This is a genomic window from Sulfitobacter sp. GN1-4 (assembly GCF_055693825.1).
In genome coordinates this window covers 396,245-509,252 of record NZ_JBVFUQ010000003.1, presented here as the reverse complement: position 1 = coordinate 509,252, position 113,008 = coordinate 396,245, and the positions used below count along the sequence as shown (strand labels likewise).

The 113,008-nt window shown below is 59.9% G+C and carries 100 protein-coding genes and 11 pseudogenes (2 of these 111 cut by a window edge); 45 read left to right on the top strand and 66 right to left on the bottom strand.

Going from position 1 to position 113,008, the window contains the following annotated elements; genetic code table 11:
- On the top strand, positions 1 to 586 hold the 3' portion of the coding sequence (yghU, locus tag ACZ1HM_RS03070) for a glutathione-dependent disulfide-bond oxidoreductase (RefSeq protein WP_472741145.1). It extends 293 nt beyond the left edge of the window; only the last 586 of its 879 coding nucleotides appear in the window; the start codon falls outside the window, past its left edge; it ends in the stop codon at positions 584 to 586.
- A gap of 196 nt (positions 587 to 782) precedes the next feature.
- Here yghU and ACZ1HM_RS03065 read toward each other — a convergent pair whose 3' ends face one another.
- The 11 genes and pseudogenes from ACZ1HM_RS03065 to fdhF all read right to left on the bottom strand — a co-directional run bounded on the left by ACZ1HM_RS03065 (position 783) and on the right by fdhF (position 13,572).
- On the bottom strand, positions 783 to 1,985 hold the full coding sequence (locus ACZ1HM_RS03065; protein WP_472741144.1) for a phenylacetate--CoA ligase family protein: 1,203 nt from the start codon (positions 1,983 to 1,985) through the stop codon (positions 783 to 785).
- 36 nt (positions 1,986 to 2,021) lie between these two features.
- Positions 2,022 to 2,849 (bottom strand): ABC transporter ATP-binding protein, encoded by an 828-nt coding sequence (locus ACZ1HM_RS03060; RefSeq protein WP_472741143.1) that lies wholly within the window; start codon positions 2,847 to 2,849, stop codon positions 2,022 to 2,024.
- A gap of 65 nt (positions 2,850 to 2,914) precedes the next feature.
- The gene (locus tag ACZ1HM_RS03055; protein ID WP_472741142.1) at positions 2,915 to 4,192 is read right to left on the bottom strand and encodes an ABC transporter substrate-binding protein; all 1,278 of its coding nucleotides are present in this window, start codon (positions 4,190 to 4,192) and stop codon (positions 2,915 to 2,917) included.
- Positions 4,193 to 4,269: 77 nt separating this feature from the next.
- Positions 4,270 to 5,007 (bottom strand): annotated as a pseudogene (locus ACZ1HM_RS03050) (branched-chain amino acid ABC transporter permease); the annotation flags it as partial.
- An 86-nt stretch (positions 5,008 to 5,093) separates the two neighbouring features.
- Positions 5,094 to 5,381 (bottom strand): annotated as a pseudogene (locus ACZ1HM_RS03045) (ABC transporter permease subunit); the annotation flags it as partial.
- Positions 5,382 to 5,465: 84 nt separating this feature from the next.
- Complete coding sequence (locus ACZ1HM_RS03040) at positions 5,466 to 5,876, bottom strand: hypothetical protein (protein WP_472741141.1); 411 nt, start codon at positions 5,874 to 5,876, stop codon at positions 5,466 to 5,468.
- A gap of 102 nt (positions 5,877 to 5,978) precedes the next feature.
- Positions 5,979 to 6,986 (bottom strand): branched-chain amino acid ABC transporter permease, encoded by a 1,008-nt coding sequence (locus ACZ1HM_RS03035; RefSeq protein ID WP_472741140.1) that lies wholly within the window; start codon positions 6,984 to 6,986, stop codon positions 5,979 to 5,981.
- A gap of 99 nt (positions 6,987 to 7,085) precedes the next feature.
- A complete protein-coding gene (locus ACZ1HM_RS03030) occupies positions 7,086 to 7,901 on the bottom strand; it encodes an ABC transporter ATP-binding protein (protein WP_472741139.1) in 816 nt (271 codons plus the stop codon).
- A gap of 5 nt (positions 7,902 to 7,906) precedes the next feature.
- On the bottom strand, positions 7,907 to 8,584 hold the full coding sequence (locus ACZ1HM_RS03025; protein WP_472741138.1) for a hypothetical protein: 678 nt from the start codon (positions 8,582 to 8,584) through the stop codon (positions 7,907 to 7,909).
- A pseudogene (locus tag ACZ1HM_RS03020) lies at positions 8,581 to 10,559 on the bottom strand (AMP-binding protein). Before ACZ1HM_RS03020 ends, ACZ1HM_RS03025 begins: the two are co-directional and overlap by 4 nt.
- A 250-nt stretch (positions 10,560 to 10,809) precedes the next feature.
- Positions 10,810 to 13,572 carry a formate dehydrogenase subunit alpha gene (gene fdhF, locus ACZ1HM_RS03015; protein ID WP_472741137.1) on the bottom strand — a complete coding sequence of 921 codons (2,763 nt, stop codon included), beginning with the start codon at positions 13,570 to 13,572 and terminating at the stop codon, positions 10,810 to 10,812.
- Between the two features lie 172 nt (positions 13,573 to 13,744).
- On the opposite strand from fdhF, the gene ACZ1HM_RS03010 reads away from it, so the two are divergent.
- Together ACZ1HM_RS03010 and ACZ1HM_RS03005 are read left to right on the top strand one after the other, a co-directional pair.
- Entirely contained in the window at positions 13,745 to 14,398 is a 654-nt protein-coding gene (locus ACZ1HM_RS03010) for a histidine phosphatase family protein (protein ID WP_472741136.1), read from the top strand.
- 13 nt (positions 14,399 to 14,411) lie between these two features.
- Complete coding sequence (locus ACZ1HM_RS03005) at positions 14,412 to 15,029, top strand: glutathione S-transferase family protein (protein WP_472741135.1); 618 nt, start codon at positions 14,412 to 14,414, stop codon at positions 15,027 to 15,029.
- 37 nt (positions 15,030 to 15,066) lie between these two features.
- Here ACZ1HM_RS03005 and ACZ1HM_RS03000 read toward each other — a convergent pair whose 3' ends face one another.
- The 5 genes and pseudogenes from ACZ1HM_RS03000 to ACZ1HM_RS02980 form a co-directional block, all read right to left on the bottom strand.
- On the bottom strand, positions 15,067 to 15,798 hold the full coding sequence (locus tag ACZ1HM_RS03000) for an SDR family NAD(P)-dependent oxidoreductase (protein ID WP_472744556.1): 732 nt from the start codon (positions 15,796 to 15,798) through the stop codon (positions 15,067 to 15,069).
- A gap of 90 nt (positions 15,799 to 15,888) precedes the next feature.
- A pseudogene (locus tag ACZ1HM_RS02995) lies at positions 15,889 to 16,359 on the bottom strand (DUF3833 family protein); the annotation flags it as partial.
- Complete coding sequence (locus tag ACZ1HM_RS02990) at positions 16,359 to 17,594, bottom strand: MFS transporter (RefSeq protein ID WP_472741134.1); 1,236 nt, start codon at positions 17,592 to 17,594, stop codon at positions 16,359 to 16,361. The gene ACZ1HM_RS02990 and the pseudogene ACZ1HM_RS02995, both read right to left, overlap by 1 nt.
- Positions 17,594 to 18,348, bottom strand: a pseudogene (locus tag ACZ1HM_RS02985) (DUF1365 domain-containing protein). The gene ACZ1HM_RS02990 and the pseudogene ACZ1HM_RS02985 overlap by 1 nt, the downstream one beginning before the upstream one ends.
- Complete coding sequence (locus ACZ1HM_RS02980) at positions 18,348 to 19,664, bottom strand: NAD(P)/FAD-dependent oxidoreductase (protein ID WP_472741133.1); 1,317 nt, start codon at positions 19,662 to 19,664, stop codon at positions 18,348 to 18,350. The pseudogene ACZ1HM_RS02985 and the gene ACZ1HM_RS02980 overlap by 1 nt, the downstream one beginning before the upstream one ends.
- Positions 19,665 to 19,932: 268 nt before the next feature.
- Here ACZ1HM_RS02980 and ACZ1HM_RS02975 point away from each other — a divergent pair, with 268 nt between their 5' ends.
- Together ACZ1HM_RS02975 and ACZ1HM_RS02970 are read left to right on the top strand one after the other, a co-directional pair.
- On the top strand, positions 19,933 to 20,439 hold the full coding sequence (locus ACZ1HM_RS02975) for a sigma-70 family RNA polymerase sigma factor (protein ID WP_472744555.1): 507 nt from the start codon (positions 19,933 to 19,935) through the stop codon (positions 20,437 to 20,439).
- Positions 20,440 to 20,445: 6 nt separating this feature from the next.
- Entirely contained in the window at positions 20,446 to 21,084 is a 639-nt protein-coding gene (locus ACZ1HM_RS02970; protein ID WP_472741132.1) for a ChrR family anti-sigma-E factor, read from the top strand.
- A 107-nt stretch (positions 21,085 to 21,191) separates the two neighbouring features.
- Here the strand turns inward: ACZ1HM_RS02970 and ACZ1HM_RS02965 are convergent, their stop codons facing one another.
- From ACZ1HM_RS02965 to ACZ1HM_RS02950, 4 genes and pseudogenes are all read right to left on the bottom strand, one after another.
- Complete coding sequence (locus ACZ1HM_RS02965) at positions 21,192 to 22,433, bottom strand: DNA recombination protein RmuC (RefSeq protein WP_472741131.1); 1,242 nt, start codon at positions 22,431 to 22,433, stop codon at positions 21,192 to 21,194.
- Positions 22,430 to 24,276, bottom strand: a pseudogene (gene mutL, locus ACZ1HM_RS02960) (DNA mismatch repair endonuclease MutL). Before mutL ends, ACZ1HM_RS02965 begins: the two are co-directional and overlap by 4 nt.
- 150 nt (positions 24,277 to 24,426) lie before the next feature.
- The gene (locus ACZ1HM_RS02955) at positions 24,427 to 25,368 is read right to left on the bottom strand and encodes a LysM peptidoglycan-binding domain-containing protein (protein ID WP_472741130.1); all 942 of its coding nucleotides are present in this window, start codon (positions 25,366 to 25,368) and stop codon (positions 24,427 to 24,429) included.
- The gene (locus ACZ1HM_RS02950) at positions 25,365 to 25,913 is read right to left on the bottom strand and encodes a rhodanese-like domain-containing protein (RefSeq protein ID WP_472741129.1); all 549 of its coding nucleotides are present in this window, start codon (positions 25,911 to 25,913) and stop codon (positions 25,365 to 25,367) included. The genes ACZ1HM_RS02955 and ACZ1HM_RS02950 overlap by 4 nt, the downstream gene beginning before the upstream one ends.
- A gap of 410 nt (positions 25,914 to 26,323) precedes the next feature.
- Here ACZ1HM_RS02950 and deoC point away from each other — a divergent pair, with 410 nt between their 5' ends.
- Both deoC and ACZ1HM_RS02940 read left to right on the top strand, forming a co-directional pair.
- Positions 26,324 to 27,328, top strand: coding sequence for a deoxyribose-phosphate aldolase (gene deoC, locus ACZ1HM_RS02945; RefSeq protein WP_472741128.1), 1,005 nt, complete (start codon positions 26,324 to 26,326; stop codon positions 27,326 to 27,328).
- A 48-nt stretch (positions 27,329 to 27,376) separates the two neighbouring features.
- Entirely contained in the window at positions 27,377 to 29,719 is a 2,343-nt protein-coding gene (locus tag ACZ1HM_RS02940) for an aldehyde dehydrogenase family protein (RefSeq protein WP_472741127.1), read from the top strand.
- A gap of 148 nt (positions 29,720 to 29,867) precedes the next feature.
- On the opposite strand, the gene ACZ1HM_RS02935 is transcribed toward ACZ1HM_RS02940, so the two are convergent.
- The 6 genes and pseudogenes from ACZ1HM_RS02935 to ACZ1HM_RS02910 form a co-directional block, all read right to left on the bottom strand.
- The gene (locus ACZ1HM_RS02935; protein ID WP_472741126.1) at positions 29,868 to 31,184 is read right to left on the bottom strand and encodes a M16 family metallopeptidase; all 1,317 of its coding nucleotides are present in this window, start codon (positions 31,182 to 31,184) and stop codon (positions 29,868 to 29,870) included.
- Positions 31,181 to 32,472: pseudogene (locus ACZ1HM_RS02930) on the bottom strand (M16 family metallopeptidase). The gene ACZ1HM_RS02935 and the pseudogene ACZ1HM_RS02930 overlap by 4 nt, the downstream one beginning before the upstream one ends.
- A 136-nt stretch (positions 32,473 to 32,608) precedes the next feature.
- Entirely contained in the window at positions 32,609 to 33,112 is a 504-nt protein-coding gene (locus ACZ1HM_RS02925; RefSeq protein WP_472741125.1) for a DUF3035 domain-containing protein, read from the bottom strand.
- A gap of 51 nt (positions 33,113 to 33,163) precedes the next feature.
- Complete coding sequence (gene lspA / locus ACZ1HM_RS02920) at positions 33,164 to 33,649, bottom strand: signal peptidase II (RefSeq protein WP_472741124.1); 486 nt, start codon at positions 33,647 to 33,649, stop codon at positions 33,164 to 33,166.
- Between the two features lie 9 nt (positions 33,650 to 33,658).
- The gene (gene purH / locus ACZ1HM_RS02915) at positions 33,659 to 35,245 is read right to left on the bottom strand and encodes a bifunctional phosphoribosylaminoimidazolecarboxamide formyltransferase/IMP cyclohydrolase (protein ID WP_472741123.1); all 1,587 of its coding nucleotides are present in this window, start codon (positions 35,243 to 35,245) and stop codon (positions 33,659 to 33,661) included.
- A gap of 17 nt (positions 35,246 to 35,262) precedes the next feature.
- Positions 35,263 to 37,010, bottom strand: a pseudogene (locus tag ACZ1HM_RS02910) (heparinase II/III family protein).
- Between the two features lie 150 nt (positions 37,011 to 37,160).
- Between ACZ1HM_RS02910 and ACZ1HM_RS02905 the strand changes: the two are divergent.
- Positions 37,161 to 37,913, top strand: coding sequence for a phosphate/phosphite/phosphonate ABC transporter substrate-binding protein (locus ACZ1HM_RS02905; protein ID WP_472741122.1), 753 nt, complete (start codon positions 37,161 to 37,163; stop codon positions 37,911 to 37,913).
- A gap of 25 nt (positions 37,914 to 37,938) precedes the next feature.
- Here ACZ1HM_RS02905 and ACZ1HM_RS02900 read toward each other — a convergent pair whose 3' ends face one another.
- Positions 37,939 to 39,216, bottom strand: coding sequence for an RsmB/NOP family class I SAM-dependent RNA methyltransferase (locus tag ACZ1HM_RS02900; protein ID WP_472741121.1), 1,278 nt, complete (start codon positions 39,214 to 39,216; stop codon positions 37,939 to 37,941).
- 74 nt (positions 39,217 to 39,290) lie between these two features.
- Between ACZ1HM_RS02900 and ACZ1HM_RS02895 the strand changes: the two genes are divergently transcribed.
- Positions 39,291 to 39,482 (top strand): DUF1674 domain-containing protein, encoded by a 192-nt coding sequence (locus tag ACZ1HM_RS02895; protein WP_472741120.1) that lies wholly within the window; start codon positions 39,291 to 39,293, stop codon positions 39,480 to 39,482.
- A gap of 33 nt (positions 39,483 to 39,515) precedes the next feature.
- Here ACZ1HM_RS02895 and ACZ1HM_RS02890 read toward each other — a convergent pair whose 3' ends face one another.
- Positions 39,516 to 39,872, bottom strand: a complete 357-nt coding sequence (locus tag ACZ1HM_RS02890) for a dihydrodipicolinate reductase (RefSeq protein ID WP_472741119.1) — start codon at positions 39,870 to 39,872, stop codon at positions 39,516 to 39,518.
- Between the two features lie 73 nt (positions 39,873 to 39,945).
- Positions 39,946 to 40,767, bottom strand: a complete 822-nt coding sequence (gene dapB / locus ACZ1HM_RS02885) for a 4-hydroxy-tetrahydrodipicolinate reductase (protein WP_472741118.1) — start codon at positions 40,765 to 40,767, stop codon at positions 39,946 to 39,948.
- Positions 40,768 to 40,851: 84 nt separating this feature from the next.
- Between dapB and rbfA the strand changes: the two genes are divergently transcribed.
- The 3 genes from rbfA to truB are packed head-to-tail and all read left to right on the top strand — an operon-like array spanning position 40,852 to position 42,961.
- Positions 40,852 to 41,256, top strand: a complete 405-nt coding sequence (gene rbfA, locus ACZ1HM_RS02880) for a 30S ribosome-binding factor RbfA (RefSeq protein WP_472741117.1) — start codon at positions 40,852 to 40,854, stop codon at positions 41,254 to 41,256.
- Positions 41,253 to 41,987, top strand: coding sequence for a phosphodiester glycosidase family protein (locus ACZ1HM_RS02875; protein WP_472741116.1), 735 nt, complete (start codon positions 41,253 to 41,255; stop codon positions 41,985 to 41,987). The genes rbfA and ACZ1HM_RS02875 overlap by 4 nt, the downstream gene beginning before the upstream one ends.
- A 59-nt stretch (positions 41,988 to 42,046) precedes the next feature.
- Positions 42,047 to 42,961 carry a tRNA pseudouridine(55) synthase TruB gene (gene truB / locus ACZ1HM_RS02870; protein WP_472741115.1) on the top strand — a complete coding sequence of 305 codons (915 nt, stop codon included), beginning with the start codon at positions 42,047 to 42,049 and terminating at the stop codon, positions 42,959 to 42,961.
- 67 nt (positions 42,962 to 43,028) lie between these two features.
- Here truB and ACZ1HM_RS02865 read toward each other — a convergent pair whose 3' ends face one another.
- Genes ACZ1HM_RS02865 through ACZ1HM_RS02850 form a run of 4 tightly spaced genes read right to left on the bottom strand, consistent with a single transcriptional unit; the run spans position 43,029 to position 49,126 of the window.
- Entirely contained in the window at positions 43,029 to 43,982 is a 954-nt protein-coding gene (locus ACZ1HM_RS02865) for an ABC transporter substrate-binding protein (RefSeq protein WP_472741114.1), read from the bottom strand.
- A 34-nt stretch (positions 43,983 to 44,016) separates the two neighbouring features.
- On the bottom strand, positions 44,017 to 45,804 hold the full coding sequence (locus tag ACZ1HM_RS02860) for an ABC transporter permease (protein WP_472741113.1): 1,788 nt from the start codon (positions 45,802 to 45,804) through the stop codon (positions 44,017 to 44,019).
- Complete coding sequence (locus ACZ1HM_RS02855; protein ID WP_472741112.1) at positions 45,801 to 46,841, bottom strand: quaternary amine ABC transporter ATP-binding protein; 1,041 nt, start codon at positions 46,839 to 46,841, stop codon at positions 45,801 to 45,803. The genes ACZ1HM_RS02860 and ACZ1HM_RS02855 overlap by 4 nt, the downstream gene beginning before the upstream one ends.
- Positions 46,838 to 49,126: a DUF1989 domain-containing protein gene (locus ACZ1HM_RS02850; protein WP_472741111.1), complete on the bottom strand. Its 2,289-nt coding sequence runs from the start codon at positions 49,124 to 49,126 to the stop codon at positions 46,838 to 46,840. The genes ACZ1HM_RS02855 and ACZ1HM_RS02850 overlap by 4 nt, the downstream gene beginning before the upstream one ends.
- 159 nt (positions 49,127 to 49,285) lie before the next feature.
- Here ACZ1HM_RS02850 and ACZ1HM_RS02845 point away from each other — a divergent pair, with 159 nt between their 5' ends.
- The 5 genes from ACZ1HM_RS02845 to ACZ1HM_RS02825 all read left to right on the top strand — a co-directional run bounded on the left by ACZ1HM_RS02845 (position 49,286) and on the right by ACZ1HM_RS02825 (position 53,106).
- The gene (locus ACZ1HM_RS02845; protein WP_472741110.1) at positions 49,286 to 50,302 is read left to right on the top strand and encodes a LacI family DNA-binding transcriptional regulator; all 1,017 of its coding nucleotides are present in this window, start codon (positions 49,286 to 49,288) and stop codon (positions 50,300 to 50,302) included.
- A 62-nt stretch (positions 50,303 to 50,364) separates the two neighbouring features.
- Entirely contained in the window at positions 50,365 to 50,880 is a 516-nt protein-coding gene (locus ACZ1HM_RS02840; protein ID WP_472741109.1) for a DUF1643 domain-containing protein, read from the top strand.
- 144 nt (positions 50,881 to 51,024) lie between these two features.
- Positions 51,025 to 51,294, top strand: coding sequence for a 30S ribosomal protein S15 (rpsO, locus tag ACZ1HM_RS02835; protein ID WP_472741108.1), 270 nt, complete (start codon positions 51,025 to 51,027; stop codon positions 51,292 to 51,294).
- A gap of 166 nt (positions 51,295 to 51,460) precedes the next feature.
- Positions 51,461 to 52,576 carry a serine/threonine protein kinase gene (locus ACZ1HM_RS02830; RefSeq protein WP_472741107.1) on the top strand — a complete coding sequence of 372 codons (1,116 nt, stop codon included), beginning with the start codon at positions 51,461 to 51,463 and terminating at the stop codon, positions 52,574 to 52,576.
- Complete coding sequence (locus ACZ1HM_RS02825; RefSeq protein ID WP_472741106.1) at positions 52,576 to 53,106, top strand: ASCH domain-containing protein; 531 nt, start codon at positions 52,576 to 52,578, stop codon at positions 53,104 to 53,106. The genes ACZ1HM_RS02830 and ACZ1HM_RS02825 overlap by 1 nt, the downstream gene beginning before the upstream one ends.
- A gap of 236 nt (positions 53,107 to 53,342) precedes the next feature.
- On the opposite strand, the gene ACZ1HM_RS02820 is transcribed toward ACZ1HM_RS02825, so the two are convergent.
- Positions 53,343 to 53,555: a hypothetical protein gene (locus ACZ1HM_RS02820; RefSeq protein ID WP_472741105.1), complete on the bottom strand. Its 213-nt coding sequence runs from the start codon at positions 53,553 to 53,555 to the stop codon at positions 53,343 to 53,345.
- Between the two features lie 121 nt (positions 53,556 to 53,676).
- Positions 53,677 to 55,026 (bottom strand): DUF1963 domain-containing protein, encoded by a 1,350-nt coding sequence (locus tag ACZ1HM_RS02815; protein ID WP_472741104.1) that lies wholly within the window; start codon positions 55,024 to 55,026, stop codon positions 53,677 to 53,679.
- Positions 55,027 to 55,293: 267 nt separating this feature from the next.
- Here ACZ1HM_RS02815 and pnp point away from each other — a divergent pair.
- The 5 genes and pseudogenes from pnp (at position 55,294) to ACZ1HM_RS02790 (ending at position 60,592) form a co-directional block, all read left to right on the top strand.
- Positions 55,294 to 57,427 (top strand): annotated as a pseudogene (gene pnp / locus ACZ1HM_RS02810) (polyribonucleotide nucleotidyltransferase).
- A gap of 195 nt (positions 57,428 to 57,622) precedes the next feature.
- The gene (locus ACZ1HM_RS02805) at positions 57,623 to 58,327 is read left to right on the top strand and encodes an ABC transporter permease (RefSeq protein WP_472741103.1); all 705 of its coding nucleotides are present in this window, start codon (positions 57,623 to 57,625) and stop codon (positions 58,325 to 58,327) included.
- Positions 58,321 to 59,037 (top strand): ATP-binding cassette domain-containing protein, encoded by a 717-nt coding sequence (locus ACZ1HM_RS02800; RefSeq protein ID WP_472744554.1) that lies wholly within the window; start codon positions 58,321 to 58,323, stop codon positions 59,035 to 59,037. Before ACZ1HM_RS02805 ends, ACZ1HM_RS02800 begins: the two co-directional genes overlap by 7 nt.
- Positions 59,034 to 59,831 carry an ABC transporter substrate-binding protein gene (locus ACZ1HM_RS02795; protein ID WP_472741102.1) on the top strand — a complete coding sequence of 266 codons (798 nt, stop codon included), beginning with the start codon at positions 59,034 to 59,036 and terminating at the stop codon, positions 59,829 to 59,831. The genes ACZ1HM_RS02800 and ACZ1HM_RS02795 overlap by 4 nt, the downstream gene beginning before the upstream one ends.
- 53 nt (positions 59,832 to 59,884) lie before the next feature.
- A complete protein-coding gene (locus ACZ1HM_RS02790; RefSeq protein ID WP_472741101.1) occupies positions 59,885 to 60,592 on the top strand; it encodes a glycosyltransferase family 25 protein in 708 nt (235 codons plus the stop codon).
- An 81-nt stretch (positions 60,593 to 60,673) separates the two neighbouring features.
- Here ACZ1HM_RS02790 and ACZ1HM_RS02785 read toward each other — a convergent pair whose 3' ends face one another.
- Positions 60,674 to 61,327 (bottom strand): peroxiredoxin, encoded by a 654-nt coding sequence (locus ACZ1HM_RS02785; RefSeq protein ID WP_472741100.1) that lies wholly within the window; start codon positions 61,325 to 61,327, stop codon positions 60,674 to 60,676.
- A gap of 150 nt (positions 61,328 to 61,477) precedes the next feature.
- On the opposite strand from ACZ1HM_RS02785, the gene ACZ1HM_RS02780 reads away from it, so the two are divergent.
- Positions 61,478 to 62,905: an aldehyde dehydrogenase family protein gene (locus tag ACZ1HM_RS02780; RefSeq protein ID WP_472741099.1), complete on the top strand. Its 1,428-nt coding sequence runs from the start codon at positions 61,478 to 61,480 to the stop codon at positions 62,903 to 62,905.
- 140 nt (positions 62,906 to 63,045) lie between these two features.
- Positions 63,046 to 63,684: a class I SAM-dependent methyltransferase gene (locus ACZ1HM_RS02775; RefSeq protein WP_472741098.1), complete on the top strand. Its 639-nt coding sequence runs from the start codon at positions 63,046 to 63,048 to the stop codon at positions 63,682 to 63,684.
- 17 nt (positions 63,685 to 63,701) lie between these two features.
- Here the strand turns inward: ACZ1HM_RS02775 and ACZ1HM_RS02770 are convergent, their stop codons facing one another.
- From ACZ1HM_RS02770 to ACZ1HM_RS02725, 10 genes are all read right to left on the bottom strand, one after another.
- Positions 63,702 to 64,349: an RluA family pseudouridine synthase gene (locus ACZ1HM_RS02770; RefSeq protein WP_472744553.1), complete on the bottom strand. Its 648-nt coding sequence runs from the start codon at positions 64,347 to 64,349 to the stop codon at positions 63,702 to 63,704.
- Positions 64,350 to 64,380: 31 nt separating this feature from the next.
- Complete coding sequence (rarD, locus tag ACZ1HM_RS02765) at positions 64,381 to 65,301, bottom strand: EamA family transporter RarD (protein ID WP_472741097.1); 921 nt, start codon at positions 65,299 to 65,301, stop codon at positions 64,381 to 64,383.
- Between the two features lie 92 nt (positions 65,302 to 65,393).
- Positions 65,394 to 67,838 carry a GcvT family protein gene (locus ACZ1HM_RS02760; protein WP_472741096.1) on the bottom strand — a complete coding sequence of 815 codons (2,445 nt, stop codon included), beginning with the start codon at positions 67,836 to 67,838 and terminating at the stop codon, positions 65,394 to 65,396.
- Positions 67,839 to 67,850: 12 nt separating this feature from the next.
- Complete coding sequence (locus ACZ1HM_RS02755; RefSeq protein ID WP_472741095.1) at positions 67,851 to 68,771, bottom strand: homocysteine S-methyltransferase family protein; 921 nt, start codon at positions 68,769 to 68,771, stop codon at positions 67,851 to 67,853.
- Positions 68,768 to 71,221: a GcvT family protein gene (locus ACZ1HM_RS02750; RefSeq protein ID WP_472741094.1), complete on the bottom strand. Its 2,454-nt coding sequence runs from the start codon at positions 71,219 to 71,221 to the stop codon at positions 68,768 to 68,770. Before ACZ1HM_RS02750 ends, ACZ1HM_RS02755 begins: the two co-directional genes overlap by 4 nt.
- An 11-nt stretch (positions 71,222 to 71,232) precedes the next feature.
- Complete coding sequence (locus ACZ1HM_RS02745) at positions 71,233 to 71,616, bottom strand: GFA family protein (protein ID WP_472741093.1); 384 nt, start codon at positions 71,614 to 71,616, stop codon at positions 71,233 to 71,235.
- A gap of 1 nt (position 71,617) precedes the next feature.
- The gene (locus ACZ1HM_RS02740; RefSeq protein ID WP_472741092.1) at positions 71,618 to 72,238 is read right to left on the bottom strand and encodes a LysE family translocator; all 621 of its coding nucleotides are present in this window, start codon (positions 72,236 to 72,238) and stop codon (positions 71,618 to 71,620) included.
- Complete coding sequence (locus ACZ1HM_RS02735) at positions 72,239 to 72,811, bottom strand: helix-turn-helix domain-containing protein (protein WP_472741091.1); 573 nt, start codon at positions 72,809 to 72,811, stop codon at positions 72,239 to 72,241.
- Between the two features lie 64 nt (positions 72,812 to 72,875).
- Positions 72,876 to 73,334, bottom strand: a complete 459-nt coding sequence (locus ACZ1HM_RS02730; RefSeq protein WP_472741090.1) for a GAF domain-containing protein — start codon at positions 73,332 to 73,334, stop codon at positions 72,876 to 72,878.
- Between the two features lie 40 nt (positions 73,335 to 73,374).
- Positions 73,375 to 74,547 (bottom strand): thiolase family protein, encoded by a 1,173-nt coding sequence (locus ACZ1HM_RS02725; protein ID WP_472741089.1) that lies wholly within the window; start codon positions 74,545 to 74,547, stop codon positions 73,375 to 73,377.
- Between the two features lie 77 nt (positions 74,548 to 74,624).
- On the opposite strand from ACZ1HM_RS02725, the gene ACZ1HM_RS02720 reads away from it, so the two are divergent.
- Both ACZ1HM_RS02720 and ACZ1HM_RS02715 read left to right on the top strand, forming a co-directional pair.
- A complete protein-coding gene (locus ACZ1HM_RS02720) occupies positions 74,625 to 74,963 on the top strand; it encodes an STAS domain-containing protein (RefSeq protein WP_472741088.1) in 339 nt (112 codons plus the stop codon).
- Positions 74,947 to 75,450 carry an ATP-binding protein gene (locus ACZ1HM_RS02715; protein WP_472741087.1) on the top strand — a complete coding sequence of 168 codons (504 nt, stop codon included), beginning with the start codon at positions 74,947 to 74,949 and terminating at the stop codon, positions 75,448 to 75,450. The genes ACZ1HM_RS02720 and ACZ1HM_RS02715 overlap by 17 nt, the downstream gene beginning before the upstream one ends.
- A 343-nt stretch (positions 75,451 to 75,793) precedes the next feature.
- On the opposite strand, the gene hspQ is transcribed toward ACZ1HM_RS02715, so the two are convergent.
- Positions 75,794 to 76,120: a heat shock protein HspQ gene (hspQ, locus tag ACZ1HM_RS02710; RefSeq protein WP_472741086.1), complete on the bottom strand. Its 327-nt coding sequence runs from the start codon at positions 76,118 to 76,120 to the stop codon at positions 75,794 to 75,796.
- 85 nt (positions 76,121 to 76,205) lie between these two features.
- Here hspQ and ACZ1HM_RS02705 point away from each other — a divergent pair, with 85 nt between their 5' ends.
- Together ACZ1HM_RS02705 and ACZ1HM_RS02700 are read left to right on the top strand one after the other, a co-directional pair.
- Positions 76,206 to 77,087 (top strand): AEC family transporter, encoded by an 882-nt coding sequence (locus tag ACZ1HM_RS02705; protein ID WP_472741085.1) that lies wholly within the window; start codon positions 76,206 to 76,208, stop codon positions 77,085 to 77,087.
- 70 nt (positions 77,088 to 77,157) lie between these two features.
- Positions 77,158 to 77,745, top strand: coding sequence for a transglycosylase SLT domain-containing protein (locus tag ACZ1HM_RS02700; protein WP_472741084.1), 588 nt, complete (start codon positions 77,158 to 77,160; stop codon positions 77,743 to 77,745).
- A gap of 190 nt (positions 77,746 to 77,935) precedes the next feature.
- On the opposite strand, the gene ACZ1HM_RS02695 is transcribed toward ACZ1HM_RS02700, so the two are convergent.
- From ACZ1HM_RS02695 to ACZ1HM_RS02680, 4 genes are all read right to left on the bottom strand, one after another.
- Positions 77,936 to 78,538, bottom strand: a complete 603-nt coding sequence (locus ACZ1HM_RS02695) for a LolA family protein (RefSeq protein WP_472741083.1) — start codon at positions 78,536 to 78,538, stop codon at positions 77,936 to 77,938.
- 173 nt (positions 78,539 to 78,711) lie between these two features.
- Positions 78,712 to 81,618: a DNA translocase FtsK gene (locus tag ACZ1HM_RS02690; RefSeq protein WP_472741082.1), complete on the bottom strand. Its 2,907-nt coding sequence runs from the start codon at positions 81,616 to 81,618 to the stop codon at positions 78,712 to 78,714.
- A gap of 17 nt (positions 81,619 to 81,635) precedes the next feature.
- Complete coding sequence (locus ACZ1HM_RS02685) at positions 81,636 to 82,823, bottom strand: aminotransferase class I/II-fold pyridoxal phosphate-dependent enzyme (protein WP_472741081.1); 1,188 nt, start codon at positions 82,821 to 82,823, stop codon at positions 81,636 to 81,638.
- A 116-nt stretch (positions 82,824 to 82,939) separates the two neighbouring features.
- Entirely contained in the window at positions 82,940 to 84,268 is a 1,329-nt protein-coding gene (locus tag ACZ1HM_RS02680; protein ID WP_472741080.1) for an amidase, read from the bottom strand.
- Between the two features lie 85 nt (positions 84,269 to 84,353).
- Between ACZ1HM_RS02680 and ACZ1HM_RS02675 the strand changes: the two genes are divergently transcribed.
- On the top strand, positions 84,354 to 85,580 hold the full coding sequence (locus tag ACZ1HM_RS02675; protein ID WP_472741079.1) for a UbiH/UbiF/VisC/COQ6 family ubiquinone biosynthesis hydroxylase: 1,227 nt from the start codon (positions 84,354 to 84,356) through the stop codon (positions 85,578 to 85,580).
- Positions 85,581 to 85,666: 86 nt separating this feature from the next.
- On the opposite strand, the gene ACZ1HM_RS02670 is transcribed toward ACZ1HM_RS02675, so the two are convergent.
- The 5 genes from ACZ1HM_RS02670 to ACZ1HM_RS02650 all read right to left on the bottom strand — a co-directional run bounded on the left by ACZ1HM_RS02670 (position 85,667) and on the right by ACZ1HM_RS02650 (position 89,199).
- Entirely contained in the window at positions 85,667 to 85,855 is a 189-nt protein-coding gene (locus ACZ1HM_RS02670) for a Trm112 family protein (protein ID WP_472741078.1), read from the bottom strand.
- A complete protein-coding gene (locus ACZ1HM_RS02665; RefSeq protein WP_472741077.1) occupies positions 85,852 to 86,496 on the bottom strand; it encodes an LON peptidase substrate-binding domain-containing protein in 645 nt (214 codons plus the stop codon). The genes ACZ1HM_RS02670 and ACZ1HM_RS02665 overlap by 4 nt, the downstream gene beginning before the upstream one ends.
- Positions 86,497 to 86,522: 26 nt before the next feature.
- The gene (locus ACZ1HM_RS02660; protein WP_472741076.1) at positions 86,523 to 87,437 is read right to left on the bottom strand and encodes a tetratricopeptide repeat protein; all 915 of its coding nucleotides are present in this window, start codon (positions 87,435 to 87,437) and stop codon (positions 86,523 to 86,525) included.
- Between the two features lie 54 nt (positions 87,438 to 87,491).
- On the bottom strand, positions 87,492 to 88,280 hold the full coding sequence (locus ACZ1HM_RS02655; protein WP_472741075.1) for an exodeoxyribonuclease III: 789 nt from the start codon (positions 88,278 to 88,280) through the stop codon (positions 87,492 to 87,494).
- A 232-nt stretch (positions 88,281 to 88,512) separates the two neighbouring features.
- Positions 88,513 to 89,199 carry a response regulator transcription factor gene (locus tag ACZ1HM_RS02650; protein ID WP_472741074.1) on the bottom strand — a complete coding sequence of 229 codons (687 nt, stop codon included), beginning with the start codon at positions 89,197 to 89,199 and terminating at the stop codon, positions 88,513 to 88,515.
- Between the two features lie 164 nt (positions 89,200 to 89,363).
- On the opposite strand from ACZ1HM_RS02650, the gene ribA reads away from it, so the two are divergent.
- The gene (gene ribA, locus ACZ1HM_RS02645; RefSeq protein WP_472741073.1) at positions 89,364 to 90,452 is read left to right on the top strand and encodes a GTP cyclohydrolase II; all 1,089 of its coding nucleotides are present in this window, start codon (positions 89,364 to 89,366) and stop codon (positions 90,450 to 90,452) included.
- Positions 90,453 to 90,475: 23 nt separating this feature from the next.
- Positions 90,476 to 90,955, top strand: a complete 480-nt coding sequence (locus ACZ1HM_RS02640) for a L,D-transpeptidase family protein (protein WP_472744552.1) — start codon at positions 90,476 to 90,478, stop codon at positions 90,953 to 90,955.
- A 195-nt stretch (positions 90,956 to 91,150) separates the two neighbouring features.
- Here ACZ1HM_RS02640 and ACZ1HM_RS02635 read toward each other — a convergent pair whose 3' ends face one another.
- Together ACZ1HM_RS02635 and ACZ1HM_RS02630 are read right to left on the bottom strand one after the other, a co-directional pair.
- A complete protein-coding gene (locus ACZ1HM_RS02635) occupies positions 91,151 to 91,804 on the bottom strand; it encodes a YggS family pyridoxal phosphate-dependent enzyme (protein ID WP_472741072.1) in 654 nt (217 codons plus the stop codon).
- Between the two features lie 100 nt (positions 91,805 to 91,904).
- A complete protein-coding gene (locus tag ACZ1HM_RS02630; RefSeq protein ID WP_472741071.1) occupies positions 91,905 to 92,774 on the bottom strand; it encodes a porin in 870 nt (289 codons plus the stop codon).
- A 288-nt stretch (positions 92,775 to 93,062) separates the two neighbouring features.
- Here ACZ1HM_RS02630 and ACZ1HM_RS02625 point away from each other — a divergent pair, with 288 nt between their 5' ends.
- The 4 genes and pseudogenes from ACZ1HM_RS02625 (at position 93,063) to holA (ending at position 97,671) form a co-directional block, all read left to right on the top strand.
- Entirely contained in the window at positions 93,063 to 93,563 is a 501-nt protein-coding gene (locus ACZ1HM_RS02625; protein ID WP_472741070.1) for a DUF3576 domain-containing protein, read from the top strand.
- Between the two features lie 81 nt (positions 93,564 to 93,644).
- Positions 93,645 to 96,207, top strand: a pseudogene (gene leuS / locus ACZ1HM_RS02620) (leucine--tRNA ligase).
- Positions 96,194 to 96,670, top strand: a complete 477-nt coding sequence (gene lptE, locus ACZ1HM_RS02615; protein WP_472741069.1) for an LPS assembly lipoprotein LptE — start codon at positions 96,194 to 96,196, stop codon at positions 96,668 to 96,670. Before leuS ends, lptE begins: the two are co-directional and overlap by 14 nt.
- A gap of 2 nt (positions 96,671 to 96,672) precedes the next feature.
- Positions 96,673 to 97,671, top strand: coding sequence for a DNA polymerase III subunit delta (gene holA / locus ACZ1HM_RS02610; RefSeq protein WP_472741068.1), 999 nt, complete (start codon positions 96,673 to 96,675; stop codon positions 97,669 to 97,671).
- Positions 97,672 to 97,679: 8 nt separating this feature from the next.
- On the opposite strand, the gene ACZ1HM_RS02605 is transcribed toward holA, so the two are convergent.
- Both ACZ1HM_RS02605 and ACZ1HM_RS02600 read right to left on the bottom strand, forming a co-directional pair.
- Positions 97,680 to 97,877: an alpha/beta hydrolase family protein gene (locus tag ACZ1HM_RS02605; protein WP_472741067.1), complete on the bottom strand. Its 198-nt coding sequence runs from the start codon at positions 97,875 to 97,877 to the stop codon at positions 97,680 to 97,682.
- 51 nt (positions 97,878 to 97,928) lie between these two features.
- Positions 97,929 to 99,665: a S9 family peptidase gene (locus tag ACZ1HM_RS02600; RefSeq protein ID WP_472741066.1), complete on the bottom strand. Its 1,737-nt coding sequence runs from the start codon at positions 99,663 to 99,665 to the stop codon at positions 97,929 to 97,931.
- Between the two features lie 162 nt (positions 99,666 to 99,827).
- Here ACZ1HM_RS02600 and ACZ1HM_RS02595 point away from each other — a divergent pair, with 162 nt between their 5' ends.
- Complete coding sequence (locus ACZ1HM_RS02595) at positions 99,828 to 100,421, top strand: glutathione S-transferase family protein (RefSeq protein WP_472741065.1); 594 nt, start codon at positions 99,828 to 99,830, stop codon at positions 100,419 to 100,421.
- Positions 100,422 to 100,428: 7 nt separating this feature from the next.
- Here ACZ1HM_RS02595 and ACZ1HM_RS02590 read toward each other — a convergent pair whose 3' ends face one another.
- Together ACZ1HM_RS02590 and ACZ1HM_RS02585 are read right to left on the bottom strand one after the other, a co-directional pair.
- Complete coding sequence (locus ACZ1HM_RS02590; protein WP_472741064.1) at positions 100,429 to 101,613, bottom strand: TIGR03862 family flavoprotein; 1,185 nt, start codon at positions 101,611 to 101,613, stop codon at positions 100,429 to 100,431.
- A complete protein-coding gene (locus ACZ1HM_RS02585) occupies positions 101,610 to 102,941 on the bottom strand; it encodes a mechanosensitive ion channel family protein (RefSeq protein WP_472741063.1) in 1,332 nt (443 codons plus the stop codon). Before ACZ1HM_RS02585 ends, ACZ1HM_RS02590 begins: the two co-directional genes overlap by 4 nt.
- 74 nt (positions 102,942 to 103,015) lie before the next feature.
- Between ACZ1HM_RS02585 and ACZ1HM_RS02580 the strand changes: the two genes are divergently transcribed.
- Complete coding sequence (locus tag ACZ1HM_RS02580) at positions 103,016 to 103,312, top strand: HNH endonuclease family protein (protein WP_472741062.1); 297 nt, start codon at positions 103,016 to 103,018, stop codon at positions 103,310 to 103,312.
- Positions 103,313 to 103,510: 198 nt separating this feature from the next.
- Here ACZ1HM_RS02580 and ACZ1HM_RS02575 read toward each other — a convergent pair whose 3' ends face one another.
- Complete coding sequence (locus ACZ1HM_RS02575; RefSeq protein ID WP_472741061.1) at positions 103,511 to 104,125, bottom strand: enoyl-CoA hydratase/isomerase family protein; 615 nt, start codon at positions 104,123 to 104,125, stop codon at positions 103,511 to 103,513.
- Complete coding sequence (locus ACZ1HM_RS02570; RefSeq protein WP_472741060.1) at positions 104,122 to 104,871, bottom strand: SDR family oxidoreductase; 750 nt, start codon at positions 104,869 to 104,871, stop codon at positions 104,122 to 104,124. Before ACZ1HM_RS02570 ends, ACZ1HM_RS02575 begins: the two co-directional genes overlap by 4 nt.
- 164 nt (positions 104,872 to 105,035) lie before the next feature.
- Here ACZ1HM_RS02570 and ACZ1HM_RS02565 point away from each other — a divergent pair, with 164 nt between their 5' ends.
- The 8 genes and pseudogenes from ACZ1HM_RS02565 to lpxK all read left to right on the top strand — a co-directional run bounded on the left by ACZ1HM_RS02565 (position 105,036) and on the right by lpxK (position 111,324).
- Positions 105,036 to 106,571 (top strand): DUF2125 domain-containing protein, encoded by a 1,536-nt coding sequence (locus ACZ1HM_RS02565; protein WP_472741059.1) that lies wholly within the window; start codon positions 105,036 to 105,038, stop codon positions 106,569 to 106,571.
- Positions 106,572 to 106,693: 122 nt separating this feature from the next.
- A complete protein-coding gene (locus tag ACZ1HM_RS02560; protein WP_472741058.1) occupies positions 106,694 to 108,040 on the top strand; it encodes a TldD/PmbA family protein in 1,347 nt (448 codons plus the stop codon).
- The gene (locus ACZ1HM_RS02555) at positions 108,027 to 108,803 is read left to right on the top strand and encodes a 3'(2'),5'-bisphosphate nucleotidase CysQ (RefSeq protein WP_472741057.1); all 777 of its coding nucleotides are present in this window, start codon (positions 108,027 to 108,029) and stop codon (positions 108,801 to 108,803) included. Before ACZ1HM_RS02560 ends, ACZ1HM_RS02555 begins: the two co-directional genes overlap by 14 nt.
- 54 nt (positions 108,804 to 108,857) lie before the next feature.
- Positions 108,858 to 109,100 carry a DUF4170 domain-containing protein gene (locus ACZ1HM_RS02550; RefSeq protein WP_472741056.1) on the top strand — a complete coding sequence of 81 codons (243 nt, stop codon included), beginning with the start codon at positions 108,858 to 108,860 and terminating at the stop codon, positions 109,098 to 109,100.
- Between the two features lie 6 nt (positions 109,101 to 109,106).
- Positions 109,107 to 109,469: a hypothetical protein gene (locus ACZ1HM_RS02545; RefSeq protein WP_472744680.1), complete on the top strand. Its 363-nt coding sequence runs from the start codon at positions 109,107 to 109,109 to the stop codon at positions 109,467 to 109,469.
- A pseudogene (locus tag ACZ1HM_RS02540) lies at positions 109,358 to 109,612 on the top strand (glycosyltransferase N-terminal domain-containing protein); the annotation flags it as partial. The gene ACZ1HM_RS02545 and the pseudogene ACZ1HM_RS02540, both read left to right, overlap by 112 nt.
- Positions 109,613 to 109,636: 24 nt before the next feature.
- Positions 109,637 to 110,338, top strand: coding sequence for a 3-deoxy-D-manno-octulosonic acid transferase (locus tag ACZ1HM_RS02535; RefSeq protein ID WP_472744679.1), 702 nt, complete (start codon positions 109,637 to 109,639; stop codon positions 110,336 to 110,338).
- Positions 110,335 to 111,324 (top strand): tetraacyldisaccharide 4'-kinase, encoded by a 990-nt coding sequence (lpxK, locus tag ACZ1HM_RS02530; RefSeq protein ID WP_472741055.1) that lies wholly within the window; start codon positions 110,335 to 110,337, stop codon positions 111,322 to 111,324. Before ACZ1HM_RS02535 ends, lpxK begins: the two co-directional genes overlap by 4 nt.
- Positions 111,325 to 111,374: 50 nt before the next feature.
- On the opposite strand, the gene ACZ1HM_RS02525 is transcribed toward lpxK, so the two are convergent.
- Positions 111,375 to 112,499 (bottom strand): CaiB/BaiF CoA transferase family protein, encoded by a 1,125-nt coding sequence (locus tag ACZ1HM_RS02525; RefSeq protein ID WP_472741054.1) that lies wholly within the window; start codon positions 112,497 to 112,499, stop codon positions 111,375 to 111,377.
- On the bottom strand, positions 112,499 to 113,008 hold the 3' portion of the coding sequence (locus ACZ1HM_RS02520; protein ID WP_472741053.1) for a DsbA family protein. The gene runs 171 nt beyond the window's last position; only the last 510 of its 681 coding nucleotides appear in the window; its start codon lies off the right edge, out of view — the gene reads right to left on this strand; the stop codon is at positions 112,499 to 112,501. Before ACZ1HM_RS02520 ends, ACZ1HM_RS02525 begins: the two co-directional genes overlap by 1 nt.

Genomic DNA, 113,008 nt, shown 5'->3' with positions numbered 1-113,008 from the left:
GAAAATCCCCGCGATGGTGGACCGCTCAGGCGATGCGCCCCAGCGCGTGTTCGAATCTGCCTCCATCATGCTGCACCTGGCGGAAAAGTTTGGCGCCTTCCTGCCCACAGATCCCGCCCAACGCACCGAAGCAATGAGCTGGCTTTTCTGGCAAATGGGCAGCGCCCCCTACCTGGGCGGCGGCTTTGGCCACTTCTATGCCTATGCGCCCCATAAAGATGAATACGCCATCAATCGCTTCACCATGGAAACCAAGCGCCAGCTGGATGTGCTGGACCGGCACCTGGCGGAGAATGAGTGGATGGCAGGCACATATTCCATCGCCGATATGGCGATCTGGGCCTGGTACGGCCAATTGGTGCTGGGCCGCCTCTATGATGCGGCTGAATTCCTGGATGTGACGTCCTACAAAAACCTTATGGCCTGGGCCGAAAAGATCGACGCCCGCCCCGCCGTCACCCGCGGCCGCATGGTCAACCGCGCCTTCGGCGATGACCTGTCCCTGCAACTGCATGAACGTCACGACGCCTCAGATTTTGAGACCAAGACACAAGACAAGCTGCAAGCGGCCCAAGACGAAAGCTGACGCCGGTCAAGGATACAAACGCGCGGCACCTTGAGTGATTGAACGCAAAGGGTGCCGCGTGGGGACGTCTAAGATGAAGTTATATTGGAAAGATGAAGCACGGACCGTCCCGCTTCATCTTTCTTCTATAACTCAAAAACAACCCAAGCAGACGGCGCCACAAGATCGAAGGGCGCGCACCCGGTGCAAAGTGGATCTAGTCGTAGCTGCGCCGATCCTCGATCACCAAACCGTCTTTGGGCAGGCTGCCGGGGGCTGCGATCATGACCGCGCCTTTCAGCTTTAGCACCTCCGCCACTGTCCCGGCATAGGCCGACGCATCGGTGCCGGTGGTTTCCAGATGCACGGTCATGGCGTCTTGTTCATCTTCGCGGTCAACCACCACGCGGGCTTTGCTGACGTCACCGTGGCGCGCCACCAGGGCTGCGACCTGTTCGGGGCGCACAAACATGCCTTTGATCTTGGTGGTCTGGTCCGCCCGGCCCATCCAGCCTTTGATGCGGGTGTTGGTACGCCCGCAGGGGGAGGCACCTTCCATCACAGCAGACAGATCACCCGTGGCAAAGCGGATGAGGGGGTAGTCGGGGTTCAGAGCGGTGACAATCACCTCACCCACCTCACCGGGGGCCACGGGGATGCCGGTGCCGGGGGTGACAATCTCAACGATCACTCCCTCTTCCAGGATCATGCCTTCCATCGCGGCACTTTCGTAGGCGATGTTGCCCACATCCGCGGTGGCATAGCATTGCAGGCAGGATATGCCGCGGTCGATGTAGTATTGACGCAATGAGGGGAAAAGCGCGCCGCCGCCCACTGCCGCTTTGGAGATGTTGAGCGTCACGCCCATCTCATCGGCTTTTTCCAGGATCACTTTGAGGTAATCGGGCGTGCCCGCATAGGCCGTCGTGCCCACATCGCGTGCGGCGGTCACTTGCAGCTCGGTCTGGCCCACCCCTGCGGGCAGCACCTTGGCACCCACCGCGCGCGCGCCGCTTTCAAACATATGCCCCGCCGGGGTGAGGTGATAGCCAAAGCAGTTTTGCACAATGTCATCGCGCCCCAGCCCTGCGGCATTCAGGAACCGCCCCATGCGGAACCAATCGCGGCCCGCCCCACCGGGTTCATAAATCGGGCCTGGGGATTGGAACACATGGGTGATGTTTTTAACCTCAATCCCGCCGAAAGGCGGGCTGGCCTTTTGCCATTGCACCAGATCGGATTTGCGCAACACCGGTAGCTTGTGCAGATCGTCCAGGCCTGTCACGGCACCGGCTGCGTCTTGCCATTCCTCAGAGGCGACCGTGATCCCAGCCAGACGCTCTTTCAATGCAGCCGTTTGCGCGGCCAGCCGTGCGTCCATGCTGCGGGTTTCCAGATCGTCAAAATAGGTCTCGGGCATGGGGTCTCTCGTCTTAGGTATGTGGGGCCGGTGAGGTTAGGACAGCCACCTTTTGCGGCGGCGGTAGCTGCGCACATCGCGGAAGGATTTGCGCCCCTCATCCGACATGCCAAGGTAGAATTCCTTCACGTCCTGGTTTTCCCGCAGCTCAGCGGCGGGGCCGTCCATCACCACGCGACCTGATTCCAGGATATAGCCGTAGTGGGCAAAGCGCAGCGCCACATTGGTGTTCTGCTCTGCCAGCAAAAAGGTCACGCCTTCACGCTCATTGATCGTCTTCACGATCTCAAAAATCTGCTCCACCAGCTGCGGGGCCAGCCCCATGGAAGGCTCATCCAGCAAAATCGTCTCAGGCCGGGACATCAGCGCGCGACCCACCGCACACATCTGTTGCTCTCCGCCCGAGGTATAGCCCGCCTGGCTCTTGCGCCGCTCTTTGAGGCGCGGAAAATAGGTATAGACCATCTCAAGGTCTGCTTGGATCGCCGCCGCCCCATCGGTGCGGGTATAGGCACCGGTCAGCAGGTTTTCCTCAACGGTCAGATGTTCAAAACAGTGACGGCCTTCCATCACCTGAACCACGCCCCGTTTCACGGTATCCGCAGGATCTTCGTGCGCAATCTCTTCGCCACGGTATTTGATCGTGCCTTTTGTCACCTCGCCCCGTTCACTGGCCAGCAGACCAGAGATCGCTTTGAGCGTCGTGGTCTTGCCCGCGCCATTGCCGCCCAGCAAGGCGGTGATGCCCCCCTGAGGCACCTTCAGGCTCACGCCCTTCAACACCAGGATCACGTGGTTATAGATCACCTCGATGTTGCTGACTTCTAGCATCGTGGCTTGTTGGGTCTCTGTGCTGTCCAGCATCTTGGCCGTTCCCTCAACTCTTGGCGTGCCGGCGGCGGGACATCCCGCCGCCAGCCAGGTTCATCTTAGCACTGTGGCTCGATGTTGTTCTCTGCGGCATAAGCACCAGAGTCCGCCTCAATCAGCGCATTCACAACTTCCTGGTCGGAAGGCGCGTAATCAGAGATCAGCGTCCAGGTCTTGGCCGAGCCATCCCACTGCGCCACACCCACAAGGCCAGGGCCACCGTGGTTTTCGCAAGACACAGAAAACTCAGGACCAAAGTTTGGCAAACCTGCCGCGTCCATATTCGCCGCGGTGACTTCCAACGCTTCCATCGCATCGCGCATTTGACCAGAGGTGATATCACTCTGACCGGTCATCTCTTGCGCTTTCTTCACGGCTTCTGCCGCCAAGAATGCCGCGTAAAGGCCACGGTTATAAAGAACGGTACCAATCTGATCACCCGCGCCTGCGGCTTTGCCCGCATCAACAACATACTTCTGAATGTCGTCAAAGATCGGGTATTCGGTGCCCACGTTGTGGAACGCCAGCGCCTTGTAGCCTGTCGCGCCTTCGCCCGCTGGCAACACGTCGATCTCAGCACCAGACCACCAGACGCCCATGAAGTTCTCCATCGGGAAGCGGATGTTCACGGCTTCTTGCACGGCCACCTGGTTCATCACGCCCCAGCCCCAGAACAGAACATAGTCTGGACGGTCGCGGCGGATCTGCAGCCACTGGGATTTCTGTTCCTGACCCGGAAAGTCAATCGCCAGGGTGTTCAGCTCAAAGCCATGCTTTTCAGACAGCGCTTGCAGCGTTGGGATCGGCTCTTTGCCGTAGGCACCGTTGAAGTGCAGCAGCGTGATCTTTTTGCCTTCCAGCGATCCGCCTGCCTGCTCTTTGAAGTGGTTCACACCGGCAGAGGCACCATCCCAGTAGTTCACAGGATAGTTGAACACGTGGCTAAAGACGTTGCCGTTCTTGGCTGATGTCCGGCCATAGCCCATGGAGTGGATTGGAATATCATCTGCTGTCGCTTTGGGGATCAGCTGATAAGTGATGCCGGTGGACAGTGGTTGATACAGCAGCGCGCCTTCACCCTTGGTGGATTCGTAGCATTCCACACCCTTTTCGGTGTTATAGGCCGTTTCGCATTCGATCAGGCGAATGGCCTCACCGCCAATGCCACCGTCACGTTCGTTCAGCAGCGTGAAGTAATCGGCATAGCCATCCGCATAAGGAATACCGCCCGCCGCAAAGGGGCCGGTCCGGTAGCTTAGGGATGGGAACACAAGGTCCGCCATCACGGGGGCAGCCGCCATAATGGCTGCAAAAGTTGCAATTCCTAGTTTTTTCATCGGTATCTTCCTCCCTTGGATTTGTCCGACTTTTGTCAGAGCGGGGTTTGGCCCCACCTTATTTTCATGGCCGCCCGTCAGTGCGGGAAGGGCCACAATCTCAGTTTTTCCTTGGCCACACGCCACAGCTGCGCCAACCCATGCGGCTCCAGGATCAAGAACATGATGATCATCAGGCCGACAATCACCAGCTGCACATGCGCCACGATATCCGTGGGCCAGCCCAGCATATCAACGCCAACCACTTTCAGCGCCACAGGCAACAACACCAGAAACGCCGCCCCGGCAAAACAGCCAAAGATGCTGCCCAGGCCCCCGATGATGATCATAAAGAGCACGATGAACGACTTCTGGATGCCAAATGAATCGCCCGCCTCAGCCGCACCCAGATAGACCGCAAAGAACAAAGCACCCGACAGGCCTACAAAAAAGCTCGACACCGCAAAGGCCGTCAGCTTGGCCCGCAGCGGGTTCACCCCGATGATCTCAGCTGCAATGTCCATATCGCGGATCGCCATCCACTTGCGCCCCTGCGCGCCCCGCGTCAGGTTCCGCGCAATCACCGCACAGGCAATCGTAAAGAACAGACAGAAAAGATAGGTGGCCCAAGGCTCCGTATTGGGGCCTGTGATCAGCACACCAAACAAATCCCGCTCAGGCGCGTTGATCTGACCAGAGGCGGAGTAGTTATAGAACCACGATATCCGGTTAAAGAGCCAGACCAGAAAGAACTGCGCGGCCAGCGTGGCAACCGCCAGGTAAAACCCCTTGATCCGCAGCGACGGCAGACCAAACAGAACGCCCACCACAGCTGTGGTCACCGCCCCCATGATGATGGCGAAAAAGATGTTCAGCTCTGGCAATCGAAAGACCAGCTCGCCCCCCACCAGATGTCGACACCGGTCATGAACTTATAACACGAATAGGCCCCCACAGCCATGAACCCGCCGGTGCCCAAAGACACCTGACCGCAATAGCCCGTCAGGATATTCAACCCAATCGCCGCAATGGAATAGATCAGGAAAGGCAGCAGAATGGAGTTCGCCCAATAGTCATTGATAAACAGCGGCACGATGACAATGGCGATGAACAGCACGACATAATACCGATACCGGTCAAACCGGATCGGAAAGGTCTGCTGATCCTGCGCATAGGTGGTGCTGAAATCACCAGCTTCACGATAAAACATCTTTGTCTCCCTCAGCACATCTGATGATGTGCTCCCTGTTGGCGCGCATGACGCCCTCTAAGCCTTCGTTCATCCACTGCCCGGTCAATAGACCAGCGCCCGAAAGATATCGAAATCCGTGCTGTACCGGACATTCAGCATGACAAAGCCCGTGTCCAAATCCAGCCCCGACACCGAAAAGAAATAGAAGGTGCCTTGCGACTGCATGACAAAAAGCTCGCTTGCGAAGTTCTCACTGGGCCGCGACCGCTTGATCGCGGCACAGCCCTCAACCGGGCCCGGTATCGCTTTGCTGATGTCTGCCACCAACTCGTCCATGGCCTGAGGCGAAATGCCAAACCCCTCAAAGGCCGCAGCCGCATCGCCCTGGCTCAACGCCTCTTTCATCGTCTCGATGGCGGGCACCGGCGCGGGCTCTGCGATCGGCAAACATGCCGCTTGCGCGGCCCCTGCACCGGCCATGGCAACCCCAACGCTGAACAGGAGTGCTTTCATCTCAGCCCCGCTTCATCTTTCCAATACAACTTTCCGCGCTCTGCCCCGCACGGCACCGCTTGAGGGGTCCGGCACGCTGCCACATCCCAGCGCAGCCCCCGGTCACACCCTCTCAATGATCTTCTCCCCAAAGAGGCCCTGGGGCCGGAACACCAGGAACAAGAGCGCCAGCATATAGGCAAACCAGTTCTCCGTGGCGCCGCCCAGATAGGGGGCACCGATCAGGAATTCGAACAGCTTCTCACCCACACCAATGATCAGCCCGCCGACGATGGCCCCCGGGATTGAGGTAAAGCCACCCAGCATCAACACCGGCAATGCCTTCAGCGCGATCAGCGACAGGGAAAACTGCACGCCTGATTTCGCCCCCCACATGATGCCCGCCACGAGGGCGACAAAACCCGCCAGGGACCAAACCAGGATCCAGATAAAGTTGAGCGAGACACCGACGCTCAGCGCGGCCTGGTGGTCATCGGCCACCGCCCGCATCGCGCGGCCTTGTTTGGTGTATTGTGAAAACATCACCAGGCCCACCACCAGAACGATGGCAACAATCGCGGCGACAATATCCAGGTTGTCGATGAACAACCCATAGCCAAAGGCGTTGAAGGTCGTCTCATCAATCCACAGGTTCAAACCCTGCGGCAGACAGGTGCCCTCAGACGCGCAGACATTCAACGTCTTCAGCTCAGAGCCCCACATCAGGTCGGCCACGCCTTCCATGAAATAGGCCAGACCAATGGTCGCCATGAACAGGATGATCGGCTCTTGTCCCACCAGATGGCGGAACACAAACCGCTGCACCGCCCAGGCCAGAATGACCATCACCACCACCGTCAGCGCGATGGCGACAAAGCTGTGCACATGCCAGCCAAACTTGTGGATCTCAGTGCCCAAAATGGCGTTGATCAAATGGGAAAACGGCACCTGTCCGTTTTGAATGCCCACCAAAGTCATCGCCGCAAAAAGCGCCATGACGCCTTGGGCGTAATTGAAGATGCCCGAGGCTTTGTAGATCAGCACAAAGCCTAATGCGACCAGCGCATAAAGCACCCCGGCCATCAGGCCGTTCAGGATCACTTCGATGGTAAAAAGGAGCTGTTCAGGCATGCTCAAATCTCCTTGGATGCGGCAACGGCGGTGCACGCGCGGTGCACGGCCAGTGTACGCTGTGTGACTTTTAACGCTTTGGTCATCTCTTGCGGCCCATCAGTCATGTGCCACCCCCAAATAGGCGTCGATCACCGCTTGGTTGTTGCGAACCTCATCAGGTGTGCCGTCGCCAATCTTTTTGCCGTAATCCATCACAACCACCCGGTCGGACAGATCCATGACAACGCCCATGTCGTGCTCAATCAACGCAATCGTGGTGCCAAATTCATCGTTCACATCCAGGATAAAGCGGCTCATGTCCTCTTTTTCCTCGACGTTCATCCCCGCCATCGGCTCATCCAGCAGCAAAATGGAAGGCTCCGCCGCCAGGGCACGTGCCAGCTCTACCCGCTTTTTCAAACCATACGGCAAACGCGCCACCGGGGTTTTGCGGATGGCTTGAATTTCCAGGAAATCGATAATCTTTTCAGCGACTTCCCGGTTCTCAATCTCCTCGGCCTCGGCCTTGCCCCGCCAGAGCGATTGCGAAAAAAGCCCCGTCTTCATCTGGGTCAACCGTCCCGTCATGACGTTATCCAGCACCGACATGCCTTCAAACAAAGCGATGTTCTGAAAGGTGCGCGCAATGCCCTGTTGGGCCACCTGAAACGGCTTCATCTGCGGGCGCGGCGTGCCTTTGTACCACACCTCACCCTCCTGCGGGATATAGAAGCCTGAGATCACATTCAGCATCGATGACTTGCCCGCCCCATTGGGGCCGATAATCGCACGGATCTCGCCCTCGCGGATGTCAAACGAGATGTCCTTGATCGCTTCCACCCCGCCAAAGCGCAGGGTGATGTTCTTCATCTCCATCACGATGCCGCCGATGGTCCGGCCGTCCTCGGTGACATAGCTGCTATCGTCCAGCATATCGCCTAACCCCCTGTTGCCATGTCAAAAAACTTTTCTATCTGGGGCATCGGCCCCCGGCCAAAATCCGCCTCAACACTGCGCGGCAGCAGGTCGCAACCGCCCTTGGAGGTTTCCCAAATCGTGAAAAACGCCTCTGGCTTTTGCTCCCATGCCCGGTACTGAAATTTCATGTACATCGGACACCCAGCCGCCGTGCCATGCAGGGTTCTAGCGAGCGTTGTGATATGTTTGTTGCTTTCAAACGGCCACGCCTCGGGCTGGGTTTGATCGTCAAACCCGTTCGCCCGCCACCAGCGCCAATAGAAAACTTCGTCCGGGGCTTCGGCGTTTTCAAGAAACTGAAACTGCGCCAATGTCTGAACCTCGCAGGACGGTGACAGCCCGTCAGGCGTGCTTGATCCGCCCCTGATCCGGTAGGTGACACCCACATGCGGTTTGTCGGATGCCCAACGCTGACGCGTTTCTGCTACTTGGTAGTCAACCACCTCGTCACCGACATGCGTATAGCCCTGCGCATCAAAGGGCCGTGTCAGAGACACACTGTCATAACACCGCTGGATGGCCTCATACCAATGACGCATCAGGCTTTTGCCCTCAGCGATCTGGGCACTATCGTTTTTTGCAGCGACGGTCGTCGCGCCCAAACACAGAGCAATCGCAAGCCAGCGCGCTCCCATCATTCCGCGGCCAGCTTGTTTGTCTGCACCGGCATGACCTTGGCCGCGCGGATTTCCAAGGTTGCGCTGATCGCACCTTTGCGGCCGTCCTCATAGGTCACTTCGGTTTCCGTGGCGACCTGGGTTGAGCCGTCATAGAGCGCTGCGATCACGTCGTCGTATTTCTCTTCGATGATCCGGCGGCGCACTTTGCGCGTGCGGGTCAGCTCTCCGTCGTCTGCATCCAGCTCTTTGTGCAGCACAACAAAGCGGTGCACCTGACAGCCCGACAACATCGCGTCCTCAGCGACTGAGGCGTTCACCTCTTCAACATGCGATTGGATCGTGTCCATCACCTGGGGATGGCCCGCCAGCTCTTGGTAAGAGGCGTAGCCGATGTTGTTACGCTCGGCCCAGTTGCCCACGGCGGTCAGATCGATGTTGATAAAGGCGGTGCATTCTTCCCTGCCGTTGCCGAACACCACAGCTTCCAGAATGTTGGGGAAAAACTTGAGCTTATTCTCCACATACTTCGGCGCAAACAGTGATCCGCTGGCCATCTGGCCCACGTCCTTGGCACGGTCGATAATCCGCAAATGACCGGTGTTTTCCTCGATAAAGCCCGCGTCGCCGGTGGCGACCCAGCCTTCTGGATCTTTGGTATCGGCGGTGCTTTCGGGGTTTTTGTAGTATTCCACAAACACCCCCGGTGAGCGGTAGAACACCTCACCGTTTTCAGCGATCTTCAGCTCCACACCTGGGGACGGCACGCCGACCGTATCAGAGCGCACTTCGCCATCAGGCTGCGCGGTGATGAACACCGTGGCCTCGGTCTGGCCGTAGAGCTGTTTGAGATTGATGCCCAACGAGCGGTAGAAATCAAAGATCTCGGGGCCGATGGCCTCCCCCGCGGTATAGCCCACACGCACGCGGGAAAAGCCCAGCGTGTTTTTCAGAGGACCGTAGACGCAAAGCTCACCGATGTTGTATTTGATCCGGTCCCAGAGGCTGACGTTTTCGCCGTCCAAAATGGCGGGGCCGACTTTGCGCGCATGGGCCATGAAGGTGTCAAACAGACGTTTCTTGAACCGGCCCGAATCCTCCATGCGGATCATGACGTTGGTCAGCTGGGTTTCAAAACCCGGGGCGGCGCAAAGTAATAGGTCGGGCCGATTTCGCGCAAATCCACGTGCATCGTGTCCGCGCTTTCTGGGCAATTGGTGCAAAAGCCAGTCCAAAGCGCCTGGCCCACGGAAAAGATAAAATCACCCACCCAGGCCATCGGCAGATAGGCCAGGATGTCATCAGTCGACTTCAGATCGTCAAATTCGGATGAGGATTTGGCCGTCTCAATGATGTTGCGGTTGCTTAGCACCACGCCCTTGGGTTTGCCGGTGGTGCCAGAGGTATAAAGCATCACGCCTGTGCTGTCATAATCCAGCTTGGCCTGACGCGCGTCCAGTTCCGCCTTGAGCGTGTCCCGCTTGGCGCGCCCGTTCTCTTGAACGGTGCTATATTGTGTGAGGCTGGCATGGTCGTATTTTCGCAAACCGCGCGGATCGAGGTAGATCATCTGCTCAAAGTTCGGCAGCTGCTCGCGCACTTCGATGACTTTATCAACCTGCTCTTGATCGCCCGCGATGACAAAACGCGCGCCACAGTGGCCCAGCACATAGGCCATCTCTTCTGCGTTGGCGTCCTGATAAAGCGGCACAGGCACCGCACCACACATCTGTGCGGACATCATGGCCCAGTATAGTGTGGGCCGGTTTCGGCCGATAATGGCGACAAAATCGCCTTCGTTCAGGCCCATATCGAGAAGCCCAAGCGCAAGCGCCTCTACTTCATCGCGGGTCTGAGACCAGGTCCAGCTTTGCCAGATGCCATATTCTTTTTCACGGTAAGCTGGCGCATGCGCAAATTTCGTGGCGTTACGATGTAGTAGCGCCGGAACGGACTGCGGTCCGTCGGCGCGCGTCTCTGGCATAGCCAAGGTCATTCCTCCCATGTCTGCCATTAAGCGGCAGGTCGATCGTTTTTACGATTCTCACACAGACAGGGTCGCGGCTCAAAGCACAAAGGTCAACGGTTGGCACAAAATTTCTGAACAAATCGTCAATTAAGTTCCGAATAGTGGATTTTCCCCTAAAAACAAACCGCCGCCCTCAGGGGGCGGCGGGATGCGGGCGGCTTGCCCTTTTGTTTTCACGCAGATTTCAGGGCCTGAAACGAAAAGCCCGGGTCCGGGTCTACTCTGCGGCGAGTGCGGCACCTGCGGCTTCCACTTTGACGGCGCTGAACTTGAACTCAGGGATCTTGCCATAAGGGTCAATCGCCGGGTTGGTCAGAATGTTCGCGGCCGCCTCAACAAAGGCGAAGGGCAAGAACACCATGTCAGGCGACACCGCGCGGTCTTCGCGCGCCATGATGTCGATGGAGCCACGTTTGGTTGTCAGACGCACATATTCGCCCGGGGCCACGCCCAGTTTGCGCAGCGTTGAGGGGTGCAGCGAACAATTCGCCTCCGGCTCAACCGCGTCCAGCACGCTGGCACGGCGGGTCATAGAGCCGGTGTGCCAGTGTTCCAGCTGGCGGCCCGTTGTCAGAACCATCGGGTATTCCGCATCCGGCAGATCATCTGGCGGGATCACACTGGCGGGGGTAAAGCGCGCGCGGCCATCGGGACGCGGGAAGGCATCGCCGAACACAACGCTTTGACCAGGGTCTTCTGGGGAAAGTGACGGATAGGTGACCGCCCCTTTTTCCAACCGCTCCCAGGTGATGTTGTCCAGGCTGCGCATGTTCAACGCCATCTCAGCAAAGACTTCGCTTGGATGGGTGTAGGCCCAGTTCAGGCCACAGCGTTTGGCCAGCTCCACCTCAATCCACCAATCCTCACGTGCCTCACCGGGCGGGGTGACGGCAGGGCGCAGCATCTGCACCGTGCGGTTGGTATTCGATACCGTGCCGCTTTTTTCATAAAGCGCAGAGGCCGGCAGGATCACATCGGCGTAGTTGGCCGTTTCAGTGATGAAGATGTCCTGGACCACCAGATGATCCAGCTTGGCCAGCGCATCGCGGGCGTGTTCCACATCCGGGTCGGACATCGCGGGGTTTTCGCCCAGGACGTACATCGCCTTGATCTGATCGTCATGGACCGCGTCCATAATCTCGGTCACGGTCAGACCCTTTTCATTGCTGAAATCACCCGACTGCCAGACGTCCGTAAAGGCAGAGCGCACGCCGTCATCGGTGACGGTCTGATAATCCGGCAGGAACATCGGGATGAGGCCCGCGTCAGAGGCGCCTTGCACGTTGTTCTGACCACGCAGCGGGTGCAGCCCGGTGCCAGGGCGGCCCACATGGCCACACATCAGCGCCAGAGAGATCAGGCAGCGCGAGTTGTCAGTGCCGTGGATGTGCTGGCTGACGCCCATGCCCCAAAAGATCATGCCCGCTTTGGCGGTAGCAAAATCACGGGCCACAGCGCGCAGCGTTTCCGCGGGAATGCCGCAAAGCGCTTCCATCTTCTCTGGCGGGAACTGGGCCAGGTGCGCTTTTTCAGCTTCCCAGTTTTCGGTGTAGCCTTCGATGTATTGCTGGTCATAGAGTTCCTCTTCCACGATCACATGCATGATCGCGTTCAGCATCGACACATCCGCGCCCGGCTTGAACTGCAGCATATGGGTGGCAAAGCGCTTGAGCCCCTGGTTGCGGGGGTCCATCACAATCAGCTTGCCGCCGCGCTTGGTGAATTGTTTGAAATAGGTCGCCGCCACGGGGTGGTTTTCCAGCGGGTTGGCCCCGATGATGATCGCTACATCGGCGTTCTCAATCTCATTGAAGGTCGCCGTCACAGCGCCCGAGCCCACGTTTTCAATCAAAGCGGAGACCGAAGAGGCGTGGCACAGCCGCGTGCAGTGGTCCACGTTGTTATGGCCAAAGCCCTGGCGGATGAATTTCTGGAACAGATAGGCTTCTTCGTTGGTGCATTTGGCAGAGCCGAAACCCGCAACCTCACGCCCCCGGCCTTTCAGGCCCTTGGCAGCGAAATCCAGCGCCTCATCCCAGCTGGCTTCGCGGAAATGCGTCTGCCAGTTTTCGGGATCAACGTTCAGCCCCTTGGCGGGCGCATCCTCGCGCCGGATCAGCGGTTTGGTCAGGCGGTGGGGGTGGTGAATGTAGTCATAGCCAAAGCGGCCTTTGACACAAAGACGTCCCTCATTGGCGGGGCCATTGATGCCTTCCACGTATTTGACCGCGCCATCCTTGACCTTGATCGAGATCTGGCAGCCCACACCGCAGAAGGCGCAGACGCTTTGGACTTCTTCATCGTAATCCGCCAGGTCACCGACCTGGTTTTCGTCGACCATCGTCGATGGCATCAGCGCGCCTGTTGGGCAGGCCTGTACACATTCGCCGCAGGCCACACAGGTGCTGTCGCCCATCGGGTCGGCCATATCGAAGGTGGGATAGCTGTCGTGGCCCCGGCCCGACATGCCGATCACGTCGTTCACCTGCACTTCGCGGCAGGCGCGCACGCACAGGCCGCAGGAAATACAGGCATCCAGGTTCACGCTCATCGCGACATGGCTGTCGTCCAGCAGGGGAATGCGGTCTTTCTCCAGCTTGGGGAACCGGCTTTCCGTCACTTCGTTCATTTCAACCATGTCATAGAGGTGGCTGGATTTGTCATGCGCCACGTCTTGCTCTGGCTGATCCGCCATCAACAGCTCAACCACCATCTTGCGGGCGTTTTCGGCGCGGGCGTTGTTGGTCGTGACCACCATGCCTTCGGCAGGTTCCCGGATGCAGGAAGCGGCCAGCGTGCGCTCACCCTCAATCTCAACCATGCAGGCGCGGCAGTTGCCGTCAGGGCGATACCCGGGAGCCGGTTTGTGACACAGATGTGGAATTTTGAGACCACGGCCATTGGCCACTTCCCAAATCGTGAGACCCTTCTCCGCCTCAACGATGTCTCCGTCGAGCGTGAATGTGATCTTGTCGGACATGGCTAAACTCCCTACTGGCTCGGCATTTTATAGCGATTCCAAAGCCAAGGAAGGAGTCCCAATCCCGACACCCCACCCCGGTTTTACGCCAAGCCGCGTTTCCGATAGGAGACGTCTTTCCCCCAACTCATGCCTGAACTATGTCTTGGGCCGAGCAACATAGGCAGGCAACATGTCCCATATTACCCTTATCCGGCACGGTCAGGCGAACTCAGCCGCGAAGGATGAAGTGAGCTATGACAGGCTTAGCCCACTTGGTCACAGCCAGGCGGGATGGCTGGGCGCACATCTGCGCGACAGCAATGATTATCACAACCGGCTTTTTACCGGCACGCTGAACCGGCATATTGAGACCGCCCAAGGCATGGCCACCGGGTTGGAGCCTGTGCGGGACGCGCGGCTGAATGAGCTGGAATATTTCACAATGTCCAACCTGCTGGAAGAACAGCACGGCATCCCCTTTCCCGTTGAGCAAAGCGCGTTCAGCACCCATTGTCCGGTGCTGTTTACCCACTGGCGGGAAGGCAAAATCGAAGGCGCGCCCGAAACCTGGGAGGCTTTTCATACGCGGATCTCAGATGCGTTGTCAGACATCCTTGCCGGGGATGGCCCGGCATTGGTTGTGACCTCAGGCGGGGTAATCGCGATGGCGATGGCGCAGGCCCTGCATCTGGACATACCGGCCCAGGCCCGTCTGGCCATAGCGATCTTGCAGACCTCGATGCACCGTCTGTTTCCAGTGGGCGGCCATCTGTCGCCCGTTCTGTTCAACGCCGTTCCGCATCTTGATCGTACCGATCGGCGGCATGCGCTGACCCATATCTAAAGGGGATAAGACGATGAAACTCTACTACAGCAAAGGCACAGTCGCCGTCGTGCCCGCGATCACGCTGGAAGAGGCCGGGCTGGCCTATGAACCCGTCGCGGTTAATTTCGCAGGGGGCGAGCAGACCAAGCCGGAATACCTAAAGCTGAACCCCAAGGGCCGCGTGCCTGCCCTGGTGCTTGAGGATGGCAGCGTTTTGACCGAAGCGGGGGCGCTTTTGGATTACATAGCCGCCCTGGCCCCGCAGGCGGGGTTGATCCCGGCCAAGCCGGAGGAGGCCGCGCACATGCGGTCGGTGATGTATTACCTCGCCTCAACCATGCATGTCGCTCATGCGCATAAGATGCGCGGCACCCGGTGGGCCAATGCGCAATCCAGCCTTGAAGACATGGCCGCCAAAGTGCCTGAAACCATGTCAGCCTGCGCCGCATTTGTTGAAACAGACTGCCTGCGCGGCGACTTTGTTCTGGGCGACAGCTTTAGCCTGGCGGATCCCTATCTGTTCGTCGTCTGCAATTGGTTGGAAGGGGACGGCGTCACCGTGGCCAATTACCCCAAGATCACTGCATTTCTGGACCGTATGCGCGCCCGCGACAGTGTTCAGACCGTCATTGCCAAGGGGATTCTGTAGCCAGCCCCCGCAGGGGCGGCACCGCAGGGTGCCGTCCTTAGCTAAAGATCCGGTAATACAGCCAGTCGGGCAAAAACTGGCTGAGCCGGAACACCATCGAGAAGGCAAAAGGAAAGCTCTTTTTGAACTTGTCGGTGTTCATATGCTCAAACATCACCTGGGCTGCTGCCTCAGGTTCCATGATGAAGGGCATGGCAAAGTCGTTCTTGTCGGTCAGCTGCGTGCGGATAAAGCCCGGATTGACCACCTGAACCTGCACACCGGTTTTGCGCAGATCAGCATACATGCATTCAGCCAGTGACATCGTGCCCGCCTTGGACGCGGTATAGCCGATGGAGCCGGGCAGCCCGCGAAACCCGGTGAGCGATGAGGTGATGACGATGTGCCCCGCATCCCGCGCCACCATCGCAGGCACCACCTGGCCCAGAGTGCGCATCATGCCGGTAAAGTTGATGTCGGCCATCATATTGGCCTGATCCGCATCCCAGTCTTTCGCCCCAAAGGGCCAATAGACCCCGGCAAGAAACACCATACCGTCCACCTCGCCCACCGCCTGGGCGGCGGCCTTGACGCTGTCGTTGTCGGAGACGTCAATGGTCTGGTAGCTGGCCTTGCCCGGCAGGGCGTCCACCACGGCCCGCAGCTTGTCCTCTGACCGGGCAGAGACGATCACTTCGGCACCCGCGCGGCTCAGCTTATCAGCCAGGGCCGCGCCCAGGCCGTCACTGGCCCCGATCAGCCAATATCTTTTACCTGCCCAGGTTTTCATGATGCGGTGACGGGCCTGATGGTGGCGATCCAGCTCAGCCACCTTGATGCCGAATTTGCGGAACTGGCTGCGGTTCATGATCGTCCCATCGGGGGTAAGGTACATCCAGTCCACACAGGACAATACATGCCCGCCCGACGCCTCTGGCAGCTGGATCGGATACCGCATCTGCACCGCACCGCCACTGACCGCCCCGTGCCCCAGACCGGGCACATCATCGGCGCGCATTTCAAACGCGCCGCCGCTTTTCAGGGTCAGCCGCCACTGCCGCACCTGCGTGGAGCCATCGTTATAGCGAAACACCTCATCCATCACGCCACTGTTTTCGGTCCAGGAGATGTTGAAATCCGCCGCAAAGGTGCTGGTGACGCGGCCCATCGGGCCATAGATCACGCCTTCGCAGATCATCTTGCCATTCAGATGGGACTTAATGTCGATGACAGGAAATCCGTCTTCGTAATCCTCAGGCGTCTGGCCGTAGAACGCTGCATAACGGCGGCGCAAAACCACAGCGCCAAGCGTTATCAGCACGCCGAGTAGCACAAAAAAGAGCTCGTCCATTATGCCTCCTCTAGGCCCTTGGTGCTGGCAAGCAGCGCAATTGAGATCAGCTTGAGCACGCAAGGCACCCCTGCATAAAGAATGACCAGCAGACGCACAGCGCCTTCTGGATTGGTGTCTGCGCCGGTCTGCAAACCGGCGCGTTCAAGCATTGGAAGTAGGGCAACCGCCGCCAAAGCCAATGTGAACTTGGAGACAAATGACCACAAACCGAAGCCTTCGGCGGCAGAAGGTGAAATTTTTGCCATCCGGCTGGCAAAAAGCGCAGGCAAAAGCGTGAGATCAGCGCCAAGAACCGCGCCCGAGGCAAGGCAGACCACCGCAAAAAGCACCGCATCCCCCGGCCCCAAAAACAGCGCGCCGCCAAAGGCCGCGATGCCCAACGCCATCGCTGACAACAGCACCGGTTTGCTGCCAAACCGCTCGGCCAGCATGCCCCAGAATGGTGCAGCGGCTGCGGCAGAGAGGAAGAACAACAGCAACAGCGGCCCTTCCCAGCCCGGGGCCTGCAAGGCAATTTCAACATAGAACAGGAACAAGGTGGAACTGACCGCGACGGGGGCCGCGTTGACCAAAGCGATCAGCAGCAAACGGCGCGCCAATGGATCGCCCAGAACCGTGCCGAACCCGGTGCTGGGCGGCAGACCGGCATCGCGCCACTCAGGCCGCATGGCAAGCACCGCAGCGAAGGCCAGCACTGCAAAACCCACTGCAAATCCAGCAAAAGGCGCGCCCATCACAGCGCCCAACACCGCCGGGGCCACAGAGGCCACGCAGACCCCCAAAAGCGCGCCCGTTTCACGCCAGCGCGCCAAAGCCAGGTGGCCCGATCCGGCCAGACCGGCCGCTTTGGCCACCCCTTGGGCGTAAAAGCAGATGGTCAGAAAGCTAAAGGCGGAAAACACCAGGGTCAGCATCAGGCCAAACCACAGCAGCGGGCTAACAGGCGGCGTGACCGCAAAAAGCCCCACCATCGCAACCGCCATGACAGCAGCACCCAAAGCCACAGCAACACCGCGCCGGTCGCGCAGTTTTTCCGACAACCGGCCAAGCAACGGATCTTGCACCACATCCAGCAGTCGCAAGCCAAAGAGCACGGTGCCCAAAGCCGCCAGCGAAACTGCGTATTCATCCACATAGAACTTTGGCGCGTGAATATAGATCGGCAGCCCCGCCGCCGAAAGCAGTGCCGCAAACAGCGCATAAGCCGGGAGCCGCTGTGCCCCCGGTGCCATCAGCGTGACACCTCTTGCGTCGGTGGCTCGGGCCGCGCGCGAAAGGCCGCCCCTTTCCACCACAGCTTGAGCGCCTGCCAGTGGATCAGCGCCAACACCCGCCGCGCGCCCAGGGGCCGCCGCACCATCGCACGCAGGATGCTGGCATTGCTCAGCCGCTTGCGTTTGCCGGTCAGCGTCGCGATCAAACCGCCGTTGCCTGCCGAATAGTCAATCCAAACGCCAACCCGATCTTTTGTGATGTCAAAGCGAAAGGTATAAGACCCTTCGATTTTCTGAAACGGTGAGACGTGGAAGATCTTTTGCGCGCTCAGATGGTCCTGAGGCGTGATGGCCCGCAGATCCGCATGGTGGCAAAGATAGCAATGCCGGTCGCCATAGGTGTTCGTCACCTCGGCTATCACGACGATCAGCGCCCCCTGCGCATCCCGGCACAGCCAAAAGCTGACCGGGTTAAAGACATGGCCCAACACCCGTGGCTGCGCCAAAAGCTCAATCGTTTGAACCCCATCCAATCCGTATTCGCCCAAGACCTCACGCACCCAAACAGCGCCGCGCCCGTTTTTCGGGGCACCGCCGTGGTCGCTGTCCAATAGGGCGGTAACCCCAGCCCGGTTACGCCCAAACAAAAAGGGGTTTTCAGCGGGGCCTCAGCATCACAAAGCACATAGTCGATGGAGTAGCGAAAGGCGTTTTCCACCGCACCTTTGCGTCCATGAAAGGTCTGCCCAGCGATATGATCGACGGTTTGCATCACTCAGCAGCGATGGGCATCGCGGGCGCGCCCTGGATGGCATCCACCACCGTCATCGCGCTGGCCAGCCCATCCTCATGGAACCCATGCCGCATCCACGCGCCGCAGAACCAGGTGTTGCGCGTCCCGTTATAGGCGGCCACCTCTTTCTGGGCCGCCAGCGCCGCCAGATCATAGACCGGATGGCGCAGGGTCACCTGATCATAGATCAGCTCTTCGCGGATTGTCCGTTTGGTGTTGAGCGTCACAAAATGCAGATCATCCATCGGAATGGGCTGCAGCGAGTTCATCCAATAGGTCAGATCAATCCGGTCATTCTGCGCATTGCGGTCTTCGGTATAGACCCATGAGGCCCAGGTCTTACGCCGCTTGGGCATGATCGCGGTGTCTGCATGCAAGGTGATGTCATTGGGCTGATACTTGATCGCGCCCAGCGCCTTTTTCTCAGCCGCATCCGCATCTGTCAGCATCGCCAGTGAATCGTCTGAATGGGTGGCAAAGACCACCTCATCAAAGAATTCCCACTCCCCGCTCCAGGCCTTAACCTCAACCCCCAGGCCCGTGCGCCGCACGCCCTGCACCGCCGCGTTCAGCCGCACATCTACGCCCTTGCCCAGCATCGCCGCCTCCAGGCGGCTGACATAGGCCTGCGAGCCGCCCTTGACGGTGTACCACTGATGCTGGCCGGTATAGTTCAGCAGGGCATGGTTTTCAAAAAAGCTCATCATCGCATGGGCTGGGAAATCCATGATCTTTTCGGTTGGCGTTGACCAGATCGCCCCAGACAGCGGCGACAGATAATAATCCCGAAAATAGCGTCCGGTGCCGAGACGTTTCAGGAAATCCCCGATCGTCATGTCCGTGCCCTTGGCCAGGCGCAGCGCGTTTTTGTTAAAGTGGAAAATGTCCCGCAGCATCCGCACAAACCGGGGGTTCAACGCATTCTTGCGCTGCGCAAAAAACGCATCCGCCCCGTGCAGCGCATATTCCAAACGCCCCCCGTCAATGGAGGCCCCAAAGCTCATGTTGGATTTCACCACCGGCACGTCCAATTCCGCAAAAAGCGCGGCCAGATGCGGGTAGTTGGCATAGTTGAACACGATGAACCCGGTATCGACCGGTTGATCGCCATGCTTGCCCGCCACAATCGTGCGCGCATGTCCCCCCAACCGGTGGCCTGCTTCAAACAAGGTCACCGCATGGGTATCCGCCAGTCGATGTGCGGCCCCCATTCCAGAGATGCCCGCGCCAATGACGGCAACTCTGCGCCGTCCCGCATCAGATATCGGGGCGTTGTGGGGTGTTTCAAAAGGCATGGGGTCTTCCTGTGTCTTACTCTTGGGGGTGGATGTAATACGCGCCAACCTTAGGGCCAGATTAAAAAAACTTTTGCTCCTACCTGATCCAAAGTGCTGCTTGTCGCGTAATCCTTTCATGCTACTTCACCGCCCATCGTCAGAACCACAAATGCAGCCACGCCAATCTGCGCGCGGCCCGGAGGGCATGGTGTTGAACATCGCGATGGAGAGCCGCACCCAAGCGGCACAAGCTACAGCAAGTGCGGATGCGCAATGGGTCAGCTTGATGCGCCGGGTGCGCGACAGCAAAGACAAAGAAGCCTTTGCCGCCCTCTTTTCGCACTTCGCCCCGCGCATCAAAGGCTTTCTGATGAAATCCGGTGCCGATGCCACCTTGGCTGAGGAATGCGCCCAGGACGTGATGACCACCCTGTGGCGCAAGGCCGATATGTTTGATCCCACCCGCGCCTCGGTGGCCACCTGGATTTTCACCATCGCCCGCAACCGCCGCATCGACATGCTGCGCCGCCAGAACCGACCCGACCCAGAAGAGCTGCCTTGGGGCCCAGAGCCTGAGCCCGATCAGGCCGATGTGATCGCGATGCAGCAGGATCAGGCGCAATTGGCCACTGCGCTGAAATGTCTCCCTGACGCCCAGCGCGATTTGATCGAAAAAGCCTACTTCGGCGATCTGACCCAATCTGAGATTGCCGCCCTCACCGGTCTGCCCTTGGGCACGATCAAATCCCGTATTCGCCTGGCGCTGGAACGCCTGCGCCTGCATATGACATAAAGTGCCATGACGATTACACATCATTTCCAAGATGACACCCTGCTGGCCTATGCCGCAGGCTCCCTGCCAGAGGCGTTCAACCTGATCGTCGCGGCTCATATCTCGCTCTGCGATGACTGCCGTGCGGTGGTCGAAAGCTATGACAGCCTGGGCGGCGCAGTCATGGAAGACACCCCCGCCCAGGACATGTCCGCAGGCAGCCTTGATGCGGTGCTGGCCCAGTTGGACGATCTGCCGCCCGCCCCGCGCGCGCCTTTCATCCCCGGCACCTTCCCGGCCCCCTTACGCAGCTATGTCGGCGGGGATGTGGATGCCGTGGTCTGGCGCAACATCGGCATGGGCGTGAAACAGGCGGTCCTGGTGGCCGCGCGCGAAGGCACAGCGCGGCTCTTGCTGATCCCCGCAGGCGAAGCGATGCCAGCGCACAGCCACAAGGGCACCGAAATGACGCTGGTCCTGCAGGGGGCCTATGCCGATGATGACGGCCGTTTCGCCCGCGGCGATGTGGAAATCGCCGACGGCGATGTCAATCACACCCCGGTGGCCGAACCCGGTCAGGACTGCGTCTGTCTTATCGTCACGGACGCGCCGCTGAAATTCAAAGGCATCGTGCCCCGCATCGCGCAAAAACTCGCCCGGATTTAGCACCAGCCACCGCCCACGGCCCGGCCCTTCATCTTTCCAACTACACCTCCGGGGAGGCGGCCCTTCGGGCCGTCGGGGCAGAGCCCCTTATAAGGGACTCTCTCCCCTCACCCTTCGGGCTTGGTCAAGGGAACCACCGTGCTTTGCACCGGATCGGCGACCGCATCTTCAAAATCAAAGTTGTGCAACCGCCCCGCCCGTTTGGCGGATTTCTCAGCCGAGATCAGGATGTCATCCACATCCTTGCGCGCCTGGTTGAAATGCGTGTCAAGCTTGCCCACCCGCGTCACCATCCGTTCCACATCTGCATGCAAAAGGCCCAGCTCTTTGCGAATGGCCCCCGCCTGCTCACGCATCCGCGCATCTTTGAGGATCGCGCGCATGGTGTTCAACGTGGCCATGCAGGTGGTGGGGGACACAATCCAGACCCGCTTTTCAAAGCCATAGCGGGTCAGCTCACCAAAATTGGCATGCAGCTCTGCATATACGGCCTCTGACGGCAAAAACATCAGCGCCCCGTCCGCGGTCTCACCTTCGATGATATAGCGCTCCGCGATGTCATCGATGTGCTTTTTCACTGCCACTTTCATCGCCCGCACCGCCTCTTTCAGCGCATGATCACTTTCTGCCACGCGCAGCGCCTCATAGGCCTCCAGCGGGAACTTACTGTCGATCACAATCGGTCCGGGCGGGTTGGGCAGATGCACCAGGCAATCGGGCCGCTTGCCGTTGGACAGGGTGCTTTGCAGCGCATAGCTGTCCGGCGGCAGCGCCTTTGAGACGATATCATGCAGCTGAATTTCCCCAAATGAGCCACGGGTCTGTTTGTTGGACAGAATATCTTGCAGGCTCAGCACATCCCCCGACAGTTTGGTGATGTTGTCCTGCGCCTTGTCAATCGCCGCCAGCCGCTCTTGCAGCTGCGTCAGGCTGGTTGTGGTTTGCTTGGATGTGCCATGCAGCGTCTGGTTCATCCGTTCTTGCATCTCTGCAAGCGAGCGCGCGGATTTCGCCGCATTATCGGCCAGCCGGTCCTGCATCTGCTGCTGAACCGTGGACAGCCGCGCCTCCATCGATTGGATCATCTGGGTTTGCGCTGTGGCTTGGGTGTCGGACACGATCTGCAAGCTGCCTTGCAATTGCGCCTGATGTGCGCCCAATTGCTGTACATGCCCACCTAATGCCTGCATCTGTTGGCTCAGCGGTGCGGCCATCTGAGCGGCCCGGGACGTGCCCCGCACGGCCATGATCAGCAGCACAAGTATCAGCAAAAGCACCCCGGCCCCGATCAGCGCGGCAAGAACAACAGGGTCACCCCAGGCAAAGGTTTGGCCCGCAATCTCAATCATGTCCGTCCAAACAGCCGTTCAATATCACTCAGTTTCAGCTCCACATAGGTGGGCCGCCCATGGTTGCATTGCCCCGAATGCGGCGTCGCTTCCATTTCGCGCAACAGCGCGTTCATCTCTTCTGCCCGCATCCTGCGCCCCGACCGGATGGAGCCGTGGCAGGCCATGCGGCTGAGGATCGCCTCAATCTTGGCCTGAAGCAGCTGGCTGTCATTTTGATCAGCCAACTCATCCAGAATGTCCAAAACCAACGCCCGCGCGTTCACCTCTCCGAGGATCGCAGGGGTTTCGCGCACGGCTATGGCGCCGCCGCCAAAGGCCTCAATCCCGAGGCCAAACCGCCCCAGTTCCTCTGCCAGCTCCAGCAGGCGCGCACAATCGCCGTCTGACAGCTCAACCACCTCAGGGATCAACAGCGCTTGGGCCGGCACGCCCTTTTCCGCCATCTGGTTTTTGAGTTTTTCATAGACCAACCGCTCATGCGCAGCGTGCTGATCGACGATCACCATACCTGTCGCGGTCTGGGCAATGATGTAGTTCTCATGCACCTGCCCGCGCGCGGTGCCCAAGGGATACTCTGGGGGGCCTCGGCGGTCTCCACCACTTCATCCGGCGTGCCCTCAACCCGGCCCCAAACGCCTGCGGTTTCAGCAAAACCAGGCTGGGGCGCTTGTGCGTCAAAGGCCGCCTGCCGCGCGCCCAATGAAGGGCGGTCCATCTGGTAGATCCGCGCGCCCGTGGGCTCTGGCGTCATCGCCCCCAGCGTCGCACCAGCCACGGTGGTTGAGGCGCGATGCCCCGCCTCAGCCAAAGCATGGCGCAGAGCCGAAACGATCAACCCGCGCGCCAGGCCCGGATCCCGGAACCGCACCTCTGATTTGGCCGGATGCACGTTCACGTCCACCAGTTGCGGGTCGCAATCCAGAAACAGTGCGGCGGCTGGATGCCGGTCCCGGCTTAGAAAATCGAAATAGGCACCACGCAGCGCGCCTACCAACAGCTTGTCCCGCACGGGTCTGCCGTTCACAAAAAGGTACTGCGCCACCGCAGAGCCGCGTGAATAGGTGGGCAATGCGGCAAAGCCCGTCAGGTGCAGCCCTTCGCGGGTGGCATCAATCGGCAACGCGTTTTCGGCAAACTCGCGGCCCAACACCTCGCGCAGGCGGCCGTGGAGCGCATCAAAAAGATCGCCTTGCTCAGGCCCCACACGAAACAGATCGCGGCCCGCGCCATCGCCTGACACATCGCGCAGGGTGAACCCGATAAAGGGTTCGGCCATCGCCAGCCGTTTGACCACATCGGTGATCGCTTGGGCTTCGGCGCGGTCAGTGCGCAGGAATTTCAGCCGCGCAGGCGTGGCAAAAAACAGATCGCGCAGGGTCACCACCGTGCCGCCGTTCAGCGCCGCTGGCCGCACAGTGCCGATGGCCCCACCTGTGACCGTGATCTCGGCCCCGTCCGCGCCTGGCACCCGGCTTTGGATAGACAGCCTGCCCACCGCCCCAAGGGAGGGCAGCGCTTCGCCTCTGAAGCCAAAGGTGTGGATGTTCAGCAGATCCGTGCCATCAATCTTTGAGGTCGCATGACGGCTCAGCGCCAGGGGCAAATCCTGCGCGGCAATCCCACAGCCGTCATCCAGCACCCGGATCAGTGTCTTGCCGCCATCGGCATATTCCACGGTGATCCGCGTGGCCCCCGCATCAATGGCGTTCTCCACCAGCTCTTTCACCGCAGAGGCGGGGCGTTCGACCACCTCACCTGCCGCAATGCGGTTGATCGCGCCCTCATCAAGTTGGCGGATAACCGGGCGATTTTCGCTTATGTTGGGGTGCGCTGTAGCCATAACGCTAAACCTAGCATGGGAATGCGCGATTCTGCCAGTTGGTAAATCGGGCAAATGCCGCGCAAACGGCCATCCTTTGGTGCCCAAAATGCCAACGGGCCGCCCAATGGCGGCCCGCTGTCAGAAAGGCTGCTGCAGCTGTGTTTATTATTATCCTGGAATTATTAGCCGCTGGCCAATCTGTATCAGATCAGGCGAACTCAGAACGTCCCGGTTGGCCTCAAAAATCTTCTTGTATGCGGTCGGCTTGCCGTAAAACTGAAGTGAGATGTAGGCCAGGCTGTCGCCGGGCTGCACCAGATAGACGCGTTCGCCCTTTACCTCACGGGTGCGGGCCTCTGAGGCGGCAAAGGCGCGGCGGCTCATTTCGCGCGCAGCTTCGGCCCCCTCTGCCGTGCCATCCTCTGACAAAGAGGTCTGGATCAGGTTAAAAAGCAACGTATCAAGGTCAATCTGACCGTTTGCGGTGCTCAGAGAGGCTGGCACCTCAATCTCGCCGCGTTCAGCCGCTGCTTTGAGAAGGTTCGCCATCGCATCCTGCGTCAGCGGCGCATTGACCGTGCGCAGGACCAACCGCTTGCGTCCATCGCTGACCTCTGCCTTGACCGAGTAAATGCCTGCCATGACACCTTCGCGCAGCATCCGCATCTTGTTGCGGTTCACGATGGCCTGCGCCTCAATCGCTTTTTGCACGCTTTCTTCATCGGTCAGCTTGCCCACGGTGCGCTTGGGCTGCAGCCCTTTGAGCACCGCAGCCTGCAATTCAGCGCCGACATTCGGCTCTGCCAAAGACGGCGTCAGCAGATCCGGCGATTGCTGGCGCGTTACCGCTTCTTGCAGATCCTGCACGGTGAATTCTGTCGGCGGGGCCACGGCAACCGGGGCCGCAGGGCCATCGGTGAATTTCAGCGTGGCCATCACGCCCAACACAAAGGTCAGCAGGCCAATCACGGCCACAGCGATCACACTGGGGTTGATTACGATGCCCGTGCGTTGCGGTGCGGGCGCTTGTTCCTGAACGGTTTCGGGGATGATGTAGTTATCAAAGGTAACCGTTGGATTTACGGGATCCGTACCTTCTGGCTGTTTCATGACGCACCGCTGTCCATGCTAAAGCCCAGAACAGACCAGACCTGCATCCCGCCCCGGTAATACGACAGCTTGTCCGCAGGATAGCCCGCCGCCAGCAGGTTTTGCACCAGCCGCCCCGCGTCATCGCTGCTGGGACCGCCATCGTAGATCAGCAATTCGCGGGCATCCGCGAAGTTATAAAGCCCGTCAAATTCGCGCGCGCCCAAGGCCCGCAGGATTTCCCCGCGAAAGCTGTTTTCCGCCTCAACCGTGCTGTAGGGCAGGCTGACGGTGCCGGGGATGTAGCCCACCGCGCGGTCTTCGGGCAGTCGGGCATCCACCATCAGGCCGATGTTTCCGGCAACCTTGTTGGTGAGAAACGACAGGACTTCTAATTCGCCAAATGTCGACACGCCCGGTGCCACCTGCATTGGGGCCACGCAGGCCGCGCCGCAAGGATTTGTGCGATCAATGAATTGCTGTGACAGCGATGCTGCCTGCGGGTTGTCGCGGCTGATTTTGATCCGCTCACCGTTAAATATGAATGATGCCTTCGCTTCAGTCACCAATTCCTGCGCGCCACTGGTTGTAGCTGCTAGGAGCAGGACTGTCGCAACTTGTGCGGTCCACCTATGCATTTCGTCCCCCAGATGTCATACCTCATCTTGTGCGTAAATTGGCAGTACACACAGATTTCGGTAGCTCTACATATAGGCAGAGGACGAGATCGCTGGTCAAAGCAAAAACGAATCACAGGTCAAAAAACATGGCCTTCACCTCAAAATTGAATGGGAATTGTCCCTGCCTGCCTGTTTTTGAGAACCCGCGTTTCACCAAACCACTTTGCCAAAGCGCATCTGCGCCTGCCTGCGCGGCAAAAGTCGGCACATCCCCGCCGCTCTCAAAAGTTGCATTGACTTGTCAAAGTGGGGCGGCGCATGGCACTTAGGTTGCTCTGCCCGGATCGGAGAAGCCTATGGCCACCGCGACGTCTCAACCATCTGCAACCGCCCCTTCAAACCACCTGCCGCAGGTCACCGAACCTCGGAACCCTGGGATGGCGCTGGACCTGAATTGGGTGCTGGGCGCGCAGGCCAATACCTCGGCCATTGAACGGCGCGCGGCGACCATCGGAACGCGTCGGTCGGTTAAAAAGATGCACCAGGCGGCTTGGCTGTTGAAGGCGGTGAGCTGCATTGATCTGACCACCTTGTCTGGCGATGACACGGCACGCCGGGTCGAACGGCTCTGTGCCAAGGCCCGCCAGCCTGTGGCCCAGCCGTTGCTGGATGCGATGGGGGTTGCAGGGATCAGCACCGGCGCGGTCTGTGTCTATCACGAGATGATCCCAGCTGCTGTTGCGGCGTTGCAGGGCACGGGCATTCCTGTGGCCGCTGTCTCCACCGGGTTTCCGGCTGGGCTGTCCCCCTTTGAGCTGCGGCTGCGCGAGATTGAGATGAGCGTGGCAGCGGGGGCCGCTGAGATCGACATTGTCATTTCACGCCGTCATGTGCTGTCGGGCAATTGGCAGGCGCTTTATGATGAGATGGCTCAGATGCGCGCGGCGTGCGGCGACGCCCATGTCAAAGCCATCCTGGCCACGGGTGAGTTGGGTTCGCTGCGCAATGTGGCGCGCGCGTCCTTGGTGTGCATGATGGCGGGGGCCGATTTCATCAAGACATCGACAGGCAAGGAAAGCGTGAACGCTACCCTGCCCGTCAGCCTGGTGATGATCCGGGCCATCCGGGATTATTATGATCGCACGGGGTTTCGGGTGGGGTACAAACCCGCGGGCGGGATATCAAAGGCCAAGGATGCGCTGGTCTATCTGGCGTTGATGAAAGAAGAGCTGGGGGACCGTTGGTTGCAACCCGACCTCTTCCGCTTTGGCGCGTCATCGCTGTTGGGCGACATCGAGCGCCAGTTGGAGCATTACGTCACCGGGTCTTATTCTGCGGGGTATCGCCATGCAGCGAACTAAGCGGGTTTGGCTGGTGTCGGAAGTAAGTTTTATAAGAAAGATGAAGCCATGAGCGTCGCGGATATCATGGAAACGATGGACTATGGGCAAGCGCCGGAATCTGCCGCCGAAGCGCTGGCGTGGTTGGTCGATCAGGGCAGCCGGTTTGGGCATTTCATTGACGGGCGTTTTACCCCGGCGGGCGATGGGTTTGACAGCAAAAACCCCGCCACCGGTGAGGTGCTGGCCACGTTGAGCCAGGCCAGCCCGGCGGATGTGGATGCGGCGGTAAAGGCCGCACGCAAGGCGCAGCCGGGGTGGGAAAAGCTGGGCGGGCATGGCCGGGCGAAGGTGCTTTATGCGCTGGCGCGGCTGTTGCAGAAACATGCGCGGCTGTTCGCGGTGCTTGAGGTCTTGGACAACGGCAAGCCCATTCGGGAGGCGCGCGACATTGATGTGCCGTTAGCGCAGCGGCATTTTTATTACCACGCGGGCATGGCGCAGCTGATGGCAGCGGAGCTGCCGGATGCAGAGGCCATCGGCGTTTGCGGGCAGATCATTCCTTGGAACTTCCCGCTGTTGATGCTGGCCTGGAAGGTCGCACCGGCGCTGGCGATGGGCAACACGGTGGTGTTGAAGCCTGCGGAATATACGTCGCTGACGGCCCTGCTGTTTGCGGATATTTGCGGCCAGGCTGGTGTGCCCAAGGGTGTCGTCAACATTGTCACCGGCGACGGTGCGGTGGGTGAGATGATTGTGGCGGCAGACGTGGACAAGATCGCCTTTACCGGCTCCACCGAAGTGGGGCGCAGAATTCGGGAGGCGACAGCGGGTTCCGGCAAGGCGCTGACCTTGGAGCTGGGGGGCAAATCGCCCTACATCGTCTTTGATGACGCCGATCTCGATTCCGCCGTAGAAGGATTGGTGGATGCGATTTGGTTCAATCAGGGCCAGGTTTGCTGTGCCGGATCGCGGCTGTTGGTGCATGAGCCTGTGGCCGATCTGTTTTATGCCAAGCTTCGGGCGCGGATGGACAAGCTGCGTATTGGCGCGCCCTTGGACAAGAGCATTGATGTGGGCACGTTGGTGGACCCGGTGCAGTTGCAGACCGTCTCTGCCATGGTGGCCGCGAACACGGCGGGGCAGACACATGTGGCAGCGGGGGCAGTGCCGGAGGGGGGCTGTTTTTATCCGCCCACGTTGATCACGGGCCTGAACCCCGCCGATGCCTTGATGCAGGAAGAGATTTTTGGCCCTGTTGTGGTGTCTACCACCTTCCGCACCCCTGCCGAGGCGGTGGCGCTGGCCAACAACACCCGCTACGGGCTGGCGGCGACGGTTTGGTCAGAGAACGTGAACCTCGCGCTCGACATCGCGCCGAAATTGGCGGCGGGCATTGTTTGGGTCAACGGCACCAACATGATGGATGCAGCGGCAGGCTTTGGCGGTGTGCGCGAAAGCGGATTTGGCCGCGAAGGCGGTTGGGAAGGGCTGGCGGGTTATACCAAATCCAAGGGGACGGCGAAGCCGCTGAAGGACGTGGCTCCGATGGCGGGCGATGGCGGACCAGTGGACGGGGTGGACCGGACTGCAAAGCTTTATATCGGGGGCAAGCAGGCGCGGCCTGATGGCGGGTATTCCGCGCCTGTTTGGGGCAAAGCGGGCAAGCTGTTGGGGCATGTGAGCCTGGCCAACCGCAAGGATCTGCGCAACGCAGTGGAGGCGGCGCATGCGGCCAAGGGATGGTCCAAGACCACCGGGCATCTGCGCGCCCAGATCCTTTATTATATCGCTGAGAATTTGCAGGCGCGGGCGGGGGAATTTGCCGCGCGGTTGGATGCTATGCAGGGCGGCAAGTCGGGGGCGGCTGAGGTAGAGGCCTCTGTCCAACGGCTGTTCACCTATGCGGCCTGGGCGGACAAATATGACGGCCAGGTGCACGGCGTACCGATCCGGGGTGTGGCGATTGCCATGAAGGAACCGGTGGGCGTGATTGGGGCGCTTTGTCCGGCGGAGGCACCGCTTTTGGGGCTGATCTCTTGCATGGCACCGGCCATTGCGATGGGCAACCGGGTGATCCTGTCGGCATCGGAACCGTTCCCTCTGGCCGCTACGGATTTTGTGCAGGTGCTTGAGACGTCGGATGTGCCAGGCGGTGTTGTCAACATCCTCACTGGGGCGCAGGCAGATGTGGCAGAGCCACTGGCGCGGCATCTGGATGTGGATGCGGTGTGGTCCTTTGGGGCGGCGGCGCTTAGCGGGGTGGTTGAGAAAGCCTCAGCCGGGAACCTCAAGCGGACCTGGGTCAACAATGGTATGGCGCGGGATTGGCTGGGGACCGAGGGTGAGGGACACGCGTTCTTGCAAGCCGCCACAGAGGTTAAAAACGTCTGGGTGCCTTACGGAGAGTAGGTCGGCATTTTGAAAAATGCCGCTGCGATCTCTTACAAAGAGATCGGGGCAAACCCTTTAAAGGGTTTGCGCTGTCCCCGCGGGGACAGGCGCGCTTTCTATCGTGGAATCAACGCAGTGACTGTATCGTTAACAGTTAAGTAGGGATTTATTCGCCCACCGTGCTTTCCAACCCTTCGGGCTGGCCCACGACAACGAAATGCAGGTTCTCAGGCTCCAGCAGGTTTGTGGCCACGCGGCGGATATCTTCCATGTCAACGGCATCAACCTTGTCATTGCGGGTGGCGATGTAATCAATCGGCAAGCCCAGCATCTGCATGCCCACAAGGATATTGGCAATTGGGCCGTTGCCATCAAAGCGCAGCGGGTAGGCACCGGTGATGTAGGTCTTGGCTGCCTGCATCTCTTCTTCGGTGATGCCGTCAGTTGCGGCTTTGCGCCATTCATCGCGGATCACCTCGACCGCCTCAGCGATCCGGTCATTGGCTGAACTAACAGAGCCCATATAGACCTCAGCAAGGTCCCGGCTGGACAGATAGGAATAGACGCCATAGGTCAGGCCGCGCTTTTCGCGCACCTCTGTCATCAGGCGGCTTTCAAACCCGCCTGCGCCGATCACCTGGTTGAGGATGAGGGCCGCGAAAAAGTCTGGGTCGCTCTGCTTGATCCCGGACTGGCCAAAGATCGCCACAGATTGCGGGGTTTCGTAATCCACCACGGTCACGCCGGGGGGGATGGCCACATCCGCACGGGGCGGCATCGGCGCGCCGGTGGCGGGCAGATCGCCTAGGAGATCATCCAGGATCGGACCAAGCTCTGCTGCGGTGATGTCACCAACCGCCCCGATATAAAGACGGTCCCGCGCCAGCACAGACTGGTGGGCGGCCAGCAGATCATCGCGGGTGAGGGCGGCAACACTTTCAAGCGTGCCGTTTACCGGATGGGCATAGGGGTGATCGCCAAAAGCGATTTCGCCAAACTTGGCCCGGGCGATGTCGTTTGGATCTTTCAGGTCAGACTGAATGATGGATTGGACCTGGCCACGCACACGTTCAATCGCCTCCTGATCAAAGCGCGGCTGGGTTAGGGCCGTTTTCAGCAGCGCAAGCGAAGCATCGCGGTACTCAGTTAGGAAACGCGCAGACACAGACAACGAGTCGCGTGAGACATCAAAGCCAAGGCTGGTGGCGAGTTCCTCTTGCGCGCGGGCAAAATCGCGCGCGTCCATGTCGCCAGCACCTTCTTCCAGCAGGCCCGTCATCAGGTTGATGGCCCCACGTTTGTCAGGTGCATCCAGCGAGGCGCCGCCGCGAAAGCGGATTTCAAGTACGGCAAAGGGGATGGAGGGTTCTTCGACCAGCCAGGCAGTCAGCCCGCCGGGGGAGGTGACCTGTTGAATGTCCACATCAGCGCGGGCGGGAAAGCTGGCCAGAAGGGTCAGCGCAAAGGCGTAGATCACTTTCATTGGGTCACTTCCTCTTTCATAAGCCAGCCGGTGACAGACCGGCGGCGGTCCAAAACATCGCGGGCGGCCTCTTTGATGTCATCTGCGGTGACCGCCTGCAGCACCTCAGGCCAGGCCTGCACGTCTTCGATGCTCAGCCCGATGGCAAGCGCCTGGCCATAGCGGCTGGCGACGCGTTCCGCATCATCGCGGGCATAGATCTGATCAGCGCGAATCTGGCGTTTGATCCGGTCCAGCTGTTTGGGGTCAATCTCACTTTCCAGAAACGACGCGAGTGCGGCATCCATCGCCTCTTCTGCTGCTTGCAGGCTGATGCCTTCGGCGGGCAGCACGACGATGTCAAAGGTCGTGTCATCCAGCGTGCCCCCACGGTAGAAGGCCCCGGTGTAGGTGGCAATCTGATCTTCGAACTGAAGTTTATCGGCCAGATAGGAAGTGGTGCCGCCGCCCAGAATTTCGGCCAGCATCGTCAGCGCGGCGGCGGTTTCCTGCGCGCCGGGATCACGTTCCTGCGCCTGATAGGACCGGGCGACATAGGGTTGTGCCACACGCGCATCGCGGAATGTCAGCCGCCGTTCGGCGGTTTGCGGTGGTTCCTGTGGGCGGGCACGGGGCTGCAAATCAGGATTGGCGGGGATGACGCCATAGTATGTGTCGGCCAGCCGGCGCACCTCTTCAGGTTCAACATCGCCCGACACCACAAGGATTGCGTTGTTGGGGCTGTAAAAGCGATCATAGAACGCCATCGCATCATCCATATCCAGCGTCTGCATCTCATGCATCCAGCCGATGATGGGCACGCCGTAGCGGTGGTTGAGGTATTGCGCGGCGCTGAGCTGTTCGTTGAACAACGCACCTGGGTTGTTCTCTGTGCGCTGGTTGCGCTCTTCGATGATCACATCGCGCTCTGTACGAATATCTTCTTCGGTCAGGCGGATGTTTTGCATCCGGTCGGATTCCATCTGCATCATCAGTTCAAGCCGGTCCACGGCGACGCGCTGGAAATAGGCGGTGTAGTCATAGCTGGTAAAAGCGTTGTCCCGCCCCCGTTCGCCGCAACCACGGCGGAAAATTCGCCCGCTTCCATGGTTTCTGTACCCTTGAACAAGAGGTGTTCCAGAAAATGCGCAATCCCGGATGCGCCTGCCGGTTCATCTGCGGAGCCAGCGCGATACCAGACCATCTGTTGGACGGCAGGGGCGCGGTGATCTTCGACAACGACAACCTCCATCCCGTTGTCCAAGGTGAAATGGGTCACGGCCTCATCCGGGCTGGCGAAGGCCGCCAGGGGGTCAGCAAAGCCGCTGAAAACGCCGCAAAGATCCGCTGTTTGAACATGAGCTGTCCTTTGTAAAGGGGTCACATGTCACAGAGGTACGCGCCCGGAGGGCACATTCAAGGCAAATGACAAATTTGTAAGGTGGTTATTCGACCGGTGGGGAAGACGGCGTGCGTGCCCCTGCCCCGCGCCACCGCGCCGCTTCGGCGTAGGCATCCAAGGATTCGCGGCGGTAGGCTTGATTGTAGCGGTCCACAGGAACGATGCGGTACTGGGTAAAGCGTTGTTTGCGCTTGCGGAACTTTGCATCCGCTTCGGCCAGGTCTTCGCGGATGTTGGCGGAAACGCCCAACCGGCTGGCATGGCGCACCAACGCGCCGTCACTGGCGGGGATGCCGCCATCAATGGCAGAGGGGCGGCCGCCGAAGGCGGTGATGCCTTCGTCAACAGCGGAACGGTCTGTCAGGTTGACCTGGCCCGGCGTGGGCGTGGGCAGCTCGCTATAGCTTGCAGGCGCTTCCAGCGGTTTGGACGGCTGGATCATGAATTCATCCGGGCCTTCGCCATCATGGCGCAAATCACGCAATCCTTGATTGGCGCAGGCCCCCAAGACCAACGGGATCAGGATAACAAAAGCAGCGCGGCGCATGGGTCGTCTCCTAACGGTTGCCCTGTTCATATCGCAGGCAGGCGGGCAATGTCACTTGCGTTTTTTGGCGGCGGTTTTCTTGTCATCGGCAAAGAGGATCAAACCAATCGCCCCGGCAAAGATAAACACGTCCGCCAGATTGTAGACAAAGGGGTTCGCCCAGCCCGGCAGCGAGTTGTTGAGGAAATCCAGGACGTAGCCATAGATCAAGCGGTCCACCACATTTCCCAGCGCACCGCCCACCAAAAGGCCCGCGCTGATGTGTTCACGTGCCCCAAAGGTCCCGCGCCAGATCCAAATGAGCACGGCCAGGCAGATCACCAGGGCCAGAATGATTAAGAACCAGCGGCTGGCTTCAGAGCCGTCTCCAAAGAGGCCAAAGTTGATGCCCCGGTTTTCGCCGTAGCGGAAATTGAGGTAGGGCGGCAGGACGTCAATCTCTCGGACACGCCAAAGCTGCCAGCTGTGGATCACCACATACTTGCTGGCCTGATCGACCAGAAAAGCAGCAAAGGCGGACCAAAAGAGAAGACGCATCATCCCTCCTTAATGCCGGAAGTGGCGCATGCCGGTAAAGACCATGGCAAGGCCCGCTTCATCTGCAGCGGCAATGACTTCGTCGTCGCGCATTGAGCCGCCCGGTTGGATCAGGGCGGTCGCCCCAGCTTCTGCCGCTGTGATCAGACCGTCTGCGAAAGGAAAGAAGGCGTCAGAGGCCACGACCGATCCTTGGGTCAGCGGTGCGGGCAGGCCCATCGCCTCGGCCATGTCTTGGGCTTTGCGGGCAGCGATGCGGGTGCTGTCCACCCGGCTCATCTGGCCTGCGCCCACGCCCACGGTCGCTCCGTCTTTGACATAGATGATGGCATTGGATTTGACGTGTTTGGCTACCGTCCAGGCGAACAGCATATCGCTGAGCTCTTGATCAGAGGGCGCGCGTTTGGTGACAACCTTGAGGTCATCCCGCGAGATGCGGCCCGTGTCTTTGTCCTGGACCAGCCAGCCTCCCGCCACCTGGCGCGCGGCCAGCAGAGGGGCCTTGGGATCGGCCAGACCATCGGTCGTCAGCAGGCGGAGGTTTTTCTTTTTCGCAAAAACCGCGACCGCGTCGGCATCAGCACCGGGGGCGATAACCACTTCGGTAAAGATGCCAGAGATCGCCTCAGCGGTTTCACCGTCCAGCGGCTGGTTCAGCGCGATGATGCCGCCGAACGCAGAGGTGCGGTCACAGTCAAATGCGCGGGTATAGGCCTGGGTCAGCGTGCTGCCCGTGGCGACGCCGCAGGGGTTGGCGTGTTTGATGATCGCGCAAGCGGGGCCGTTATCAGGGGCGAATTCGCTGACCAGCTCAAAGGCGGCGTCGGTGTCGTTGATGTTGTTATAGCTCAGCTCTTTGCCCTGGTGCTGAGTGGCGGTCGCCACGCCCGGACGGTCAGAGCCATCGGTGTAGAACGCCGCCTGTTGATGCGGGTTTTCGCCGTAGCGCAGCGGTTGCGCCAAGGTACCGCCAAAGGTGCGGCGCCGCGGTGTGTCGCCCACTTGCGCGGCCATCCAGGTGCTGACAGCCGTGTCATAAGCCGCTGTGCGCGCATAGGCGGTTTGGGCCAGAAGCTGGCGCAGGGCATAGGTGGTTTGGCCGTTGTTTGCAGACATCTCAGCGATCACCGCGTCATAATCTTCAACGTCGACCACCACATTCACAAAGCCGTGGTTCTTGGCCGCAGACCGGATCATCGCGGGTCCGCCGATGTCGATGTTCTCAATCACTTCATCATAGGCCGCGCCTTTGGCCACGGTTTCCTCAAACGGATAGAGGTTGACCACCACCAGATCGATGCCGCCGATGTCGTGCGCCTGCATGGCTGCGACATGTTCAGGATTGTCGCGCAGGGCCAGCAGACCGCCGTGCACCACCGGGTGCAGGGTTTTCACGCGGCCATCCATCATCTCAGGAAAGCCGGTCACGTCGGACACATCTTTAACCTCCAGCCCCGCTTCACGCAGGGTGCGCGCAGTGCCGCCTGTGCTGAGCAATTCGACACCGTGGCTGGCCAGCGCCTTGCCGAAATCGATCAAGCCTGTCTTGTCGGAAACGGAGAGGAGCGCGCGTTTGACGGCGGTGAGGTCGGGCATGTGTTCGGGTCCTTTGGTCAGGTTTCTTCCAGGTACGGCTCGTCCATAGACAAGTCACGCACGCCAATCGCAGTTTCCTGCGCTTTGGACAAGGACCACCTGACACGGGTGGCATAGGTATAGGCCGTCCCAGACAGCACGATTTGCTGCGCGGCACGGGGTTTGAGGCGGGTGGTTTCCAGATAGGCTCCCGCTTCGAGCGCGAGGTTGTGGGTGCCATCGTGGCGGAACACCCAGACCTCCCCGCTTTTTAGCGCCATGGAGATCGCGGCACCGCCAAGATCAAGCGTCGCGTCCACATCGGGGTGCAGATGAAAGCGGATGTCGAAACGGATGCCTTTAAGCTTGCCTGCGTCCAGTGCGGCGTCAAAGCGGCGTTTGTCGGAGTCTTCCAGCGCGACCAGCATGTCCTCACCCGCCAGCCCCCGGCCATCTGACGTCAGCTCCAACGTGCGGGCGTGGGTCAGACCGTGGGACGGGACGTAGCCATCATGCCCGCCCTGAAACCGCAGGCCATCCGCCATGGGCGAGATTTCAATCGGGACATGGGTTGGTGTGTTGATCAGCGCTTCGCGGCCTGTGGCCGGATCGGGATCGGCCAGACGCGCGCTGGAATACCCCCCAGACAGAGGGTGGAGTGGGACGGCGTGGCCCGGCCCGCGCGGCGCCAGTCCAGACCAAAGGACGCGCCTGAGCCGCAGTTCACCACCAGCGGCCTGCGGCCCGACGTCAGCTCAAACGCCAGGGTTGAGGCATGGGCATTGTCGGAGGCGGCCCCAACAGGCGGGGCAGAGGCATCAATGACAACGCTTGTGCGCCCGCCGCTCAGGCGGGCATAGCCCATGGCCAGGCCTTCGCTGTTGCGCGATGTGATACCGCTGGCGGCAAGCGCGTGATCCAGCCAGCCTTCGATGCCACGGCCACCGCCGTGAAACCGGGCAAGCCCACCATCCATGTGCCGCAACGACCGCAAGGTGGGCGCGATGCGTTCAATGGCTGCAAGGTGTTCAGGTGGCGTGGCGCGGCCTGCGTCCTCAAGCGCTGCTGCGGCCCAGGTAAGCAGCGTAAAGACGGCCAGCAGTTCTTCGGGGTTGCGGGTAGGCAAGCCGCCTTGGGCGTCGATCTGGTTGGCACATTCGCGCGCCAGCGCCTTGATGGCCGGATCCGCCAGCGCCTCTTTGCCCTCAAGTGCGAGGCCCGCATAGATCAGACCGGTCAGCGCCTCAAACCGGGGCAGGCCGGGTGCGGCACCGCGCCAGCGGCGCGACAGGAAATGGGTTTGCTGTTCAAGGGAGCGGTAGAACGCGTGGCTTTGTTCGGCTTCTTGGCCAGACAGCACGAAAAGCGCGTGGTTGATCCAGCGAATCAACCGCCGCCCGGTCAGATCAGGGCTCCACCCTGGGCCGCGGCCTTTGCCAAAACGGTCAATCCATTCCCACAGCCAGGTTTGCGCCGCATTGCGGGCGGGTCTGTCGCCCACGGCGGCCAGATCATCGAGCCACGCGAAACCATGCAGTTCCGCCGCATAGGCCGCATCCGGTGCCATCACCTGCCAAATGGTGTGATCGGGCGCATTTATCAGCGTGCCTGCAAAGAGATAGTTGCCCGCCGTCAACTGCCGCCCCCGCGCAAAAGAGCCGATCGTGCGCGGCTCTGGTGAGGAGACAAAGCCCTTTACCGTGGCCTTGGCACGCGTCGCCAGCCGCGCGTGAACCGCGTTCAAAAGCCGCGCTTGGCGCGCTTTGAGACTGGCGAAATGGATCATAGACAACTGCCCTTGACGCTCTGTTGGCGTTTGATGCCAGCATAGACGGCGCGGCACAGTGAGTCACCGGTTTTCAAGCATGGCAAGCGCAATCAGCAAGATGCCCCCTATCGGCATGGTGTTGCCGCCGCGAAAATGTATGGTGCGGGCATGATTGCAAGTTTGATGATGTATGCCCGCCCTGAAATGACTGAGGCGAATGCCCGCTACTGGACCCTGATCCGCGAAGCGCTGGCCGAGCGCGGGATCGACGCGCCGGTAGATCTGGAAAATACCGGTGATCCTTTTGCCGTTTGGACCGCACCTGATCTGGTCCTCAGCCAGACCTGCGGGATGCCTTACCGGGTGCGGTTGCACCCGCAGGTGCAACTGGTGGGCACGCCCGATTTTGGGCTGGAGGGCTGCGCGCCGGGACACTACCGCAGCGCCGTTGTCGTGCGCGCAGACGATCCGCGTGAGGAATTGGCTGCGTTCAAGGATGCCAGGTTCGCCTATAATGAGGCGATGTCGCAATCGGGGCTGGCTGCGGCCTTTGCCACAGCGCAGGACGCTGGGTTTTGGTTTTCGGATCGGGTGATCAGCCACGGGCATCAACGCTCAGCCCAGATGGTGGCGGCAGGCGAGGCGGACATTGCAACCCTGGATGCGCAAACATGGCGGTTGATCTGTCGATACGATGATTTTGCGGCTGATCTGCGGGTGCTGTGCTGGACGGCCCCGACACCGGGCTTGCCCTATATTACCGGCCCAAACATGGACAGCGCAGCAATCGCGGCGGCGGTGCGCACGGCAATAGCCGCGCTCACGCCCGCTGACCAGGGCACGCTGGGTTTGCGCGGGTTTGTGCAGATCCCGAAGGCTGATTATCTGGCGGTGCCAAACCCGCCACCAGACGCGGTGTGACAGGTTTGCGGGCAGGCGAACCCCGTCAGGCCGATTTGCGCAGCAAAGCGATGTAGAACCCATCCATGCCGCCAAGGTCTGGCCAATAGTCGGGCCGCAACCGCAGCCCGCCTTCTTCCGTGATCCAATCCTTGGCAATGCCCGGACGTTCAAGCGATGCTTGATCGACGCGCATATCGCCATGACGCTCCAATGCCTCATCAACCTGCACCTCGCCTTCATCAGGCAACAGGCTGCAGGTGCAAAAAAGCATACGGCCACCGGGTTTCAAAAGCTGCCAGGCATGATCCAGCAGTTCTGATTGCAGATCAATCAGTGGCCCAAATTCGGACCCATCTTTGGCAAAGGGAAGATCGGGGTGGCGGCGCAGGGTGCCCGTGGCCGAACAGGGCGCGTCGAGCACGATGGCGTCATAGCTGCCGCTGAGCGCGCGGGCGTCTTTGACCATGGTTTTCGCCGTGAGCTGTGTGCGCGCCAGGTTTTCATTCAGGCGCACCATACGCGCGGCGGAATCGTCCACCGCCGTTACCTCGGCCCCGGCGGCGGCCAGTTGCATCGTCTTGCCGCCCGGTGCGGCACAAAGATCAAGGATCTTTTCGCCCGATTGCGGTTGCAAGATCTGAACCGGGAGAGCAGCGGCGGCGTCCTGAACCCACCAATCGCCGGTATCAAAGCCGGGCATCGCGCTGACCTGACCCGCATCGCTGATCCGCAAGCTACCGGTAGGCAGTAGCGTGGCCCCCAGCTTTTCCGCCCAAACCTCAGCGTCTTGTTTCACCGTCAGGTCAAGCGGGGCACCTGCCAGATGCGCTTGCTCCATCGCGGCGATGGCCTGCCCACCCCAGGCGTCCGTCAACGGGCCACGCAACCATTTGGGCAGACGCGGCGGGCGCAGGCCGTCCCAGGCGGCAGGCCCCTCCGCCGCGATTTTGCGCAAGACCGCATTGGTCAGACCTTTGAGGTGGCTGAGGCGCGGATGTTTGGACACCAGCGTGACCATCGCATTGACCACACCGTGGGCCGCCCCGCCCTGGCACAGCTCCAGCGTGCCGACGCGCAAGACATTGCGCACATGCAGGGGCGGATATTTGTTGAGATGCTTTTGCAGCAACCGGTCCGCCCGTTCCAAACCGCGCAGGGTTTCGGTGGCAAGGCGTTGTGCGCGGGCGCGGTCATCTGGCGGCAGCTTGGCCAATATGCCGCCTGCCAATGCTTCGGACATCAGCCGCGGGCGTTCTTCATCGAGAACCGCGTCAAGCAGTTGAACCGCGCCGCGACGGGCCTGCACTCCGGTGTTTGACATATTGGCGCCTCGCGTGCCTTGCCCGTGATCCGTGCGGGCGTATATCAAAGGGGCAGATGCCTCAAGAGGATGCGATGACCGATACGCCCAAGCCCGATGACCGTTCTGATTTGCCACCCGCCGCACAACGCGCGCTGGCCGAGGCGGAGGCGCGCCGCAAAAAGGCGGCTGACCTGGACCTGCCGCCAGAGTTGGGTGGGCGAGACGGGCCAGAGCCCGTACGCTATGGGGATTGGGAGAAAAAGGGGATCGCGGTCGATTTCTGAGGTGCCGGTCAGCCGCTTAAATGCGGGCGTGGCTTAGCGCAGTCGGAAATCAGCCGACTGACCCGTGCCACGATCTGAGGTGATGCGGACTTTGCTGCCGTTGGTTTTAACCTCTTGGCAATTGTAGCCCAGATCATCGCCGCCCCATTCAAGGCTGCGGCACAGATAGCCATTCTGCCAGGTCCATTCACCGCTGACTTCCCATGTGGCCCCGGTGCCGGAAATCCGCCCATCGGGCAACACCTGAAGGCGCACAAGCGGACGCGTCAGTGTTTTGCCAGTGGTGAGGGCCACAAAATCATCGCGTGTTTTGACCTGTTCGAACTCAGCCAGGGCCGGGGTGGCCAAGCCAAGTGTCACTGCACATACCAAAAAGGCGAACCGTTTCATTCCTACACTCCATCAGCGGGGTCTGCAGTGTATACGCATGAACCCTGCAAAAGGTTCATGCGTCCTGAAAATTTTATGAATTCTCCGACAGGCCCAGCACGTCAAGCATGTCATAGGCCCCCGGCCCACGCCCCTGCCCCCACAGCGCCGCCTTGAGCGCGCCGCGGGCAAACACCGACCGGTCAGAGGCCACGTGCCGCAGGATGATGCGTTCTCCGGCGGCGGCAAACATCACGTCGTGTTCCCCGATAATGTCGCCGCCCCGGATCGCCGTAAAACCGATATCGCCTTTTTTGCGCGCCCCGGTGATGCCATCGCGCGCGCGGTCGGCCACATCGCCAAGCGCCACGCCGCGCCCTTCGGCGGCAGCTTCGCCCAGCATCAGTGCGGTGCCAGAGGGCGCATCGACCTTTTGATTGTGGTGCGCTTCGATCACTTCGATGTCATAATCGTCATCCAATGCTGCCGCCACGCGCTTGGTCAATTGGGTCAGCAGGTTGACGCCCAAGCTCATGTTGCCCGCGCGGATAATGGTGGCCTGGTTGGTAAAAGGCGTGAGCGCGGCAATCTCTTCATCTGTCATGCCGGTGGTGCCGATGACATGCACGATGCCCGCCCCAGCAGCCGCTTTGGCAAAGGCAATAGTGGCTTGGGGTGCGGTGAAATCAATGACGGCATCAGCCTGCGCAAAAGCGCCTGCGGCATCAGCCGTCACCGCAACGCCTGTGGCCGCCCCGCCCATGGCCGTGCCGATGTCCTGATCCAGCCAGGGGTGACCGGGCCGTTCAATCGCCCCGGTGAGCACAAGTTTCTCATTCGCCGCAATCAGCGAAATCAACGTCTGGCCCATCCGGCCAGAGGCCCCTGTGACGGCAACGCGAACGGGATCTGTCATGGCATTCTCCTGCGGCAAGTTCGCGCCGGTTTAGCGCGCCCTGCAGCGCTTGGCAAAGCCTATGGGACGGCTTAGGTAGGGGACATGGGAAAGAACAAGTTTCACGATGGGCCAGGCCCCTCTCAACGGCAGCTGCGCGTAGGCGAAACCATTCGCCGTGCGCTGTCAGAAGTGCTGGCGCGCGGTGATGTGCACGACCCGGAGCTGAACCGGATGTCGATTACCGTGGGCGAAGTACGCACCTCGCCTGATCTGAAGATCGCCACCGCCTATGTGTTGCCGTTGGGCGGACAGGGGCAGGATGCGGTGATTGAGCTTTTGGCCCGCAACAAAAGCGAGCTGCGCCGCTTGGTGGCCAAGAAGCTGACGCTGAAGTTTTCGCCTGACCTGCGGTTTCGGCTGGATGAAACCTTTGACCAGATGGATGAAACGCGCCGGATGCTGTCAGAAGACCGGGTGCGCCGCGATGCAGAGGCACCGGATCAGTGATCAGGCTGGCCGCGCTTTTGATTGCGCTGGCAAGTGCTGCTTCGGCCACTGAGTGTCGCCAGGAACGCTATGAGGGCAACGCCTATACCATTTGCGAAGTGGACCTGACGCAAGAGCAGCTGGCGCTGTTTCTGGCCGATGAAGACGGCAAGGTTTTTGGCCATTTCGGCAATGTTGATGCCGCGTTGAAAGCCCGCGGCGCGCGGCTGGGCTTTGCCACGAACGCGGGCATGTATCACGATGATCGCCATCCGGTTGGCCACTACGTTGAAAACGGGGTTGAGGTGCAGCGGGTGATCCCAAATGCGGGGCCTGGGAATTTTGGCCTGCTGCCAAACGGGGTGCTTTGCCTTCGGCAAGGGCGCGCGGATGTGGTGGAAACCACGCGCTTTCTGGCCGAGGCACCAGCCTGCCTGTCGGCCACTCAATCGGGTCCGATGCTGGTGATCGATGGCGCGCTGCACCCACGGTTTTTGCCTGACAGCACCTCGCGCTACATCCGGAACGGGGTGGGCACGTCAGCAGACGGCAAGCGCGCAGTTTTCGCCATCTCGGACACAACGGTGACCTTTCATGAGTTCGGCAGCCTCTTTCGTGATCATCTGGGCGTTGACCAAGCGCTTTATCTTGATGGCAACATCTCGCGTCTGCGGGCACCTAGCCTGGGGCGCAGTGGCGCGGGCTTTACCACGCTGGGGCCGATCATCGGCGTTGTGGAGCCTGCCGGATAACGCTGGGCAAGGCGGCAACAGCGCGCTATAGCGCGCCCGGATCAATGCAAGAGGCAGGCATGGCGCGCAAACGCAAAGGGCGGGACATTTCGGGCTGGCTGGTGGTGGACAAACCTGCGGGGCTGACCTCAACGGCTGTGGTGAACAAGGTGCGCTGGGCGTTGGAGGCCAAGAAGGCGGGCCATGCTGGCACGCTGGACCCAGAGGCAACAGGCGTTCTGGCCGTGGCGCTGGGCGAGGCCACCAAGACGGTGCCGTTTATCACTGATGCGCTCAAGGCCTATACCTTTACCGTGCGTCTGGGTGCCGCAACCAATACCGATGATGCCGAGGGCGAAGTGATCCGCACCTCAGACATGCGGCCGGATGATGCTGCGATCAAAGAGGCTTTGGGCCAGTTTGTGGGCGACATTGAACAGGTCCCGCCGCAGTTCTCAGCCGTCAAGATCGACGGAGAGCGCGCCTATAAACGCGCCCGCGACGGCGAAGAGATGACGCTAGCTGCACGTCCGCTGTGGGTCGACAGCCTGCTTTTGATTGACCGGCCCGATGCCGATCACGTCACGCTTGAGATGGTCTGCGGCAAGGGCGGCTATGTCCGGTCCATCGCGCGGGATCTGGGGGCCGCGCTGGGCTGTTACGGGCACGTGCGAGAGCTGCGGCGGATTTGGTCAGGCCCGTTTGAGGCCAGCGAGGGGCTGAGCCTGGATCAGATTGACGCGCTGGCTAAGACGCCTGAGTTGGACAGCCATCTGCGCCCTTTAGAAGACGGGCTGACAGAGCTGCCGCAGGTCACCGCCACCGCCGAAGGTGCTGTGCGGTTGCGCAATGGCAATCCCGGCATGGTGATCGCGCAGGGCGTAGATTACGGGACGGAGTGTTGGGCCGCGTTTGATGGCAAAGCGGTGGCTGTCGGTCGGTTCAAAGCCGGAGAGCTGCATCCGTCGCGGGTGTTTAACACCGCAGAGGAATAATGCCGTGCCCTGCACATGAAAAAGGCCGCGGTGTCCCGCGGCCTTCTTTTGTTAGATCAAAGATGGTTTAGCCGTTGATCCAGCTGTCAACCAGCGCGGCATTATCCGCGATCCAGTCTTCGGCCACCAGGCGTGGGTCACGCTTGTTTTCGAACATCTCAACGATCCAGCCGTTGATCTCATCACCGGTGAACTGAACGTTGCCCAGCATCTTGGCGACGGCAGGGTTGCGGTCTTCCAGAGACTTGGAGAAGGCCACGAAGATGTCGTTGGAGGCGATCACGCAGTTGAACTCGGATACTTCCAGCCAATCTTCGGCATCCAGGTTCACGTCTTCGCAACCGTCAGAACGCGCAGGCTCTTCCACGGCTGTCAGGTCATATTTCACGTGGATCGCTTCTGGTGTCCAGTAGTAGAACAGTTGTGGTTTTTCTGCGGTATAGGCTGCTTCCAGACCCGCTTTGAACGTGTCAGCGGAGACGATGTTCGGCTCCCACAGACCGTCCAGACCGTAGGACTTGAACTTGATCTGCCAACGCTTGGTGGAGGCCCAGGTCACGTCACCGGCCCAGTATTCGCCTTTGCCGTTGCCGTCTGTGTCAAACATCGCGGCAATCTCAGGGTTCTTCAGGTCCTCAATGCTTTTGACGCGGTCGGTCATGTAGGTTGGCACGTAGATGTTGGAGGTGCCTTTGTAGGGTGAGTTTGTCAGAACGGTCTGGTTGCCGTCGATATATTCATCCCAAAGCGCCTGCTGGTTTGGCATCCACAGGTCGGTGAAGACGTCGATGGAGCCGTCACCCTTGTCCATGCCAGCCATGATCACGGCGGCCTGGTTCATGCCCGATACGATTTCGGCTTCGCCGCCCATCTTGTCTTCGATGATGGCGGACAGCACGTGGCCGATGGCCTGTGCGCCGTTCCAGCTAAGGTCAGAGAAAGTGACTTTCTCTTGGGCGGAGGCGCCCGTGGCGGCAAGCGCCAGTGCCGCTGCTGCGACTGTTGATTTCAAACCGTTCATTTGGTGTCTCCCGTTTGGTTTTGGTTTGTATTTATTAGATGCGACTGAAGTTGTCGCGGATGCCGCGTAGAATGCGGTCAATCATCATCGCCACGAGGGCAATTGCGATACCGGCCAAAAGGCCCTTGCCCGCCTGAGCATCACCCAAGGCGGCGGTCACGATGGCACCCAATCCTTCGGCACCGATGAAAGCGGAAATCGTCGCCATGGATAGGGCCAGCATGATCGTTTGGTTCAGGCCAGCCATGATGGATGGCACCGCCATCGGCAGTTCCACCTTACGCAACAGCTGCCGTTCCGAGGCGCCGAAGGCCAAGGCGGCCTCTTTCGTGCTTTCGGGGACCTGGCGAATGCCAAGTGCGGTAAGCTTGATCATCGGTGGCATCGCAAAGACCACGGTGGCCAGCACCGCAGGTGGCTGAGAGATGCCAAAGAAGGCCACAGCAGGCACCAGATAGCTGAGCGATGGGATTGTCTGCATCACGTCCAAGATCGGTTCGGTGATGAACCTCGCTATCTTGTTCTTGGCCATCCAGATGCCGATGGGCAATCCGACCAGGACACAGACCGCGGTCGAGACGACCACCAGCGCCATGGTTTGCATGGCGATCTGCCACAGCTCAAAGAGGGCAAGGAACGCCAGGGATGAGCCCACAAAGACCGTGGTGCCCGGCCCCGTGTAGGCCCAACTGAGCGCCAGGAACAGGAAGGCGACCACCGGCCAAGGCGTTTGCATAAACGCCACCTCCACCCGGATCAGCGATTGGCGCAAGACGCTTGTCATCGCGTCAAAGGCACCGGCAAAGGAGGCCCGCAGCCAGTTGATGGAGATGTCGATGCTTTCCGCGGAATAGGTGAACAGCGTCACTTTGCGCCCCTCAACGGGCGGCTTGATCTGTTCGATCACTTCGACAACGCCCTCATCGTTCGTGATCCGGCGATAGGTCACGTCTTCTGGGGGATCCAGCCGCGCAAGGGTTGGGAAATCGTCGATGAAGAAGCAATCAAAGCGGTCCCGTGCGGTGATGGCTGCATATTCGTCCACCTGATCCGCCTCGCGGCGCAGATCACGCGCCTCGCTGCGCGCGGCGCTGCGTTCTGTGTTCTGCTCTGATGTGCGGTCCGTGATCGCATTAAGCGTATCAAAGCGCGCCTGGGCGGCATCCGCATCGGCCAGCACAGCGGCCCGCAAGCCCGGCAGATCATCTGACGGATAGCGTGCGGCCAGGTTCTCAACCGCTTCAGCGGCACGGATTTGGTTAAAGCATGCGCGCTCGTCCAAGCGCAGCTGCGTGGCACGATAGGTGGTCAAAGGAGCCACAATGGCAATCACTACCAGACCAACAATCAGCCGTTTCATGACGGTGCCTGAAGGCACCGCCTCATCAATGCGCCAGCGGGCGTATTGGCCAAAATACCAGCGGTTTGCCTGTGTCCCCATCCAAAGCCGTCCGCCCACGAACAGCAGGCCTGCGGCCCAGGAGTAGGTGGTGACCCACCCAGAGTAGCGCGCGATCAGCGTCTTGTTCGCCTCTGGATCCAGCTGTGCTTCCGCCAAGAGCGGTGAGAATTTGACCACCTGCATCAAGCAGACCAATGCCAGCACATCAATCGCAAGAGAGATCCAGAACATCAGCCAAACACCGCGCCAGGCGGCCCAGAGCCATGGGATCAATAGACCCCAGATGTTCATGGCAAAACGGGGCAAGGTGCCTTTCTGGATGCGCTCAAAGACGTCTGAGAAATAGCTCTCACCGGTTGTGACAAAGGTTCCGACGCTGACGTCTCGGTCGATGACTTCGCGTTTCTCTGCTCCGCTCATTGGTCGCTGCTCCCTTGCAGACCCTTCAGCAGGGTATTCTTGTCCACGACGCCCACCAGCGTGTCGCCGTCCTTGATCAACACAGGCGCATCTGTGCCGGTGCTGAGTTCAACGAGTGTGTCGAGGTCATCATCAGGCCGCGCCACGGGGTGATCAGCGCCGTTTAGGGCGCCGTGCTCTTCTGGGCTGACCATGATCTTGGCGGCAGACACCAGTTTCAGACGGCTGATCCCGGCGACAAAGTCGGCCACATAATCATCTGCGGGGGCGGTCACGATGTCTTCGGCGGTGCCGATCTGCACGATCTCACCGTCCTTCATGATGCCGATGCGGTCGCCCATGCGGATCGCCTCATCCAGGTCATGGGTAATAAAGACCGTCGTTTTTTTGAGGTTCTGGCTGAGGCCCAGGAATTCGTCCTGCAGGTTGCGTCTGATCAGCGGGTCCAGGGCCGAGAACGGTTCATCCATCAGCAGGATTTCAGGATCTGCCGCCAGGGCGCGGGCCAGGCCAACGCGCTGCTGCATCCCGCCCGACAGCTCAGACGGCAGACGGTCGCCGTAACCATCCAGGCTAACGGTTTCCAACGCCTGATCCGCGGCCTTGGCCCGGGTGTAGCCGTCCATGCCGCGCAACTCCAAAGCAAAGCCGATGTTATCGCGGACCGAGCGGTGCGGCAGCAGGGCCATGTTCTGAAACACCATGCCGATCTTATCGGCGCGGGTGGCGCGCAGCTCTTCTGTTTTCATCGCGCCAATATCCGCGCCCATCACGCGGATGGTCCCGGCGGTGGGCTCAATCAACCGGTTGATGTGGCGCACAAGAGTGGATTTGCCGGAACCAGACAGACCCATCAGGCAGAAAATCTCACCCTCAGACACGGAAAAACTGGCGTCTTTTACACCAACAACAGCGCCAAAACGCTCCAACACTTCGGGCTTGCCTATGCCTTCGGCGTGGATGGCTGCCATGGCCTCATTGGCCCTTTCGCCAAAGACCTTCCAGACGCCATCAAGTTCTACAACCGGGTCGCTCATGCACGCGCCCTTTCTCTTTTTGGATCGAAAAATGGAATATTGCAGACGGTCGCGGTGAGCCGCTTCATATGACCGTCGAGTTGCCCAACCTCCAGCTGGGTGCCAACCTCGGCATGTTCGACGGCCAACCGCGCCATGGCGATTGTGCATTCAAACATCGGAGAACGGGTCGCTGAGGTGATCACACCAACGGGACGTTCCCCAAGATACACATGCGCGCCGTGGGCGGGCACATCGTTGCTGTCAAACTTCAACCCTTTCAGCAGGCGGCGCGGGTCACGTGCATTGCGTTCAAGGGCGGCTTTTCCAACAAAGTCGTCTTTGGTCATGCTGAGCGCAAAGCCCAATCCGGCCTCATGGGCATCAATGCCCGCCGCAAACTCAGCCCGCGCAGCCAGACCTGCCTCAATCCGAATGATCTCAAGCGCGGCGGAGCCCATGGGGGTGATCCCAAACTCTTCGCCTGCGTCCATCAGGGCATCCCAAAGTGCGGGCGCATCGCTGGCCGAGCAAAAAAGCTCATACCCCAGTTCGCCGGTATAGCCTGAGCGGGAGAGCATGAAGGGCACACCATCGCGGTCGCCGACACGCGCCAGGGTAACGCCGAACCACTTCACCTCATCCAGGCTGGGCCGGTCCGGCAGGGTAAAGACGATCTTGCGCAGCACGTCGCGCGCACGCGGCCCTTGCAGCGCCAGATTTGGCAGGGCGTTGTCCATGCTGTGGATGCGCGCCTGATAGCCTTCTTCATCCGCAATCTCTTGCAGCACACGCCCGCTTTCTTCGGTGCCACAGCACCAGCGGAAAAGATCAGGGGCCAGACGGAAAAGCGTGCCGTCATCAATAACGGTGCCCTGCTCATCACAGATCAACGCATAGGTGCCGCGATACACCGAAAGGCGCGCCACATCGCGCGACATGGCCTTTTGCAGCAGGCGTTCGGCATCTGGGCCGATGATATCGTATTTGCGCAGGCTGGACATATCCTGCAGCGTTACCTTTTCGCGGCAGGCCCAGTATTCGCCCAGCGTGCCAACGGACGGATAGCTGACCGGGGCCCAGGTATCACGGGCGGCTGCAAAGTGACTGGTCAGTTTTGACGTTGCAGCGTGAAAAGCGCTTTCCTGGCTGATCGACATCGGCGCGTCTTCCTTTTCGCGGTAGGCCACAGCGCGCTGAATGGGCGTGTCTGGCCGGTAGATGCGCACATGCACATCTGTTGGGTTCCATCCGTTGATGGGGTCAATATCATCTGGGCAAGCGGTTGAGACGCAGACCATCGGATCAAGCGCTTCGAGTGCGATGTAATCGCCGGGTCGGGAATGGCTTTCTTCCGTCATCAGCTGGTGGCTGTGCTGATCAATCCACGTGCTCCAGAAAAAGTTGATCGCAGGCCAGGCCGGACGGTTGGCCACGCCGTAGGGATCGAGCGCATAGGAGATGTTGTCAGAGCAATTCAGATGGCCAGGAAACCCACGGTCTTCGTAGCTGCGTGCGGTGCAGGCCATGCCAAAGGCATCGTGGCGGCCACAGGTATCTTGGACCACCCGCAGCATCGGGTTGAGGTGGCCATCATAAAACTTGTCGAAAATGCCAGGCCCCGGATAGGCCCCCCGCACCATGGAGCGGGTTGCGGTGCTGTCGATGGTCCGCTCAAACCCTTTTTCCAAGGCATCCGACCGCAGCGCCATGAAATCAGAGCATTGCTGCCCTTCCAGGTCGATGATTTGCACCACCTCACCGGGTTGCAATTCATAGGCCATCGCCGTGCCGCGTTTGACGGTGAATTCATCCCGGATCGCGGCCAGCGGAGGCGGCAGCAGCGCTTTGGCACCGGCATTGGCGGGCTTAACGGCCACTTCGACCCGGCCCACGCTTCTGGCGCTGACCAGCTGATCCGCTGCCAGTGGGAACAGGACCCAGACAGAGCACGCCTCTTTGGCGCGCAAGGGCACCAGATCATCCACCGTGACTTGTGCAACGCTCAAAGTTAGCGGGGCATCGCCGCCCTGCGCCTGCCGCCAGCCCAAAAGTGGCGCGCTGTCAAAGTCCCGCACATCAACAGTGTGGTTGGCCGCCAGATCCAAAAACTCTGTCCGGGTCTGACCTTTGCTGTCAAAAACGGCAAGGCTGACGGTCTGCGCCCCTTCAATGGGATGCAAAGACAGCAGGTCATCTGCAGCCAAGTCGACATGCAGAGCGCCGCGCGCCGAAAGTCTGTGCACAATGGTTTCGGATTTGCCCAAAAAGCCGGGAAAGGCCCGCCCTCCTCCAGCAAAGCCCATATTGCTCATCGTACGGTTTACGACTGGTTGTAGCACATTTTCCCCAGAATTTGGCTATGTAACCAGTTACACACCCAGCTTAGTGTGTGAGTCAACCCGTTTTGTAACTGGTTACATGCAGAATTGTCACGCGCGCCGTCCTGTGCTTAAGTTTCACGCATGACATTGAGGCGGGGGAAGAAGCGGGCCAATCTGCGGGATGTGGCACAGGTGGCAGGCGTGTCCGTTGCAACGGTGTCGCGGGTGCTGAATTCGCCCGATGTTGTCCAAGTGACCACGCGCGCCCGTGTCGAAGCCGCCATCAATGAGCTGGGGTTTCATCCCAGCGCTGCGGCACGTGCCATCAATTCAGGCCGCAGCAAGATTATTGGCGCGCTGATCCCCACTTTGAACAACGATATCTTTGCCCTGACGCTCGATACGATCGAAGACCGTTTGAGCGATTTTGGTTTTTCGCTCGTGGTTGCCACCACCGATGAAGACCCCGCCAAAGAAGCGCGCAAGGCCAAAGAGCTGCTTGATATCGGGGTTGAGGGGCTTTTGTTGTCGGGGGTGACGCATGGAGCGGACTTGCATGCTTTTGTGGCACATACCCGTGTGCCTGCGGTCGCCATCTCATATTACGCGCCCGATTATCGCTATCCGACCATTGGCTATGACAACCGCGCGGCAGCGCGGCTGGCCTTGGAGCACGTGCTATCCTTGGGGCACCGCAACATCGCCATTGTGCATGGCCCGGTTGACCCCAATGATCGCACGCGGGACCGGATTGCGGGGATCAACGATCTTGCCGATCAGGCAAGGCTGACCTTCTTTGAGGCCGAAATGACAGCCGGCGGGGGTGGGGCCACCGTTGTGAAGGCCCTGTTGGCGGGCCAGCATTTTGACGCCTATATGTGTTTGACAGATGTCTTGGCCTTTGGCGTGATTTTTGAGCTGCAGCGTCAAGGTTTTCGGGTGCCGGATGATGTATCGGTAATGGGGCTGCATGATTTGCCCAGTTCAACCGCGATTTTCCCACGGCTTTCCACCGTCAGACTGCCTGCCGTTCAAATGGGCGCACGTGCAGCAGAGGCCATCGCATCATGGGTTGAGACCGGCGAACGCCCCGCGCCAATCTGCCTGACGTCAGAGCTGAAGGTACGCGAATCCACTGCGCCGTCTGCGCAGGTCTGAACGGCCTTGGAAAATGCGTGTTTGCGATTGCCCTTTGACGGCCCCACTGGCACAGACCGGGCATGATCATCCGCACCCATACCAAAGGCGATGCACCATCTGAGGCTGTCTATTCCGATTGTGAGGCCTACCGGTACAGTCTGACCCGCACCTGGGACAGCAGAGCCCCGCGGGTGATGTTTGTGATGCTGAACCCCTCAACGGCCAGCGAAGTGCAGAATGACCCCACAGTTGAACGCTGCGAACGGCGCGCGCGGCATCTGGGATATGGGGCCTTTCGTGTCACCAATATTTTTGCCTGGCGGGCCACAGACCCACGACAGATGCGCGCCGCGGCTGATCCTGTTGGCCCTGAGAATGATCTTTCCCTTGTAGCGGGGGCGGCTTGGGCCACGGATATCATCGCCGCCTGGGGCGTGCATGGGGCGCACCGCGGACAGGGGCCTGCCGTGGCAGAACGGCTGTTGGCGGGTGACACGCCTGTGTTTCATTTGGGCTTGTCGAAAGAAGGCCACCCCAAGCATCCGCTCTATTTGCCCTACACACAGCAACCGATCCGCTGGACGGGGGCAGAATAAACCTTTGCCAACGGGGTGGATATTTCCTATACGCCACCGTCGCTGTCCGAATCCCGGAACCCACAGCGCATCTCCATGGGCCTGAGCTGGACGACATCCCGGCCTGCGCCATACCTGAAACCTTAGACCCGAAAGGAGACCCCGATGTCGATTACAGCTGAAGAAAAGCAGCGCATCATGAAGGAATTTGCGACCAAAGTGGGCGACACTGGCTCCCCAGAGGTGCAAGTGGCGGTTCTGTCCTCGCGCATTGCGACACTGACAGAGCACTTCAAGACGCACAAGAAAGACAACCACGGCCGCCGTGGCTTGCTCAAAATGGTGGCGACACGCCGTAAATTGCTGGACTATGTCAAAGGCAAAGATGAGGCCCGTTATCAGGACCTGATCAAGCGCCTGGGCCTGCGCCGCTAAGCGCACCCCTCAGCAAGAACCGAAAGATCGCGCCGCATTCCGGCGCGATTTTTTTGTGCGCTGGCCCTTGGCGTGCGCTCTTGATCGCGGTGGATGCAAATGCCCGCTTGTCCGACGGCGGTTTTCGCCCTAGGGATTTGCGCCGGAACCAAGGGGAGGTGCGCAAATGTCCAAAACTATCGTCAATTCATGGAACGAATGGGACCCGCTGAAACATGTCATCGTCGGCCGGGCGGATGATTGCCACATCCCGCCGGAGGAACCCGCGCTGGACGCGAAAGTGCCCGAAGACAGCGACATGCGGGGCCAATGGGGCCGCCGCCCGCAGGAAACCATCGACCGCGCCAATGAGCTGTTGGATAACTTCGCAGCCCAACTGCAAGCCCGCGGTGTGCGCGTGGACCGGCCCACGCCGATTGATCATGCCCTGCCTGCGACAACGCCCGATTTTCACACCGACAGCCAGTTTGGCTGTATGCCGCCGCGCGATGTGCTGTTGACGGTTGGCTCTGAGATCCTGGAAGCCACCATGTCCTATCGGTGCCGGTGGTTTGAATATCTCAACTACCGCCCGCTGATGCAGCAGTATTGGGACGAAGACCCGAATTTCCGCCATGAGGCAGCACCCAAGCCGCGTCTGACAGATGCGGATTACCATCCCGATTACCTCAGCGATAAGATCGGGGTTGAGAAACGGTTGCAGTGGGCGGCAGAGAAGTTCTTTGTCACCACCGAAGAGGAGCCGTTGTTCGATGCCGCGGACGTGCTGCGCTTTGGCCGCGACCTGGTGGTCCAGCACGGCTTTACCACCAACCTAAAGGGCATCGAATGGCTGCGCCGTCACTTCCCCGATCACCGGGTGCATACGGTCAACTTCCCCGGCGATCCCTATCCCATCCACATCGACGCGACCTTTACGCCGCTGCGCCCTGGTTTGATCCTGAACAACCCGCAGCGCCGCTTGCCCGACGACCAGCGCGGGATGTTTGAGGCCAACGGCTGGGAGATCGTGGATGCCGCACAGCCTGCGCATAACACGCCGCCGCCCTTGTGCTATTCCTCAACCTGGTTGTCGATGAATGTGCTGGTGCTGGACCCCAAAACCGTCTGCGTTGAAAAATCCGAGGTCTATCAGGCCGAGCAGATGGACAAGCTGGGCATGGAAGTGGTCGAGGTGGAGCTGCGCGATGCCTATGCCTTTGGTGGCGGATTGCATTGCTGCACGGCGGATGTCTACCGCGAGGGCGGCTGCGAGGATTATTTCCCCAGCCTGTCTGCATAATGACAGATCTGCCGCACCTCGCTTTGTCGGTGCGGCAGCCTTGGGCCTGGGCGATCATCCACGGCGGCAAGGTCATTGAGAACCGCACGCTTGGCGCGATCCGGGCGGGCAATATGGTGACAGGCCGGATTTGCATTCACGCAGCCACGGGCATGAAAGAAGACGAGTACCGCTATGCTTTGTGGCGGTTGGCGCGCCACGGGGTGACCTGCCCCCGGCCTGATGCCCTGCTGCGCGGCGCGATCATTGGCACCGTTGAGGTGACCGAGATTATCACACAATCCGACAGCGAATGGTTCGGCGGCGAGGCAGGGTTGGTCCTGGAAGGCCCGCAGGCGATAGATCCGATCCCGGCACGGGGCGCGCTAGGGTATTTTGAATGGCAACAGGCGGAGGATTTCGCGCCAGTCGCGCCTTGGATGCGCCGGTTTGACCGGCCCGGTGGGGATGGTGCCACCGGATCGCTGTTTCCAGACGAGCCGCCTTCATACAAAGCGCCGCCCCGGAAACCTTGGGGCGGGCGGGGATAGATTACGCTCGGACCCTCTGGCTTTAGTGGTGGGATGAGAGGGCGGAGTAAGTTGTAGTGGAAAGATGAAGCGCGGGTGGGGTGCGTAAAACGGGCCGCTGCGTTTTGGGGCGAGGCGGTTTTGGGGCGAGGCGGTTTTGGGGCTACGCGGCCAAAGGGCGGCTGAGCAGCCAGGGGGCTTGGGCGGAGATGCTGAAAAAATCAGCAATCCTTAGGAAAAATGCGGTTGGACCCGGCTTAGACAGGCATGTTTTCGAAGAAATCCTCTTCTTCTTCGTCCAAAGCAGCCTCCATCCGGCGCAGTTCTGCGGGTATCGGCTGATCATGGGATTTGAGCGCGGCGATCACACGTTCAATCCCTGGGCGCATTGCAACCCTTTGTGAAGGCTTGGCTTTGCCAAACAGGAATTCCAGTTTGCGGACTTCGTTCTTGAGTTCGATCGTTGTCATGATTTCCTCCCATGGCGTCGATTCCCTTTATTTTATCACAACCGGCGCGGGTGAGGGTTAATCTGGGTCAAACACGGCACCATCGGCGGAATTCTCCGCCGCGCGGCGGGTGTCTTGGGGGTCAATCGTATTCGTAACTCACCTGGGCCTGATCAAACCGGCCTGCTGTCAGATCCTCGGGCGAGATCCAAACCTTGATCGCCCCTTCGGCGAGGCCCAGGTGCCCAGCGCCGCAAAACTGCATGAGCATATGCTTGTCCGCGTTCAGCTCATTGGCGTCCTGAATGGCATAGCCTGTGCCAAACATCTGCAAGCTGGCCGTGCGTTGTGCGCTATCAGCCTGCAGGATGGCCAACCGCTGAATAGGGTCAGGCAGTTTGCGAAAGATCTCGGGGGCGGCATGGACCATCGCGGTCAGCGTCTGGGTGGTTGTGTCGCTGAGCCGGCGATAGCGCGTGCCCTCACCTGACCGGTAAAGCGGCGCATAGATACCGCCCGCGTTTTGGCCAAACGGGAGCGTGATGCTGTCAAAAACCTCGTGTGCTTGCGCCAATGCCGCGTCTGGCAGGGCATCCCACGGGTCTTTGTCCTGCACCAGTGCTTGGAACGCCTGCACCATGGCGGCGTAATCCTCTCGGCGGTCCAAAAGCGCCTGTGAGGCCGCTTGGTGCTTTTCCAAGGCCTTGCGATATTTTTCAACGATATCGGCCGTGGTTGTAGAAGGATCCTCCGCATTTTTGCGTTCTGCAGCCTCAAAAGAGGTTTGCGCACGTGCTACGTCTTTTTCGGCACGCGCATGGCTTGCGTCAAAATCAGCCGTGCTGCGCGGCAGGGTCATGGCAAATCGCTGCAAGCTGTCCCAAAGCCAAGGGTCCGCTTGATTGGGCAGACAGCCTGCCAGGCTATTGGCCGACATCAGCGCAGCTCTGGGCATGTCGAACGGCTTGGGCTCTGTGGGCCGGGTTGGCGTAAATTTGACCGGGTAGCGGCGAAGAAACCGCAGATCCTCATGGCGCGGCAGGGGTGCCTCGAACCCGCCGCCTGCCATGCGAGAAATCTCTGGCAGGTCGTCAGGCAGCGCTGAGGGGCCCGGTTGGGTGACATGCAGGACTTTGACGCCGATCTCTTGGCGGACATCCGACATGGGAAGGAAAAATGCCAGCTGGCCATCTGAGGGCAACGGCAGGGCCCCTGAAAGGCGCGCGGTTTCGGCCAAATCAATGGTTGCCACATGGGTCATGGGCAGATTGGCCGCACATCTGGGCCAGGCCAGCGTGCCTAACTTTGGCGCGCCGCCGAACCAGCTTGCTGAGGTGAGAAATGCCGTATCATCACCGCGCCCGTGAAGTTGGCCATAAAGGGCTGGCAAGACGTCGATTGGATCCGGGAAAAGATCGTTGATCCAGCTTTTGTCATCGTCCTTGGATGGACCTGCGTTCATCCATGCGCCCAGTCTTGCGAAAAATCCCATCTAAATACCCTGCCCTCTTTTTTACACACGCGGCTGATGCGCATGAACTTAAGGGGAATCATGGCGATCTTTTGGCCGGCTTCGGGCTTTGTTTTGCGGCCAAACGCTTGCACAGCGCCCTTTCCCTCAGGCCCAAAACCCGCTAGACGCGCGACATCTGAATGCCGGCGCCCGGACCGCAGCGCCGTTTCATAAGAAGATACCGCGGTCAGGGGCAATTCGGCCCCTATGAAAATGGCCCAATGCGGGCCGAACTAGGAAACGTAGATGTTTAACGTAACGACAAAATCCATACAGTGGGGCGAAGAAACGCTGACACTGGAAACAGGTAAAGTGGCCCGTCAGGCGGATGGGTCCGTGATTGCCACGCTGGGCGAAACCAGCGTGATGGCGAACGTCACATTCGCCAAACAACAAAAGCCAGGTCAGGACTTTTTCCCACTGACCGTCCACTACCAAGAGAAATACTATGCCGCCGGTAAAGTGCCTGGTGGTTTCTTTAAGCGCGAAGCGCGTCCCACGGAAAAAGAGACGCTGACCGCGCGTTTGATTGACCGTCCGATCCGTCCGCTGTTTGTGCCGGGCTTTAAGAACGAAGTTCTGGTGATGTGCACCGTGCTGAGCCACGATCTGGTCAACGATCCTGACATCGTAGCGATGATCGCAGCCTCTGCAGCGCTGACCATCTCTGGCGCGCCGTTCATGGGCCCGATTGCGGGCGCACGCGTGGGCTTTGAAGACGGCGAATATGTGCTGAACCCAACTGTCGATGACATGCAGGATCTGCGCCTGAACCCTGAGCAGCGTTTGGACCTGGTTGTGGCCGGTACCAAAGACGCGGTGATGATGGTGGAATCTGAGGCCTATGAGCTGTCAGAAGAAGAGATGCTGGGTGCGGTGAACTTTGCCCATCAGCAGATCCAGCCGGTGATCGACCTGATCATTGATCTGGCCGAAGATGCGGCGAAAGAGCCGTTTGATTTCCAGCCTGCTGATTACTCTGACCTTTCCGCTGCTATTTCCAAAGCAGGTGAGAAAGAGATGCGCGCCGCCTTTGCGATTGCCGACAAGCAAGAGCGCACCTCAGCTGTGGCCGCGGCACGTGAGACGATCAAGGCAGCGCTTAGCGACGAGCAGTTGGAAGATCCGAACCTGGGATCTGCGATGAAGGGGCTTGAGGCCTCCATCCTGCGCGGTGACGTGGTCAAGACCGGCACGCGCATCGACGGTCGTAAGACCGATGAGATTCGCGACATCGTCAGCGAAACCGGTATGTTGCCGCGTACACATGGCTCCGCGCTGTTCACCCGTGGTGAGACGCAGGGCCTTGTGGTGACCACGCTGGGCACCGGCGACGATGAGCAGTTCATCGACGCGCTGCATGGCAACTTCAAATCCAACTTCTTGCTGCATTATAACTTCCCCCTATTCCGTGGGTGAAGCAGGTCGCGTGGGCCCTCCCGGACGGCGTGAGATTGGGCACGGCAAGCTGGCGTGGCGCGCGTTGCAGGCGGTTTTGCCGGCGGCGACGGATTTCCCTTACACCATTCGCGTGGTGTCTGAGATCACCGAATCCAACGGTTCCTCTTCCATGGCGTCTGTCTGTGGTGGGTCCTTGTCCATGATGGACGCGGGCGTGCCTTTGAAGAACGCCGTGGCCGGTGTGGCCATGGGTCTGATCCTGGAGGACGATGGGTCTTACGCGATCCTGTCCGACATTCTGGGTGACGAAGACCACCTGGGCGACATGGACTTTAAAGTCGCAGGCACCGAGAACGGCATCACATCCTTGCAGATGGACATCAAGGTCGCGGGCATCACACCTGAGATCATGGAGAAAGCCCTGGCCCAGGCCAAGGACGGCCGGATGCACATCCTGGGCGAGATGTCCAAGGCGATCACTGGTGCGGCAGAATTCTCTGTGCATGCGCCTCGGATTGAGACCATGCAGGTGCCGACGGATAAGATCCGCGAAGTCATCGGCTCTGGCGGTAAAGTGATCCGCGAGATTGTCGAGGTTTCCGGCGCGAAGGTCGACATCAACGACGAAGGCATCATCAAGATCGCTTCGCCAAATGGGGACAGCATTCAGAAGGCATACGACATGATCCACGCGATTGTGGCTGAGCCTGAAGAAGGCGCGATCTATACCGGTACTGTGGTCAAGATCGTGGACTTTGGTGCCTTCGTGAACTTCTTTGGCAAGCGTGATGGCCTGGTGCACGTTTCTCAGATCGAGAACCGCCGCCTGAACCACCCATCCGACGTGTTGAAAGAAGGCCAGGAAGTGAAAGTGAAGCTTCTGGGCTTTGACGATCGCGGCAAGGTGCGCCTGTCCATGAAAGTGGTGGACCAGGAAACCGGCGAAGAAGTGAAAAAGGAAGAGAAAGCGGAGGATTAGTCCGCCCCTTTTTCCTAAGCGTTTTGGAAGGCCCCGGTGGAAGCATCGGGGCCTTTTGTTTCTGATAGGCGATGCCGGGACCGACCGTCAGCGCAAACGGAGGCTCAGCCGTCGCATTTGCGGCCTTTGCGCTAGGTAGCGGCCCGGTATAGATACCGCCAATGCCCGCAGCCAAAGCTGAGACTTGCCAACGCCATGAATGACATCTGGGAAGGCCTTTCTGCCGCCTTTTGGCTGGTCGTCACGCTGGATGCGGATCTGGTGGAGATCACGTTGCGGTCTTTGCAGGTCAGCCTGACGGCGCTGGTCGTGGCATCCCTGATCGCATTGCCGCTGGGGACCTGGCTGGCGATCCGGCGGTTCCGCTACCGGCGCACCACGATTGCGCTGTTGAATGCGCTGATGGGGCTGCCGCCGGTGGTGGTGGGGCTGATCGTGTATATTTTGCTGTCCCGCTCGGGGCCATTTGGCGTCTTTGGTCTGCTCTTTACACCTACCGCTATGATCATCGCGCAGGTGGTTATCATCACGCCGCTGATTGCCTCCATCACCCATCAGGCGATGCGCGATCTTTGGGCGGAATATCACGATCTACTGCTGTCCCTGAACGTCTCGCCCGCAATGAAGGTCTGGACGTTGATCGTGGATGGCCGACGTGCGCTGTTGACCGCAGCGCTGGCGGGCTTTGGCCGCGCGATCGGAGAGGTGGGGGCGATTATGATTGTTGGCGGCAATATTGATCACGCCACCCGCGTGCTGACCACGGCCATCGCGCTGGAGACCGGCAAGGGCGACTTTGTCCTGGCGCTGGGGCTGGGCTTTGTCTTGATTGGCCTGGCGGTGACCGTGAACCTGATCATCCACGCGCTTTCGGGCACAGAGCGGAGGGGGCGCTGGTGACGGAGCTGTTTCCGATGACGGCGCAGGGCGTGGTGGTCAAACGGCGGGGCAAACGGCTGCTTGGGCCTGTGGACCTGACCCTGGGAAGCCAAGGAATTACTGTTGTCCTGGGGCCGAATGGGGCGGGCAAGACCACGCTTCTGAAAGCGCTGCACGGATTGGAACGGATCAACGCAGGCCGCATTGACTGGCAGCTGCCTGCGGCTGAGGCGCGGGATCATCAGGCCTTTGTGTTCCAGACGCCAATTCTGCTGCGGCGGTCCGTGCGGGGCAACCTGGCCTATCCTTTGACCCTCAAGCGGATGAGCGGCTCTGATATCGCAGAACGGGTGACACATTGGGCGCGGCGGATTGGGCTGGAGCGGGCGTTGGATCAGCGGGCCAGTCTGCTGTCTGGCGGGGAAAAACAAAAACTGGCCCTGGCCCGCGCACTGATTGCGGAACCTGCGCTGCTGTTTTTGGACGAGCCTTGCACGAACCTGGATGGCCATGCGACCCGCGATATTGAAGCGGTGCTGACATCTGCGCGGGCAGAAGGCACACGGATTTTGATGACAACACATGATCTGGGACAGGCGCGGCGTCTGGCAGATGATGTGTTGTTTCTGCATGCTGGTGAGATTGTTGAACAAGGCCCGGCAGAGGCGTGTTTTGAGGATCCGCAATCCCCAAAGCTGGCCGCATTTTTGAAAGGGGACATCATCGAATGACGCGTTTTCTGCTGAGCTTTATGCTGTGCGCTGCAGCTTTTGTGGCACAGGCCGAGACCATGCGCATGGCGGTGACCACCTCTTTTAACAACTCAGGTCTGTCGGCGGTGCTGCTGCCTCAGATCAAGGCGGATACGGGCATTGACGTGCGCTTGCTGATTGTTGGCACCGGCCAAGCCTTGCGGCTGGGGCAAGCGGGTGACGTGGATGCGATCCTGGTGCATTCAAAGGCGGCGGAGGAGGCTTTTGTCGCCAAAGGCCATGGCACGCACCGGCGTGAGATCATGTACAACGATTTTGTGGTGATTGGCCCGGCGCAGGATCCAGCGGGCGTAAAGGCCGCGGCAGATGCAAGCACTGCGTTGCAGGCCATCGCGACAGCAAAGGCCGATTTCGTAAGCCGTGGGGACGACAGCGGCACTCACAAGAAAGAGATATCGCTGTGGCAAGCTGCAGATCTGATGCCCGATGGGTTTGGCCCCTGGTACAAACCGGTTGGCGCGGGCATGGGCGCTGCGTTGAACACAGCTTCGGGCCTAAACGCCTATATCCTGTCGGATCGGGCCAGCTGGCTGAACTTTGGCAACAAAGGGGGGCTGGCCATCCTGTTTGCCGGTGATCCGACGCTTTTCAACCAATACGCCTATTTGCCGGTGAACCCCGCGCGGCACCCGCATGTGAACGCAAGCGCGGCTGCGAAATTGGAAACCTGGCTTACCTCAGAAACCGCCCGATCCTTAATCAACAGCTATCAGATTGAGGGTGAGACGCTCTTTACCTTTAACGCACGATAAAAATAGTGTGCGCGAAGGTTTGACAACGCCACATTTGGCGATACCACAGGCGCATGCGGTCTTTCATCATCCATCTGACACGAGCGACCTCGCGTGCGGCAAATGTCGGGCGCCTGTTAGAGCTTTTGCCGCAAGCGGAAGTGATTGAAGCCGTCGACAGCAAAGACCCCGATTTTCAGGTCACGGGGCAGATGGGCGGACTGCCGTTGCATCATCCCCCCTACCCTTTTGCGCTGAGCCAGGCGGAAATCGCCTGTTTCATGAGCCACCGCGCCTGTTGGAAGCGCATCGCTGAGGGCGACGCGGATTTCGCCCTGATCGCAGAAGATGACATGACCGTTGATCCTGTGCCTTTTGCGGCGGCACTGGATCTGGCCACACGCTATGCCACCCCGGACAGTTTTATCAGACTGCCCGCCAAAGACCGCGAACGCTCAGCCGGGGCCATCGCGCGGCAAGGCGGGGCGGCGATTTTCCTACCCAAAACGATCGGTTTGCAAGCGGTTTGCCAAATCGTTGGCCGCACCGCCGCCACGCGGTTGTTGGCCGCAAGCGAAAGCTTTGACAGGCCGGTGGACACGACGTTGCAGATGCATTGGGTCACGGGACAGCCGATCCACACGGTCCATCCCAGTGGGATCAGCGAAATGGGGGCGCCCAGCACCATCCAGAACAAAACCCGCCCGGGTGATTTGTTGATGCGAGAGATGCGGCGCGCCAGCTACCGGGCGCAGATCAGGCGCAAGCCTCAGCTGGCATAGCGCATGTGCATATCTGTTCAGATTCAGGGCGCACCCCGCAACCGGTTGGGGCTGCGGGGTGCGGGTTTCGCGCGTGCTGCCTTAGCTTGGGGCCTTGGTCGTCCGCAGATAGGGCAGAACGGTTGTGAACTCACCAAACTTGGCTTTCGCATCTTCGTCGGACACGGTTGCGGGAATGATCACATCATCACCCACATTCCAGTTGGCTGGTGTGGCCACGCCTTTGCCGGTTGAGGTTTGCAGCCCGTCCAACGCGCGCAGCACTTCGGCAAAGTTGCGGCCCACGGTCATTGGATAGGTCATCGACAGCTTAAGCTGTTTGTCTGGGCCAATGATAAAGACAGAGCGGACGGTGGCGCTGTCGGCTGGTGTACGCCCGTCGGGCAAATACGCCTCTGAGGGCAGCATATCAAAGGCTTTGGACACTTCCAGGCCGTCATCGGCGATGATCGGAAAGCCCGCTTTGGTGCCTGCGACCTTTTCGATGTCACCTTTCCACTTCTTGTGGTCTTCGACGCCATCAACGCTGACGCCAATCACTTTGGTGCCGCGCTTTTCCCATTCATCGGCCAACTGGGCAACGGCGCCAAATTCAGTTGTGCAAACCGGTGTGAAATCTTTGGGATGGGAGAACAGGATGGCCCAGTTGTCGCCTACAAAATCGTGCAGCGAAATGGTGCCGTGGTCTGTTTCAACCGTCAAATCGGGAATTGTGTCGTTGATGCGCAAGCCCATGGTGTCCTCCAGGATCAAAGTCAAATTGCAAAGCGAATGTAACCATTAATCTGGGCCACACCACCCCTTGCGGCGCTGCAAGGGCAATGACATTGTGGCGCGAATTTGGGTGCAGCATGGTTCTGCGCCCCTGAGATGGAGGAGTATCTCATGCTGGAAAAGCGCGACTTTTATATCAATGGGCAATGGGTTGCCCCGGCCAAAGCCAATGACTTTGCGGTCATTGACCCGTCAACCGAAGAACAATGCGCCGTGATTTCACTGGGAGATCAGGCAGATACGGATGCCGCAGTTGCCGCAGCGCGCGCCGCATTCGACAGCTGGTCCATGACATCGCGGGACGAGCGGATGGCGCTGATCCAAAAGCTGGCGGAAATCTATGACCGCCGCCAAGAAGAGATGGCGCAGGCCATGTCGCTTGAAATGGGTGCGCCCATTGAGCTGAGTCGCGCCCAGCAAGTTGGCGCAGGCAGCTGGCACATCGGTGGTTTCCTCAAGGCGTTTGAAAACTTCTCGTTTGAGCGGGACTTCACCAGCACTGAAAAGACATTGCTTGAGCCCATTGGCGTCTGCGCGCTGATCACGCCTTGGAACTGGCCGATGAACCAGATCATCCTCAAGGCCATCCCCGCAATCGCGACAGGCTGCACGGTTGTGCTGAAACCGTCTGAGATTGCGCCGCTGTCTGGCCTGCTGTTTGCAGAATATATGGATGAGGCGGGCTTTCCTGCCGGTGTGTTCAACATGGTCAACGGCGATGGTGTGGGTGTGGGCAGCCAGCTTTCTGCGCATCCAGACGTGGATATGGTCAGCTTTACCGGCTCCACGCGTGCAGGCATCGCCATTTCCAAAGCCGCGGCTGATACGCTCAAGCGCGTGTCACTTGAGCTGGGCGGCAAAGGTGCCAACATCATCTTTGAAGACGCCGATCCCAAGGCCGCCAAAGCAGGTGCGATCCGTTGCTTCCGCAACTCGGGCCAGTCCTGTAACGCCCCAACACGCATGTTGGTGCATAAATCGCGCTATGACGAAGCGGTTGAAATGGCGGCGGACGTTGCCACCAACACCCATGTTGGCCCGGCCTCTGAGACCGGCAAACATATCGGGCCTGTCGTGTCTGAGGTGCAGTTCAACAAGATCCAAGGTCTGATTGAAAAGGGTATGTCAGAGGCACGCCTGGTGGCCGGTGGTCTGGGCCGCCCTGACGGGCTGAACCGCGGCTATTACGTCAAGCCAACGGTGTTTGCGGATGTGACCAACGAGATGACCATCGCGCAGGAAGAGATCTTTGGCCCGGTGCTGTCGATCATTCCGTTTGAGACCGAAGAAGAAGCGGTGCGGATCGCCAATGACACGCCTTATGGGCTGACAAACTATGTCCAGACCGAAGACGATGACAAACGCCGCCGCGTCGCGCGTCGCTTGCGCTCAGGCATGGTGGAAACCAACGGGTCTGGCTTTGCACAGGGCTCTCCTTTTGGGGGGTACAAACAATCCGGCAACGGCCGCGAAGGCGGCGTTTATGGGCTGGAAGAGTTCTTGGAAGTCAAAGCCGTCTCCGGTTGGGCTGCCAAATAGCACCGGCTGATACCAACATCTTAAGGGCCGTCCAGCTTGGGCGGCCCTTTTTTGTGCGCACCTGCGCCACGCTTGACCTGAAAACACCCGGCCCCTTACGCTGACGGGATATTTAAACATTTTGGAAAAGCAGAACCGTCATGCAGCTGGATTACGACGACGAACGTTTCTTAGAGGCCCTGGGCGACATCAAAGAACGTTACCTTTCGATGATCCGCAAATGCGAGCTTTATGAGGCAGCTTTGACAGGGGCGGATGAATGGGCCGTACCCAGCGTTGAGAACAAAGAAGGGCAGTTTCACTATATCCCTTACAATATTGATGCGCTGGCCGACACGATCCTGGAACTGGCGACATTGCTGCCAGATGACCCTGATTTCAAACACTCCCGCCAGCCGATCAGGCCGTTGAGCTTTGTCGAGGTTGGCTGTGGCATCGGACGCAATCTAAACGTGATACAGCGCCAGCAACTGCTGCCGATCACAAAAGCCGTCGGTTTTGACATCGTGCCTGAGTATATTGAGACCGCACAGCAGATCTATGGGCTGGGCGACGACGTCTTTGTCCATGACTGTATGGAATTTGATTATGGCGGCTTTGACCTGATCTTTTTTTACCGGCCCTTTTCAGATGATAAAATGGAAGTGAAGTTTGAAAATCACTTGATCGACAGTGCAAAATCAGGGGCGGTCATCCTGGCGATGAGTAATGAGAGGTTCGATAAATCGCGCAAGGTTGCCGAAATTGGGCCGTCAGGGTCCATCTACAAAAAGCTCTAGTGTCAGGACCCTTTGCTTTAAAAAGGTGCTTTGCTGCGGATCTTGATTGTACGTCCCCCATCGGGGTGTTTGAACCGCAGCTCTTCTGAATGCAGCATCAGGCGGGGATAATCGCGCGCGGGGCCGGTGGCATAGAACGGATCGCCCAGTATCGGGTGGCCTAGGGCCAGCATGTGGACGCGCAACTGATGGCTGCGCCCGGTTTTGGGATGCAGACGAACCCGCGATGTCTCCCCATCTGATTTCAGCAATTTCCATTCGGTCTGTGCGGGCTTGCCAGTCTCATGACACACTTTTTGACGGGGGCGGTTGGGCCAATCCACGATCAGCGGCAGGTCCACTTCGCCAGATGTCTCAGCTGGCACACCCCAGATCCGCGCGACATAGGTTTTGCGCGTCATCCGCTTTTCGAACTGCAGGCCCAGATGCCGTTGCGCATGGGGCGTCAGCGCAAAGATCATCACACCGGATGTGTCCCGGTCCAATCGGTGCACCAAGAGCGCCTGGGGGAAGGCCTGTTGCACGCGGGTGATCAAACAATCAGCCAGGTGTTCGCCTTTACCCGGCACGCTGAGCAAGCCGCTGGGTTTGTCCACCAACAGGACTTCGTGATCATCATGCAGGATCACCAGTGGATCATTGGGCGGGTCATAAGGCTCAGTCACAGTGACGTGGTCCCAGATGTAGGCGCTGGTTTCAACCCACCTTCGCACGGCGCATCTGACGCAGCAGGGAAACCGAATAGATCACCAAGGCGGCCCAGATCATCGGAAAGGCGATCATCCGCGCCTGGCCAAAGGGTTCTTCAAAGACAAAGACCGCAACCAACATGATCATCGTGGGCGCGACATATTGCAGGATGCCGATGGTGGACAGCCGCAACAGCTTGGCCCCATTGGCATACAGCATCAGCGGCACCGCCGTCACCACACCGCACCCCAGCAAGAGCCAGGTGTCACTGGCACTGCCTTGCGCAAAATGCGACCCGCCGGTGGCCATCAGGTAGGCCAAATAGCCCAGCGCGGGTGGGGTGAGGATCAGAACCTCTAACAAGAAGCCTTGGTTTGGCCCGATGGGCAGGCTCTTTTTCGCCAGGGCATAAAACCCCCAAGACACCGTCAAGGCCAGCGCGACCCAGGGCACACCGCCAGCCTCCACCGCCAGCACCACCACGGCGGCAAAGGCCAGGGTGATGGCCACGACCTGCGCGCGGCTGGGGCGTTCGCCCAAAAGGACAGCGGCCAGAAAGATGCTAAAAAGCGGGTTGATGTAATACCCCAAGGCCGCATCCAGCGCCCGGTCCGTCGCAATGGCCCAGACATAGACACCCCAGTTGATCGACACCAGCGCAGCCGTCACACAGCCCATCGCCAACATGCGTGGGTTGCGCAGGGCCTGGCGCAGCGCATCTGTGCGCCGCAGCGCAATCAGCACCAAGGCGGCAATCGGCACAGACCACAGCACCCGGTGCACCACAACTTCGGCAGGCGGCACATGGGCCAGCATCTTCATATAAAGCGGCAAGAAACCCCAAAGGCCATAGGCGCCCATCGCAAGGATCAACCCCTGCGGCGTGTCCTGATTGGCCTTGGCGGCGCTGGGTTCTGAGTTGGCCATGGCTGGGTCCCCTTCGCGCCAAAGCGCGGGCGCAAAACGCCTTCCGCTATAGAACGAAGGAGGCCCAGCGCGAAAGCGCTATATTGTACCCGTTACACTTTGACCCGTTCCGATTTGGGATCATACATCGGCTTGAGAGAGGCTTCGGCCTTGACCCGTGTGCCCGCCACGTCGATCTCATAGGTTGAGGCAAGCACGTCAGCGGCCTTTTCGCCTTTGCACGGCACATAGCCCAGACCCATCGCCGCACCCAAGGCGTGGCCGTAAGCACCAGAGCTGAGATAGCCCACAATCTCGCCGTCCCGCACGATGGGTTCATTGTGATAAAGCAGCGGCTCTGAATCGGTGAGCTTGAATTGCAGCATCCGGTTTTCCAGACCCTTGTCCTGCTTTTCCAAGATCGCTTCGCGTCCGATGTAATTGGGTTTGTCCTTTTTCACGGCAAAGCCCAGGCCCGCTTCCATCACGTGATCCTCTGACGTGATGTCATGGCCAAAGTGGCGGAACCCCTTTTCGATGCGGCAGGTGTCCATCATGTGCATACCGCACAGACGTTTGCCCATATCCAGGCCCACCTCGGCCAGGGTTTCGAACACATGGCCACACATGTCAGCAGAGACGTAAATCTCCCAGCCCAGTTCACCCACATAGGTCACGCGGTGCGCGCGGGCGACGGCCATGCCGATCTCGATCTCTTGGGCCGTGCCAAAAGGGTTCACGTCATTTGTGAAGTCATTGGGGGACACCAATTGCAGCAGCTCGCGGCTGCGCGGGCCCATGATCGCCAAGACGCCTTCACCTGCGGTTACATCGGTGATCACCACGCGGTAATCGCCCACATGCCGCTGCATCCAGGTCTGATCGGCCAGCCGCGTCGCAGCGGGGGTGACGACCAGATAGGCGGTCTCTGACAGGCGGGTCACGGTCACATCCGCCTCAATCCCGCCGCGCTTGTTGAGGAACTGGGTATAGACGATCTTGCCCACCGGCACAGAATAATCGCCGCCGCCCACATAGTTCAGAAAGGCTTCTGCATCGGGCCCTTCCACGCGGATCTTCCCGAAAGAGGACATGTCATACATGCCCACAGACTGGCGCACGGCCATGTGTTCTTCGCGCACGTTGTCAAAGAAGTTCTGACGCGACCAGCTGTAGTTATACTGCGGCTCTTGCGCTTCGCGCGCAAACCAGTTGGCGCGTTCCCAGCCCGCCAGTTCGCCCATCACCGCGCCGCGGTCCAACAGGTGGTTGTGGAACGGCGTGCGGCGCACGCCGCGCGCGGTGTCCTTTTGACGGAAGGGGAAGTGATCGGCGTAAAGCAGGCCCAGCGTTTCTTTTGAGCGTTCGGCCAGATAGGTTTTGTTGCCCTGGAAAGGCTGCATCCGGCTGATGTCGACATCGCCCAGATCAAAGGGTTTTTCGCCGTCTTCCATCCACTGCGCCAGCGCCATGCCTGCGCCGCCCGCCGATTGGATACCGATGGAGTTAAAGCCCGCCGCGACCCAGACATTGTCCATCTCTGGGGCCAGGCCCAGGTGGTAGGCGTCATCGGGCGTAAAGCTCTCAGGTCCGTTAAAGAAGGTGTGAATGCCCGCTTCGGCCAGCATCGGCATACGTTCAACCGCGGCCTCCAGGATCGGCTCAAAGTGATCGAAGTCTTCGGGCAGCTGGTCAAATTCAAAATCCGCTGGAATGCCGTTTAGCGCCCAGGGTTTGGCGTTGGGTTCAAAAGCGCCCAAGAGCATTTTGCCTGCGTCTTCTTTGTAGTAGGCGCATTCATCAGGGACGCGCAGCACCGGCAGCTGCTGCAAACCTTCGATGGCTTCGGTGACGATGTAGAAGTGTTCGCAGGCCTGCAATGGCACGTTCACCCCCAACATGCGGCCCACTTCGTGGCCCCACATGCCGCCGCAGTTGACGACCATATCGCAGGTGATGTGGCCGCTTTCTTCACCGCTTTGCCAATCCACGCCCGTGATGCGGCGGCCCTCACGGGTGACGCCTGTGGCCTTGGTGCGTTCAATCACTTTGGCACCGCCCTGGCGTGCGCCCTTGGCCATCGCCAACGCGATGTTGGCGGGATCACCCTGGCCGTCTTTGTCCAGATAGACGGCACCGGTCACCCCTTCGATGTTAAGGTGCTCATAGCGCGACAGCGCCTCCTCTGGGCTGATCTCTTCGACCTCAACGCCAAAGGCGCGCGCCATTGCGGCCTGGCGGTAGATCTCTTCGCGCCGCTCTTCGGTCAGGGCCACGGTGATGGACCCGCAGCGCTTGAACCCGGTGGCAACGCCCGTTTCCGCTTCGAGATTGCCGTAAAGCTCCTGCGAATACTTGGCCAGCTTGGTCATGTTCGCAGTGGCACGCAGCTGCGCGATCAGGCCCGCGGCATGCCAGGTGGTGCCTGAGGTCAGCTGTTTGCGCTCCAACAGAACGACATCTTTCCAGCCAAGCTTGGTCAGGTGGTAAGCAACAGAACATCCGATAACGCCACCACCAATGATGACGACACGCGCATGGGAAGGAACGGCAGGCATGAGTGAAATCCTTTATACGATACGATGACCCGCCGCCGTCAGGCGTTGGGCAATTTCTGCGATATGCGCGGGGCTGACCTCACAGCAGCCCCCGACGATAGTGGCGCCCATGTCCACCCAGGACAGGGCGTGATCGGCATAGGTGGCTGGGGTCAGATCGGCGCGGGCAGTCAGGCCGGAGGCCGTTGTGCCGCCTGCGATGAAATCCTCAGTGATCCGGGTAAAGCCATTGGCATAGGCCCCGAAGGGTTTGCCGCAAACGCTGAGGTCCTGCAGCGCTGCACCCACAACCTCAGGCATAGAACAATTGATAAGTGCTGCATCCGCCGCAGCGCTGATCTTTGCCGCATCGGACACCGGCTCGCCTGAGCGCAGGACGCGGCCGTCGCTGTCATCAACCGTAAAGGCCAGCCAGACAGGGCGGTTCGTGGTCCGGCCCGCCTCCAACGCGGCCTTGGCGGCGGCAAGGCTTGGGATGGTCTCAAACAGCAAGACATCTACACGTGGTGCCAGGACCGCTGCCACTTCGGCAAAGGCGGCGACCGCTTCATCATGGGGCGGCAAAAGATCCGCGCGGTAGCTGGCCCCCAGTGGACCGATGGAGCCTGCAATGCGGCCTGCCGCCTTCACGGTATGGGCCGCATCCAGCGCCGCATCATAAAGGGCAGGCATCTGCGCCTCGAGGTTTGGCATTTCGACCCCGTCACCCGCATAGTGGTTGCTGGCCCCGCCGCGCAGCCGGTCGCGGTGCACCGCATAGGTATTGGTGGTGGCCATCGTGGCCCCGGCATCGGCAAAGTCCCGATGGACGGCGGCCACCACGGATGGGTCATCCAGCAAAGCCTGGGTCGCCCAGAGCGGGGTCGCAACCCCGCCTGCGCGCCGGACCAGCTCTTGGCCCATGCCACCATCCAGAAGCGTGACCTGGCTCATGCCCGGATACGCGCGTTTTCTGGATCCCAAAGCGGCTGATCCGGCTGGACCGTGGCTTTGCACATTTTGCCGAAGATGTTGATCTCCAGCTCTGTGCCCGGCTCGGCCAGATCGGTCTTGATCGTGCCCAGCGCGATGGATTTGCCAATCCGGTGGCCCCAATCGCCAGAGGTCGTCTCACCCACCACTTCGCCGTCTTTAAAGACCGTGGACATATAAGGCGCATCCTGATCGCCAGCCTCGACGATCATGGTGACAAACCGCTTTTGGATGCCCTGCTGCTTTTCAGCTTGCAACGCGGCCTTGCCAGAGAAATCCTGCGGCTTGTCGAGCTTGACCCACCGGTCCAGACCGGCCTCCAACATGGAGTAATCGGTGGAAAGATCGCCCTTCCAGGTCCGATAGCCTTTCTCAATCCGCATGGAGTTCAGCGCATACATGCCAAAGGGCTTTGCACCCGCTTCTTTCACAGCCGCATAGACCGGCGCGCTGTCGTCAAAGGCGGTGTGCACTTCCCAGCCCAGCTCTCCGGCAAAGGACACGCGGAAGAGCTTGGCGGGCTTGCCGGCAACGGTGGCGTCTTGGATAGACATCCAGGTGGCTTGCAGGTCCGCGCCTTCGGTGATGCCTGCCAGCACGTCGCGCGTGGCGGGGCCTGTGACCAGCAGCGTGGACCAGTCGCGGGTGATGTCCGTCAGGCTTAGCGTGCCATCTGCGGGCAGGTTGTCGCGCAGCAGCTCAAAGTCGTGCCACAGCGCCACAGCAGCCGTCATCAGCCAGAAATCATCTTCACCGTGGCGAATGATGGTCATCTCGGTCTTGATCCGGCCGCGGCTGTCGGCCCAATAGGCCAGGTTCATGCGGCCCACTTTGGGCAGCGCGCCGGTGATCTGACCGCGCAGCCATTCAGCCGCCCCGTCCCCCGACAACGCATAGCGCGAAAAGCCCGGCATATCGAGCACACCGCAATGCTCGGCAACGCCGCGCACTTCTTCTTCGATCCGCTTGAACCAGGGGCCATTGCGGTCCCAGGTCTGGGTGGATTCCTCAGATGTGTCATCGCCTTCATGGGCAAACCATGTCGCGCGTTCCCAGCCGTTGAAGGCATCCATCTGCGCGCCACTCTCCAGAAGCGCCTGGTGGTTCGCTGACAGCTTTTTGCCCCGGCCCGCAGGCCAAGCGTGATAGGGGAAATGCATCGCGTATTCGTGGCCGTAGGTTTCCAACGCCTTGGCGTGGCAGAAATCATGGTCACAGTGATCGGTGTAGCGGCGCGGATCGACGGCCCACATGTCCAGCTCGGTTTCACCGTGCATGATCCATTCCGACAGCACCTTGCCCGCACCGCCGCCCTGAGCAATGCCGAAGGTGAAGGAGTGGCCTTCAAACGCGTTCTTCACACCCGGCATTGGGCCAATCATTGGCAGACCGTCAGGGGCGTAGGGGATCGGGCCGTTGATGTTGCGGCCGACACCAGCGGTACCCAATGCGGGCACACGTTCCATCGCGTCCTCAATGTAGAACTCCAAACGCTCCAGATCATCGGGGTAGAGCTGGAAGGAGAAATCTTCGGGCATCGGATCTTCGGGCGTGACCCAATGCGCCTTACAGTTACGCTCATACGGGCCGAGGTTCAGACCGTATTTGTCCTGACGCAGGTAGTAGGAGATATCCACGTCGCGGATCATGGGCATCTTGTGGCCCTTTTCTTTGGTCCAGGCTTCCAGCTCTGCGATTGGCTCGGTCAGGAAGTACTGGTGGGACATGGTGACCATGGGAACGGTGCGCCCGCCGAAGGGCTTGAACATCTCGCCCACGCGCTGTGCGTAGTAGCCCGCGCAGTTGACGACATACTGGCAGCGGATCTCACCTTTTTCGGTCTTCACGATCCATTCGTCGCCGTCCCGGTCGATGCCGGTCACAGGACAGAAGCGTTCGATTTGACCGCCTGCCTCACGCGCGCCTTTGGCCAAGGCTTGCGTCAGCTGGGCGGGGTCGATGTCGCCGTCCAGCGGATCCCAAAGACCGCCCGCCAAGCTGTGTGTTTCCATGAAGGGGTTCAGCTCCTTGAGCTCATCCGGGGTGCACATGTCCATCTGCAGACCCTGATAGCGGCCCATGGAGGCGACCTTTTCAAACTCTTGCATCCGTTCTTTGGAATGCGCCAGACGGATCGCACCGGTGACGTGGTAGTTCATCGGATAATCCACGTCGTCGGCCAGCGTGCGGTACATCGACAGCGAATAGCGCTGCATGTTCATCACCGCCCAAGAGGCTGCAAAGTTGGGGCAGTTGCCCGCCGCGTGCCAAGTAGAACCCGCAGTCAATTCGTTCTTTTCCAGCAGAACACAGTCTTTCCAGCCTGCCTTGGCCAGATGGTACAAGGTGGAGGTGCCAACGACCCCACCGCCGATGATGACCACGCGGGCCGTAGTTGGAAAATCAGCCATTTTTCTCTCCCTTAGGTGTCGTGCTGCGGCAAGCCGTCAGCGATGTCGTAATAATCGCCCTTGTCGGCGACATAGATGTGTTTGGCGGTTGTGATGCCGGTGGCCCCCTCAAGGGTCCCGGCCATCACGGAAACAGCGCCATTATCAGCGTCATGTTTCCAAAACAGTGAAGATCCGCAGACCTTGCAAAACCCGCGCTGTGCTTGCGGGCTGGATTGGTACCAGCGCAGGCCTGCGTCACGGCGGATCACCAGTTGATCCGGGCCGACCTGGGTGGCCGATACATAATGGCCTGACGTTTTGCGGCATTGGATGCAGTGGCAGGCAACCGACGGCCTGAGCGCGCCTTGCAACTCAAACGTCACCGCACCACACAGACAGCTTCCTGTGATCATATCAGGCCCTCCCCGGCAAGGAACTGCTGCCCAGCAGCACACCGTAGATCACGAAACAGACCGACATAAACCGGCGGAACCAGACGTTAAAGACGGCCCCCAGGGCGGCCCGCCCGATGCCTGCGCCCAGGGCTGTAAAGCCCGTGTAGCTCAGCGCGGTGAGGGTCAGCGCGGTGGGCATGATCACGGCCATCTGATCCCAGATCGGCACGCCCGGCTGCACAAACTGCGAAAAGGCCGCAAGATAGCCTGCCACGGATTTGGGATTGATCGTCGCAATCGCCAAAGCGCGCCAGTAGATATGGGCCGCCGGACGCTCATCCACCTGCGGCGGTGTCTTCGCGGTGATCCAGCCGCGAATGCCCAGGTAGATCAGAAAGGCCGCGCCCAGGTATTTGGCAATGGTAAAGGCGGCCTCAGACGTGGCGATCAGCGCGGTCACGCCGAAGGCCGACAGCACCAGGAACAGCGTGGCCTGCGTGAGGATCGCCAGCACACCCACCAGGCTGCGCCGAAACCCCAGCGTCATGCCATTGGTGATGCAGTTCACCGCATTTGGTCCCGGCGTGGTCACAAAGACCCCCCAGAACAGCGCGAATATGATCCAGGCCTCAAAGCTCATTCAATACACCGGCGGGGCAATGGCCCAGATGGCCACGGCGGGCACATCATGTGGGTTGGACCAGCGGAAGGCTTCGCCGCGAATGCGAAAGCTGTCACCGGGGTTGAGGTGATGCGTGGTGCCCTCAATCTCAATATCAAGCTGACCTGAGAGGATATAGCCCACCTCTTGGGTCGGGCGGGTGACTTCTTTGGTGATGCCGCTGTTGGGCTGAAAGGTAGAATGCACCATTTCAAAATCATCGGTCAGATCAGGCGACAGCAGCTCCTCCACAAGCCCCGCAGTATGAGAGCCGATGGGCCGACGCGCATCTTTGCGCACGACATAGCCCGCCTCATGGACCGGGGCGGCATCATGACGAAAGAGCATCGACATCGGTACGCCAAGAGCTGCTGCAATGTCGCGCAGATCGGTAATGGAGGGTTCAGAGATGTCACGCTCCACTTGGCTCAGCCATCCGACAGAGCGGCCCAGCTGATCGGCCAGTTCCGTCAGGGTCAGCCCACGGGTCTTACGCAACGCCCGCACGTCCGCTCCAAGCGTTTTGGGCATGTCAGGCGGGTTGTGCTGCATGTTGATTCCGTGAAATTCACTCTCTGATTTTCACGTAACAGCAGGGCGATGAAAAAATCTAGATTTATTTCACGTCCACGAAGGTATTTTTGAGGATCTCTTCTAACGCTGCTGCATCTTCGGGCGTAAAAGCCTCCGGCTGGTCACTGTCGAGGTCAAAAACAGCGATCAACTGGCCTGCACCATTGGTCACAGGAAGCACCAATTCAGACCGCGTAGAGCTGGCGCAGGCGATGTGGCCAGGAAAGGCATCCACATCAGGCACCAGCTGGGTTTTCATCTCACGCGCTGCCGCACCACAGACGCCGCGTGAAAACGGGATCACCAGACAGCCATGCCCGCCCTGATAGGGCCCGATCTTGAGCAGTTCGGGGGCCACCACACGGTAAAATCCGGTCCAATCGAACCGATCATCCGAATGATGCACCTCACAAGCGACGGTGGCCATGAGGGCGACTGCATCGGTTTCGCCTTCGGTCAGGCTGGCGATGGTTTGAGCCAAGGTGGTGTAATCTACGGACATCGGATGACCTGTTTTGCAGCGGCAGGAGAGGTGGACAAGCCTAGGGGCGCTCAATCGCGATAGCCGTGCCTTCGCCGCCGCCAATGCAGATGGCTGCCACGCCGCGTTTAAGGCCACGTTTTTCCAACGCATTCAGCAATGTAACCATGATCCGCGCACCGGAGGCACCGATGGGATGGCCCAGCGCGCAGGCCCCGCCGTTCACATTCACGATGTCATGGCTCAGGCCCATTTCACGCATAAAGGCCATGGGCACCACGGCAAAAGCCTCATTCACTTCCCACAGATCCACGTCCTCTTTGGCCCACCCGATGCGCTCAAGCAGCTTTTGCCCGGCAGGCACCGGCGCTGTGGTGAAAAGACCCGGCGCTTGGGCATGGCTTGCATGGCCTAGAATGCGCGCACGGACAGTGAGCCCCTGGGCTTCGGCCGCTTCCTCAGATGCCAACACCAGCGCCGCCGCACCGTCCGAGATGGAGGAGGCGTTGGCGGCGGTCACCGTGCCGCCTTCGCGGAACGCGGGCTTAAGCTGAGGGATCTTGTCAGGGCGCGCATTGGCGGGCTGTTCATCTTGCGCGACCATGCTGTCGCCTTTGCGGGTTTTGAGCGTGATGGGCGCGATCTCTTGATCAAACGCGCCAGAACTCTGTGCCTCCAGCGCGCGCGAAAGTGAGGCCAGAGCGTATTCATCCTGCGCTTCGCGGCTGAACTGATAGGCCTCGGCGCAATCCTCAGCGAAGGTGCCCATCAAGCGGCCCTTGTCATAGGCGTCTTCCAGCCCGTCCAGAAACATATGATCGATAACCTGCCCATGCCCCAACCGCGCGCCACCGCGCATCTTGGGCAGGACGTAAGGCGCACCTGTCATGCTCTCCATCCCGCCCGCAATCATCACGTCGGACTGGCCCAAAGCGATCTGATCGAACCCGATCATCGCCGCTTTCATCCCCGATCCGCACATCTTGTTGAGCGTGGTGGCGGGCACCTCTTCGCCCAGACCCGCTGCAAATCCCGCCTGCCGCGCGGGTGCCTGACCTTGCCCTGCGGGCAAAACGCAGCCCATCAGCACCTCTTCGACCTGCGGCTTTCCTGCCCCATCCATGGCCGCTTTGATCGCATGGCCCCCAAGGCTGGCTGCTGTTTGGTCGGCAAGACTGCCTTGAAATCCGCCCATTGGCGTGCGGGCCGCCCCCGCGATTACAACATGACGCATGACAGTTTCCCTCTCGTGCTTATCGAATTGTAAGGGTTTCGCGATAGGCACGCTCCACCCGCTTACGGAGCATGTGTATGGAAATAACGACCAGAACAGAAGGGGACATCTGTATCGCGACGGTGCAAGAGCGCCGGATTGATGCACCCGGCGCTGTGGCGTTCAAAGAGGCCATGCGCCAACGGATTGAGGATGCACCGGACACCATCATTCTGGATCTCTCCAACGTCGATTTCATCGATTCAAGTGGACTGGGTGCGCTGGTCGCGACGCTCAAAATCGTCAGCCCCAAACGCCAGTTGCGTCTGGCCGGGCTGACGCCCACCGTCCAAAAGGTCTTTGCGCTGACACGCATGGACAAAGTTTTCCAAATCAACGTGACACTTGAGGAGGCGCTGAATGCCAAACGCGCTTGAACAACATCTGGCCGCAACAGTGGCAAACCACGTCATCGACGGGCCCACTCTGAACATACAGTTGCAAAGTGAAGAGCTCGCTGTCCGAGAGGCATTGTCAAAGCTGGTTGCGGGTCTCGATGCCTGGGACCTCACCTCAGAAGAGATCGGCACGGTCCAGCTGGTGGCAGCGGAAATTCTCAACAACATTGTTGAGCATTCCTATGCCGAAGCTGAGATGCCTGGCCCGATTTGGGTGCAAGGCAAGTTTTGCGCAGACGGTCTGCATCTGTTGATCCGCGACCAAGGGGTTGCCATGCCGAACGGCCACATCCCGCTTGGGCCAACCCCGAACGTCGAAGTTGATCTTTTGGAGCTGCCCGAAGGTGGCTTTGGCTGGTTCATGATCCAGGACCTGGCCAAGGACGTGCAATATGAACGCGTCGGGCGCAGCAATCATTTACACCTGCGGATCGCGGTCATGCCGCAACGATTGGCCGCAAACTGACAACAGTCTTTGAACTACGGGCACATTGGTGCCGTTTGCGCAAAAATGCCACATTTCTGCCCTCAAACATCCCAAAAAGGACCAAGCTGTTCCACAGTTCGGCCTTTGTGCACAGGCAAACAGAACGGGTAGCTGCATAAGGCTTCCGTCGGCACCGTGCTTTATAGCCCCCACCCAGTGTGCGGTGTCGACGCTTATGCCGCCACGATGCGCCGCCATGGCCCTTTTCCGTCACTACAAATGATCCAACACAGCCTGTCCTCAGGGCGTGCAGCGCATGCGTGATGCCCCACGTGAAAAAGGCTATCTAAACGGCTCCGACGCCTGCGGAATTGTCCTGAGCTTAGTTCAGCTGGAAATGCAAAGGATAGGCACCGTCCGTGAACGGGCCAAAAAGATCAGGAATATCAGGGTGATCAACAGGCTCACCTGAATAATCGGCGATCAAATTCTGCTCAGACACATAGGCCACATAATAGCTTTGGTCATTCTCAGCGAGCAGATGATAGAACGGCTGATCCTTCACTGGGCGGCTGTCCTCGGGGATCGCCTCATACCATTCATCTGTATTTGCGAATTCCGGGTCGACGTCAAAAATTACCCCTCTGAAGGGATGTTTTTTGTGCCGTACAACCTGGCCAAGGTGATATTTTGCGCGCGTGCGTATCATAACGTTGCAGCCCCTACCCTTCGTTAGTACCCGTTTCAAGAGGGTTTTGTCCAATGCCCTGGCGGAAATGTAGGGAAACAAACTGTTGAACTTGATCTTCACTGTGCTCGAAATCGTAGCCCCCGTGTTCTTGCTGGCGGGGGTTGGCTTTGCCTGGGTCAAGCTGGGATTTGAATATCGGCTTGAGTTCGTCACCCGGTTGGCGATGACCCTAGCAGTGCCCTGTCTGATCTTCACCGCGCTGGTGAACACAACCCTGGATCCAGCGGCCCTGACAACGCTGACGCTTGCCAGCCTGGCGGCCTATGCGGTGGTGTCGGTGGTCTTTTTGTTGCTGATCCGGGTTTTCGGCCTGAACCAACGCACATTTGCGGCCCCTTTGATCTTTGGCAACACCGGCAACCTGGGCTTGCCGCTGGCCCTTTTTGCTTTCGGAGAGGTCGGCCTTGAATACGCGGTCGTTGTCTTTGCGGTGATGGCCCTGCTGTCCTTTACCTACGGCATCTGGCTGGTGGCGGGGGCTGGCTCTTTTGACAAAGCGTTCAAAGAGCCGCTGATGTGGGCCACGGTGCTGGGCGCGGTTTTCCTGTGGCAAGGCTGGACGCTGCCGACGTTTCTCAACAACACCCTTGATCTGATCGGGCAAATGGCGATCCCTCTGATGCTGCTGACCTTGGGCGTTGCGGTGGCCCGCCTGTCGCCCAGCGGCATGGGGCAGGCGTTTTTGTTGTCCCTTGTTAAACTAGCCATCTGCGTTGGTTGCGCCTGGCTGGTCGCGAATGGGTTCGCGCTGGATAAAACCGCCCTAGGTATCCTTGTGCTGCAGGTCGCCACCCCGGTTGCGGTCACCTCTTATATGCTTGCGGAAAAATACGGTGCCGATGCCCAGGCTGTCGCGGGGCTTGTCGTGGTCTCAACGGTCATGGCCATCGGCGCATTGCCGCTCCTTTTGGCTGTTCTGTTGTGATTTTGTGATGTGACGCGCCTGCAAAATCAGGTAGACTGCGAAAAAATATATAACAAAAAGCGAGAGGCAGATGAGCAAAACCCTTCGCGCCATGATCATAGTGCTGCTGGTGGCATCCTGCGGCGGCGGGCAGTCGTCCGCGCCCCGGAATTTGGACAACGCCTGTTCCATCCTCCGGGACCGCCCGCAATACCTCAAAGCGTTCCGCAAAGTGGAGCGCAAATGGGGCGTGCCGATGCATGTGTTGATGGCCACCATTCACCAGGAAAGTAAATTCGTCTCGGATGCGCGCACGCCCTTCCGCTATGTGCTGGGCGTGATCCCCATGGGCCGTCAATCCAGCGCCTATGGCTACAGCCAAGCCCTGGACGGGACGTGGGATGAATACCGCGATGACCAGAACCGTCGCTTTGCCCGGCGCGACCGGATTGACGATGCCACGGATTTCATGGGCTGGTATTTCAACGAGACCAGAGACCGTAACGGCATCGCGCTCAGCGACGCGCGCAATCAGTATCTGGCCTATCACGAAGGCCACACAGGATATGCGCGCGGCAGTTACAACCGCAAATCCTGGCTGTTGGGTGTAGCCGCAAAGGTGCAAGCCCGCTCTGTCATGTACCGCGATCAAATCAGTACCTGCCGGCTGCGGCGGTAAGCTGCGCCTGTCTAATTGAGCGGGCGTGACTGGAATGTGGTCGCACAACACTGGCAACTGCATTGAGCTGCACGGTTGAATTGAGTTGTAGAAGAAAGATGAAGCGCGACGGTCTGCGCTTCATCTTTCCCTTATAACTCAAAAAAGACCGTTCAACGCGCGCCTACATCAGGACTGGAGCGCCAAAGGCTCAGCGATTGCCCTGTCCGGGGCTGCCCACATCAAACAGGCTGTTGGGCAGGCTGGCCCCCCGCTGCAAATCCCCCAGCACTACCGTCGTTTGTGAGCCGTTCCCATTGTTGATCACCCATTGGCGCAGCTCCACCGGATCGGCGGTGAACTTGAGCTGGATGTTGCCGTACTCTGGGTTTTCGGGGTCTTGGGCTGTCACCACCGTGGCTGTCCCATCAAACCGGTGGCCTGTGACCATATTGGCCGCACCAAGGTTCACGTTGCGCGCCAGGATGATCGACAGCGGCGTGCGGTTGAGCGGATAGCTTTCGGGCGGTTGGTTGGATTTTTTGTCGTAGATCACAACCGTGTTGCTGCCCGCAACCACCAGCGCGGTTTCTGGTGGGTTATATTCAAACCGCACCTTACCGGGCCGCTTGATATAGATCGTACCTGTAGAGATTGAGCCGTCGTCGTTGATCTGGGTAAAAGCGCCCTTGGCGGTTTGGAGCTTATTGAGATAGGCGGAAATTTCCCCCAGCGGCAGGATCTCTGCAACCGCAGTGACCGGCAAGGCGGCGATCAGCGCCGCGGCAAAGAGTTTCTTGGGCAGGATGCTCATGATTGGGAACCTCAGTTTTTTCTTGTCTGAGACATAGGCGGTCCGGGGGTGATATGCGATATCAACAGCGTTTTTTTGCCAGGTTGGCGCGGCGGTGACAAAAAAACCGCCGGGGGAGAGAAACCCCGGCGGCGGTTATGCGCCTTTTGAACATGACCCTTGGAGGTAAGCCTTTAGCCTTGTTCTGGCACTAGAATTTCACGTTTGCCCACATGGTTTGCCGGGGACACCAGCCCTTGTTCCTCCATCTGTTCCACCAGGCGCGCGGCCTTGTTATATCCGATCGCCAGTTTGCGCTGGATGTAGGAGGTGGAACATTTGCGGTCTTTGATCACGATGGCGACCGCCTGGTCATAAAGCGCGTCTTCGCCGTCCGTGTTGCCGCCAGTGTTCAGGCCCAGCACCGCATCGATGTTATCGGCCTTGTCATCCTCTGGCCCTTCGACCACGCCGCTGATGTAGTCTGGCTCACCAAATTGTTTGAGGTGGTTGACGATTTCCTCGACCTCTTCGTCGCTGACAAAGGGACCATGGCAGCGGGTGATCTTGGCACCGCCGGCCATGTAGAGCATGTCGCCCATGCCCAAAAGCTGCTCAGCCCCCATTTCGCCCAGGATCGTGCGGCTGTCGATTTTGGACGTCACCTGGAAGGAGATCCGTGTGGGGAAGTTGGCTTTGATCGTGCCGGTGATCACATCCACAGACGGGCGCTGTGTGGCCATAATGAGGTGGATGCCAGAGGCGCGCGCCATCTGGGCCAGACGCTGGATGCAGGCCTCAATCTCTTTGCCTGCGACCATCATCAGGTCAGCCATTTCATCCACGATGACGACGATATAGGGCAGTGCTTCGGGTGTGTTTTCTTCGGTCTCAAAGATGGGCTCGCCTGTGTCATCGTCAAAACCAGTTTGCACAGTGCGGCTGAACATCTCGCCTTTGGCCAGCGCATCGCGCACGCGGCCATTGTAGCCTTCGATGTTGCGCACGCCCATTTTGGACATTTTGCGATAGCGTTCTTCCATCTCGCCCACGACCCATTTCAGGGCCACAACCGCCTTTTTAGGGTCTGTTACGACGGGCGACAGAAGGTGCGGGATACCGTCATAGACGCTGAGTTCCAGCATCTTGGGGTCGATCATAATCAACCGGCATTCTTGCGGTGTGAGCTTATAAAGCAGGCTCAGGATCATCGTGTTGATGGCCACGGATTTACCCGAGCCGGTGGTGCCCGCAATCAGCAGGTGAGGCATCTTGGCCAGGTTAGCGACCACCGGGTCGCCGCCGATGTCTTTGCCCAATGCCAGCGGCAGGCGCATGTTGCTGTCGCCAAAATCGCGCGCTGACAAGATCTCTCGCAGCACCACTTTCTCGCGGTTTTCATTGGGCAGTTCGATGCCAATCACACTGCGGCCCGGCACGGTTGAAACCCGTGCAGAAAGGGCCGCCATCGAGCGGGCGATATCATCGGCCAGGCCAATCACGCGGCTGGCTTTCAGGCCGGGGGCGGGCTCAAGCTCGTACATGGTGACAACAGGACCGGGGCGCACGGCGACGATTTCGCCTTTCACGCCATAGTCATCCAAGACGCTTTCCAACATGCGCGCGTTCTCTTCCAGCGCTTCATCGCTCAGATGCAGGCGCTGCACATTCTCGGGGCTTTCCAGCAGGTTGAGAGGCGGCAGCTCAAAACCGGGGTGGGTTTCTTCAAAGCTCAGCGTGGGCTGCGCTTCGGCCTTGGCCTGCTTGGAAGGTTGGACCGGTTTGCGGGTGGGCTGCTGCACGATCTGACGCGGCTCTGCTACGGGGATGGGTCGCGGTTCTGGCACCACTGGTTCGTCCAGCAACAAGGGCTCTTCTTCCATTGGTGCGGTTGGGATGGCTGTGGGCTGTACGACACGGTCAATCGTGACGGGCGACGCCGCGACTGGGGCTGCGGGCGCAGGGGCCGGCGCGGCCGTGGGGGCGGTCAAGGGCGGTTCAGGGCGCAATTGGGCCGCTGGGGCGGTATCAAGCAACAGCGCATCAGGGCCGCGGCCCCTGCCCTTGGTCAAAGGTGCCGTAGCTGGGGTGTGCACCGCATTTGCGGTGCGCACGCGGTTTTTGATGACGCTGGCAATCTTGGTTTTGATGCGGTCCTCACCGGGCATTTCATCCAAGGCCACTTCGGTTTCGGGCTCAACCAATTCTGGCTCAGGCATCGCATCGGGGCGTTTGATCAATGTAGGCATCCGGCCCAAAAGCCCTGCTTTAGGCTCTGGTTGAGGGGCACTCAGCACCGGCTCTGGCTGGACTGTCGGTGCCAAAGGCACTGTCATAACGGGTTGGCTGGCCTCAAATGCGGCTTGCTCTTCGGCGGCAAGACGTGCCGCTTCGCGCCGCTCCGCTTGTCGGGCCTGCAGTTTCTGTCCCGCCAAAACCGCACCGCTGGCACCACGGCCCAGCAGCATCATCACCACGGCATAGGCCATGATCACACCAACAAGCAGGAAGCGGCCCATGCGGCGCACTTCGACCTTGGTGAACCCCAACACAAAGGCCCCGAAAACCAAGATGCCGATGCCCATCACAAGTGACATCAACTTAACCGTAAAGGTCGACCCGATGGGCAGAACCGTCAGGATGGCCCCCATCACCGTGTCGCCAAACAAGCCGCCCAGCCCAAAGCTGTGGGTTTGCAGCCATTCCGTACCAGGCGCCAGCGTGGCGGCATAGATGGCCCCCATCGCAACGGCAATTGGCGCAAAGATCAGGCGGCCCATGGCCCGGTCTTGGCCAAAGTGCAACGCAAAGCGCGCGCCCCAAACCAACAAGACAATGGCAACGCCCCACGCCCCCCAGCCCACGATCATAAAGAGCGGGGCCGCAATGGACGCGCCGATGCGGCCCATCCAGTTCTGCACAGGCGCATCAGTGGACACCATCCAGTTTGGATCATCCGGCGTGTAGCTGGCGATCATCATCGCCGCCATGACCCCCAACAGGATCAGGACAAGGCCCAGCAATTCTTTGCCGCGTTTTTCAATCGCTTCGGCCATGTTGCTGTCCAGCAAAGGATCTCGCCCACGCGTTTGATATGCCATGCTCTCGTTCCTCTTTCTCACACGGGATAGAAACAATCGCGGATCGCTTGCAGCCCGCGTTCAGTCTCTTCCTTGGACGCGACTAGCGCGACCCGTATGTATTTCTTGCCGGGGTTTTCGACGCCCGGGACATCTTGGGCCAGGTATCCGCCTGGCAGAACTTTCACGCCGGTCTCGCGCCACAATTTGACGGCGGCTTCTTCGTCGTCAGCAACGGGCAACCACAGGAAAAACCCTGCCTCGGGGCTTTGATAGCCAGGAATGTTGCCAAGGATGCGATCGGCGATCTGGAATTTCTCTTGGTAAAGCGCGCGGCTTTCTGCGACGTGGGTTTCATCGTCCCAAACGGCGGCGGCGGCCTGTTGCAACGGCAGCGGCAATGGTGCCCCTGCGTAATTGCGCAGCTGTTTGATTTCGCGAATGGTATCAGGGCCGGACGCCACAAATCCGGACCGCAGCCCAGGCAAGTTTGAACGCTTGCTGAGCGAATGGAAAATGACCACGCGGTTGCGATCAATCCCCATGTCCTCGGCCACTTCGATGGCACCCGTGGGGGGCGTGTCGCGGTAGACCTCAGAATAACATTCATCGGCAAAGACGTAGAAATCATACTGCTCCGCCAAGCGCAGCAAATTGGCCCAATAGTCTTTGCTGGCCACGGCACCTTGCGGGTTGGCAGGTGAGCAAATGTAGGCCGCCGTCGTGCGCTGAAGGACGTCTTCGGACACGGTGGAGAAATCAGGCAAGTGCCCGGTCTCAGCCGTGGCATTAACCATCACCGGCTCATTCCCCCCCGAAATCGCGCCGATCATGTAAACTTGGTAGAATGGGTTCGGCATCAGCACAGCAGGCTGCGCGCCGCCCTTTGTCTCAGGGCAGAGCGCGATCACCGCGTTATAAAGCCCCTCGCGCGTGCCATTCAGCGCCATCACCTCGGTTGCGGCGTCCATCTCAACGCCGTAGCGGCGCTGGATCCAGCGCGCGATTGCGCCTTTCAGCTCAGGCGAACCATCGTTGGGCGGATAGCTGTTAAATCCAGCGGCATGTTTGGTGATTTCATCTGTCACCCAGGCCGGAAACGCATGTTTCGGCTCACCAATTGTCATTTGGATCAGGGGCCCACCGCCTTCATGCACGTCGAGTAACGCGCGCAAACGCGGCCAAGCATGAGCCGGAAGGTTCGAAAACCGCTCTGGGTACACCATCAAAACTGCCTCAGGTCGGGATCATTAACGCCCCGTTTCCCTCAATGTACTCCCAGCCCCCCGTTACGTCCAGAAAAAGCGGTACGCAATCAGGGGGTTGTGGCTTTTGCGCCAAATCAGCGCAGAACTTCTTCCGCTGCCGCCCCAAGCCGCAAGAGCTGTTCCTCCATATGTGGGGGGCACATCATCATCATGCCACAAGAAGGCGTGGCTGTGGGCAGGGTCAGCGCGCAAACTCCCATCAGGTTTCCAATGCGCGTGTTGCGCAGGGCCAACAGGTTTTCACTGACGTAATAGTCATGATCGCTTTCCAACCGAGCAAGGTTTGGCGGCAGGATCGGGGCCGCTGGTAAAATCACCGCATCATAGCTTGCCACCGCCGCCGCATAGCCCGCCCGCAGCGCGTCCAGTTTCGCCCATGCCGCCACATAATCTGCGCCAGAATGCGCTTTACCCAGCCGGAACCGCTCTAAAATCTCATGATACATAGCGTCTGGATTGGCCTCGATCTTATCGCGCCACAGCCCGTATGCCTCAGTGGTGTAAAGACAGCCCGATAGGGGCATCGCTTCTGCCACTTCGGGTACATCAATCTCTTCTATGATCGCCCCAGCGGCGGCCATTTGCGCCACGCCCGCCTCAAACGCCGCGCGCGGCGCGTCGCGCAGATCATCAAGCGCCACCGTTTTCAGCACAGCAAAGCGCCGCCCCCGCAGATCAGCCCCCCGCAGATCCGCCGGGGTGGTGCCTTCTAATGCGGCAAGAAGCAACGCGGCGTCTTCAACCGACCGACAGAGCGGACCAACGGTATCAAACGCCAGCGCCAGCGGCACAACGCCCTCAAGCGACAGGCGCCCTGACGTGGTCTTCAGCCCAACCAGATCGTTCCATGCCGAAGGAATGCGCACCGATCCACCCGTGTCAGAACCGATGCCCGCCGCGGCCAAGTCAAAGGCAACAGATGCCGCCGCCCCTGAGGAAGACCCGCCAGAGACAGCGTCGTGGTCATTCACACAAGGCGGCGTGGCGGTGCTGGGGTTGTGGCCCAAACCGGAAAAAGCAATTTCGCTCATGTGGGTTTTGCCCAGACAGACCAGGCCCGCCGCCGTTGCATTGGCCAAAACCGCCGCATCCCGGTCCGGTGCCCGGCCCTTCAACAGCTTTGAACCTGCCTCTGTCTCTGTCCCCGCTGTGTCAAACAGATCTTTCCAAGAGATCGGCACCCCATCCAGCAAAGACAACCGGTGCCCACTGGCCGCACGCGCGGCTGCGGCGGCCGCTTCTGCCAAGGCGCGCTCAGCCGTTGTGCGTGCATAAATCCGGTCCGCCACCGGATGCGCCGCAATCGCGTCCAGATAGGTTTGGCACAAGGCAACCGGGTCGATTGTGCCTGCGCCAATGCCGCGCCCCAAATCTGCGGCGGTCATCTTAAGCCATTCCTGCATGGCACCCTCCTATTGCTGTTTGGGCCGGACCGTAGCGACGGTTGCGCGCATGGACAATCCTGCATCACCGGACATATTCAGGGGCATGGAATTTGATACCGATATAGCAATTGTCGGCGGCGGGCTGAACGGCACGCTTTTGGCATTGGCGCTGGCGCAGGCCGGGCAAACCGTCACCTTGATTGACGCCTTGGACCCCAAACTGCGCAAAGACGCCGCCTTTGATGGCCGCTCCTATGCGTTGGCGCTTGCGTCACAGCGGCTGCTTACGGGTCTTGGCCTGTGGGATGCGGTGGCCCAGCACGCGCAACCGATGCTGGAGATCAAAGTGACCGATGGGCGTGCGGGCGATGGGCCTTCGCCCCTTTTCATGCATTTCGATCATGCTGAGATCGAAGAAGGCCCGATGGGCTTTATGGTAGAAGACCGGTATCTGCGCCGCGCGCTGCTTGAGGCGGTTAAGAACAGCCCTGCGGTCACGCAGATGAACAAATCGCAGGTTACTGGGCAAGAGGTGGGGGCCAATGGCATCACGCTTACCCTGTCGAGTGGCAAAACCCATCACGCGCGGCTGGCCGTGGGGGCCGATGGGCGGCGCACCGGGATGGGACAGCGCGCGGGGATCAAGCGCACTGAATGGGCTTATGGGCAAACTGCTTTGGTCTGCGCGATTGCCCATAGCCAGCCCCACAACGGGATAGCGCATCAGTTCTTTATGCCCCCCGGCCCGCTTGCTGTGCTGCCTTTGACGCAAAACAGGTCGTCGATTGTTTGGAGCGAAACCGCAGCGCAGGCCGCCAAGATCAATGCGCTTTCAGATGACGCATACCTTGATGTGTTGCGGCCCAGGTTCGGCAGCTTTCTGGGGGACATCACATTGGCTGGCGCGCGGTATACTTACCCGTTGGGCCTGTCCCTGGCGCATGAAATGATCGCCCCGCGTCTGGCGCTTGTTGGGGATGCGGCGCACGGCGTGCATCCGATTGCGGGCCAAGGGTTGAACGCAGGCATCCGTGATATTGCGGCTTTGGCCGAGGTCATCGCAGATGCCGCCCGGCGGGGTGAGGATATCGGGGCCCAAGGCCCGCTGCTGCGCTACCAGGAATGGCGCCGGTTCGACAATGCCGCGCTTGCCTTGGCGACAGACAGCTTCAACCGGCTGTTTTCAAACGATAACCCCATACTTCGGGTGGCGCGGGACATCGGGATGGGGGCCATTAACGCCCTGCCCGGCCTGCGCCGGAGTTTTATAAGAGAGGCCGCCGGTCTGACCGGAGAACTGCCACGTCTGATGAGAGGTGAAGCGCTTTAACGTCTTGCCGGGGCATTTCCTGACGTAGGGTTTCGGGCCTTGATCCTGCAAGGTCAGGCCCCTGCAGCCCACGGGCCAATCCCAACTTAGCCGCCCAGCGGTCGTGCCTCATCCACCAACATCACCGGAATGCCATTGCGAATGGGAAACGCCAGCCCGGCGGCTTTGGACACCAGCTCTTGCGCCTCGGCATCGTAGCTGAGTGTCGTCTGGGTGCGCGGGCAGATCAACGCCTCCAGCATCCGGCGGTCGAATATCACTTCCGTGTCGTTCATTGCATCAGCCCTTCGTCTTGTCCGCCGCGCAGGGCGTATTCGATCAATGTCACCAGGGTTTCCCGCCGGGTCTGAAGCGATGGCGCTTCAAGCAGGGCTTGCTTATCTTCTGGATCAAAGTCCAGCATCATCGACAATGAATTGATCAGCAACTCGTCATCCGCCTCTTTGAGGGTGGACCAATCCGCCGACAGGCCGCGCGTATCGAAATACCGCCCCAGGGCATCCAAGAACGTCGGACGTTTGAATGCGGGGTCTTCTTCACCGTCGCCCAGATCCCTTGAGAAACCTTCCCAAGACACCTCGCATTTGCGGTAGGGCGCAAAGCCTTCGATCTCTTTGACCACCCGAAACCGCGACACACCACCCAGGGTGATCATGTAACGGCCATCTTCGGTTTCAGAGAATTGCGTGATGCGACCGGCACAGCCGATCGTGTGCAGGCCCGAGCCTTCGCGGCCAGGCACCTGGTTGGGCTGCACCATTCCAATAAGACGCTGGTCTGTTTTCAATGCGTCCTCAATCATCTGCAGATACCGAGGCTCAAAAATGTGCAGCGGCAAACGCGACCGAGGCAGGAGCAAAGCACCTGTCAGCGGGAAAATAGCAATGGTGTCCGGTAGATCTGTTGGCTGGATCATGTAGGGGAAGTAGTGCAGGACCCCGATCAGGCAAATATCATTGAGCTCAATTTACGACGCCCGTTCAAAACAATCGGATCATTGGGCTTGAGCGCCTCAAAAATCGTGAAAAGCTGGGTCTTTGCAGCGCCTTCATTCCACTCACGATCTTGCCGGAAAAGCTCAAGCAACTGCGTCACCGCGCTTTCTGCGTCGCCGTTGGCATAAAGCGCCTGTGCCAAATCGAACCGCGCTTGTGGATCTGTTGGATTGGCCTCCACCGCTGCGGTCAATTCGGCCACAGGACCGGCATCCGCGGCCTGCCGCGCCAGTTGCAGCTGGGCGTGGGCTGCTTCCAGTTCAGCGGTGTTTGAAATTTCGATGGGCGCACCGTTCAAAAACGCCTCAGCCTGATCCAACTGGTCCATGGCGATATAAGCGCGCACCAGGCCACCATAGGCCGGTGCATTGTTAGGCTCTTCGCCCAACACGGCAGAAAAGGTCTGTGCCGCATCAGCAGCGGCCCCTTCGGCCAGCATCTCTTCTGCGGCGGCAACCGCATCGGCCAGACCGTCACCCGGTGCCTCACCCCCAGATTGCTGGATCACTCGGTCAATAAACGCCGCGATCTCAGACGGGGGCAACGCGCCCTGAAAACCATCGATGGGCTGGCCTTTGAAAAAGGCATAGACCGTCGGGATCGACTGGATCTGCAGTTGGCCTGCGATCATCTGCGCCTCATCCACGTTGACCTTGACCATTTTGACGGCCCCTTTGGCCGCGCGCACCGCGTCTTCCAACTGCGGCCCCAACGTTTTGCAGGGCCCGCACCACGGTGCCCAGAAATCAACGATGATCGGCACCGTCTGAGAGGCTTCGACGACATCAACCATAAAGGTTGCCTCAGAGCTGTCTTTGATCAGCTCTGCATCAGAAGGTCCGGCGGAAAGGTTCAGGTCCATGAATACGTCCTCGCGTGTCGGGTTGGCGTCTATATGTCGCCTTCGCCGTATGAATTAAAGGTCAAAGGTCGCAAAAACCGGGGCATGGTCGCTTGGCTTTTCCCACCCCCGCGCCGCGCGCACGATGTGGCTTGAATGCGCGGCGTTGGAAATGTCGGGCGTGGCCCAGATATGATCCAGCCGCCGCCCCTTATCGGCTGTGTCCCAATCGGGTGATCGATAGGACCACCAGCTGTAAAGATTGCCCTCGGGGATGTCCTGCCGCGTGATATCAACCCACTGGCCCGCCTCTTGGGTCGCCCCAAGTGCCTCAACCTCAACCGGTGTGTGGCTGACCACCTTCAGCAGCTTTTTGTGATCCCAAACGTCATCTTCGCGGGGGGCGATGTTCAAATCCCCAACCAGGATCGCTTTTTGCGGGGTTTCTGCGTGGAACCAATCGCGCATGTCCGACAGGTAATCCAGCTTTTGGCCAAATTTTTCGTTCACCGCACGGTCAGGTTTGTCGCCCCCTGCGGGGACATAGAAGTTGTGGATGGTCGTGCCGTTCTCCAGCCGTGCCGCCACATGGCGGGCGTGGCCCAGGTTTGCGAAATCCTTGTCCCCCGCATCTTCCAGCGGCAGTTTGGACAGGATCGCCACGCCGTTGTATCCCTTTTGACCGCGCGCAACCATGTGATGATAGCCCGCCTCGGCAAACCCCTCCATCGGGATCTTGTCGACCGGACTTTTGCATTCCTGCAGGCACAAAACATCCGGCCCATGTGCGGCCAACATCTGCAGCACCAGGGGTTCGCGCAGGCGGACAGAGTTGATGTTCCAGGTGGCAAGGGTGAAAGGCATCGCGGTCTCCATGTGATGGTGCGCGCACCCTAACTTGCCTATCCCCGCATCACCATCGCGAAAGGCCACCGCAGGCAGGGCCAAGACAGAAAAAAGGCCGGACCCGTGGTCCGGCCAGTTCAACAGGGAGGTATGTGCCATTGCCCGGGCACAAGCTTCGGGGCGTCTGCGGCGCGGGACCTGGCCCGTCCGCCTCGACGTTGATGTGCAGCAAGGAAGGGAGGAGCCCCTGCTACGACATCAATCTGTAACCCCCAGATTCGGTCACAAGAAGGCGTGCATTTGACGGATCTGGTTCAATTTTTTGACGCAGACGATAAATATGCGTCTCAAGCGTGTGGGTTGTGACACCGGCGTTGTATCCCCAGACCTCATGCAGCAGCACATCGCGCGGCACCACACCATCAGTTGAGCGGTAAAGGAACTTAAGGATATTCGTCTCTTTCTCCGTCAGACGCACCTTTTTGTCGTCTTCGGTAACCAACAGCTTCATGGAGGGTTTGAAGGTGTAAGGCCCAAGCTGGAAAACAGCGTCTTCTGATTGTTCATGCTGGCGCAGCTGGGCCCGGATGCGCGCCAGAAGCACCGGAAATTTAAAGGGCTTGGCGACATAATCGTTCGCCCCGGCATCAAGACCCAGAATGGTGTCTGCATCCCCATCATGGCCTGTCAGCATCATAATCGGGCTTTTAACACCCTGTTTGCGCATCAGGCGGCACAGCTCACGGCCATCGGTATCAGGCAGGCCAACATCCAGGATCACAAGATCATAAAGCGCCTCTTTTGCGCGGGTCATGGCATCGGCCCCGTTGGCCGCCTCAAAGACATCAAAGTCTTCGGTCATGATCAGCTGCTCGCTCAACGCCTCCCGCAGATCGTCGTCATCATCGACCAGCAGGATTTTCTTCAATTGTGCCATTGGCTGTCTCCACTCTGTGTTGTCAAAGACATGTGCCCGACACCGCAAGAGGGCAAGGTTTCGCCGCACCGTTTCACGCCCTCGTGTGAAAGAGGGCGTGAAATGTTTCATTTCCGGGCCGCGTGACATAGATATCTTACAAGTTTGCAGATGGACCGTAACAAATGAGCTTTGCCCTCGACATCACAGAAGTGCTCGCGCGGGCACGATCGGACCTTCGGATGGGCGTGCCGGTGGTGCTGACGGGCGCAGAGAGCGTGCTGATCCTGGCGGCTGAGACGTTGTCGGCCCAGCGCCTGACGGATCTGCTGGCCCTTGGCGGCACGCCGACGCTGACCATCACTGCGCGGCGGGCACAGACCCTCAAGGCGCATGTCTATGACAAGGATCTGGCGCGCATCACTCTGCCTGTGGATGCGACGCCCGCTTGGGTGCAATCCATCGCCAACCCCGCTGACGATCTGCGCGCGCCGATGAAAGGGCCCTTTAGCTGCGCGCGGGGTGGCTCCACGGACGCCCACCGGGCGGGCCTGCAGCTGGCCAAATCGGCACGGCTTTTGCCCGCCATCCTGGTGCTGCCGCTCAAAGACGCCAGCGCATTCGCGGCCGAACATGGGCTGACCGAAGTCTTTCTGGCCGCCGCGGCACCCGTGCTGGCCGAACGCAGCGCCTTGCACCCGGTGGTCAATGCGCGCTTACCGATGGAGGCGTCAGAAGCCGGGCGTCTGCATATTTTCCGCCCCGAAGACGGTGGCGAGGAACATTATGCCATCGAAATCGGCACACCTGACCGATCTGCGCCCGTCCTGGCACGGCTCCATTCGGCCTGCTTTACCGGCGATCTGATGGGCAGCCTGAAATGCGACTGCGGCCCGCAGCTGCGCGCCGCCCTTGCGCAAATGGGTGCCGAAGGCAACGGCATCCTGCTCTATCTCAACCAAGAAGGCCGCGGCATTGGCCTGACCAACAAGATGCGCGCCTATTCCTTGCAGGACCAGGGGTTCGACACGGTAGAGGCCAATCACCGCTTGGGCTTTGAAGATGACGAACGGGATTTCCGCCTGGGCGCGGATATCCTGAAATCCATGGGCTTTTCCGCTGTGCGCCTGCTCACAAACAATCCGCGCAAGGTTGATATGATGCAGGCCAGTGGTGTGGATGTGGCAGAACGGGTGCCGCTAAAGGTGGGGGAAAACCACTACAACAGCGCATATCTGGCCACCAAGGCCAAAAAGTCCGGACATCTTTTGTGAGCCGCGCCGCCTCGCCCTGGGATATGGTCCTGACCCCTCAGGGCCTGCGGTTTGGCGGCGTGACCTATCCCTGCAGCATTGGCAAAGGCGGTCTGAGCCAGCGCAAACGGGAAGGGGATGGTGCCACCCCGCAGGGAATCCACCGGCTTGTCGGTATGCTCTACCGGCCGGACCGCATGGCCCAACCCGCCGATTGGGCCAAACCCATCGGCCCTGGCGATCTGTGGTCCGATGATCAGGCGGATGCTGACTATAACATGATGGTGCGCGCACCCTATGCGCCCAGCCATGAAAAACTGCGCCGGGCGGACCCCCTCTATGATCTTGTACTGATTACCGATTGGAATTGGCCCTACGCGGTCAAAGGGCGAGGCTCTGCGATTTTCATCCACCAGTGGCGGCGTCCGGGCTACCCAACCGAAGGCTGCATCGCGCTGTCGCGCGCCCATCTGCACCAAATCGCCCCCCGCATCCGCCACCGCACGCGGCTGATCATCCCCTAAGATCTTCTGGTCCGGAGCCGCCCTCGCTTGAGCCTGTCAGGCTGACTGGGGGCGGGTTTGCCAAGTTGAATTGCCGAGGGGCCCCTTCGGGGAGACGGCCATTCTGCTTGGGAAAGCCGCGCGCAGGCGGCAGGACGAGGTCAAGTGAGGGTGGCTCCGGACCTTCTGGGCTGGTGAGCCTGAAGCCAGCCCCCCTCAGCCTGTGACGCGGTCGCCAAAGATCGCAGAGCCCACGCGCACATGGGTGGCCCCCAGCGCAATCGCCTTTTCAAAGTCCCCGCTCATCCCCATCGAAAGACCCTCAAGCCCGTTGCGCTTGGCGATCTTTGCCAGAAGGGCAAAGTGCAATGCCGCCTCTTCTTGCACAGGCGGGATGCACATCAAGCCCTTGATCGGCAAATCCATGGCACGGCATTCGGCGATGAAACTATCGGCGTCGGCGGGCAGGATGCCGGCCTTCTGGGCCTCTTCCCCGGTGTTCACCTGGATAAACAGCGCAGGGCAATGCCCGTCTTCCTGCGCGATGCGGGCCATGGCCTTGGCCAGCTTTGGCCGATCAACCGAATGGATCGCATCCGCCAGCCCCATGGCCTGCCGCGTCTTGTTGGATTGAAGGGGGCCAATGAGGTGCAGATCAATCCCCTCAAACTGTTCGCGGAATGCAGGCCATTTGCCAGCGGCCTCCTGCACCTTGTTTTCCCCAAAACAGCGGTGCCCCTCATTCAAGACCGCCGCCACCCGCGCATTGGGCTGAACCTTGCTCACAGCAATCAGCGTGACATCCCCCTTGGGGCGACCAGCTTCTGTTTCTGCCTTGGCAATGCGTTCTTTGATGGTTTGCAAACTCATGGACACCTCCGGGTTTCAACCCGGCACATAGCAAGAGCGTGCTGCAAAAGAAAAGGGGCAGACCAAAGGCCTGCCCCAAATCACGTAAGTGACGTTCAACTTAGAAGTTGAAGCGAACACCCAGGTCGGCGCGTGTGTCGCCGTTTACGCGCTTCGCGATACCGCCACGCAGGGAGGTACCACCACCCATGGAGTGGTTGAAGTCGATACCGTAACCTGTGTCAGGCTGGTTCTCGTGGTCTGTCACGTAGACTTCGATGTTTGTCGCTGCGCCAACGTCGAAGCGGCCTGCGATCACTGTTACGTCACCGTTGGTGCCGTTGTCAGCGTAAGCGATTGTCAGGTCAACTGGACCGATGGAACCACCAGCAGATACTGCGAACTCAGTGTCGCCTGCGTTGTCGGAGTCCTGTGCACCCAGAGCCAGTGTCCAGCCGCTGAATGTGTACGCGATGTGTGCCGCGATACGGTCGTCTGTGTCGGACGCAGAAACGTGCAAGGACAGGTCGCCAGCGGAGTACATTACTTCAACACCGTTGTCGCCGGAGTTACCCAGGCCACCGGAGGAGTATGCGTCGCCGTTGAACTGGTACGCGGTGTAGTCATAACCCAGACCTGTCAGGCCGAGGTCGATTGGGTACATGCCTGGCATGAATTCGATCGCGCCGAAGATGTTACCAACACCAACTTCCAGGCCGCCGGAGCGTGCGAAGAAGCGAGCACCGTTTGTCATGCCCTGCTGGCCTTCGTTCTGCTGGATGCGAACGCGTGCACCGAATGTGACGCCTGCGTCAGATTCTGCTGTTGCGTCGATCTGCAGACGGAAGCGAGATGTTACGTCTGTGGAGTCACCAGCTGCTGTGTCGTTGTAAACGATACCGAAGCGACCGTAGCCGCCGAAAGTAACGTCTGCTGCTGCAACGCCTGCGGTCGCGACCAGGGCGGTTGTAGCGAAGAGAACTTTTTTCATGAGTTTTCCCTCGGTTTGAAATGAATGCCCAGACCGGGGAATCCGGAAAGGGTACGGATGCTGTTTGCCTCGGGTGGCCCCGGCTTTGCAAGATGCGCGCAACGGCTGACCCTTTTGACCGCCCCAATGGTGCAGCTTTGCCACAGTTTTACCACAGCCCCGACGCAGACTCCGCTCTGATCCAGCCAAACGCCCCATGTTGTCCACAGAATCACCTCAATACATATGCCTTGCCCAGGCGGCTGTGCTTGGATAGACCATGGCCTAAATAGGCAAAGGATCCCGCGCATGGCCTTCGGAAACCTCAGCAAAGTAGCTCTTTCAATCGGGCTTGTGGCGCTTTTGGGTGCTTGCAGTTCTGTGCGTGGCTTGGGGTCTGAGGCAACTGAGCGTCCGGCGAACTACTCAAACCCAAACATTCCTGGGAACATTGAGACGAATCCCGAAAATACGATCTGGTCGATCTTCAATCGCAAGTCGGCAGATACCTCTGTCGCTGTGAACAAGTATCTCTGGTCGGCCTCACTTGAGGTGCTTAACTTCCTGCCGATCCAGTCCATTGATCCCTTCACCGGCGTCATTGTGACGGGCTACGGCACACCGCCTGGTGGCGGCCGTTCATACCGGGCAACGGTGTTGATTGATGATCCCGCGCTGGATGCGCGCTCGCTCAACCTCGCGCTTCAAACCCGTGGTGGCCGAACCGTCAGCCGCGCCACCTCGCGCGCGGTAGAGGATGCCATCCTAAGCCGCGCCCGTGAAATGCGCATCGCAGATAACCGATTCTAGGCGCGCACGCGCTCACGAACAAACGCGCCGGGCCCTGCATTCCACAGCCCGGCGTTTTCAATTCTAAAGGTCGAAATAGAAATGTCCCGCTACACCCCTGCTGAAATCGAAGCCCGATGGCAAAAGGCCTGGGCCGAGAACGAAACCTTCAAGGCCGTCCGCTCTGCCGACAAACCGAAGTACTACGTGCTTGAGATGTTCCCCTACCCCTCGGGGCGCATCCACATGGGCCATGTGCGCAACTACACCATGGGTGACGTGATCGCGCGGTACAAGCTGTCCACGGGTCATAACGTGCTGCACCCCATGGGATGGGACGCTTTTGGGATGCCTGCTGAAAACGCCGCGATGGCGATTGGCGGCCACCCCAAGGATTGGACCTATGGCAACATCGCGGACATGCGCGACCAGATGAAGCCGCTGGGCCTTTCCATCGATTGGTCCCGCGAATTTGCCACCTGTGATCCTGAATACTACGGACAGCAGCAGGCGCTTTTCCTTGATTTCCTGGAAAAAGGCCTCGTTTACCGCAAGAACGCGGTGGTCAACTGGGACCCAGTGGACATGACCGTTCTTGCCAACGAACAGGTTGAGAATGGCCGTGGTTGGCGCTCTGGCGCGTTGGTAGAACGGCGTGAGCTGACACAGTGGTTCTTCAAGATCTCTGATTATTCAGAAGAGCTGCTTGAGGCGCTCGATACGCTTGATAACTGGCCCGCCAAGGTCAAGCTGATGCAGGCCAACTGGATCGGCAAATCCCGTGGTTTGCAGTTTGCCTTCTCCACCGTTGAGGCGCCTGAGGGACACGACCGGATTGAGGTCTACACCACCCGGCCCGACACGTTGATGGGCGCGTCCTTTGTTGGCATCTCGCCTGATCATCCGCTCGCCAAAGAGTTGGAGAAGGACAATGCCGAGGTTGCTGCCTTCTGTGCCGAATGCCGCAAGGGCGGCACCACGGAAGAGGCGATTGAGACGGGCGAAAAGCTGGGATTTGACACCGGCATCACCGTGCGCCATCCCTTTGATACGGCTCATGAATTGCCCGTCTACATCGCCAACTTCATCCTGATGGATTACGGCACGGGCGCAATCTTTGGCTGCCCTGCGCATGACGACCGCGACTTTGAGTTTGCGACCAAATACGGGCTGCCCATCATCTCCACCTACTTGCCGTCTGAGGACAGCGAAGAGGAGCTGCAGGCCGCTTTCGTGCCGCCAAAAACAGACAAGGTGTTCTACAACCGGGGCTTTGCCGGTGCCCAGTGGCAGACCGGGCTTGAAGCCATCGATGCCGCCATCGCCTTTTGCGAAGAAAACGGCGTGGGCCAGGGCGTGACCAAGTTTCGCCTGCGCGATTGGGGCCTGTCGCGGCAGCGCTATTGGGGCTGCCCGATCCCGGTTGTGCATTGCGACGACTGCGGCGTGGTGCCGGAGAAAAAGGAAAACCTGCCCGTTGAGCTGCCCTATGACGTCAGCTTTGACACCCCCGGCAATCCGCTTGACCGTCACCCCACATGGCGCGACTGCGCCTGCCCCGCATGCGGCAAACCAGCCAAGCGCGAAACCGACACGATGGACACCTTTGTCGATCTCGTCTTGGTACTTTGCCCGTTTCACCGCGCCGCGTGCCCAGACGCCAACAGACATGGCGGATGCGCAGTATTGGATGAACGTCGATCAATATATCGGCGGCGTTGAACATGCGATTCTGCATCTGCTCTACTCCCGCTTCTTCGCCCGCGCGATGGAGATGACGGGGCATTTGCCCAAGACTGCCAATGAACCTTTTGATGCGCTCTTTACCCAAGGCATGGTGACCCACGCGATTTACCAAACGCCTAAACAAGACGGGCGGCCCACCTACCACTATCCCGAAGAGGTCGATCTGCGGGACGGCAAGGCGTTTTTGAAGGAAGGCGGCCAAGAGGTTGAGATCGTCCCCTCTGCCAAAATGTCCAAATCCAAGAACAACGTGGTGGACCCGCTCAACATCATCTCAAACTACGGCGCGGATACCGCCCGCTGGTTCGTGCTGAGCGATTCTCCGCCCGAACGGGATGTGGAATGGACAGCGTCTGGCGCGGACGCTGCTTTCAAACACCTGACCCGCGTTTGGAACCTGTGTGACAAGATTGGCCGGATGGATAAAGATGCTGCGGGGCAAGGCGATGATGACCTGCTGCGCGCCATGCATAAGACCATTCACGATGTGACGATGGGCGTGGAATCCTTCGGCTTTAACGCCGCCATCGCCAAGCTTTATGCCTTCACTGCAACGCTCAGCAAATCCAAGGCCAGCCATGCCGCGCAGCGCCAGGCGATCATGACCTTGGCGCAGCTGATGTCACCAATGACGCCGCATTTGGCCGAAGACATCTGGGCGCATCAAGGCGGCAAAGGGCTTGTCGTGAACGCCCCCTGGCCCAAAGCGGATGACGCGATGCTGGTGGATGACACCATCACCATGCCCATTCAGATCAACGGCAAACGCCGGGCGGAAATCCAGGTAGCCGCTGACCTGTCCAAGGAAGAGGTTGAAAAAATCGCCCTCGCCCACGAAGCTGTCATCCGAACCCTTGATGGTGCAGCCCCTAAAAAGGTCATCGTCGTCCCTGGACGGATCGTGAATGTCGTTGCTTAACCGCAGAACCCTGCTTTTGTCCCCGCTGGCGCTGGCCGCCTGCGGGTTCGCGCCGGTCTATGGCCCCGGTGGGACGGGGGCCGCGCTGCAAAACCGGGTGCTGGTCGATCCACCCAGCAGCCAGGACAGCTATATCCTGGTGCGTGAGCTGGAAGAACGGTTGGGCCGCAGCGACGATCCTGCTTACGGGTTGTCCATGATCATCAACACCTCAGAGGCCCGCGTTGCGATTGACCGCGAAGGCGACACAGGCCGCTTTAGCCGCATCGCCAGCGTCGATTTTTCGCTGCGCGACCTGAGCAGCGGCCAAATCGTGAATTCGGGTCGTATCGACAATTTTGTCGGCTATTCCGCAACCGGCACAACGGTCGAAACCCTCGCCGGAGAGCAAGACGCGCAGGTCCGCTTGATGACAGCAATCGCCGATCAGATCGTCACGCGGCTCTATACCACCACGCTCTGACGATGAAGCTGAACACCCGCGACGCCAACGCCTATTTCGCCAAACCTGATCCCGGCAAGACCGGGCTGCTGATCTTTGGCAGCGACGCGATGCGCGTGGCCTTGAAACGGCAGGAAGTGCTGAAGAACCTGCTAGGCCCTGATGCCGAAGAAGAAATGCGTCTGACCCGCATTCAGGCCGCTGAGCTGCGCAAAGATCCCCCGATGTTGCTGGACGCGGTCAAGGCAGTTGGCTTTTTCCCCGGCCCGCGCGCCGCCTTTGTAGAGGATGCCAACGATACAATCGCGAAAATCCTGACGGATGCGCTGGCTGATTGGCAACCCGGCGATGCGCAGATCATCGTTACGGGCGGGGATATGAAAAAGACCTCAAAGGTGCGCAAGGCTTTCGAGGGCCATCAGAACGCCTATGCCGCTGCAATCTATGACAACCCGCCCGACCGGATGGAGATTGAGCGGATGCTGTCAGAAGCGGGCCTGCACCCTGACGGCGATGCGATGGTCGCCCTCAGCGATCTGGCCCGCGCCATTGATCCTGGCGATTTCCGCCAGACGATGGAAAAGCTGTCGCTATACAAGCTGCATGATGACGGCCCTCTTAGCACCGATGACATCGCCGCCTGTGCGCCCACGTCAACAGAGGCCGATGTCGACGATATTCTGCACGTTGTGGCAGAGGCACGCACCGGCGACATTGGCCCCGTGATGGCAAAGCTGCAGGCTCAGGGCGTGGCACCGGTCACGCTGACCATCATGGCCACGCGGCACTTCCGCACGCTTTACCGTATCGCGGCCAGTCCAGGCGCGCCGATCTACGGCGTGCGCGACCGGGACCGCGCGATGCGGCAGGCCAAAAGCTGGGGCGCAGCCAAGCTGGAGACAGCGCTGACGGTCCTGACCGACACTGACCTCGCGTTGCGCTCAGCCGGGCAAACAGCCCCGGCGCTGGCCATGGTGGAGCGGGCGTTCATCCGGTTGGCGATGCTGGGCGGGCAACGCTAAGCCTTGCGTCAGGGCAGCACCTGCGCGCCAAGCACGGCGTAGTCAAACCCATCCGCACGCCCGCCAAGATGCTTTGCCAGAAAACGTTCCATGGTGCGGAACATCAAAATCCGTTCCTTCCAGCCCATGTTGGAATAGGTGTGGCCCGCGCCTTCGATCAGTTCGTACTGCACGTCTTTTCCCGCCGCCTGCAGCGCATCTACCATACGGCCTGCACTGGTCACGGATCACGCGCACATCATTGGCCCCCTGAATGATCAACAAGGGCCCTGCGACGTTCTCCGCATTATAGAGGGGGAGCGGGCGCGGATCTCAGCCAGATCATCGGGATCGTCAGGATCGCCGATGTATTTACGATACCAGTCCGGCCATCCGGTCCAATATACAGGCACCTCTTGCAGCATTGTTGAGATATCGCTGATGCCATTCACACTAATGCCGGCGGCAAAGAGCTCAGGGCTTTCTGTCATGGCTGTCAGGGTTTTCAGTCCGCCAAAGCTGCCGCCCATCACCGCTACCTTCTCAGGATCGGCGATGCCTGCCTCAACGGCCCAGGCCCGCGCATCAACGACGTCCTGATGCATTTTGCGGCTAACCTCGCCCACTGCGGCCTCGCGGAAGCTGCGGCCATAGCCATCGCTGCCCTGGTAGTTGACGTTCAGCACGGCATAACCGCGGTTCGCCATCCAAAGCGTTATCGGATCAAACCCCCAATACACCCGGTGCACAGGGCCGCCGTGCACACGCACCACCATGGGGGCTGGGCCTGTCACGCCCTTGGGCCGGGTCAAATAGGCATGGATGGTCAGCCCATCGCTGGCTTCAAACTGAACCGGCTCCATCGCCGATAGCGCCCCGGCACGCTCAGCGATCCGCGGTGCTGCCAGGGCTTCAACCTCACCTGTTGCCATATCAATGAGGTACTTGGACCACCCTTCGCGATCGTCCTCAACCTCCCATATGGTTTTGGAAAAGTCCGCTGTTGCGGAAACCAGATGCAACGCCGCGTCCTCTGGCCTGTCGATCTGCGCCAGCGTTTGCTCAATTTCAGCGTCAAAGAATCGTCGTTCTTGCAAGCCGGGATAAGCGGTTGCCATGATCGGCGCGTCGGTCAACGGATGTGTGATAATCCATGACAGATCGACCTCAGCGTGATCATGCACCACCTCTTCTGCGCCGGTTTCAGTATCCTTGCGGACCAGCGCTAGCCTGTCGCGCCCCAGATCCGTCAAAGCAAGAAAACCACCTGTTTCATCCGGCTCTGAGATGACCCAGAAATTTTCGTCCAATCCGCCTTCTGCGACCTGATGCCAGGTGTCCTCTGCCCGGACAGAGACCTGCCAAGCGCTTTCTTCACGTTTCACAGAGCGGCTGAACAGCGTACCCGCACGGTCAAAACGCCAGCCAACGGCACGGTCGGTGATCAAATCCTGTGCGACCGCCTCCCCGGTGTCGAGGTTCAGGCGGTAGAGGTCAAACTTTGCCCTGTCCCGCCCGTTGTGCGACACCAATATCTCAGCCCCTGCCTCGGCTGGGACGGCCTCAATCCAGGCTTTCACGTCCCGGCCAAAATCATAGGTGCGCGGCTCTGATCCTGGTTTGGTCACATCAATGGAGACGATCTGATCGTTCTCCCACCCATCCCGGTCCGCCGTATAAAGCAGATAGCGGCTGTCGGCGGACCATTGATACCAGCGCACTTCGTCCTTGGTATGGAAAATCTCCGCCGCGTCATCATTCAGGTCACGCACCCAAAGGGCGGGCCGCAGCCTTTTGGCCTCAAGCCAGGCCAATCTCTGCCCGTCCGGCGACAACCGCATCCGCCATTGTGAAAACGCATCGGCATAAAAGGCATTCAGCGGCACGATATCTGGCAGATCCGCGTCCACAAGGCTGGGGTGTGTGGCTTTGATCGGCGGATACAGCACGAAATAGAGGGCAACCGCCCCGGCGCCACACAGACCCATCAAGGCGAGGAATAGTTTTTTGAACATCAGATACACCCTTACTTTGCCCAGCATGCGCAGCTTATCCGTGTGCGGCAAGGCTTAAGACATTTCAAAGGCGCAAACAGGCAGGGTTTGGCAAAAGTTCACTTTGGCAAGTGGTTCGCGGTAGCGTAAATGAAGCCTGAACGCCCATGCAAAGGACACGCCATGTACACCGTTATCGGAGCCACCAAATCCCGCGCCTTCAGAGTGATGTGGTTGCTAGAGGAAATGGGCCAGGACTATCGCCAAATCGCCGCGACACCACGTTCCGATGAGGCGCGCAAATACAACGCGTTGGGCAAAATCCCCGCCCTTGTCGATGGCGACGCTGTGCTGACCGATTCTGTGGCCATCATGACCTACCTGGCGGACAAACATGGCCAGCTCACAGCGCCCGCTGGCACGCCTGCGCGGGCACAACAGGATGCGATGACGCTGTGGTTGATTGATGAGTTCGACGCGATCCTTTGGTCCTATGCCAAACACGCCTTCGTCTTTCCCAAAGAAAACCGCGTCCCCGAAATCAAAGACAGCTTGAAAGCGGAGTTGTCGCGCAGCGCCGACAAGCTGGCCGAGCGGATTACAGGGCCATTCCTGATGGGCGATGAGATGACCATCGCGGATATCCTCGCGGTGCATTGCATCAATTGGTCTGTTGGGGCAGGCTTTCCCCGCGTCAACGACACGGTTGGCAAATGGGCCGCTGACATGCGCGCGCGTCCGGCGTTTAAAGCCGCGCAAGAAAAGGTCGCGGACTAGGGCCGGATCACCCGCTCTGTCGCATCCATTCCACCGCACCCAGGCCCGCCCAACGACCGGTGGCCAGGCAGGCGCTGATCAAATAGCCGCCTGTCGGGGCCTCCCAATCCAGCATCTCTCCTGCGGCAAAGACGCCGGGCCGGTCGCGCAGCATCAAATTCTCGCTCAAGGATGCGAAAGTCACGCCGCCGGCGGTTGAGATCGCTTCATCCATCGGGCGCAGGCCTGCGTGCTGGATCGGCAGCGCCTTCAGCAGACGCGCCAAGGCCCGCAGCCCATCGGGCAGGGGCCGCGCCATTTCTTGCAGCAGCGCGATTTGCACCGGGCTGAACCGCAGCGTCTTGCGCAGATGGTTGGCCAGGCTCGCCTTGCCACGCGGCTTGCTAAGCCGTGTGACAATCTCTGGCACCGTCAAGTCAGGCAACAGATCGAGGCTTAGCGAATGCCCCTCCCGCACACCGCGCGAAACGGAATAGATCCCGCCGCCCTCCAGGCCCTGCGCGGAAAGCGTCGCCTCCCCCCGTGATTGATAAGGGCCCGCGTGCCAGGCCACGCCTTTGAGCGGCGCGCCCAAGTGTTTCGCCATATGGGCAGACCACGCCACCGCGATCCCCGCATTCGCGGGCGCAAAGGGTGCGGTCTTAATTCCTTGCGCGCCCAGCACCTTGGCCCAATCCCCCGTCGCGCCCAAACGCGCCCAGCTGGCCCCGCCCAGCGCCAGGATGGTCACAGCCGGGTCAATCCCCTGCCGCCCGTCTGGGGTGTCAAACACCAGCGTCTCTCCGTCCCAGCCTTGCCAGGTCCACCGGGTGCGCAGCTCAACCCCCTGATCCGCCAGCCGCCCCATCCAGGCGCGCAGCAGTGGTGAGGCTTTCATCACTGTGGGGAACACCCGCCCGGTTGAGCCGGTGAAGACCTCTTGGCCCAGACCGCGTGCCCAGTTTTGCACGGCCTCTGCATCAAAGGCGCGCAGGATCGGCTCTAACGGGCGTCTGGCCTCGGCGAAAACCTCAACAAAAGGGGTAAAGGGCGCGTCCTTGGTCAGGTTCAGCCCTGATTTGCCCGCCATCAAAAACTTGCGGCCCACGGAGGGTTTCGCCTCGCACACGACCACGGGCAGCCCGGCGGCAGAGATGACCTCAGCCGCCATTAACCCGGCAGGGCCTGCGCCAATCACAACGGCGGGTTTCACGCCTCTTCCTTGGGCAATCCGCCTTTGATCTCCAGCACACGATGCGGATATGGGATCTCAATCCCGGCCTCCTTGAGCGCGTTCCAGATCAGGAACAGAACGTCAGAGGTGTATTTGTTCGGCCCGTCGTCCAAGCCGTTGACCCAGAATTCCACCGCGAAATCGATGCCGCTGTCGCCAAAGCCGCGCAGCTCACAATCAGGCGGAAAAGGGTCATTCAGCACTTCGGGATGTTTGGCCACTGCCGCCTCAATCAAAGGCGGCACCAGGTTGATATCGGTGTCGTAGCTGACAGAGAACGGGGCCTCAAAACGGTTGGCCGATCCGCTATCGGAATAATTCACCACCCGCGTGGTGATGAAATCCTCGTTCGGGACAACGATCCAGCGGCCATCAAAGGTTTCCAGAATGGCCGCGCGGGCCATCATCTTGACGATTTTGCCCTGCTCGCCTCCGTCCAGTTCAACATAATCGCCAACTGTCGCCTGCCCTTCGATCAAAAGGATCACGCCTGAGATAAAATTCGACGCGATCTTTTGCAGGCCAAAGCCAAGCCCCACACCGATGGCACCCCCGAGCACCGCAAGAGAGGTGAGGTTGATGCCCATGATGTTCATCAGCAGCAAGAACGCGATGGCAAAGATCGCAAACTCCGCCGCCTTGATCAGCAGCTGCCGGATCGAGGGGCGCATGTCCTTGTTTTGCTCAATCAGCGTGGCGGCCTGCCGGTTGGACCACTGCCCCAGCCAAAACAGGATCGCCCCCGCAATCACGCCATTCACAACCGTAATCAGCGAGAATTGGATGTTGCCCACGCCGACGACTGTTTCAGCAAGGGTGCGGGTCACAACGTCGATCAGGCCAAATGTGTAAAGCCACATGATCGGCATCAGAATGTAGCGGCCCATCATCTTCAGGAACGGCTCTGAGATGATGTCACGCACCAAGGCGCGCGCCGCCAACAACAAGAAGACGCGCTTGCCAAAGGCAATCACCGCCCCGGAATCGAAAATGGATCTGACGATCCCTTCGCCAATCCCGGTCAGCGCATAGGCCATCAAAGGCGAAATCAGCGGCAGGAATTGCAGCACGAACAGCCGCGGCGCGGTGAACATGTTTTGCACATCACCCGGATCCAGCAGCCGCGACAGCGTGGGCTTGACCCGTCGTGTCAGCACACCTGCCAGGAACCAGGCCACCAAAAGCAGCGCAAACTGCGACCAGGCTGCCGGGCTCAGCAGCCAGCTGAGCGCAAGTTCCCACCCTTGCAGCGCATAGCCATAGGCCTGCTGCACGATTTCCGGCTGTTGGGAGATATCAAACTCCATGGCGCTGCCTTGTCTTTGGGTGTCTTTGCCGCATTCTCTTGCCTGTGCACCGCCCCAGGTTCAAGGCTTCTGTGATGTCCGACCCCATTTGTCCGATCTGCCTGCGTCCGATCCCGCCCGATGTGCCGCAAAGTGCGCATCACCTCATTCCAAAGCTAAAGGGCGGCAAGGGCGCGCCAACCGTGCTGTTGCACCACATCTGCCACAAAGAGATCCACGCCACCCTGTCAGAGGCGGAATTGGCACGGGATTTCAACACACCCGATGCCTTGCGACAGCACCCAAGGATCGAAAAATTCGCCCGTTGGGTGGCCAAGCGGCCGCCAGATTTTCTGTCCAAAGTGCCAGGAAAACGACGCGGCAACCGTTAGAGCGTGATGGGAAAGCACCTTTCGTAGCACTTACGCAATTTTAAAAGCGCCACGCTTGACACAAACGCCAGCCGCACCGACGTTGTGCTCAATAAAAAAACTTATACATGAGGCTACCGATGCGCATTCTTTTGTCCCTGACCGCCCTGACACTGCTGACCGCCTGTGGCGTGCCGTTTGTCCCGCTGATCTAAGGCGTCAGGCGCGCCCACACATCTCTTTGATCCCCAAAGCGATCTCAGGCTTGGCTGCCACGGTATCGGCGGTCAAGGCCAAAGCCTCTGCCATCAGCTCATCCGAGGCGACGATCCGGTCGATCAGTCCAAAACGCAGGGCCTCCTCGGCCTCAATCTTTTGGCCGCCCATCAGAATAAGCTTGGTGCGGGCCGGGCCGATCAACGCCGCCATGCGCGCAGGATCAGAGGGCTGCGGCAAGAAACCCAGTTTCATAACCGGGTAAAAGAACTTGGCCCCCGGCACCCCAAGGCGCAAATCACAGGCCAGAGCCATCCCCATGGCACCCCCCGCAAGCGTGCCGTTCAGCGCCGCAATGGTCAGGCCCGGCAAGGCGGCAACAGCGCTCGACAGCCGTTCCCACACATCTGATTTGGCCAGCCCTGCGCGCGCCTCATCCAGATCGGCACCCGCGCTGAACACGCGTCCTGCACCGGTCAAAACCACCGCCCGTGCCTCACCGGCGCTTTCCATGATTTCGGCAAGCTCTGTCAGCATAGCATGGGTCAGCGAATTTGCCTTTTCAGGGCGGTTGATCACGATTGTCCAAACGGCACCGTCTTTGCTGAGCTCAATCATATCAGGCCCACCGCGCGGCGGATGTCTTCATCGCGCAGCGAAATTTCGCCACCCTTGTAGCTGTCTGCCTCCGGCCCACACATCCACAAAAGGCACTTTGCGGGCCAATCTGCAGGAATGTGATCTTCCCAGTTCAACTGGCTGACCGGGTTGATGCCAGACGCTTTGATCTCTCGCTGCATCTGGGTGGCCACGGTACCCGGCGACAGCCCAATCGCGCGGATGCCGTGGGCTGCTTCTTCTTTGTCGATGCAGCGGTTCAGCATATGTGCCCCCGCCTTTGAGGTGCAGTAATGGCTCCATGCCTCGACCGGCCCGTGTGCGGCCCCCGATGAGATGGTCAAGATGCTGCCACCACCCGCGGCCCGCATGACCGGCAACACCGCGTGCACGCCGTAAAAGACGCCTTTGAGGTTGATGTCGATGACCTGGCCCCAGGCCTCCGGATCGGCGGCACCAAGGTGGGATATCGGCTCAACCACACCGGCATTGTTGATCAAAACGTCCACGCCACCAAAGGCCTTTACCGTTGCATCAACGGCCGCTGCAACGTCAGCATATTGCGCCACATCGCAGGGCACTGCGATGGCCTGATCCCCAATTTCTGCGGCCAGTTCGGCCACTGCATCCTGTGACCGCGCCAATAGGGCCACATTGGCACCTGCCCCCGCAAACACCCGTGCGGCCTCTGCCCCGATCCCACGGCTTGCGCCCGTGATCATCACCGTCTTTCCCGTCATATCCATCTGGAAAACCCTCCTGAGCCGTCCTGCGGCGCTTTGCATCTCACTTGCCTGATGTGGTAGTCTTACGCTGGTCCGGGGTCCAGCCCCGGTATCCGCCTTGACGCCCCTGTTGCTTTGCAGGACGGTGCGCGCAGGTGGGCTTTTCAAAACAAAAAGGAATTTCCATGCTCCGTATTTCTTCAGCAGCCATCGGCCTCGCGCTGCCGATCACGTTGGTTTCTCACCCCGCATTGGCCGACCTCACACCGGCGCAAGTTTGGGGTGACTGGCGCGACTACATGCAAGGCATGGGATATGAAATTTCCGGGACTGAAACCGCGCAGGGATCTGACCTGGTGATCAGCGATGTTGTCATGCGCTTTGACGCAGCAGACGGCACCAGCGGGTTTGCCATCGACATGGAACGCGTCGATCTGCTGCAAAACCGCGACGGCAGTGTTGAGATTGTCTTGCCTGGCAGCATCCCGATGGTCGCCTCTGGCATCGATAATGAGGTTGATGGCGGCGATGTCACCATGACGCTTGTGGTGACACAGACGGGCCACACTATGACCGCCAGCGGAACGCCCGAAGAACTGGTGTACGACTTTTCTGCCGCCACCATTGGTGTGACCTTGCAAGAGATGTCGGTGGATGGCACGCCGGTTGATCCCTCTCAGGCCCAGGCGAGCTTTCTGGGAACCAACATTACCACCAGCACCACCATGACCATTGGCGACGTGCGCGGGTATGAACAATCCGGCACGCTGGACGCACTGACCTACGACATGGCGTTCACCGATCTGGCCGATCCCAACAGCAGCGGCAAAATCAAAGGGCAAGCGACGGATCTTGTCATTGAGGGCAGCGGGGCCATCCCGCTGGACATCGCCCCCGGTGCGGATGCCGCCGCGATGATGCGCGCCGGATTTGCTGTGACCGGTGCCATTTCCTATGGCAGCGGATCGTCAGATTTTGACATCAAAGACCTTGAGGATGGCAACGTCCGACTGATCAGCAGCTCTCAGGGCGGCACCTTTGGGGTGTCCATGAGCAGTGAGGGTTTGGCCTATGACGTTGGCCAGCGGGGCCTGAATGTTGCGGTCACGTCCAATCAAATGCCGTTCCCGTTTGAGATGAGCATGGCGGAAAGCGCCTTTGGGCTGGCGTTGCCGGTTGCCAAATCTGACACACCGCAAGACTTTGCGCTCAAAATTGGTCTCACTGATTTCGCGATGTCCGACGTGATCTGGGGCATGTTTGATCCCGTAGGCCAGCTGCCACGCGATCCGGCGAATATCCTTCTTGATCTGGGCGGCAAGGTGAAACTTCTTGTCGATTGGATGGACCCTGAACAGGCTGGTGCAATGGCATTTGGCGCACCGGGTGAGCTGCAGGCGGTCAACCTCAATACGCTATTGCTGGATGCGGCAGGTGCCCGGCTGGAGGGCGACGGCGCGGTTACTTTTGATGGCAGCGGACCGGCCATGGTGCCGGGCCTTGGCAGCCCCGTTGGCGCGATCAACCTGGCGCTTGCCGGGGGCAACGGCCTGCTTGATAAACTCGTTTCCATGGGCCTGCTGCCGCAGGATCAGGCCATGGGCGCGCGCATGATGATGGGGCTGTTCGCGGTGCCCGGTGATGGGCCCGACACACTGAAATCAAAGATTGAGTTCACCCAAGACGGCCAGATCCTGGCGAACGGTCAACGCATCCGTTGACGCCTTAGATTTGAGCAACGCAAAAGGGCAGGCCAACGCGGGCTGCCCTTTTTGGCGGCAAGGCTTGTTCTTGCCCCACCAGATGTCTACCTCTCGGACCTAAGCGACGATCGGAGCCCCCCATGACACAGCCGCTTGATGCGCTGACAAAATCCCTGTTGCAGGCCGCCCAAAACGCAGGTGCGGATGCCGCAGATGCCAAGGCGGTGCAGGCCACATCTGTCTCAGTTGACGTGCGTGCGGGCAGGCTGGAGCAGGCCGAACGCTCAGAAGGGGTGGACATCGGCCTGCGCGTCTTCGTCGGTCAGCGCAGCGCGACGGTCTCTGCCTCTGATACCTCTGCCAGAACGATTGAGGAAATGGCCACCCGCGCAGTCGCCATGGCGCGCGAAGCGCCCGAAGATCCGCACACCGGTCTGGCCGATCCCGATCAGCTGGCCACCTCCTGGGACGTGGCAGCGCTTGAGCTTTGCGATCCTGCACCTGAACCCTCTCCGCAAGAGCTGCAGCAAGACGCTGAAGAAGCCGAAGCGGCCGCCCTGGCAGTCGACGGCGTGACCCAGGTGCAATCTGCAGGCGCGGGCTATGGCGCGCAACAAATCCACATGGCGCTCAGCAACGGGTTTGAAGGCGGCTATGCCCGTACTGATCGCGGCCTGTCTTGTGTGGCCATCGCGGGCACTGGCACCGGGATGGAGCGGGATTATGATGGCGATGGCCGCATCTTCCAAAGCGATATGCGGGCGGCTACAGATATTGGCACCCGCGCGGGCACCCGCGCCGTTGAACGGCTCGCGCCGCGCAAACCGCCAACGGGTGCCTATCCTGTGCTCTTTGATGAACGCATCGCCGCTTCGCTGATTGGCCATCTGCTGTCTGCGATCAACGGCAGCGCAATCTCTCGCGGGGCGTCGTTTCTGCGCGATGCGCTCAACACGGCGGTCTTGCCCGATCATCTGTCGCTGATCGAAGACCCGCACCGCCCCCGCGCCACAGGCTCGCGTCCGTTTGATGCCGAAGGCCTGGCGACCCGGAAGCGCACGATCATCGACAACGGTGTGCTCACGGGCTGGACACTGGATTTGGCAAATGCCCGGAAACTGGACCTCTCTCCCACCGGCAATGCCGCGCGCGGCACATCATCGGCACCGTCGCCGATCAACTGGAACATCGCCCTGACCCAAGGGTCACAGTCCCGCGATGATCTGATCCGCGACATGGGCACCGGGCTGTTGGTAACATCCATGATTGGCAGCACGATCAATCCGAATACGGGCGATTATTCGCGCGGTGCCGCTGGCCTTTGGGTGGAGAACGGCGAAATCACCCACGCGGTTAACGAATGCACCATCGCTGGCAACCTGCGGGACATGTTGCGCAGCATCGTGCCCGCCAATGACGCCCGGCCCCACCTCAGCCGCGTTGTCCCCTCGCTTCTTGTGCCAGGCATGACCCTTGCCGGCGCATGATCTGCCCCTCTTGATTGACGCCGCGCGCCTGGCCGGGCGCGTGGCCACCAGCTTTACCGGCAAAACCGCTGAACGCTGGGACAAACCGGGCGGCGCTGGCCCGGTCACAGCCGCAGACCTTGCCGTCAACGCCGCGCTGGCCAGCACGCTGCAACGCGCACGCCCCGACTATGGCTGGCTGTCTGAGGAAAGCGAAGATGATGCCGCACGTCTGGCCAAGGACCGTGTATTCATCATCGACCCCATTGATGGCACCCGCAGCTTTGTCGAAGGCTCCAACACCTGGGCGCATTCCATTGCAGTGGCCGAAGCAGGAGAGATCACCGCCGCCGTGGTCTACCTGCCTCTGCGCGACAAGCTTTATGCAGCAGCACGGGGCGCAGGTGCCACGCTCAACGGCGTGCCCATTCGCGCCGAAGGCACCAGCAACCTAGCCCAGGCAACGATCCTGGCGGCCCGGCCTGCCCAAACCCAGACACACTGGAAATCGCTCAACGTGCCAGGGTTCACCCGCAGCTACCGCCCCTCACTGGCTTACCGGCTAGCGCTGGTTGCAGAAGGCCGGTTCGACGCCATGCTGACCCTGCGCAACAGTTGGGAATGGGACATCGCAGCAGGCGCTCTTATTGCAGCAGAAGCAGGCGGTGCCGCGATGGACCGAACCGGCGCGCCGCTGCGCTTTAACAACGCCGATCCACGCCTGAACGGGGTGGTGGCCGGTCACAGTCTGACCTGCGGTGCCCTTATCGATGCCCTTGCGTGACCCTGCGCATCTGAGTACCCACAACCCCAAGGCTAGATCATTAAAGGAAGCGCCATGTCACAACGCCTTCATCTTGTTTTCGGCGGCGAGCTTGTTTCGCCAAGCGAGAACGTTTTCAAAAACGTGGATGACATCCACGTCGTCGGGATCTTTCCAGACTACGACAGCGCCTATAACGCCTGGAAAAGCGAAGCGCAGCGGACCGTAGATAACGCCCACATGCGTTACTACATTGCGCATCTGCACCGCCTGCGTGACGAAGAAGCCGCCGCCTCGGCGACAGAAGAGCTGGGCTAAACAAACGTGGCGCGGTCGCTGGGGCTCGCCGCATATCGGGCCCTGGCCCGCCGCGAAGAGGTGCCCACTGAGGCACCAAAAGACCCGCGCCCCGCGGGTGAGGTCGTTTGGCTGCATGCGGGCGACACCACCAACGTGTTGGCCGCGCACGACCTGGCGCTAAGGCTCACGCAGAACCGCACAGGTCTGCATGTGCTGATCACCGTCCCCAAAGAGAGCAGCGCCAAACCAGAAGCGCCGCCCCCGCGGACCACGCCATCCTGCAAACAACCTGCCCCAGCGATCATCCAGCCGCTGTCGCCCAGTTTCTGGATCATTGGCAACCCGATGCTGGCATCTGGATCTGGGGCAATCTGCACCCGAACCTGATCCTTGATGCGGCGGACCGCAATTGCCCGCTGTTTTTAATCGATGCCGCTGAAACCGGCTTTGATCGGCGCAGGCTGCGCTGGCTCACCGATCTGACGCGGAGTGTGCTGGGCTGTTTCAGCAGCATTTTCGCACGTTCAGAACCCGCCAAACGGCGGTTGGTGCAAATGGGCGCGACTGCCAGCAAGGTGGAGCATACCTCAGCCTTGATGGCGGGCGGGCACACGCTGGCCTGTTCCGAAATGGATCTGACGGAGCTGTCGGCGGCCTTGGGGGGACGGCCCACCTGGCTGGCGACCAACGTCTTGCCCAAAGAGGTCAGCACCGTTCTGTCTGCACACAAACACGCCTCGCGGCTGTCGCACCGGTTACTTTTGATCCTGCAACCCAGCGCCGCAAAGGACGCGGGCATAGTCGCGGAGATGGTCAGCGAACAAGGGCTCAACACCGTCTCATGGGACGACGGCCAGATGCCCGATGAAACAACCCAAGTCATGATCAGCGCAGATCCCAGCGAACGCGGCCTGTTTTTCCGGGTGGCCCCTGTCACTTTCCTGGGCAGCACCCTGGTGCCAGGCAAAGGGGGTTGTGATCCGTTGCAAGCAGCAGCCCTCGGCTCGGCCATCCTTTACGGCCCCAAAGTGCGGCACTTCATGCCCTCCTACAGCCGTCTGGCAGCGGCTGGCGCGGCGCGGATCGTCAATGACGCGGATGCACTTGGGGTGGCGGTGTCAAACCTCATCGCGCCAGATCACGCCGCAGCGATGGCCCACGCCGGGTGGGACGTGATCAGCGAAGGTGCTGCGCTGACCGACCGGGTGATCGACCTTGTCCAGGACACGCTTGACGCCCGCAGGAGCCTATCATGACGCGTGCCCCCCGCTTTTGGGATCACCCCAAGCCCGATTGGCGCGCGCAGATGTTGCGCCCATTGGGGGCGGTTTATGCCTATGGCACCGCACGCCGACGTGCCAGCGGCACGCCAGAGGCAATGGACGTGCCCGTTATTTGCGTGGGCAACATCAATGCAGGCGGCACCGGCAAAACGCCAACCGTCATCGCCGTGGTCGAGAAACTGCGCAGCTTGTTTCACACGCCCCATGTCGTGTCCCGCGGGTATGGCGGCACGCTGGAAGGGCCGGTGCAGGTTGATCCGGCCCGTCACCGCGCCGAACATGTCGGGGATGAGCCGCTGATGCTGTCTGCTTTCGCTGATGTCTGGGTCGCAAAAGACCGCGCCGCAGGTGCCCGCGCGGCACAGGCGGCAGGTGCCACGGTGATCGTGCTGGACGATGGTTTTCAAAACCCCAGCCTGCGGTATGATCTGTCGATCGTCGTGGTGGATGCGGCCAAGGGGTTTGGCAACGGGCTCTGCCTGCCCGCAGGCCCGTTGCGTGAACCCGCACCTATCGGCCTGGCCCGCGCGGATGTGTTGCTGTCCATCGGCGATGATGCGGCGCAAGCGGCCTTTGCGGCGACGGATCTGCCCCCCAGCCTGGACCATGTCACCGCTGCGCTTGCCCCGCTGCAAACCGGGATGGATTGGCGCGAAACCCGCGCCTTTGCCTTTGCCGGGATCGGCCACCCGGAAAAGTTCTTTGCCACGCTCAGATCGCTTGGCGCGACCGTCGTCCACGCAGAGGCGCTGGATGATCACCAGCCGCTCACAACACCACTTATGAACCGGTTAGAGGCCGATGCCCGGGCCAAAGGCGCGCAGCTTATCACCACAGAAAAGGACGCCGTCCGCCTGCCAGAGGCCTTCCGCAGCAGGGTCATTTCCCTGCCGGTTCGATTGCAACTTGCCGAAGCGAACGCGCTTTTCCAAAAGCTGGAACAGTTCAAAGCCCCGTGAACGGCCCCATGCGCGCAAAGTAAGGTGCGCCAGCCGCGCCCTCTGACGCTCTAATCGTCCTCACCCAGCTTGGGAGAGGGCCGGAGCAACGCCAATTCCGCCTCTGAGAAGCGGAAAGGAGAGCGCAAACCGGGAATGCCATCAAGATCAATCTGCATGCCGCGCGCCACCACCTGGGGGTCGGCCATAACATCGTCGAGGGTGTTGATCGGGCCTGCGGGCACCGTGTTGGCTTCGCAGGTTGCCAAAAGATCGTCACGCGTGCGCTGCGTTGTCTTTTCAGTCAACCGCCGGATCATCTCAGGCCGGTTGGCCACCCGGTCCGCGTTTGTCGCGAATTCAGGTGCTTCTGCCATGTCGGCCAAGCCCAACAGATGGCACAACCGCTGGAATTGCCCGTCGTTGCCCGTGGCGATGATGATATGGCCATCGCTTGTCGCAAAAACCTCATAGGGCGTGAGGTTGGGGTGCGCATTGCCCAACCGCCCTGGTGCCGTCCCGGTGGTGAGGTAATTCATCGCCTGATTGCCCATGATCGACACCGCACAATCCAACAAGGCCATATCAATATGCTGGCCCCGTCCCGTCTGCGCCCGCTGATGCACCGCCGCCAAAATCGCTGTGGTTGCGTAAATTCCGGTGAAAATATCAGTGATCGCCATCCCTGACTTTTGCGGCTGGCGGTCAGGCTCACCGGTGATCGACATCAGCCCGGACATGCCTTGGATGATGAAATCATACCCCGCCCGGTGCGCATAAGGCCCGGTGTGCCCAAACCCGGTGATGGAGCAATAGATCAGCTGCGGAAATTCCTTTTTCAGGCTGTTATAATCCAACCCGTATTTGGCCAAACCGCCGGTTTTGTAGTTCTCAATCAGAATGTCGGCATCCGCCAACATCGCCTTCAGCCGGGCGACGTCTTCGGGGGTGCGGAAATCAACCACAACGCTGGCCTTGCCCCGGTTTGTGGAATGAAAATAGGAGGCGGAAACATCCTCGTCCCGAGTCACAAAGGGAGGGCCCCACTGGCGGGTGTCATCCCCTTTGGGGCTTTCCACCTTGATCACCTCACAGCCCAGGTCGGCCAGCGTTTGGCCAGCCCAGGGGCCGGCCAGCACGCGTGCCATTTCGATGACCTTTAAGCCGGCCAGCGGCCCGGGGCTGCCAACCGCCATCAAGCGCCCAGTTCAGCGTCGATCAGCGCCTGCATATCCGCGTAGGCCATATTGGAATGCCGCGTGCCATTGATCAGGAAGCTGGGGGTTGAGGTGATGCCATCCCGGTCACCGTTTTCTTGCCACCAAGCCACCAGTGTCTGCGCCATTGTGGCATCCTGGAAACAGGTCTCCAGCGCCTCATTGCTCAGCCCAGCCAGGCGCCCGATTTTGCGCAGCTCTTCCACAATCGCCGAAGGATCGCCCGCGCGCGCCCAGGTGGATTGGGTCTGATAGAGCATGTCAGCGATGCCAAAGAACTTTTCGTCACCACCACAGCGCGCCAACATGGAGGCCCAAAGACCGGGCCGGTCGAAATAGACTTCGCGGTAGACAAACTTGATCTTGCCGGTGTCGATGTAGTCCGCCTTCAACTGCTTGTAGGCACCTGCGTGGAACGAGGCACAATGCGGGCAGGTAAAGGACGCATATTCCACCACCTCGACAGCCGCATCAGGGTTGCCCAACAC

Bases quoted from the DNA above. Each gene is read 5' to 3' on its own strand.
- ACZ1HM_RS03065 (WP_472741144.1), bottom strand. From the start codon at position 1,985: ATGCCCGAGACCTATTTTGACGATCTGGAAACCCGCAGCATGGACGCA.
- ACZ1HM_RS03060 (WP_472741143.1), bottom strand. From the start codon at position 2,849: ATGCTGGACAGCACAGAGACCCAACAAGCCACGATGCTAGAAGTCAGC.
- ACZ1HM_RS03055 (WP_472741142.1), bottom strand. From the start codon at position 4,192: ATGAAAAAACTAGGAATTGCAACTTTTGCAGCCATTATGGCGGCTGCC.
- ACZ1HM_RS03040 (WP_472741141.1), bottom strand. From the start codon at position 5,876: ATGAAAGCACTCCTGTTCAGCGTTGGGGTTGCCATGGCCGGTGCAGGG.
- ACZ1HM_RS03035 (WP_472741140.1), bottom strand. From the start codon at position 6,986: ATGCCTGAACAGCTCCTTTTTACCATCGAAGTGATCCTGAACGGCCTG.
- ACZ1HM_RS03030 (WP_472741139.1), bottom strand. From the start codon at position 7,901: ATGCTGGACGATAGCAGCTATGTCACCGAGGACGGCCGGACCATCGGC.
- ACZ1HM_RS03025 (WP_472741138.1), bottom strand. From the start codon at position 8,584: ATGATGGGAGCGCGCTGGCTTGCGATTGCTCTGTGTTTGGGCGCGACG.
- fdhF (WP_472741137.1), bottom strand. From the start codon at position 13,572: ATGTCCGACAAGATCACATTCACGCTCGACGGAGACATCGTTGAGGCG.
- ACZ1HM_RS03010 (WP_472741136.1), top strand. From the start codon at position 13,745: ATGTCCCATATTACCCTTATCCGGCACGGTCAGGCGAACTCAGCCGCG.
- ACZ1HM_RS03005 (WP_472741135.1), top strand. From the start codon at position 14,412: ATGAAACTCTACTACAGCAAAGGCACAGTCGCCGTCGTGCCCGCGATC.
- ACZ1HM_RS03000 (WP_472744556.1), bottom strand. From the start codon at position 15,798: ATGAAAACCTGGGCAGGTAAAAGATATTGGCTGATCGGGGCCAGTGAC.
- ACZ1HM_RS02990 (WP_472741134.1), bottom strand. From the start codon at position 17,594: ATGGCACCGGGGGCACAGCGGCTCCCGGCTTATGCGCTGTTTGCGGCA.
- ACZ1HM_RS02980 (WP_472741133.1), bottom strand. From the start codon at position 19,664: ATGCCTTTTGAAACACCCCACAACGCCCCGATATCTGATGCGGGACGG.
- ACZ1HM_RS02975 (WP_472744555.1), top strand. From the start codon at position 19,933: ATGCGCCGGGTGCGCGACAGCAAAGACAAAGAAGCCTTTGCCGCCCTC.
- ACZ1HM_RS02970 (WP_472741132.1), top strand. From the start codon at position 20,446: ATGACGATTACACATCATTTCCAAGATGACACCCTGCTGGCCTATGCC.
- ACZ1HM_RS02965 (WP_472741131.1), bottom strand. From the start codon at position 22,433: ATGATTGAGATTGCGGGCCAAACCTTTGCCTGGGGTGACCCTGTTGTT.
- ACZ1HM_RS02955 (WP_472741130.1), bottom strand. From the start codon at position 25,368: ATGAAACAGCCAGAAGGTACGGATCCCGTAAATCCAACGGTTACCTTT.
- deoC (WP_472741128.1), top strand. From the start codon at position 26,324: ATGGCCACCGCGACGTCTCAACCATCTGCAACCGCCCCTTCAAACCAC.
- ACZ1HM_RS02940 (WP_472741127.1), top strand. From the start codon at position 27,377: ATGAGCGTCGCGGATATCATGGAAACGATGGACTATGGGCAAGCGCCG.
- ACZ1HM_RS02935 (WP_472741126.1), bottom strand. From the start codon at position 31,184: ATGAAAGTGATCTACGCCTTTGCGCTGACCCTTCTGGCCAGCTTTCCC.
- ACZ1HM_RS02925 (WP_472741125.1), bottom strand. From the start codon at position 33,112: ATGCGCCGCGCTGCTTTTGTTATCCTGATCCCGTTGGTCTTGGGGGCC.
- lspA (WP_472741124.1), bottom strand. From the start codon at position 33,649: ATGCGTCTTCTCTTTTGGTCCGCCTTTGCTGCTTTTCTGGTCGATCAG.
- purH (WP_472741123.1), bottom strand. From the start codon at position 35,245: ATGCCCGACCTCACCGCCGTCAAACGCGCGCTCCTCTCCGTTTCCGAC.
- ACZ1HM_RS02905 (WP_472741122.1), top strand. From the start codon at position 37,161: ATGATTGCAAGTTTGATGATGTATGCCCGCCCTGAAATGACTGAGGCG.
- ACZ1HM_RS02900 (WP_472741121.1), bottom strand. From the start codon at position 39,216: ATGTCAAACACCGGAGTGCAGGCCCGTCGCGGCGCGGTTCAACTGCTT.
- ACZ1HM_RS02895 (WP_472741120.1), top strand. From the start codon at position 39,291: ATGACCGATACGCCCAAGCCCGATGACCGTTCTGATTTGCCACCCGCC.
- ACZ1HM_RS02890 (WP_472741119.1), bottom strand. From the start codon at position 39,872: ATGAAACGGTTCGCCTTTTTGGTATGTGCAGTGACACTTGGCTTGGCC.
- dapB (WP_472741118.1), bottom strand. From the start codon at position 40,767: ATGACAGATCCCGTTCGCGTTGCCGTCACAGGGGCCTCTGGCCGGATG.
- rbfA (WP_472741117.1), top strand. From the start codon at position 40,852: ATGGGAAAGAACAAGTTTCACGATGGGCCAGGCCCCTCTCAACGGCAG.
- truB (WP_472741115.1), top strand. From the start codon at position 42,047: ATGGCGCGCAAACGCAAAGGGCGGGACATTTCGGGCTGGCTGGTGGTG.
- ACZ1HM_RS02865 (WP_472741114.1), bottom strand. From the start codon at position 43,982: ATGAACGGTTTGAAATCAACAGTCGCAGCAGCGGCACTGGCGCTTGCC.
- ACZ1HM_RS02860 (WP_472741113.1), bottom strand. From the start codon at position 45,804: ATGAGCGGAGCAGAGAAACGCGAAGTCATCGACCGAGACGTCAGCGTC.
- ACZ1HM_RS02855 (WP_472741112.1), bottom strand. From the start codon at position 46,841: ATGAGCGACCCGGTTGTAGAACTTGATGGCGTCTGGAAGGTCTTTGGC.
- ACZ1HM_RS02850 (WP_472741111.1), bottom strand. From the start codon at position 49,126: ATGGGCTTTGCTGGAGGAGGGCGGGCCTTTCCCGGCTTTTTGGGCAAA.
- ACZ1HM_RS02845 (WP_472741110.1), top strand. From the start codon at position 49,286: ATGACATTGAGGCGGGGGAAGAAGCGGGCCAATCTGCGGGATGTGGCA.
- ACZ1HM_RS02840 (WP_472741109.1), top strand. From the start codon at position 50,365: ATGATCATCCGCACCCATACCAAAGGCGATGCACCATCTGAGGCTGTC.
- rpsO (WP_472741108.1), top strand. From the start codon at position 51,025: ATGTCGATTACAGCTGAAGAAAAGCAGCGCATCATGAAGGAATTTGCG.
- ACZ1HM_RS02830 (WP_472741107.1), top strand. From the start codon at position 51,461: ATGTCCAAAACTATCGTCAATTCATGGAACGAATGGGACCCGCTGAAA.
- ACZ1HM_RS02825 (WP_472741106.1), top strand. From the start codon at position 52,576: ATGACAGATCTGCCGCACCTCGCTTTGTCGGTGCGGCAGCCTTGGGCC.
- ACZ1HM_RS02820 (WP_472741105.1), bottom strand. From the start codon at position 53,555: ATGACAACGATCGAACTCAAGAACGAAGTCCGCAAACTGGAATTCCTG.
- ACZ1HM_RS02815 (WP_472741104.1), bottom strand. From the start codon at position 55,026: ATGGGATTTTTCGCAAGACTGGGCGCATGGATGAACGCAGGTCCATCC.
- ACZ1HM_RS02805 (WP_472741103.1), top strand. From the start codon at position 57,623: ATGAATGACATCTGGGAAGGCCTTTCTGCCGCCTTTTGGCTGGTCGTC.
- ACZ1HM_RS02795 (WP_472741102.1), top strand. From the start codon at position 59,034: ATGACGCGTTTTCTGCTGAGCTTTATGCTGTGCGCTGCAGCTTTTGTG.
- ACZ1HM_RS02790 (WP_472741101.1), top strand. From the start codon at position 59,885: ATGCGGTCTTTCATCATCCATCTGACACGAGCGACCTCGCGTGCGGCA.
- ACZ1HM_RS02785 (WP_472741100.1), bottom strand. From the start codon at position 61,327: ATGGGCTTGCGCATCAACGACACAATTCCCGATTTGACGGTTGAAACA.
- ACZ1HM_RS02780 (WP_472741099.1), top strand. From the start codon at position 61,478: ATGCTGGAAAAGCGCGACTTTTATATCAATGGGCAATGGGTTGCCCCG.
- ACZ1HM_RS02775 (WP_472741098.1), top strand. From the start codon at position 63,046: ATGCAGCTGGATTACGACGACGAACGTTTCTTAGAGGCCCTGGGCGAC.
- rarD (WP_472741097.1), bottom strand. From the start codon at position 65,301: ATGGCCAACTCAGAACCCAGCGCCGCCAAGGCCAATCAGGACACGCCG.
- ACZ1HM_RS02760 (WP_472741096.1), bottom strand. From the start codon at position 67,838: ATGCCTGCCGTTCCTTCCCATGCGCGTGTCGTCATCATTGGTGGTGGC.
- ACZ1HM_RS02755 (WP_472741095.1), bottom strand. From the start codon at position 68,771: ATGAGCCAGGTCACGCTTCTGGATGGTGGCATGGGCCAAGAGCTGGTC.
- ACZ1HM_RS02750 (WP_472741094.1), bottom strand. From the start codon at position 71,221: ATGGCTGATTTTCCAACTACGGCCCGCGTGGTCATCATCGGCGGTGGG.
- ACZ1HM_RS02745 (WP_472741093.1), bottom strand. From the start codon at position 71,616: ATGATCACAGGAAGCTGTCTGTGTGGTGCGGTGACGTTTGAGTTGCAA.
- ACZ1HM_RS02740 (WP_472741092.1), bottom strand. From the start codon at position 72,238: ATGAGCTTTGAGGCCTGGATCATATTCGCGCTGTTCTGGGGGGTCTTT.
- ACZ1HM_RS02735 (WP_472741091.1), bottom strand. From the start codon at position 72,811: ATGCAGCACAACCCGCCTGACATGCCCAAAACGCTTGGAGCGGACGTG.
- ACZ1HM_RS02730 (WP_472741090.1), bottom strand. From the start codon at position 73,334: ATGTCCGTAGATTACACCACCTTGGCTCAAACCATCGCCAGCCTGACC.
- ACZ1HM_RS02725 (WP_472741089.1), bottom strand. From the start codon at position 74,547: ATGCGTCATGTTGTAATCGCGGGGGCGGCCCGCACGCCAATGGGCGGA.
- ACZ1HM_RS02720 (WP_472741088.1), top strand. From the start codon at position 74,625: ATGGAAATAACGACCAGAACAGAAGGGGACATCTGTATCGCGACGGTG.
- ACZ1HM_RS02715 (WP_472741087.1), top strand. From the start codon at position 74,947: ATGCCAAACGCGCTTGAACAACATCTGGCCGCAACAGTGGCAAACCAC.
- hspQ (WP_472741086.1), bottom strand. From the start codon at position 76,120: ATGATACGCACGCGCGCAAAATATCACCTTGGCCAGGTTGTACGGCAC.
- ACZ1HM_RS02700 (WP_472741084.1), top strand. From the start codon at position 77,158: ATGAGCAAAACCCTTCGCGCCATGATCATAGTGCTGCTGGTGGCATCC.
- ACZ1HM_RS02695 (WP_472741083.1), bottom strand. From the start codon at position 78,538: ATGAGCATCCTGCCCAAGAAACTCTTTGCCGCGGCGCTGATCGCCGCC.
- ACZ1HM_RS02690 (WP_472741082.1), bottom strand. From the start codon at position 81,618: ATGGCATATCAAACGCGTGGGCGAGATCCTTTGCTGGACAGCAACATG.
- ACZ1HM_RS02685 (WP_472741081.1), bottom strand. From the start codon at position 82,823: ATGGTGTACCCAGAGCGGTTTTCGAACCTTCCGGCTCATGCTTGGCCG.
- ACZ1HM_RS02680 (WP_472741080.1), bottom strand. From the start codon at position 84,268: ATGCAGGAATGGCTTAAGATGACCGCCGCAGATTTGGGGCGCGGCATT.
- ACZ1HM_RS02675 (WP_472741079.1), top strand. From the start codon at position 84,354: ATGGAATTTGATACCGATATAGCAATTGTCGGCGGCGGGCTGAACGGC.
- ACZ1HM_RS02670 (WP_472741078.1), bottom strand. From the start codon at position 85,855: ATGAACGACACGGAAGTGATATTCGACCGCCGGATGCTGGAGGCGTTG.
- ACZ1HM_RS02665 (WP_472741077.1), bottom strand. From the start codon at position 86,496: ATGATCCAGCCAACAGATCTACCGGACACCATTGCTATTTTCCCGCTG.
- ACZ1HM_RS02660 (WP_472741076.1), bottom strand. From the start codon at position 87,437: ATGGACCTGAACCTTTCCGCCGGACCTTCTGATGCAGAGCTGATCAAA.
- ACZ1HM_RS02655 (WP_472741075.1), bottom strand. From the start codon at position 88,280: ATGCCTTTCACCCTTGCCACCTGGAACATCAACTCTGTCCGCCTGCGC.
- ACZ1HM_RS02650 (WP_472741074.1), bottom strand. From the start codon at position 89,199: ATGGCACAATTGAAGAAAATCCTGCTGGTCGATGATGACGACGATCTG.
- ribA (WP_472741073.1), top strand. From the start codon at position 89,364: ATGAGCTTTGCCCTCGACATCACAGAAGTGCTCGCGCGGGCACGATCG.
- ACZ1HM_RS02640 (WP_472744552.1), top strand. From the start codon at position 90,476: ATGGTCCTGACCCCTCAGGGCCTGCGGTTTGGCGGCGTGACCTATCCC.
- ACZ1HM_RS02635 (WP_472741072.1), bottom strand. From the start codon at position 91,804: ATGAGTTTGCAAACCATCAAAGAACGCATTGCCAAGGCAGAAACAGAA.
- ACZ1HM_RS02630 (WP_472741071.1), bottom strand. From the start codon at position 92,774: ATGAAAAAAGTTCTCTTCGCTACAACCGCCCTGGTCGCGACCGCAGGC.
- ACZ1HM_RS02625 (WP_472741070.1), top strand. From the start codon at position 93,063: ATGGCCTTCGGAAACCTCAGCAAAGTAGCTCTTTCAATCGGGCTTGTG.
- lptE (WP_472741069.1), top strand. From the start codon at position 96,194: ATGTCGTTGCTTAACCGCAGAACCCTGCTTTTGTCCCCGCTGGCGCTG.
- holA (WP_472741068.1), top strand. From the start codon at position 96,673: ATGAAGCTGAACACCCGCGACGCCAACGCCTATTTCGCCAAACCTGAT.
- ACZ1HM_RS02605 (WP_472741067.1), bottom strand. From the start codon at position 97,877: ATGGTAGATGCGCTGCAGGCGGCGGGAAAAGACGTGCAGTACGAACTG.
- ACZ1HM_RS02600 (WP_472741066.1), bottom strand. From the start codon at position 99,665: ATGTTCAAAAAACTATTCCTCGCCTTGATGGGTCTGTGTGGCGCCGGG.
- ACZ1HM_RS02595 (WP_472741065.1), top strand. From the start codon at position 99,828: ATGTACACCGTTATCGGAGCCACCAAATCCCGCGCCTTCAGAGTGATG.
- ACZ1HM_RS02585 (WP_472741063.1), bottom strand. From the start codon at position 102,941: ATGGAGTTTGATATCTCCCAACAGCCGGAAATCGTGCAGCAGGCCTAT.
- ACZ1HM_RS02580 (WP_472741062.1), top strand. From the start codon at position 103,016: ATGTCCGACCCCATTTGTCCGATCTGCCTGCGTCCGATCCCGCCCGAT.
- ACZ1HM_RS02575 (WP_472741061.1), bottom strand. From the start codon at position 104,125: ATGATTGAGCTCAGCAAAGACGGTGCCGTTTGGACAATCGTGATCAAC.
- ACZ1HM_RS02570 (WP_472741060.1), bottom strand. From the start codon at position 104,871: ATGGATATGACGGGAAAGACGGTGATGATCACGGGCGCAAGCCGTGGG.
- ACZ1HM_RS02565 (WP_472741059.1), top strand. From the start codon at position 105,036: ATGCTCCGTATTTCTTCAGCAGCCATCGGCCTCGCGCTGCCGATCACG.
- ACZ1HM_RS02560 (WP_472741058.1), top strand. From the start codon at position 106,694: ATGACACAGCCGCTTGATGCGCTGACAAAATCCCTGTTGCAGGCCGCC.
- ACZ1HM_RS02550 (WP_472741056.1), top strand. From the start codon at position 108,858: ATGTCACAACGCCTTCATCTTGTTTTCGGCGGCGAGCTTGTTTCGCCA.
- ACZ1HM_RS02535 (WP_472744679.1), top strand. From the start codon at position 109,637: ATGGGCGCGACTGCCAGCAAGGTGGAGCATACCTCAGCCTTGATGGCG.
- lpxK (WP_472741055.1), top strand. From the start codon at position 110,335: ATGACGCGTGCCCCCCGCTTTTGGGATCACCCCAAGCCCGATTGGCGC.
- ACZ1HM_RS02525 (WP_472741054.1), bottom strand. From the start codon at position 112,499: ATGGCGGTTGGCAGCCCCGGGCCGCTGGCCGGCTTAAAGGTCATCGAA.